The sequence below is a fragment of the Jiangella asiatica genome, assembly GCF_004349065.1.
In the GTDB taxonomy this organism is placed as follows: Bacteria; Actinomycetota; Actinomycetes; order Jiangellales; family Jiangellaceae; genus Jiangella; species Jiangella asiatica.
The window spans coordinates 57,035-152,482 of sequence record NZ_SMKZ01000008.1; the positions used below are offsets into that span (position 1 = coordinate 57,035).

Here is a 95,448-nt window from a genome sequence, read left to right on the forward strand (position 1 = left end):
GACCCGATGACGGGTTGAGTCGTTCGGGCCGCTGGGATCGGTTGACGCCCCTGATAAGGTCTCCGCCCTGGCTGAATGGTGCCGGAGGGGTTCCCGATCGACATCAGGAGGACCGCGATGAGTCCGGACCCCGCCAGCCTCCCCGCCCCCATACCGCCGCTCGACGCCGCGCAGTTGGTCAGTGCGTTGTACCGCGAGCACGACGTGCGGCTCGAACTGGTCGGCGTCGCGCCGGGCGGTGAGGTCGGCGCCGCCTTCGTCCGCTGGCCGGACGGCCGGGACGGCGTGCTCACCCGGGCCGGTGACGGCTCGGGTGAGTCCGAGGCGTCGTTGCGCGCGACCGCCGAGGTACTCGAGCTGGCGAGGACCCACGGCGTGCCCGCGCCGCGCTACGACCTGATCGCCGCGGTGGACGGCGCGCACGTCGTCGTCCAGGAACGGTTGCCTGGCGCGCTGCCCGAGGCCGTCGATGCCCTGCTGGTCGACCGGATGGTCGCCGCCACACAGGTGTGGTCCGGGCTCCTCGCCGGCCGTACCGAGCTGGAGCCGCCGTCGCTGTACCTGACCGATAGCGGCCCGGGCTTCTGCCTGCACGAGTCGCTGAGTCGCTACGACGCGAGGACCCGCGGACTGCTCGGACAGGTCCGCGAGATCGGCCGCGGGATCGGCGAGCTGACCGGCGAGGACCTGGTGCACCTCGACTTCCACCCGGGCAACGTCCTGGTCGACGCCACCGGCACGATCACCGGGATCGTCGACTGGGACGGCTGGGGCCGAGGCGACCGCTGGTTCGCGCTGGAGGTGCTGGCGTTCAACCTGAGCCGGCTACGTGCCGACCCGCTGGTCCGTCGTCGGCTGGACGAGTTGATCACCGCGTCCGTCGCCCCGGAGCGGTTGCTGGCCTACCGGGCACACCTCGGTCTGCGACAGGTCGACTGGGCGATCCGTCACCACGGCCCGGCCGAGGTCGACTTCTGGCTCGGCACCGCCGCGGACCGGCTCACCACGTGACAACGCAGTATCGTGCGGCCATGTGGCTGGATCGTCTGCTCGGCTCCTGGCGGTTCACCATGAACCACTCGGCGATGCCCGAGCCCGTCACCGGGCGGCAGCGCTATGTCGGGCGCTTCCGCGGCGCCGATGCCATCGACTGTGCCGGCGAGTACTCCCGCGACCTCGGCGCCACTTGGCAGCACGACTTCACGATGACCTGCAGCCGCATCGAGTGAGGCCACCATGAGTGAGGCAGAAGTACACCTTCAGGCCGCCGTGCTCCACGTCAGCAGCCTGGACCGCGCGATCGACTTCTACACGGAGCTGCTGGGGTTGGAGGTGGCGCGCCGTACCGCGGACGCTGCCGTTCTCGCCACCCGCAGCGGAACCTCCACCATCGCCATGCGGGAGCGGCACGTCCAGCACGTCACCGACCGCACGGTGCAGGCACTGGTGTGGCGCCTGCCCACGATCGGCCTGCTGGACGAGCTCGAGCAGCGGCTAAGCCGCCTGACGTCGAGGTCCACCAGGCACGTGCTGACCGAGGACGCCATCACCCTGCTCAGTGCGTGGGACCCGGAGGGGCAGCGGCTCGTGTTCCTGCATCACGACGGCGACAACGACCTGCCGCGGGACATCCCCGCGGAGGTGTTCTGGTACTGAAGGGCTGCATGACGTCAGCGGTCGACGGCGGGGAGGATGGGCAGGCCGCGGTCGGTGTCGAACGCCCAGACGTCGGTGAAGTCCCAGCCCATGGCCTCATACGTGGCCTGGCTGGCCGCCTCGGCGGCGGTGCGGGTCTGGCCGTTCAGGGTGTCCGGCCCCGTCTCGGAGACGGACTGGTTGGCGGCGACGACGGCGTCGGAGGCGGCGTTGCCGACGAGGGTTGCGGTGTTGCCGGCGAGCACCCGGGCGACGACGCGGTGGGCGTAGCCGGTGGCGACCACCTGGGAGTTGAGGGCCATGTTGTCGCGGACGGTGGTGCCGGTGTACGCATAGCCGCTGATCCCGCCGGCGTTGGCGTTGCCGACCACCTCGACGTGCCCGGTGGCGTAGGTGCGTTCGGTGAGGCTGCCGACCCCGGTGATGCCGACGACGCCGCCGGCCTGGCGGCCCCCGGTGGCGTACACGGCGGCGGTGGAATAGCTGTCGCGCAGCTGTCCGTAGGAGTAGCCGACGACGCCGCCGACGGTGCTGCCGCCGGCGATCATCCCCGAGGTGGTGACCCGCTCGACGATGCCGTGGCTGGTGTCGATTAGGATGCCGACGTTGGCGGCGGGGGTCTCGACATGGGCACGGTCGACGGCGACGTCGTGGAGGTGGCCGTCGGCGGTGACGAGCGGGAAGAGGCCGCCGGCGGCGGAGGTGAACCCGGTGATCCGGTGACCGGCTCCGTCGAGCTCGCCCGAGAACCCGGTGCGGGCGACGGTGAGGCCGGGAAGGTCGCTGAGGTCGAGGTCGGCCGCCAGCCGGTAGTGCTGGTCGGCGAATCGGGTCACCTGGGCGAGGTCGGCGTCGGCGGAGACGAGGTAGGCGCCGTCGGTGTCGCGCGGAAGCGTCGGGGTGCCGGGCTCGGATGACGGCGGGGTCGCGTCCTCGGTGACCGCACGCAACACCGGGCGCAGGCCGTCGCCCTCCCAGGTCCAGACCGTGTCCAGGTCCCAGCCGAGGGTGTCGCGGTAGAACGCAGGATCCTGGGTCTGTTCGGTGGTCGCGGTGGCTCCCATGAGGTTGTCCGCGGCGGGTGCGTCGGGCACGCTCTGCACGGCGGCGTCCACGGTCTGCGCGGCCCAGTTGCCGATGAGGGTGGCGGTGTTGCCGGCGAGCACCCGGCCGAGCACGCGGTGGGCGTAGCTCGGCGCTGTCACGGTCGGGTTCAGCGCGACGGAGTCCCGCAGCACCGTGCCGGTGTAGCCGTAGCCGGCGACGCCGCCGGTGTTGCGGGTGGACGCGCTGACCGGCCCGGCGGCGTAGACCCGCTCCGTCGTCGACCCCGCGAGAGCCACGCCCACGGCGCCGCCGGCCTCGGTGCCGTTGCTGTGCACCCGGGCGGTGGAGTACGCGTCGCGGAGGACGCCGGCGTTGTCGCCGACGATCCCGCCGGCCCGGGAACCGGCCGTGAGCAGGCCGGTCGTGTAGACGCGCTCCATGGTGCCGGTGTTCGTGTCGGCGAGGATGCCGCCGCGCGCGGTGGCGATGGCGACATCGGCGTCGACGATCGCCAGGTCGCGGATGGTGCCCGCGTTGACACCGACGAGCCCGCCGTGCGTGGTGGTGAGCCCGGTGAGGGTGTGCCCGTCGCCGTCCAGGTCGCCGGTGAACGGTTCGGCGTCGCCGATCTTGTCGATGTGCTGGCCGGTCAGGTCGAGGTCGGCGGCCAGCTGGTAGGACGCGGCCGGGTCGTTCGCGATCTTGCCGAAGTCGTCGGCGGAGTCGAGGAGGTACGGGTCGGCGGCCGTGCCGGCGCCGGCCAGGCCCTCCTGCAGGACGACCGCGGGGCGCAGCTCCTCGCCGCGGTCCGGGCTGTCCCAGAAGCGCAGCTTCACGGTGTCGTTGGCGGCGACGGACAGGGCGGTGCCGAAAGCGACCCACTGCTCCGCGCCGCGGTGGTCGAGGTCGACCTCGGTCAGGCGCCGGTCGAGGAGCTGTTGGCCGCCGGCGTCGTACCGGACCGCCTCGACGGTGACCGTGTCGCGGCTGCCCGGGTGGCTGATCAGCCCGACGCCGTCGACGGCGCCGCCGACGATGCCCGCGGTGCTGACCGTCCAGGTGCCGCGGGGGCGCTCGATGGTCGCGCTGTCGACCACCCGCCCGCCGACGGTGTACGTCGTGAGCGACAGCTCCTGACCGCTCGCCCGCAGGACACTGCCCATCTGGGTGTCCTCGTCGTCGACGACATCGTCCCACGGCTGCTCGGCGTTGGTGCCGAAATGCGGTCCCGCGGCGCCGAGCGTCACGAACGTCGTCCCCGCCGCTGCCTCCTCCGGGGTCAGCGCGAGCCGGCCGTCGTAGATCGTGGAGCGCTTGTAGACGTTGTCGTGACCGCCGACGTAGAGGTCGACGCCGAGCCGCTGGAACAGGCGGGCGATCTCCTCGCGCCGCTCGCCCATCCCCGGGCCGTCCGCACCGGCGCCGCCGAAGAACGACTGGTGACCCACCACGACGTTCCACGGTTGGTCCGAGGCGTGGATGTCCTCGACCAGCCAGTCCAGCTGGGCTTCGAGGTCGTGGACGGTGTTGAGGACGGCCACGTGGACGTCGCCGCGGTCGAAGGAGTACGCGGACTCCCCGATGGGTCCGTCGTCGGGCAGGGCGTACATGCCGGAGAAGATGGCGTTGCGCTCCGGCGACACGATGTTGTACTCCAGGTCGCCGTCGCTCTCGGCGTCACCGACGACCGGCGCCAGCTGCAGGTCGATGCCGTCGACGACGTGGTCGAACGCGTCCTCCCAGTACTCGCGGTTGGCACCGCGCGGCACGAGGTCGCCCGTCTGCACGACGGTGTCGCCGCCTGGTGCCTGCTCGCGCAGCGCCGTGAGCATGCCGGGCAGCAGCTCGAGGTCGGCGGGCTCGCGGGAGTCCGCGGCGAGGTCGCCGAGCAGGTAGATCGGCCGGTTCTGCCCGCCGCCAACCCGGAAGGTGCCCTGCACCTCGGTCCACGCGGGGTCGTTCGGCCCCGGGGCGACGCCGTCGACCGCCACCCCGAAGCGGTACTCGTACCGCGTATGGTCCCGCAGCCCGGTCAGCTCGAACTCGTGGCCGCGCAGGGGTTGTCCGGTCACCGTGTCCTGGTAGACGTCGCCAGGCTTGCCGATCGTGTTGATCTCGTACGTGGTGTCGCCGGTCGAGGTGAGGACCTCGGTGCTGCGCCAGGTGCGGTGGCCGACCGGCCGGACCTGTGCGTACACCTGGTCGACGGTGGCGTCGGTCGTGACGCTGAGGCCGGCGGTCCCGGGCTCGGCGCCGACCGTGGCGACACTGCCGAGGTGCTGGAAGACGCCGGCGGGGTCGGCGCCGTCCTGGGTCACCTCCAGACGGAGCAGCTCCGCGCCGATGTTGCCGGCGTCGTCGGTCGCCTTCACGACGATGACGTGATCGGAGTAGCCGCGGACGGTGAAGCCGCCGTCGACGACGCGAACCTGGCCGTTGTCGTCCCACACCTCGTAGGTGACCGTCGGCGCGTCACCGCCGTCGTCGTCGGCGGTGACCTCGGGCAGCTCGACGCGGTCGCCATAGGCCACCTCGGCCGGCGCCGCCGGGTCGATCGTGATCGTCGGTGCGTAGTCCGCGCCGCGGGTGGTCTCACCGACCCACACCGGCGCGGACACGACCACGTCGCCGTCGGCCTGGGTGGCCACGAGGTAGAAGTAGTCGCCGTCGGCGGCGGGTAGCTCGTGGGTGGCGCGCACCTCCCGGCCCGAGACGTCCGGGACGTCGTAGGCCACCGCACCGCCGTTCGTGAGCACCCGGACGGAGGAGAACGACTCCGCCGCGTCGGCGTCGGTGAGGCCGATGTCGAGGGTGGCGGTGGTGGTGTCCGACGGCAGCACCGAGCCCATCAGCTCCCCGTTGACGCCGAACTCCAGGACACTGTTCACGTCCTGCGTGGAGTACATGCTCCGGTCGCGCATCGCCTGGTAGACGGCCGCCTGGCTCTTCTCCGTCGCCCAGACCCCGGTGATCGACTCGTCGCCGGTCACCCAGTCGGCGCTGTGCTCGTCGCCGTTCCATACCGGCGCCAGGTGCCACCCCTTGTCGAGGGCGATCTGGAACTGCGCCAGGTTCGTGGCGTTCTTGACCTCGATCAGGTCCACCCGCTCGTCCACCTCACGGTCCAGGTGGGCGAACCCGGCGAACGCGCCCTTGCCGTTGGGATCGGGGTGGTTGAACTGCGCGATCGCGTCCGGGTCCTGCTTGAGCCGGGCGTAGAAGGTCGGCAGGTCGTACTTGAGGTCGCCGGTGGCGGCGCCGAACGAGAGCGAGTCGCCCTCGCTGCGGGCGGTCACCAGCCAGTCGGTGTCGAACAGGTTCATGTGGCCGGAGTCGTCGTACCAGGTGATCTCCTCGGCCGGGATCGTCACCAGGTCGTTCTGGGAGGCGTTGAACGAGTCGGTCGCCTCGTGCAGGTAGCGCCACTCGTCGGACACCGCGTGCTGCCAGTCGGTGGTGAAGTCGTCGCTGTTGCGCCGGTCGTACAGCACGTCGTGCTCGGAGACGGTGAAGAAGTCCGCGTCGCTGTTGGCGGCCACGTGCTCGAACGCGTCCAGCGGCAACCGCACGCCGTCGCTGACCTCGGTGTGTGCGTGGAACTCGCCGGTGAAGTGGGTCTTGCCGAGATACGCCGGACGATCGTCGGCGATGGTCGTCATGGCGGTGGTGGCCGGCGCGGCCGAGCTGGTGGATACCGCGGGGGTGAGGATGACCAGGGCCCCTGCTGACATCGCGCCGATACGGATGAATCGTGTGGCCACGGACACCTGCGACTCCTCTGTACGGACGGGACGATCCGGCATGAAGCAGCCGAAAGGATGCCGTCCGGGCGTGACCGCCGTCTACTGTCCGAGTCGACGGGAGGTGTCGGGGCGATGAATGGTTGTGCCGCGCTTCGGTGCAGAGGTTGTCGCGATGAACGACGACAAGACGGACCCGCCGGTGGTGGCTTCGTGTGCCAAGGACCGTGATCGGGCGGGCCAACGCGACGCGGTCGGCGCAAGGTCTAGGTGACGTCGTCGCCTCGCCGCACGCGCACGACGGTGTCGACGAGGGTGGCGTTCTGGCCGTCAGGGCCGGTCGCCGCGCGCGGCCGCACCTCGGCGACGTCGACGACCCACGGCTGCGCGCGCAGGCCGATGGCGTCGACCAGCTCGTCCGGCGTCGGGAAGTGGACGTCGACGTCGTGATCGTGGTGCCTGGCCCACGGCGGGAAGGCGGCGTGCGAGACGACCAGGAGCGTGCCGCCGGGACGGAGCGCGCCGGCGGCCGTCGCCAGGATTCGCTCGGACGGCAGGTCGATGGGGGACTGGAAGAACTGGGCGGAGACGAGGTCGTAGGTCTCGTCGGGGGTCCACCTGCCGAGGTCGTGCTGGACCCAGGTGATCCGGTCGGCGACACCGGCGTCGGCGGCGTGGTCGGCGGCGCGGGCCAGCGCGGTGGACGAGATGTCGACCGCGGTCACCGTCCAACCGCGGCGCGCCAGCCAGACGGCGTCCGCGCCCTCGCCACAGCCCAGGTCGGCGGCGTGACCGGGTGCGAGCGCCCCGACCTCCGTGACCAGCACGGGATTGGGGTTGCCGCTCCAGATCCGCTCGTTCTCCTGGTACCTGGCGTTCCAGAACTCCGCCGCGTCGGTGGTCTGTGGCATGCCGTTCAAGGCGTCGTCGTCTTCCGTGGTCGGGGTCACCGCCGCATCGTGTCCGCCGCCCCGCAGCGATCGCAAGTTGCTGTGCCGAATCGGCAAATCCGCACGGCCGCGGGTCCTGCTGCGCCGCCAGTCGCGTTCACCGATCAGCCGACCCCGCACACGGTGCGGGTGGACCTGCGCGGCGGCGGGCACGTGCCGATGTCCGACGTCCCCGACGACGTGGTCGCGGCCATCCTGGCGACGACGGCCCGAGCCGTCGGCTCAGGCGGGCCGATCGGCGCCGGAGCGAACCAGATCGCGGTGCCGTGCGTCCAAATGACCATGCGTGGACGATCTCGGACCGGCCGGCGGGCGCTGGCCGTTGTCGTCACCACCGTCGTCGCCGTCGTCGCCTCGGGCTGCGGCGGCGACGTCGACGTGGCCCGCTCGGAGGCGCCGCGGCAGGACGCCACCGCCGACGACGCACGGGCGGCCGGTGAGGTGGTCAACACCCTGGCCGCGAGCCTGTACGCGCCGCTGGCCGCGGGCGGCGAGGCCAACCTCGTCTACTCGCCGGCGAGCATAGGGATCGCCCTGAGCATGCTGCGCACGGGGGCGAGCGGCGCGTCGGCCGAGCAGCTCGACACTCTCCTCGGTACCGACGATCCGGATCAACTGCAGCAGGCGTTCAACTCGCTCGACCAGGCCTTGGACGAACGCTCGGGCGAACGCGAGAACGCCGACGGTGAATCCGCCGAGGTGGCGCTCTCGTCGGCCAACTCGCTGTGGGCGCAGGACGGCGCGGAGTGGGAGGAGCCGTTCCTCGACGCCCTGGCCCGCTACTACGACGCCGGCGTGCGCCAGGTCGACTTCGCCGACGCGCCGGCCGCGCGGGACGCCATCAACGGCTGGGTGGCCGACAACACCGAGGACAAGATCAGCGAACTGATCCCCGCCGACGCCCTCAGCGCCGCCACGAAGCTCGTCCTCGTCAACGCCCTGTACGCGAAGGCGCCCTGGGACACCGCCTTCGACGACGTGGGGGAGCGCGACTTCACCACCGCCGACGGCCAGGTCCAGCAGGCGCCCGCGATGACCGCCCAGACGACGATGCCTTACCAGGCAGGCGACGGCTGGCAGGCGGTGGCCATTCCGTACGCGGGCGGCGAGCTGGCGATGACGCTGCTGGTGCCGGACGCGGGTGCGTTCGACGCCGTCGAAGGGAGCCTCGACGGTGCGCTCCTCGGCACGATCCTCGCCAACGAGCAGACCGCGATGGTCGACCTCCAGCTGCCGAAGTTCGACCTGCGAACCACGACGACCCTCTCCGAGACCCTGGCCGGACTCGGTGTCACCGCGCCGTTCGATCCGCGGACCACCGACTTCGCGCCCATGAGCTCCGACCCGGACGTCGTGCCGCTGGTCGTCAGCGAGGTCCGGCACGAGGCCACCATCACCGTCGACGAGGAAGGCACCGAGGCGGCCGCCGCCACCTCGGTCGAGATGGACACCGGCGCCGCACCGCCGGACGACAACGTCGAGCTCATCGTCGACCGCCCCTTCGTCTTCGTGCTGCACGACGTCGCTACCGCAACGCCGCTGTTCGTCGGCCGCGTCACCGACCCGCTCGCCTGATCCGCGCAGGACGGTAACCATGCCCAAGGCAGCCGAGCCGCCGCCACCGGTCGTCGACTGGCGGACGATCGTCGCCTTCGAGATCACCACGAAGGAGCGGACGACGGGACGGTTCGTCAAGAAGCTCGTCGCGGGGAGACTCGCGGTGCGAACCCCGCTCGGCGACGCCGCCGACGCCCCGCTCGCTCCGTGCGCGTTCTTCAAGCCCAGCATCCACGGCATCGGCGTGGCGAGGCGCTTGTTTCTCGACGAGGACGCCACCAGCACCCTGGTGAGCGTGGACGATCGGGAGACCGTCGGCGACGAGCACCACTTCCGGGTGCGCGACGGCGACGGCGCACAGATCGGACTCGTGCGGCGCATCCCGCCGTCGGCCCGGCCGCTGAAACACACGTGGCGGGTCGACCAGCCCGGCCGGCCGGAGATCGTCGGCCGCAACGAGTGGACCGGCGTGGGGTCCGCGCTCACCGGTGGGGCAGCCGGGACGGTGCTCGCCCGCGCGCGGATGGGGGTGACCTGCGTGGAATCGTTGCCGGCGGGTATTCCTCTCCGGGTGCTGACGAAGCACGGGGGACAGGGCCGATGGCCGGTCGGCTCGCCTGGCTCGAAAGGATGTGAATCCCGATGGACGTCACCGAATCCTGGAACGACGCGCTCAACGCCGTGATCACGTTCCTGCCGAAGCTCGCGGCGTTCCTGGTGATCCTGTTCGTCGGCTGGCTGGTCGCGAAGGCACTGCGCAAGCTGGTCGATGTCGTCCTGGAGCGAGTGGGCTTCGACCGCGCGGTTGAGCGCGGCGGCGTCAAACGAGCACTGGAACGGTCGAAGTACGACGCCAGCGGGCTGATCGCGACCCTGGTCTACTACGCCGTGCTGCTGATCGCCCTTCAGATGGCCTTCGGCGTCTTCGGGCCCAACCCCGTCAGCGACCTGCTGTCCGACATCGTCGCCTGGCTGCCGCAGGCGATCGTCGCGGTGGTGATCGTGGTCGTCGCGACGGCGGTCGCGACGGCGCTCGCCGACATCATCGGGAGTGCGCTCGGCGGCCTGAGCTACGGGCGCCTGGTCGCTCGCATCGTGCAGATCTTCGTCATCGCGCTCGGCGTGATCGCCGCGCTGAACCAGATCGGCGTCGCGACCGCGGTGACCACCCCGGTGCTGATCGCCGTCCTGGCGACGGTCGCCGGCGTCGTCATCATCGGTGTCGGCGGCGGCCTGCTCCGTCCCATGGAACAGCGCTGGGAGCGCTGGCTGCGGCGTGCCGAGCAGGAGATCCCGCAGGCGCGGGCCAGCAGTGAGGCCTACCAGCGCGGTCGAGAGGACGCGCTGAGGGCTGAGGAGGCTCCGACCGAGATGCCCCCGGCCGGCGCGACCACCCCGCCCGCCGGCGCGGTCCCGCCGTCCGGCACGTCCCAGCCTTCGGACACCACGCCGCCGGCTGGCACGGTCCCACCGGCCGGGACGTCCCCCTGGGGGTCCGATGACGCCGGCCGGCGGCCTTAGTCGCCGTGCGGGTGAATCCGTCCGCCTGAACGACTAGGAGGACGCCAGCGGGTCGACGTCGCCGCCCGCGATGCTGGCCATGGCCGGATCGGCCATGGCCAGGATGCTGACGCCGGCGAGTCGCAGCGACACCCAGTCCGGGGCGTCCCAGTTCGGCGTGCCCGGTGCCCGGCCGCGTTCCTGGGCGACGTCCTCGATGCCGCGGGCGTAGTTGGCCAGCTCCGCCGGGCCGGTGTCTTCACCGCTGAGCAGCAGGATGTCGCGGACAGCGGCGGCGTGCTGGTCGACGGCGGCGAGCCGGCCCGCGGGCCATTCGGACAGGTCGGCCATCCCGAGTCGGTCGGCGAGCGAGGCGAGCTCGCGCTGGGCTGCGGTCCTTCTGCGGCGGGGGGCCAACCAGTTCATGGCTGCCCAGGGTAATGGTGCCCGTGGGTGGCCCTCGGCCGGGGTGTCGGGTCGTGCGCACAGCCGCCGGCCGATCAGGGCTGGTCGGCCGTCGTGGCGCGGCGCGTCGGTCCGAGGACCACGCCGAGCAGCACCATGGCGGCGGCGAGGCCGAGATGCAGCCAGTCGTCGGCGGCGTTGAGAGGCACGAAGTTCGCGGAGCTGTCCTTGTCGACCAGCAGCCCGTACAGCCACAGGATCGCGTAGACGAGCCCGCCCCAGATGAGGTACGCCCGTGCGCCGGTGGCCGTCCTGGCCAGTGCCAGCCCGGCGACGCCGAACAGCAGGTGGACGATGTTGTGCAGGATCGAGACCTGGAAGATCCCCAGTAGCTCGGCTTCGGAGTCGTGGCCGGCGAACTCCATGGTGTCGAAGTCGGTGGTGATGCCCGGTATGAAGCCGAGCACACCGACCGCCAGGAAGACGACTCCGACGATGGTGGCGGCGGTCTGCACCGGTGTCGCGGTCATGCCGCTCCTGCCCACGCCCTGTGTCATGGTTCTGCTCCCCCTTCGTGAGCCGGCCGCCGACGACGATGTGCCGTCGAGCACGGTCGGGCGGCGAGCACCGCCGGGGCGCGATGCCTCCGACGTCGCCGTGCCGGGCATGTACCCACCGGCGCGGTCACGCATGCCGGCCCGGCGCGCACGCCGACCGCGGCACGATGCAGTGAAGCGTCCGCCTTGGCTTGGCCCCCCGGCCTCGCTTCGGCCCTCCCGCCACCAACGGGTGGGGTGGCCGCCATCGCGCCGACGGTTGACCGGACGGGGGAGCGGCCGGTAGCTTCGACCCCCCGTAGCGACGCCTGTGGAGCTGCTGGGAGGGGAGTTGTCCCTCTCCAGCTTCCAGGAGGTCCACACCGTGTCCGGTGGTTCGCTGCTCGCTCATCGCGATTTCCGTCTCCTTCTCCTCGGCCAGACCACGAGCCAGTTCGGTGCCCAGGTCAGCGGCATCGCGGTCCCGTTGCTGGCCGTGCTTACACTCGATGCCTCGCCGTTCGAGGTTGGCTTGATCGCGGCCGCGTCGACCGTCGCGTTCGCCGTGATCGGGCTGCCGGCCGGGGCCTGGCTGGACCGGTGGCCGCGCCGGCCGGTGCTTGTCGCGAGCGACGTCGTCCGCGCCGTGTCGCTCGCCACCATCCCGCTGGCCGCGTGGTTCGGTGTGCTCACGATCGCGCAGCTGGTCGTGATCGCGCTGCTGACCGGGGTGGCCCGGGTGTTCTTCGACGTCGGCTACCAGGCCTACGTCCCATCGATCGTCGGGCGCGACCGGGTGCTCGCCGGGAACTCCGCCATGGAGACGATGCGCGCGTCGGGCCAGTTCGTGGGGCCTGGGCTGGGCGGGTGGCTGGTCGCCGTCGCCGGCGCGGCGAACGTCGTGTTCGTGCAGGCGGTGACGTTCGCGGTCTCAGCGGCGTCCATCGCGGCCATCCGGCACCAGGAGGCGGGCGGATCGCGCCCGCCGGCGGCCGGCACGTCGCTGCGGGCCGACATCGGCGAGGGTCTGCGGTTCGTCCTACGCCATCGGGTGCTGCGAGCGATCGCGGTGGCCAGCGCACTGTCGAACCTCGCGTTCGCGCTGGCGTCGGCGGTCACGTTCGTCTTCCTGGCTCGCACGCTGCAGCTGTCGCCGACGGTGATCGGGCTGGTGGTGGCCGGCGGCTCGGCGACGGTGATGGCGGGCGCCGTGCTGACGCCATGGCTGGCGCGCAGGATCGGCAGCGCGCGCATCGTCTGGCTGTCGCTGGCGGTGACCGGGCCGCTCACCCTGCTGATCCCGCTCGCGCGGCCCGGATGGACGGCCGTGACGTTCACCGTCATCGGGATGGCTGCCGGCGAGCTGGGGCAGATCGTCTACGCAGTCAGCAGCCTCAGCCTGCGCCAGCGGCTGTGCCCGGACCGGTTGCTCGCCCGGGTGAGTGCCACCATGCGGTTCCTGGTGATGGCGGCGTTCCCGCTGGGAGCGCTGCTCGGCGGCGTCCTCGGCGAGACGGCGGGGCTGCGTCCCGCGCTGTGGGTCTGCGGTGTCCTGCTGGTGCTCGCGCCGGCGCCCCTCGTGCTCGCGCTGCGCCGGTGGCCCCATGATCATCAACCGGTGGCGACGTCATAGCGTCGCCACCGGTTGATGATCATGGGACAGCCCGCGCGCGCGAACGCGGCGAAGACCGCCCGCTCCGGGTCGCCGGGGACCAGACGCCTGTCCGGACGGCTTAGCCGGGCGGTGAGGTGCGGGTCCCGGGTCAGCCGCCCGGTGCCCGGCGGCTCCGTTGGTCGTGCGCGAACTCGCTGCGAGCGCGGACGCCGAGCAGCATCTTCCGGGTCATGATCAGCACGACTGGGTCCACCAGCTCGCCACCGACCCGGGGCAGGCGGGCGGCCAGCCTGGCCGCCGACGTGGCACGGCCGCGCACCAGCAGCCGGCAGGCGCCGGGTGCGTCCTCGACCATCACGAAGGCCCAGGTGGCATGCCATGGGTGCTGCGGCGGATGCTGGCTGAGCACCAGCGCCTTGCCCGGGTCGACGCGGGCTACCTGGAAGGCATAGTCGTCGCGCGGACCCTGCGCCCCCGGTGGCGCGGCCCGGACCGGGGTGCCGACGGCGAGGTGGTGCCAAGTGCCGCCGGTGACGTCGCCGCGCAGGTCCAGGCCGAACGGGTTCTCCAGCCAGTCGTAGCTGTACCGCCCGCCGTGCTCGCGGCCGATCTGCACGAGCCAGCGCCAGACCTCGTCTCGCGGTGCGTGGATGGTGACCGCGCGAGTGCTGGTGGAGGCGGCCTCCGTGACCAGGTCGTCCCCGGGGAGCGGGCGGGTGACCTCGTCGGGCGTCGCGCCCCGGTTCCGCAGCCGGGCGCGGGCGGCGAGCGCGGCGTTCGTCGACGCCGTCAGGGCGACCGTGGCGACGACGGCGCGACGGCGATCCCGGGCGTGACGATGCGCGGCCCACGGGCCACCGTGCCGGTCACGGATCGTGTGCATACCGTCGAGGACAACACGTCCTCGGGACGGGGAAAAGGGACCAACGTCCTGACCGCGGCGGGCCGTCCGCACCGTCTGCTGAGGCCCCGATGTCCGAGGTCATGGCCCCTGCCGCTGCCGGCGGGCATCCTCGACACTGCTCCGTGCGGGTGTAACACTGGTGCGGGGCTCGGAGGGGGACGCATGGGGAGCGCATCCGAACAGATCCTGCCGAAGCTGCCTTTGGAGGAGCTGCTCGGCGAAGTACAGGCACGTTTGCAGGCGGTGGTGGCCGCCCAGAACGGCGTGCACGCGTTGCTCGAGGCGGTCGTCTCCATCGGTCGCGACCTCGAGCTGGAGACAGTGCTGCGACGCATCGTGGAGGCGGCGATCCGGCTGGTCGACTGCCGGTTCGGTGCGCTGGGGGTGGTCGGCGGCGACGGCCAGCTCGCGCAGTTCATCCCGATCGGGGTGACGGAGGGCGAGATCGCCCGGATCGCGGAGTGGCCGCACGGCCGCGGACTCCTCGGGCTGCTGATCAAGGAGCCGGAGGCGCTGCGACTGGAGGAGATCTCCGAGCACCCCGAGTCGTACGGGTTCCCTGACGGCCACCCGCCGATGAGTACGTTCCTCGGGGTCCCGATCCGGGTCCGCGACGAGGTGTTCGGCAACCTCTACCTGACCGAGAAGAACGGCGGCCGGCACTTCGACGCGCAGGACGAGACCATCGTGACGGCGCTGGCCACGGCCGCGGGCATCGCCATCGACAACGCCCGCCAGTACGACGCCACCCGCCGGCGCGAGACCTGGCTGGACGCTTCGGGCGAGGTAACCCACGTGCTGCTGTCCGGCCGGGACGTGGGCGAGGCGCTACGCCTCATCGTGACCCACGCGCGGGCGATGACGTCGTCGGACACCGCCGTGGTCGCCGTTCCGGACATGGACGGCCGCACGATGCGGATCGCGGCGGCCGATGGCGCCGGCGCGGACGAGCTGAACGGGCTGGAGTTCACCGCCGAAGGCACGCTGTCCGCCGCGGTCGTGGCCTCCGGCGAGCCCCGCTCGGTGAACGAAATCCGCCGCCGGCCGGAGCCGTCGCCACTGCTCGACCGGCTGCCCAACGGGCCGGCCCTGCTGGTGCCGCTGGGCGCGAAGCCCCAGGTGCGCGGGGTGCTGGTGCTGGTGAAGCACCGGGGCGGCGCGCCGTTCTTCGGGCCGGCCAGCCGCATGGTGCACGCCTTCGCCAACCAGGCCGCCATCGGGCTCGAGCTGGCCGACGCCCGCCGCGAGACCGAACGGCACGGTCTGGTCGACGACCGCGAGCGCATCGCCCGCGACCTGCACGACGTAGTGGTGCAGCGGCTGTTCGCCAGCGCGATGAGCCTGACCGCCGCGGCCCGGCTGATCGACCGCCCGGACGTGGCGGCGCGGGTCGAGCGGGCCGTCGACGACCTCGACGCGACCATCCGGCAGATCCGGTCGACGATCTTCGCGCTGCAGTCGTCGTCGAAGGACGACGCCGCGCCGACGCTGCGCGGCCGGCTCGTCGGCGTGATGGAGTCGGCCGGGGAGCAGCTCGGGTTCGCCCCCGGCCTGCAGCTGATCGGCGCGCTGGACAACGCCGTGCCAGACGAGGTCGGCGAGCACCTGGTGCCCGTGCTGCAGGAGGCGCTGTCCAACGTGGTGCGCCACGCGCGGGCGTCGCGCGTCGACGTCATCGTGGCGGCGGCGGGCGGCCGAGTGCGGCTGGTGGTGTCCGACGACGGCATCGGGTTGCCGGCGCAGCGGCGCAACAGCGGTCTGGCCAACCTCGCCGAACGGGCCGACGCCCTGGGCGGGACGTTTGACGTGCGGCCGGGCGAGGCCGGCGGGACGGCGTTGACCTGGGAGGTGCCGCTGCGGTGAGCCTCACGCCTCGCGCGGCGGCTTGGCCTCGGACTTGAGCTGCGCCGCCAGCACCGCGGCCTGGGTGCGGCGGTTCAGGTCGAGTTTGGCGAGCAGGCTGGACACGTAGTTCTTGATGGTCTTCTCGGCCAGGAACATGCGCTCGCCGATCTGCCGGTTGGTGAGCCCTTCGCCGATCAGCTCGAGGATGCGCCGTTCCTGGTCGGTGAGCGCGGCCAGCGGGTCGGCCCGGGTGGCACGGTCGCGCAGCCCAGCCAGCATCCGGGCGGTGCTCTCCGGGTCGAGCAGCGACTTGCCCTCCGCCAGTGCCCGCACCGCGCCGATCAGGTCGGTCCCGTGGATCTGCTTGAGCACGTAGCCCGAGGCACCGGCCATGACGGCGTCGAAGAGAGCGTCGTCGTCGGCGAAGGAGGTCAGCATCAGGCACTGCAGCTGCGGCAGCCGGGAACGCATCTCGCGGCAGACGGTGACGCCGTCGCCGTCGGGCAGGCGGACGTCCAGGACGGCGACGTCGGGGCGCAACGCCGGGATGCGAGCCGTCGCCTGCGCGGCCGTGGCGGCCTCACCGACGACGTCGATGTCGGGCTCGGTCTCGAGCATGGCGGCGACGCCGCGCCGGACCACCTCGTGGTCGTCGAGCAGGAATACCCTGATCACGCGGTCGGTGCTCACATCGTCGACGGTACGGGGCGAATGGCTGCGGGGCGAGGACCAAGGTCCCGCGGCGGACGGGCCGGTCGACTCGAGCTGCCCGGACCCGGTGGGTCGGGACCTTCGGCCCTGGCCCGCGACGCCTTGCGCACGCAGCCTGGTGGAGTGAACGCGTTGATCCACGCCGACTCCGCCGGGCTCGAAAAACTCGACCGGACGACCTGTTATGCACTGTTGGCGACGGTGCCGATCGGCCGGATCGTGTTCACCGAGGCGGCGCTACCGGCGATCCAGCCGGTGAACTTCGTCCTGGACGGCGACGACGTCATCATCCGCACGGGTGTGGGGTCCAAGCTCGCCCAGGCGGCGCGGTCGGCCGTCGTGGCGTTCGAGGGCGACCAGTACGACGAAGCCGCCCTGACCGGATGGTCGGTCGTCCTGGTCGGCCGGGCCGAGCCGGTTGGTGACGAGGCCGAGCGGCACCGGTTGTCCACGCTCGGGCTGACGCCCTGGGCGCCGGGGGATCGACCCCACTTCATCCGCATCCGGCCGGAGATCGTGCGCGGGCGGCGCATCGTGTCCCGCCCCGATGCGCTCTGACCGGCGGCCGACCGTCCTCCTGCGCCGGGGACCAAGGTCCCGCCGCCCGGCGACGTTCGGCAGCAGCGGCACCGCCGGTCCCGGCGATGGACTGGGCGCAGAGCCGGTGCGGCCGGCGCCAACAGAAAGGGCCGGGACGATGACAACGTCCAGCAGCCACGACGTGCCTCTCCGGGGTGTTAGACCGCAGACCACCGTGGCCGTCAACGGGGCCGCCGTCCGCACGCACGCGCCCTCGCGCGCGCTTCGGTACACGCTCGCGGCGCTGCGGCTGGCGCTGGGCTGGACGTTCCTGTGGACGTTCCTGGACAAGACGTTCGGGCTGGGCTATGCGACGCCGGCGGAGAACGCCTGGATCGACGGCGGCAGCCCCACGACCGGGTACCTGTCCGGGGCGGACGGGCTGTTCGGAGACGCCTTCAACGACTTGGCCGGTCAGGGCTGGGCGGACTGGCTGTTCATGCTGGGCCTGCTCGGCATCGGGGTGGCGCTGATCCTGGGCATCGGCATGCGCGTCGCCGCCGTCGCCGGGGTGGTCATGCTGGGCCTGATGTACCTGGCCTCGCTGCCGCTGGACACCAACCCGTTCGTGGACGAGCACCTCGTCGAGGCCATTGCGCTCGTCGTCGTGGCGCTGACCAGTGCCGGCCGCTACTTCGGCTTCGGCCGGGTCTGGGAGTGGCTGCCGCTCGTCCGCCGGTACCGCTGGCTGGTGTGACCCGCCGGACCCCAAGACGCGTCGTGCGCCGGAACACCACGGGGGAGGGGTCCGGCGCGCGACGTCTGTCCAGGGTCTAGGCCGGGGCGCCGGTGATGTTCACCATCCAGCTCACACCGAAGGAGTCCACGCACATGCCGAAGGTGTCGCCCCACGGGGCCTGCTCAAGCGGCACGGTGACGGCGCCGCCGTCGGAGAGCTTCTCCCAGTAGCCGCGCAGCCGGGCCTCGTCGTCGCCGCTGAGCGAGACCGAGTGGCTGGAACCCGGCGTGTAGGGCATGGCGTTCGGTGTGTCCGCGGCCATGATGACAAGACCGTCGTCCGTGACCAGCATCGAGTGCATGATCTTGTTCGCTTCGCGCGGGTCCTCACTGGCCCCCAGCTCGGCGAAGGTGTTCATGGTCAGCTCGCCGCCGAAGACCGACCGATAGAACTCGATGGCCTGTCTGGCGGTGTCACGGAAGCCCAGGTACGGGTTCAAGCGAACGCTCACGGTCCGACCTCCTCGTCGTCGCGCGGTCGGGCTCTCGGCCCACGTCGACATTAGACCCGCCGGATGACCCCTGGGTGAATGGCAGCGGCGGACCTCGCGATGATTTCCGGGCGCGGCCGCGGTCGGACCAGTACCGGGCACCGGAGTCATGAGGAGATGGACATGGGCATCGTGCTGTCGAGCTTCTCGACCTCGCTGGACGGCTTCATCGCCGACCCCAGCGGTGATGTCGGGCCGCTCTTCGAGTGGTACTCCAACGGCGACGTCGAGGTGAAGCCGGCCGGCTACGACATCACCTTCCGGATGACCGAGGCCAGCGCACGGTACTGGCACGAGACGGTGACGGACCGGGAGGGCGCGTTCGTCTGCGGGCGAGGCATCTTCGACTACACCAGGGGCTGGGGCGGCGTGCCGCCGGGCGGCGTGCCGACGTTCGTCGTCACCCACCGGCCGCCGCCGGCTGACTGGCCGCCGATCCCGGAGGCGCCGTTCACCTTCGTCGGCGACCTGCCGACGGCGATGGAGCTGGCCCGCGCCGCCGCCGGAGACCGCGACATCGGCGTCGCCGGGCCGGACCTCGTCCAGCAGTGCCTCAACGCCGGGTACATCGACGAGGTCAGGATCGACCTCGTGCCGGTGCTCCTGCGCGAGGGCATCCGGTATTTCGACAACCTCGAGGACCGGGTGTTCCTGGAGGACCCGCGGATCGTGGAGGGGAAGCGGGTGACGCACCTGCGATACCGGGTGCGCCGCTGAGCCCTCGGGTCGCACGTCGGCCGGACGGTTGACCGCGACGGGGTCCGCGCCGGCCGGATGGCCGATGCGGACCCCGTCGTCGATCGGGTTCCGGAGGCGTCAGTGCAGGACGATGGGCGGCGCCTGGGAGGCGTCACCGTCGCCGTGGGCCTCGCCGTCATCGGTGCGCGGGTCGGTACGCAGCTCCTGCTTGGTCCGCGGCAGGAACAGCGCCGGGATCAGGCAAAGCACCACCAGCACGACTGCGACGGTGAACGTCGAGCCGAACGCCTCGGCCAGCGCGGACCGGCCGGCGGTCAGCACCTCCGGTGGCACCTGGTCGGCCTCGACCACACCCTGGACGACGCCGTTGTAAGCGGTCGCGGCCTGGTCGTTCAGGATCTGGTTGGTCAGGATGACCGACATGACCGCGGTGCCGATGGACCCGCCGGTCTGCTGGACGATGTTCATCAGCGTGGAGCCGCGGGCCACCTCGCCGTGGGTCAGGCTGGCCAGCGCCGCCGTCATGATCGGCATCATCGTCATCCCCATGCCCAGGCCCATGACGAACAACGAGCCCAGCAGCAGCGGGTACGACGTGTCGGCGGTGAGCTGGGTGAACGTGGTCATGCCCGCCGCGATGAGCACGATGCCGCCGAGCACCAGCTTGCCCGGCCCGGTCTTGTCGGTCAGCCGCCCGGCGATCGGCATGGTGATCATGGCGCCGAGGCCCTGTGGTGCCATCAATAGGCCGGCCATCAGCGTGGTCTCGTCGCGCACCTGCAGGTAGTAGCTCGGGAACAGGATGGCGGCACCCATGAACGCCACGATGAACAGCGACATGGTCACGACGGCGATGGTGAGGTGCCGGTTCAGGAACAGGTGCAGGTCGATCAGCGGATGGTCCTTGCGCAGCGCGTGGAACACGAACGCGACCACCAGAGCCAGACCGATGATGGCCGGGACCAGCACCTCGCCGGCCCGGACGGTGCCGTGCTCCGGGATGGACGACACGCCGTAGAGGAACGCGGCGAGGCCGGGGGAGAGCAGCGCCATGCCGACGAAGTCGAACGTCTCCGACGGCTGCGGCTGGTCCTTCGGCAGCACCCGGAACGCCGCGATGAAGGCGAAGATGCCGATGGGCAGGTTGATCAGGAAGATCCAGTGCCAGGTGGCGGCCTCGATCAGCCAGCCCCCGAGGATGGGGCCGCCGATCGGGCCGAGCAGCATGGGGATGCCCAGCACGGCCATGACCCGGCCGACGCGGTCCGGACCGGCCGCGCGGGTCATGATGGTCATGCCCAGCGGCATCAGCATGCCGCCGCCGAGGCCCTGCAGGATGCGCGCGCCGATCAGCGGGCCGATGTCCCAGGCCATGCTGCACAGCACCGAGCCGAGGACGAACAGCACCAGCGACGTCAGGTAGAGGCGCTTGGTGCCGAAGCGGTCGGCGGCCCAGCCGGTGATCGGGATGACCGCCGCGAGGGCCAGGGTGTAGGCCGTCATCGTCCACGCGACGGTGGCGTAGGTGGCGTTGAACTCGCTCTGGAACGTCGGCAGGGCGACACTGACGACCGTCACGTCGAGGATCGACATGATGGCGCCGAGCACCACGACGCCAGCGACCTTGAGTACCCCGCGGTCGAGCTTGTCGTCGTCGGACCCGACGTCAGGGGGTCCGGCAGGTGTGCTCATGAGTGGTGATCCTCCAGCTGTGACGGTGTTGCGTTGACGATCGGAGCGAGGGCGGCCTGCAGCCGCTCCCGGTCCACGGGGTGCAGCGACCTCGCATACGCCCGCAGCGCGCTCTGCCGGGCGGCGTCGATGTCGACGATGACGTCACGGCCCGCCTCCGACAAAGAGACGCGGCGGACGCGGCGGTCGTGCGGATCCTCGCGCCGGACGACCAGGCCGTGCGCGACGAGCCGGTCGACGTTGCGACCGGCGGTGGCCAGAGTGAGGTCGAGCTCGTCGGCGAGCTCGTTGATGGGGATGGGTTCGGTGTGCCGTGAGAGCGCCATGAGGCAGCGGAGCTGGGAGATCGACAGGTCCAGCGCGACCATCGAGTTCAGGTCCGACTCGGCCCGGGCGCAGCCGATCTGCCGGAGGAATGCCTCCAGCGAGGCGGCGAACTCGCCCTCGGCAGACTCGGACACCCGAGCATGATCCCGCGAATACTAACGGCCCTGCAACCATTGCGGACGTGATACCGATCACGTCGTCCCCGAATGAGGCCCTTCCGCCGCTCCCGTGGCGCGCGCGTAGCCTCGAATGATCACGTTCAGCACGAGATCTCGTGTCACACCATGCTCGCAATCATGATGATGCTCGGGGGATCCTGCTGAACGGCGACGCACTTCACGGAAACGTCTAGCGCTCTACCGTGAATGCAGGCCTGGTAGAGCACCAGAAGTCCTGGTGTTGTCGCCGATCGTTGATGATCACGAAGGTCACCGGTGCGCTCAGCGCCGCAGATCTTCCGGCGCGCTTGCTCGAGCAGTGCGTCGACCGCGCAGTGGTGGCGTCCGCGCCCCCGTCGTCGGCCGGGCCCGTGCCACGTCGTCGACCCGCGCGCCGACGCCGTCGTCGACAGCGTGGGGCACTGGGAAGATCACGGTCGGGTGGGCTCGGGGCGGGATGCTCGGCTAAGGTCGCAGCAGGCGCTCGGCGATGTCGGGCACGTGTCTGTACGGGGCGGCACGGGGGAGGTGTCGGGCCGTGGAGGTCCAGGAGACGGCGGTCCAGACCGACCGGGTGTTCACTGTCCCCAACCTGCTGTCGTTCCTGCGGCTGCTCGGCGTTCCGGTGTTCCTCTGGCTGGTGCTGGTCGAGGAGGCCGACACCCTGGCCATCGTGCTGCTGGCGGTGTCGGGCTTCACCGACTACCTCGACGGCTGGCTGGCCCGGCGACTGAACCAGATCAGCCGCGTCGGGCAGCTGCTCGACCCGCTGGCCGACCGGCTCTACATCCTGACCACCATCGTCGCGCTGACGCTGCGTGACATCATCCCGCTGTGGTTCGCGGTGCTCCTGGTCGCGCGGGACGTATACATGGCGGTGGTCGTCGCGGTCCTCAAAGCGCGGCGGGGCATCACCGGCCTGCCCGTCCACTTCCTCGGCAAGTCCGCCACGGCCTGCCTGCTCTACGCGTTCCCGCTGCTGCTGTGGGGTGACGCCGACGGCACGCTGGCGATGCTGGCGCGGGTGTTCGGCTGGGCCTTCGTGCTGTGGGGCGTCGCCCTGTACTGGTGGGCCGCGGTGCTCTACACCTTCCAGGCCGGGCGGGTGCTGAGCGCTCCGGCGCCGAAATCCGCCTGACGCCGTGATGTCGGCGCGGTGCCGGGACCGGCCCGTGCGAGCATAGGGACGTGGTGACAGGGCACACTCCTCGAGTTCGACCGCTGCGGCGGCCGGACGAGTCGATGTCGCTGCTCAACGATCTTTTCGCCAAGCCGCTGGAGCCGGGATACGAGGAGGCCGCGGCGCGCGACCGGGCCGCTGGCAAGCACCCCGGGGGCAACGGTCCCGGCGGCACGTCGTCGGGAGTCCGGCCCCGGCCACCGGTGCGGTTCTCGCCGGCGCTGGCCCTCGGCATGGTCGCGCTGGGGCTGCTTGTCACGGCCGCTGTCCTGCAGGTTCGCGACACCGCTAATGTTGTCTCCTCGGAGCGGCAGGGGCTGATCGAGCAGATCTACGCTGAGGACGAGCGTGTCAGCCAACTCCAGGGCGACATCAACGCGCTGGAGTCGGAGATCAACAGTCTCGAGGAGACACTCCTGCAGGACTCCACGACCGGGCAGCAGGTGCGTGAGGAAGTCGAGGGTTTGCAGGCCAGTGCGGGGGCGATCGCGGTGACGGGGCCAGGGGTAGTGGTCACGGTGGACGACGCGGACGAGGCGGAGAGCGCCGACGAGCCCGGTCTGGCGCGCGTCCTCGACGTCGACCTGCGTCAGGTGGTCAACGGCCTGTGGGCGGCCGGCGCCGAGGCCGTCAGCATCAACGGCGAGCGGATCACCGGTCTCACCGCCATCCGTTCGGCCGAGGGAATCGTACAGATCAACTACCGGCCCATGGCGGCGCCCTACGAGATCCAGGCCATCGGCGATCCCGAGGCGCTGCCCGGCCGGTTCGGCGACGGTTCCGGCGGCCAGTGGCTGCGCAGTGCCGCCAGCCAGAACGGCCTGCAGTTCAGCGTGCGCCGCGAGGACTCGCTGACACTGTCGGCCGGCAACACGCCGCTGACCTACGCAACCCCGGGAGGAGCATCGTGATCCCGGCCATCGGTCTGCTCGTCGGAATCCTCGCCGGCGTCTTCTTCGACGTGTCCGTGCCGTTGGAGCTGCAGCCGTATCTGCCGATCGCCATCGTCGCCGCGCTGGACGCGGTGTTCGGCGGCGTCCGGGCGGTCATGGAGGGCATCTTCAACGACAAGGTCTTCGTGGTGTCCTTCATCGCCAACGTTCTCATCGCGGCGTTCATCGTGTTCCTCGGTGACCAGCTCGGCGTGGGCTCGCAGCTGTCGACGGCGGTGATCGTCGTCCTGGGCATCCGCATCTTCACCAACGTCGCGACGATCAGGCGGCATCTGTTCCATGCCTGACCGTCACGACAGCCTCGACGACGCCCGCGGCGCGCCGGACCTCGACGACGTCCGCGAGGTCGACTCCGTCCGCGAGCCCGAGGACGTCCGTGACGACGACGCCGCGCCGGACGCCGTCGACGACGAGGTGACCGACGCGCGCGGTCCCGCGGCCGAGGGCGACGACCACGGCGACGAGGTCGGCTCGCCGGACACGGACGACGACGACACGGACGACGACGACACGGACGACGACGACACGGACGAGAGGGCCGGCGCGCCGGAGGCCGACAGGGCCGGCTCGCCCGACGCGGACGGCGGCACGGACACGAGCGCCGGACCGGTCGCACCCGATGGCGTCGCCGCACCGGAGGACGCGGTCACTCCTCCCACGTCGGCGCGTTTCGTCCCGAGCCGGCCGACCGGCGGCGACCGCCCGCGGTCGGCGGGCAGCCACGCCCGGGTGCACACCGAGCCGGAGAAGGACGCCTTGCCGTCCGGCCCGCCGCCGCGCTTCACCCCGGCGGCGCCCTCGGGCACCCGCCGGCTCTGGAAGGCCATCACCCAGCGGCCCGACCTCGGCCACGTCGGGGTGGGCCTGCTGGTCGCCCTGCTGGGCTTCGGCGCCGTCGTGCAGGTGCGCGCGGACGACGACGACACGCTGGCCAACGCCCGGCGCGACGATCTCGTCCAGATCCTCGACGGGCTGCGCCGCCAGGCCGACCGTCTCGACGACCACGTCGCCGAGCTCGAGGTCGACCGTCGCGACCTCGTCAGCGGCGCCGACACCGAGGCGGAGGCGCTGGAGCTGGCACAGGAGCGGGCCCGCTCAGTCGGCGTCCTGGCCGGCACCGTGCCGGCGACGGGCTCCGGCATCATCATGACCATCACCGACCCCGACCACCAGGTCCACGCCGTCCTGATGCTCCAGGCGATCAACGAGCTGCGGGTGGCCGGCGCCGAAGCGATCCAGATCCGCGGGCGTGGCAACGACACTGCGGTGCGGGTCATCGCCGACACCGCGTTCGAGAACCCCGAGCCCGGCGTGCTGCGCGTCGGTGGGGTCGACATGGAGCCGCCGTACGAGATCGTCGCGATCGGCGATCCGCGCGAGCTGTCCGGTGCCATGACGTTCGCCGAAGGCATCGTCCAGCGCATCGAGGACGAGGACGCCGACGCCACCGTCACCGAGTATGACGAGCTGACCGTCGACGTGTTGCACGAGCCGCGATCGCCTAAGTACGCTCACCCGGCGCCGGATGACGAGGACGACGAATGAGCCCATGCCGGCCGTCCCCACCACCGAGCCCCACCGACACCCCGTCAACCGGCAGCGCGTGCCGGAAAGGAGGCAGTTTTCGTTGTATCCCGACGACCTGAGGTACACACCGGAGCACGAGTGGGTGCGCACCCCCGGCGAGGCCGAGGGCAGTGTGCGCGTCGGCATCACCCACTTCGCCCAGGAGCAGCTCGGCGACATCGTCTACGTCCAGCTGCCGGCCGTCGGCGACGAGATCACCGCCGGTGAGGTGTGCGGGGAACTGGAGTCCACGAAGAGCGTGAGCGAACTCTTCGCGCCGGTCACGGGCAGCGTCGTGGCCCGCAACGACGACCTGGACGCCGCACCGGAGCAGGTGAACGCCGACCCCTACGGCGCGGGGTGGATGCTGGAGATCGTGCCGGCCGACCCCGTCGCCGTCGAGCAGTTGCTGACTGCCGAGGACTACCGCACCCAGGTGGAGGGATGACACTCGTGTGAGAACCACGACGCCGCCAGGGGCCGATGGCCAGTTGACCCCTGGCGGGGGGCGGTTCTAGGTTGCCAGAATCCGAAAACCCTCAGGCGCTGGTCGAGGGTCGTGAGACACTCGTAGCGCCGCCGACTCGAGTCGCGGGGAGACCCGTGGCGGGAGGCCATGCCGATGCCGTTCTGCACCCAGTGCGGTCACCAAAACCCGTCCGACGCGAAGTTCTGCTCCCAGTGTGGAACCCCGCTGGTCCGGCCGATGCAGCCGGCCGAGACGGGGGGTGACGCCACGAGCACCATGGCGATGGTCCGCGAGGAGACGGCGCAGGTCCAGCCGGACGATGGTGGTGACCTCGCCGCCGCCGACCAGGCCGCCGTCGACGCCCTGCCCGAGGGCAGCGCGCTGCTCGTCGTCCTGCGCGGCCCCAACGCCGGGAGCCGGTTCCTGCTCGACACCGACGTGGTGAGCGCCGGCCGGCACCCGGACTCCGACATCTTCCTCGACGACGTCACCGTCTCACGCCGGCACGCGGAGTTCCGGCGGATGCCCGGCGGCTTCGTCGTCTCCGACGTCGGTAGCCTCAACGGCACCTACGTCAACCGCGACCGTATCGACGAGGTGGCCCTCAACAACGGCGACGAGGTGCAGATCGGCAAGTACCGGCTCGTCTACTACTCCAGCCAGCACGGGTTCGGAGGCGGGCCCAGGTGAGTCCGGCGCAGGCTCGTGCGGGCGGCGGGGCCCGCCGCGACGCTGCGCCGGCCGACCAGACCATGAGCATCGGCGAGGTGCTGGCGCAACTGCGGCCGGACTTCGCCGATGTCACCATTTCCAAGATCAGGTTCCTGGAGACCGAGGGCCTGGTCGAGCCGCAGCGGTCGCCGTCGGGGTATCGGCGCTTCACCCCGGACGACGTCGCGCGGCTGCGCTACGTCCTCACCGTGCAGCGCGACCACTACCTCCCGCTGCGAGTGATCAAGGAGCAGCTCGCGCAGCTCGATCGCGGCATGGAGCTGGTCACCGACGGCGGCAGCACGGTCACGCCCTACACATCGGCGGCCGGCCCGAACGACGAGGTCGTGCTCACGCGCTCGTCGCTGCTGGAGGCCGCGGCCATCAACGAGGAACTGCTGGCCGAGCTGGAGTCCTTCGGGCTGATCACCCCGCGGCGCGGCGGCCGCTACGACGCCGACGCCCTGCTGATCGCCCGCACCGTCGGCGAATTGTCCGACTACGGCCTGCAGCCGCGCCACCTGCGCGCCGTGCGCAGCGCCGCCGAGCGTGAGGTAGACCTGGTCGAGCAGGTGGTGGCGACGCTGTTCCGACAACGCGGCGCCGACTCCCGCGGCCGCGCCGAGGAGACCGCCGCCGACGTCGCCCGGCTCACCCTGCGCCTGCACGCCGCGCTCGTCGACGCCGGCATCCGCCGCCTCTCGCGATGACTCCCCGCCCGCCGAGGGCCCGCACCGTGCCCCGTCGCTCGACGTGTCCCGTAGGCCCTCACCGACACCGCCCCGCCGTGGCCGCGTGATCATCAACGATCCGCGACATCACCAGGCGTTCCCGCGCTTCACCAGGCTCACAACCATGGTGGAGCACACAGCATCCTGGTGACGTACCGGATCGTCGATGATCACGAGGCACAGCGGGCCCGGGAACCGTGCCCACACCCCTGCCGTCCCCCTGATGGTTTCCGCCGTACGCCGGCGCCGGGCGGGTCGAGAGCGGCCCAAACCACAACCGGCAGCGACCAGCGGTTGTGCTCTGACCCGCCCGGTGGCGGGCGGACAATCGGGCAGCATGGGGACTGCGAACCCTCGATCGCGCGCAACGGCGGCCGTGATCAACGGCACCACGGGATGGTGAGGGCCGCTGGTCCGTCACCCCCCGCTAAACACCGCCCATACCGGGGCGCCGGGGACGTCGCCCCAGATCGGCCGGCCTTGCGCCGTTCGACCGGTGCCCGGTCGCCCCTGCGCCGTCGGCCCTGGGCCCGGCGCGACACGAATGGCCGGCGCCGCTCCGGCCCATGTGGCCAGGGTCAGCGGATACCGGCGAACCGAGCACAAGGCCGGGCAGCATTCGTCGGATGCTCCGGTCTCCGCCGCTGGGGCAGCTATGGCGACCGTCGCCGCGGTTCGGGGTCCGCCGGGCTCGGCGTCGGACGGTCGTGGACAATGGTCGCGCTGCCGCCCGCCGAACATTTCCGAGATCAACCAGGACGGGGCGCAGGTCGGCGGGTGGTGCCGGGGTCGTGACCACATCGGCATCGTCGTCCCCGTGAGTCGACCGCCGGGCGGGGGTACTGTTGAAGAGTGCGTGAGCTAGACGTCGTGGGCGTCCGTGTCGAGATGCCGTCGAACCAGCCGATCGTTCTCTTGCGTGAGGTAGGAGGCGATCGGTTCCTGCCGATCTGGATCGGGGCGGTCGAGGCGACGGCCATCGCGTTCGCCCAGCAGGGCATCGTTCCACCGCGGCCGATGACGCACGACTTGTTCAAGGACGTGCTCGACGCGGTGGGGGTCACGCTCGAGCAGGTGCGCATCACCGAGGTGCGCGACAACACCTACTATGCCGAGCTGGTGCTGTCCGGCGGCGTCGAGATCAGCTCGCGCCCGTCGGACTCCATCGCGCTTGCGCTGCGTACCGGCACGCCCATCTACGCCGCCGAGCCGCTGTTGGACGAGGTCGGCGTGCTCATGGCCGACCCGGACTCCGACGAGCAGCAGGAGGACGAGGTGGCCCGCTTCCGGGCGTTCCTCGAGGAAGTGACCCCGGAGGACTTCAGCGGCTGAGCGGTGACATGATCGGTGTGACGCGTGTTACGAGTGTGACTGCTGTGTCTTCGGCTCTCGAGCTGAAGTTGAGCTTGAGACTTGCCGCGTGTTGCATTGACCCCTGTCGGGACCGGGCCTAACGTCACTCGTGTAACACGCGGGCCACGTCGGTCGGGGGAGCGGCGGCGGGCGCACTGGGTTTGGACGATGAAGGGGTCGGCGTGAGCGCAGACAGCACATCCGGTACCGGTACGGCAGGCGACGCCGGCCGGTCCGCGGCCGCGGCCGGCCGCGCCGCGTCCAAGCAGGGGCTTCTCTTCGAGGGCATGGTCGGTCCGGTCCCTGAGGACGTCGGTTACCGCGGTCCCACCGCCTGCAGCGCCGCCGGCATCACCTACCGGCAGCTGGACTACTGGGCGCGCACCGGACTGGTCGAGCCGTCCATCCGCGGTGCCGCGGGGTCGGGCAGCCAGCGGCTGTACTCCTTCCGCGACATCCTGGTGCTCAAGATCGTGAAGCGGTTGCTGGACACCGGCGTGTCCCTGCAGCAGATCCGCCAGGCCGTCCAGCACCTGCGCGACCGCGGTGTCGAGGACCTCGCCGGCATCACCCTGATGAGCGACGGCGCCAGCGTCTACGAGTGCACCTCCGCCGACGAGGTGGTCGACCTCGTCCAGGGCGGGCAGGGGGTGTTCGGCATCGCCGTGGGCCGGGTGTGGCGCGAGATCGAGGCCACGCTGGTCGAGCTCCCCGCCGAGCGGCCGGGCGAGCCGCCCGCGGAGCACCCCGGCGACCAGCTCGCCGCCCGCCGTCGCGCCCGCGCCGCCGGCGCCTGACGCGCACCGCATCGCACCACGACCCACCCGCACCCGGCTCTCGTCGGGTTCGGAATGATCACGTTCACCACGAAATTCCGTGTCGCACCATGCTTGCGAGCATGGTGCGACACGCAGAATCCTTGTGACGGCCGACCGCAACAGCGCAACGAAGGCAACAGCCGCAACGAAGGCAACAGCCGCGCCGGGCCGAACGCCGTCTACGCGTTGGCAGCACCCCGGGTGACGCCGGGCCGAACGCCGTCGACGTCGTCAGGGGAGAGCAGAGACGTCCGGCGGCGGAGTGCCGTCGCCGAACGGGGTGCCGCCCAGCGCCTCTCGGCCGTGCGGCTCGGTCCAGCCGGACAGGTCCGGCCCGGCCGGCACGATGCGCGACGGGTTCAGCTGGTGCAGCACCTGGTAGTAGTGCCGCTTGATGTGGTCGAAGTTCACCGTGCCGGCGAACCCGGGCGTTTGGTAGAGGTCTCGGGCGTACGCCCACAGCACCGGGTTCTCCGCCAGCTTCTCGCGGTTGCACTTGAAGTGCCCGTGGTAGACGGGGTCGAAGCGCACCAGCGTCGTGAACAGGCGAATGTCGGCCTCGGTGATGTGGTCGCCGACGAGGTAGCGACGGGCGGCCAGCCGAGACGTCAGCCAGTCCAGGCGCTCGAACAGCTCGCGGTAGGCCCGCTCGTAGGCCTCCTGTGACGAGGCGAAGCCGGCTCGGTACACGCCGTTGTTGACGTCGCGGAAGACCAGCTCGTTGACCTCGTCGATCTCGTCGCGCCAGGCCTCGGGGTACAGGTCGGGCGCGCCCGACCGGTGGTGGGCGCGCCACTCGGTGCTGAAGTCCAGCGTGATGCGCGGGTAGTCGTTGGTGACGACCTGTCCGGTCGGCACGTCGACGACGGCGGGGACGCTGACGCCGCCGTCGTAGCCGGGGTCGGCGGCGGCATACGCCTCGGCCAGGAACTCGATGCCGAGGATCGGGTCGCGGCCCTCGGAGTCGAGGGTGAACCGCCAGCTGCGCTCGTCCTGGATCGGGTCGGCGACGGCGAGGGAGATGGCGTCCTCCAAGCCGAGCAGCCGGCGGACGAGGACGGCGCGGCTGGCCCAGGGGCAGGCAAGGCTCACGACCAGCCGGTACCGCCCGGGCTCCGCCGGCCACGTCGAGCTGCCGTCGGCGGTGATGCGGGCGTCGAAGCGGTTGCCGCCGCGGACGAACTCGCCGGCGTCGTTCGTCGTCAGCTTCGTCATACTTCGACGCTACCCGGGCGCGGTCAACCCACGCGCCGCCTCAAGCCATTGGAACGTCGGGGAGCCCGCACCAGGCTTGCTCGCGCCTCACCAGGCTTACGAGCATGGTGCGACACGAAATTTCGTGCTGAACGTGATCATTCAGGGCGCGTCGGAGGCGAGAGTGCGCTCGCTGAAGCGTTCGGCGTCGGGGATGAGGCCGGCGGCGATCAGGGTGTCGTACTCGTGGATGACGGTGTCGGCGGTCGCGTAGGTGAAGCCTTCGCCCGGCCGTTTCACCGCCACGATCGTGACACCGTACTTCTGCCGGAGGCCGGAGTCGCCGAGCCGCCGCCCGACCGCTTCGGGTGGCGGTGACGTCTTCACCATGGCGAAGCCGTCGTCGAACTCGATGTAGTCCATCATGCGGCCGCGGACCAGATGGGCGACGCGTTCGCCCATGTCATGCTCGGGCCGGACCACGTGGTGCACCCCGAGCTGGCGCAGGATGCGCGCGTGCGCCTCGCTGACGGCCTTGGCCCAGATGTTCGGGACGTTCAGGTCGATCAGGACCGAGGCGGTGAGGATGCTCGCCTCGACGTCGTTGCCGATGCCGATGACCACCCGCGCGGACTCGTGCACCGACAGCTGCCGCAGCGCCTCCTCCTTCGTGGAGTCTGCGACGACGGCGTGCGTGAGCTGCTCGGCGACCGACTGGACGGTCCCGGGGTCGCGGTCGATGCCCAGCACCTCGGTGTGGCCGTCGCGCATGAGCTCCTGAGCGAGCGCGGTGCCGAACCGTCCCAGGCCGATGACCACGACGACGGGGTCCGGCCTACGGCCACGGGAGGCTGGGGACCTAGCCAATGATCGGCCTCGCTTCCGGCAGCTCGTATAGCCGGCCCCGCTGGCGCAGCGCCAGGGCGCTGGCGAACGTGATGGGCCCGAGCCGTCCGATGAACATCAGGACAATCATGGCAGCCTGTGCCCCCGTGGGCAGGTCGGCGGTGATTCCCGTCGACAACCCCACGGTCGCGAACGCGGAGACCGTCTCGAACAGCACGGCGTCCAGGGCGAAGTCGGTGGCCTCGAGGATGAACAGCGCCGGGATGACGACGGCGGCCACCGCCAGCAGCGCGACGCTCAGTGCCTGCCGCTGGACCCGCGCGCCCACCCGGCGGTCGAACACATGGACGGTGGGCTCGCCGCGGACCTCCGCGTAGATGACGAAGAACAGCAGCGCGAACGTCGTGACCTTGATGCCCCCGGCGGTGCCCGCGCTGCCGCCACCGATGAACATCAGCACGTCGCTGCCCAGCCACGTCCCCTCGGTCAGCTCGGCGATGTCGAGGGTGTTGAAGCCGGCCGTGCGGGTGTTGACCGAATGGAAGAACGCGGCCAGCAGCCGTCCCGGCACGTCGAGCGGACGGAGGGTCCCGGGGTTGTTCCACTCGCTGGCGGCCACGAACACGGTCCCGCCGACGAGCAGCAGCACGGTCATCCAGATCGTGATCTTCGTGTGCAGGCTCCACCGCCGCGGCTGGCGCAGCTGCCGGCGCAGCTCCAGCATCACCGGGAAGCCGATCCCACCGATCACGATCGCCGCGCAGATCGGCAGGCACACCCACGGGTCGCCGACGAACCGCATGAGGCTGTCGCTGTACAGCGAGAACCCGGCGTTGTTGAAGGCCGAGACGGCGTGGAACACCCCGAGGTAGACGGCACGGCCGAGCGGCTCGTCGTACCCCGTCGCCAGCCGTGCCGTCAGGATCGCCGCGACCACCAGCTCGACCGTGACGCTGACCTTCGCGACGCCCAGGAGCACGGTGCGCACGTCGCCGATGCCCAGCGTCTTCGTCTCCGCCGCCGCGGTGAGCCGGGACCGCAGGCCCATGCGCCTGGACACCAGCAGCACCAGGAGTGAGGCCATCGTCATGATCCCGAAGCCGCCGACCTGGATCAGCCCCAGGATCACGAGTTCGCCGAACGTCGACCAGTACTCGGGCGTGTCGACGACGATCAGCCCGGTGACGCACACAGCGGACGTGGACGTGAACGCCGCCTCGAGCAGCGGCGCGGACTCCGGGCCGTTGCGGGCCGGGGGCAGCATCAGCAGGACGGTGCCCACGGCGATCGCGGTGGCGAACCCGGCCACCACGACCTGCGCGGGATGCCGCGGCTGGGGAACCCAGCGCCGGTGCGCCGGACCGGCACCGACGCCCCGAGCACTACGGAAACCATCCGGCCCGGGGTCGGGCTCGGGTCGGGAGCGCTCGGCTGGCACGAGCCACCACGCTACCCGCGGCGCCGGCTCGTCCGCCGCAGGTCCGTGGACGTGTCCGCGTCGTGCCGGCGCCGTCGGCGAGCTATGCTGGCCAGCGAGCTGTCGACACTGGCCGGGAGAGTCCTTCCGCACCCGCGCGGGAGGCGCCGAAGGGGCAACATCCCCGTCAACCTCTCAGGCATCAAGGACCGGTCAGGCGAGGCCACTCTGAAGTCACCGCACACCGCGGTGGTGACAGAGGGGGAGCACACTCGTCGTACCCGTGTCCGAGGAGCTCCGCCAGATGTCCCACCCGCTGTCGCAGATCGCGAGCCAAGCACCGTTCGTCGCCCGGCACGTCGGCCCGCGCGACGACGAGATCGCCAAGATGCTCGACGCGGTCGGCTACGAGTCGCTGGACGCGCTCGTCGCCGCCGCCGTCCCCGACGCCATCCGCAGCATCGGCGCGCTGGACCTCCCGCCGGCCAGCACCGAGATCGAGGCCCTGCACGAGCTGCGCGCGCTGTCGCGGCGCAACCAGCGGCACACTCAGATGATCGGGCTGGGCTACTACGACACGGTCACTCCGCCGGTCGTCGTGCGCCGGGTGCTGGAGAGCCCGGCCTGGTACACCGCGTACACGCCGTACCAGCCGGAGATCTCCCAGGGCCGGCTGGAGGCGCTGCTGAACTTCCAGACCATGGTGTCCGACCTGGTCGGGCTGCCGACGGCCAACGCGAGCCTGCTGGACGAGGCGACCGCGGCCGCCGAGGCGATGACCCTCATGCGCCGCTCGGTCCGCGGCACGACGGCGAACACCGTCGTCGTCGACGCCGACTGCCTGCCGCAGACCATCGCCGTCATCCAGACCCGCGCCGAGCCGCTGGGCATCGACGTCGTGGTGGCGGACCTGGACGGCGGACTGCCCGACGGCGACCTGTTCGGCGTCGTGGTCCAGTATCCCGGCGCGTCCGGGCGGGTGCGCGACGTGCGACCCGTCATCGAGGCCGCCCACGAGCGCGGTGCGCTGGTCGCCGTCGCCGCCGACCTGTTGGCGCTCACGCTGCTGACCCCGCCCGGCGAGCAAGGCGCGGACGTCGTCGTCGGCTCGTCCCAGCGGTTCGGGGTGCCGCTGGGGTACGGCGGCCCGCACGCCGGGTACATGGCGGTCCGTGCCGGCCTGGAGCGCGGGCTGCCCGGCCGCCTGGTCGGCGTGTCGAAGGACGCGTCCGGCGCGCAGGCGTATCGGTTGGCCTTGCAGACCCGTGAGCAGCACATCCGCCGCGAGAAGGCGACGTCGAACATCTGCACGGCGCAGGTGCTGCTGGCCGTCGTGGCCTCGATGTACGCGGTCTGGCACGGTCCGGACGGGCTGCGCGAGATCGCCCAACGCGTGCACCGGCACGCCACCGGGCTGGCCGCCGCGCTGCGTCACGGCGGTGTCGAGGTCGTGCACGACGCGTTCTTCGACACCGTCCTCGCCCGGGTGCCCGGGCGCGCTGAGGCCGTCGTCGCCGACGCGGCCGACCTGGGCGTCAACCTCGGCCTGGCCGGCACCGACCTGGTGCGCGTGGCCTGTGACGAGGTCACCACCGACGGCGACGTCGCCAGGGTGCTGCGCGCCTTCGGTGTGACCGTCGACCCGGCTCCGGCCGACGACGGCGACCACGACGCCGTCCCTGCCGGGCTGCGTCGCAGCAGCGGCTACCTGCGGCACCCGGTGTTCAACACGCACCGGTCCGAGACGTCCATGCTGCGCTACCTGCGCCGGCTGGCCGACAAGGACTACGCGCTCGACCGGGGCATGATCCCGCTCGGCTCGTGCACCATGAAACTCAACGCGGCCACCGAGATGGAGCCGATCACCTGGCCCGGGTTCGCCGGCATCCACCCGTTCGCCCCGGTGGAGCAGGCCGAGGGCTACCTGGCGCTGATTCGTCAGCTCGAGGGCTGGCTGGCCACGATCACCGGGTATGACGCGGTCTCCATCCAGCCCAACGCCGGGTCGCAGGGCGAGCTGGCCGGGCTGTTGGCGATCCGCGCGTATCACCGGGCGGGCGGCGACGACCAGCGCGACGTGTGCCTCATCCCGTCCAGCGCCCACGGCACCAACGCGGCGTCGGCGGTCATGGCCGGCATGCGGGTCGTGGTGGTCGCGGCCGCCGACGACGGCACCGTCGACCTCGACGACCTGCGGGCGAAGCTCGACGAGCACCGAGACCGGCTCGCCGCCATCATGATCACCTACCCGTCCACGCACGGGGTGTACGAGGAGGGCGTCACCGAGATCGCCCGGCTGGTGCACACGGCAGGCGGCCAGGTGTACGTCGACGGCGCCAACCTCAATGCCCTGGTCGGCTTGGCCAAGCCGGGGGAGTTCGGCGCCGACGTCAGCCACCTCAACCTGCACAAGACGTTCTGCATCCCGCACGGCGGCGGCGGTCCGGGCGTCGGGCCGATCGGCGTGCGGGCGCACCTGACGCCGTTCCTGCCCAACCACCCGCTGCTGCCCGAGGCCGGGCCGGCGACGGGTGTGGGGCCGATCGCCGCGGCGCCGTTCGGGTCCGCGTCGATCCTGCCGATCCCGTGGGCCTACATCCGCATGATGGGCCCGGGCGGGCTGAAGCTCGCCACCCAGACCGCGGTGCTCAACGCCAACTACGTCGCCGCCCGGCTGCGAGACCACTTCCCGGTGCTCTACACCGGCCGCGGCGGGCTGGTGGCGCACGAGTGCATCGTCGACCTGCGCCCGCTCACGAAGGCCAGCGGTATCACGGTCGACGACGTCGCCAAGCGGCTCATCGACTATGGCTTCCACGCGCCGACGATGTCGTTCCCGGTCGCCGGGACGCTCATGATCGAGCCGACGGAGTCCGAGGACAAGGGCGAGCTCGACAGGTTCTGCGACGCGATGATCGCGATCCGTGCCGAGGCTGACCGCGTCGCCTCCGGCGAGTGGCCGGCCGACGACAACCCGCTGGTCAACGCGCCGCACCCAGCGACGACGCTGGTGGCCGAGTGGGCGCACCCGTACAGCCGCGAGGAGGCCGTGTTCGCGTCGCGGTCCGCGCGCGAGGACAAGTACTGGCCGCCGGTCGGGCGCATCGACGGGGCCTACGGCGACCGTCACCTCGTGTGCGCCTGCCCGCCGCCGGAGGCGTTCGAGCACTGAGGTCGGGGTGGACCCCGACCAAAGTCCAGGGGCGGACTCCGACCCAGGTCGCATGTGGCGGCCGCTCTGGGCCGCGTAGGGTCGTGGGTGACGATTCGGCGGCCGAGCGGAGAACACGGGGACCATGAACGACGCGATCATCGAAGCAGCCCGCGACGTGATGGGGTCGCCCTGGGTCTACGCGATCATGTTCGCCATCGCGGCCCTCGACGCGTTCTTCCCGGCCGTTCCGAGCGAGAGCCTCATCATCACCGGTGGTGTCTTCGCCGCCAGCGACGGTGAGCCCACCCTGCTGTTCGTCATCCTCGCCGGTGCCGCGGGCGCGTTCCTCGGCGACCACATCTCGTATTTCATCGGGCGCACCGCGGGCACCAGGGTGCGCAACCGGCTGCTGGGCGGGAAGAGGGCCACGGCCACGTTCAGCTGGGCCGAACGCATGCTGGCTGAGCGGGGCGGGCTGATCCTCATCGTCGCGCGGTACATCCCCGGCGGGCGGACGGCCGTCACCCTGACCGCCGGCACGGTCGCCTACCCGCTGCGCAAGTTCACGTTCTTCGACGCCATTGCGGCGCTGTCGTGGGGCACCTACTCCGGCATGATCGGCTACCTCGGGGGCCACGCATTCGAGGACAACCCGCTGCTCGGCCTCGGCGTCGGCCTCGGTATCGCGCTGGCCGTGACCGGCACGGTCGAGCTCATCCGGCACCGCGTCGCCGCACGCAACAAGCGCCGCGCCGCCGAGCAGGCCGCCGCTGCAGAGGCGCCGGAGGGGTCACCGGACGGGTCGGCCGGCCGGTCGCGGGACGGGTCGTCGGACGAGAAGCCGCAGGAGCTGGTCTGACGACCATCGCAGGGCCTGCCGCGGTGGTACCACGGCTCCGGTGGAGCGTCGTCGCCCGGCGCACGGCGGGGCTCGCCTCGGGTGCTGCCACCGCACTCGTCGAGCTGTGGGTCCTGGCCGTGATCGGCCTGGCGCTGCTGCCGGTCCCGGCCTGGGGCCGGCAGCGTCGCGCCGTGTTGCGCCCGGCCGGCCGGGTCGCGGTGCGGCTGACGACGATCGAACGGCGTCGGCTGCGCCGGTGGCTCGACGTCGACGCGGCACCGCCGGCCACGTCGCGCGCGGCGCTGGCTTTCCTGACCGCCCGGTGCGCCGTCGGGCTGCTGGCCGGTGCCATCTTCGCCCTGCTGGCCGGCGGCCTGGCCACCGCTGTCATCATGCTCGGCGCGTGGCTGCTCGACGAGCCCGCCGCTGACGGCGGCGACACCGGCCTGACCGTCCTGTCGCTGATCATCCCCGGTGTCGTGCTGCTGTACCTCGCGCTGCAGGGACTGGTCGGGGTCGTCGGCCTGGAGCGGTGGGTGGCGGCCCGGTTCCTCGGCCCCAACCGCACCGAGGCCCTGGAACGGCGCATCGAGCAGCTGGCCGAGAGCCGGGCGGGCGTCGTCGCCGCCGTCGACGCCGAGCGCCGGCGCATCGAGCGCGACCTGCACGACGGGGTACAGCAGCAGCTCGTCGCCCTCGGGCTGCTGCTCGGCCGGGCCCGGCGGGCCAGCGACCCCGCCCGCGGCCAGGAGCTCCTGCGCGCCGCGCACGAGGAGTCGCAGCGGGTCCTGGCCGACCTGCGGGCGGTCGCCTGGCGGGTCTACCCGACGGCGCTGGACACGCTCGGCCTGGAGGAGGCGCTGACGGCGGTGGCCGAGGGTGTCGGCGCCTCCCTGGAGTTCGCCGTCGACGAGCCGCCACCGGACGCCGTCGCCACCGCCGTCTACTTCGTGGTCGCCGAGGCCGCCACCAACGCCGTCAAGCACGCCGGCACCGGCCGTGTCCGCATCGAGGTGCGCCGCGACGGCGACCGCCTGCGGGTCCGCGTCGACGACGACGGTGCCGGCGGCGCCGACCCCGATGGCGGCGGGTTGTCCGGGCTGCGCCGGCGGGTCGCGGCGCTGGACGGCCGGTTCGCCGTCACCAGCCCGGCCGGCGGGCCCACCGTCGTCGTCGCGGAGCTGCCGTGCGGGTGATGCTGGCCGAGGACTCCGTGCTGTTGCGCGAGGGTCTGGTCAAGCTGCTGGGCGACGAGGGCCATCAGGTCGTCGCCGCCGTCGGTGACGCGTCGGCGCTGCTGGCGCAGGTCGAGCGGGAGCGGCCGGACGTCGTCGTCGCCGACGTGCGGATGCCGCCCACCCACACCGACGAGGGCCTGCGCGCGGCGCTGCGCATCCGGGCGTCGTGGCCGGAGGTCGGCATCCTCGTGCTGTCGCAGTACGTCGAGAAGCGCTACGCCGTCGAGCTGTTCACCGAGCACACCGACGGCGTCGGCTACCTGCTCAAGGACCGGGTGGCGCACGTCGGTGACTTCCTCGATGCGCTGGAACGCGTCGCCGGCGGGGGAGCGGCGTTCGACGCCGAGGTGGTGCGCCAGCTCATCGCCCGCACCAGCCACACCGACCCGCTGCAGCGGCTGACCCCACGCGAGCGCGACGTCATGGAACTGATGGCGCAGGGGCACACCAACGCCGGCATCGGCCGCGCCCTGCACGTCTCGCAGAGCGCGGTCGAGAAGCACGCCAACGCGATCTTCGACAAGCTGGAGCTGAGCGCCGCCGAGGGGTACAGCCGGCGGGTCCTGGCGGTGCTGCGCTACCTGGGGTCGTGATCGCGGGGGCGGCCGGCCCGATGCCGGGCCCGCTCGCGGCCGCTCTCGCGGCGCTCCTGCCGATCGCGCCGGTTCGCCCGGATACGCAGCACCACGAAGACGACGGCGGCGATGACGACGGCGGCGATCACGGCGTACTGGAACAGCTCGGTGTACTGCTCGACGGTGTCCCAGCGCTCACCCAGCTGGTAGCCGAGCATGATGAACACCGTGTTCCAGATCAGGCTGCCGAGCCCGGTGAACGCCAGGAAGACCGGCAGCGACATCCGCTCGACGCCGGCCGGGATCGAGATGAAGCTCCGGAAGATCGGGATCATCCGACCGAAGAAGATCGTCTTGGTCCCGTGCTTGGCGAACCACGCTTCCGCCTTGTCGACGTCGCCCATCTTGACCAGCGGCAGCTTGGCCAGGATCGCCCGAGTGCGCTCACGCCCGACCGCGGCCCCGACGGCGTACCAGATCAGCGCCCCGACCAGCGAGCCGACCGTCGTCCAGACGATGGCAGCGGCCAGGTTCATGTCGCCGCGGCTGGCGGTGAACCCGGCCAGCGGCAGGATGACCTCGCTGGGCAACGGCGGGAACAGGTTCTCGGCGGCGATGGCCAGACCGGCGCCGATGGCACCCATGGACTCCATGAGGTCGACGGCCCAGCCCGCGATGCCGGACAGCTCGGTCGGGGGAGTATCGGACAGGCGGATGTTCACGCCCCGACGTTACGGGATGCGCCGCCCGCCGCACGATGAAGGACGCCGCCGACCCACCCTGCGGACAACCACATCCCCGTTCCCACGCCGCCCCAGCCGCGTTGATCACGGCCGAAGTGCCCCTTCCGGTGGCCCATGATCATCAACGATCGCTGACATCACGAGGATGCTGTGTGCTTCACCATGCTTGTGACCCTGGTGAGGCGCGGGAACGCCTGGTGATGTCGCGGATCGTTGATGATCAAGCGGCGACGATGGCCGTGCCTGCTGGGCGCTGGTCACGTTGTGGGCGTGACTACCGCCCAGCGCCGTGGAACGGGCCGGTCGACGGCACTGACGCCCACGACGTCACCCGCACCTCCAGGGGTGCTTGCCGGCCCTGGTTCTCCGACGACCCCCGGAACCACCCCCTGGGTTGATCAAGGAGTAGAGCAGCTTCCGAGACCGCGGGAAGGAGACCTACTCCATGATCAACGGGGATGGCCACGGCGTGGCTGATCGGTTCGTCGAGCCTTCGTCGGTAGCGTCTGGTCTGCCTGGTTCCAACGGGTTCGTCCAGTCGTGAGGCGGGGGTGGTGCCGGTGTCCCGAGAGGTCCGGGCTGCCCTGATCCTGTGCCTGGTGGCGGGCGTCGTCGTCGGAGCGGCGCGTTCTGAGCCCTCGGGGACGGCGGTCGCGACGGCGCCGGAGCCGAAGTCGTCGGCGCGGTTGCTCTCGGCGGTGCCGGCCGGCGACAGCACCGCGGCGCCGGTGGCGGAGGTCGACAGCGTCGGCACCCGGCACCTGACCGGCCGCGAGGGGCGCACGGTCGCGCTGACCTTCGACGACGGCCCGCATCCGGACTTCACGCCGCAGGTGCTGCGCATTCTGCGCGACAACGAGGTCACCGCGACGTTCTGCGTCGTCGGCGAGATGGCCAGGAACCAGCCGGACCTGGTGCGCGAGATCGTCGAGCAGGGTCACACGCTGTGCGACCACACGGTCAGCCACGACGCGAAGCTGCCGTCACGGGACGAGAGCGTGATCGAGGACGAGATCGTCGGTGCGCTCGCAGCCATCCACGACGCCGTGCCCGATGTCGAGGTGCCGTTCTACCGTGCACCCGGCGGCAACTTCGCCGAGAACGTCAACGCCGTCGCCGGTGAGCTCGGTCAGACGCCGCTGGGCTGGAGCATCGACCCCGGCGACTGGCGCAAGCCGGGACCTCGCACGATCCACGACTACGTGGCCGAGGCGATCCACCCTGGGGCGGTGGTCCTGCTGCACGACGGCGGCGGCGACCGGTCCGGCACGGTGGCGGCGCTGCCCGACCTCATCCAGACGTTGCGCGTGGCCGGCTACGAGTTCGTCGTCCCCCGGACGTGACAGCGGCATATGGCAGGCTGACCCTGTGCGACGGCAGAACGTGACGGCGAACCAGTCCACCGGCTCGCGCCTCGCCCGGGTGATCGTGCAGGGCCTCTGGATGCTGCTTCCGGTGCTCAGCCTGAGTTTCCTGGCGTTCGTGCCGGCCGTCCAGGTGTGGTGGCGCGCCCGGACCACCGGCTGGCTGATCACGGCGCTGGTGCTCACCCTGTGCACAGCCGGGGTGGTCACTGGGATGGCTCTGGACGGCGACGGCGCGGGGTTCGGCGCGCTGCTCATCGGCACCGGCCTCGGCGGCCTGGTCGCCGCGGTAGCTGGGCGCGAGATCGTGTTCGACTACGAGGCCCACGTCGATCCCGCGGTTCGGGCGGTGCTCGACAGCCGTGAGCGGCGCCGGCACGCCCGCGAGATCGTGGCGCACGACGTTCAGATGGCGGTCGAGCTGGGCATCGGGCGGCCCGACCTCGCCGGCGAGTTCGACGACGGCGGCATGATCGACGTCAACAACGTGCGGGCGGCCGACCTCGTGCGGCACCTCGGCTGGCGGCAGGCCGTGGCGGACAGCTTCGTCCGAGATCGCGACCGCCGCCACGGCTACGCGTCGTTCACCGAGCTCATGGCCATGTCGGGCGTGGACGTGAACCTGCTGGAGCGCGACGCCGAACGTCTGGTCCTGCTGCCCCATCAGGACCGGGACCGGGAACTGGAGTGAGCGAGCCGGAGGGCCGGTTCGACCGCTGGCGACGCGCCGCGGAGTCCGCGGGCGCGTCGGCGGGGGAGGCCCGGACCCGGCTGATCAAGGAGCTGGCGGTCGGGTTGGCCGCGCTGGTCGGCCGCGCCAAGCTGCCGCTGCTGGCGGTTGGCGTCGCGCCGCTGCCCTTCGCGCTGGTGCTGGTGTTGGAGGGCCTGGCGCTGGGCGGCACGGCCGGCCAGGTCGTCGTCGTGCTCGGGCTGATCGGCGCCGTGCCGGGGCTGTGGGTGCTGTGGCGGCGCCGCCGGTTGGTGGGAGCGGTGCAGCCGGTCGAGGAGCTGGCCGCCGAACTGGCCCAGGCCTACGACATCGCCGGCGCCTGGGCGAAGGCCGGCGACGCCCTGCAGCGGGTGCGCACGGCCGGACCCGGGCTGCGCGGGGCCGGCCGTGCGGCGCGCGGCATCTGGGCGGGGGTACGGCTGACCCGGGAGCTGTTCGACCGGTTCTCCGACCTGCCGCGAGTGGCGCCGTTCGTGCCGGTGCGGCTGCAGTTCACCGGCTACCTGTGCGTAGCGTCGCTGGCCAGCGTGATCATCCTGGCGGCTCTCTGCGTCGTCGGGGTGCTGGCCCTGGCCGCCGACGCCGTCATCTGACGTCCGGCGCCGAAGCGGGCGCGGGCATCGTCCCTCCCGACTGCTGGGCCTGTCGAGGTCGGGGCGGAGCGGCACGCTCCCTGTGCTTCGCTGAGGTCCTTCTCACCGCGCCCACACGGGTGGGGTCGCGGCGGGCCGCGGGGTCAACCGCCCCAGGCTCGCACCCCGCACCGCTCGGCCCACTCGTCGTACGTGCCGGCCATGGCCTTGACGCGGGGCACGCTCCGGCTGGACAGGTCGTCCAGCTCGGTGCGGTCCTCGGCCAGGTCGTACAGTTCCCAGTCGTCCCCGAACGCGCTGACCAGCTTCCACTGTCCGAGCCGCACGGCTCGGTTCCCCTCGTGCTCGAAGAACAGCGGCCGCTCCCGCGACCAGTCCTCCCCGTCGAGGAGCGGCAGGAGGCTCTCGCCCTCCAGCGGCGTGATCGGATGCCCGTCGAACTCCGCGGGGTACGGTGCGCCGGCCGCGTCGAGGCAGGTGGCGAGCACGTCGATGAAGTGCGCGGGCTGGTGCACGATGCGCGGGCCGCCGAAGCGGGCCGGCCAGTTCACGATGAACGGCGTCGAGATGCCGCCCTCGTGGACCCACCGCTTGAACCGCCGGAACGGGCTGTTGCTGGCATTGGCCCAGCCCTGCCCGTAGCTCATGAACGTGTCGGCCGGCCCGCAGCGCAGCCCGGGAACGTTGCCCACGCGCATCGTGCGTCCGTCGAGCGGGTCGGTTCGGTACCGGAACCGCTCGCCGGGGTGCGCCTCCTCGGCCATGAGCTCGGCGCAGCCGCCGTTGTCGGAGGCGAACATGACGATGGTGTCGTCGGCCAGGTCCAGTCGTCGCAGGCAGTTGAGAATCCGCCCGATGCCTCGGTCCATGCACTCGATCTGGGCCGCGTACGTGGCCATCCGCAGGTCTTCCCAGCCTGGCTCGGGGGAGACGTCCCAGGGACGGACGGACTCGTCCCGCGGTGAGATGTCCCAGCGCGGATCGACCAGGCCCAATGCCTTCAGCTCCTCGTGGCGTCCGGTCCGGACGGTGTCCCAGCCGGCCCGGTACGTGCCCTCGTACCGGGCGATGTCCTCCTCGGGAGCGTGCAGCGGCCAGTGCGGCGCCGTGTAGGTGACGTGGAGGAAGAACGGCGCGTCCCCGCCCGCCACCTGTTCCACCATCCGCACGGCGTTGTCGGTGATGGCGTCGGTCAGGTAGTAGTCGTCGGATGTCTCCAGTGGGATCAGCTCGTCGTCGCGCATCAGCGTGCGGGGGTAGAAGTAGCTGGCCGCGCCGGACACGATGCCGTAGAACCGGTCGAATCCGCGCTGGGTGGGGATGGGATGGGTCGCGTCACCGGGGCGCCAGCTGTCGGCGTCGAGGATGTCGTAGCCGCCGCCCACGTGCCATTTGCCGGACAGCATGGTCGAGTAGCCGTGTGCCCTCAGCGCCTCGGCGATGGTGACGCTGCTGCGGTTGAGGTAGCCCTGGTACGACGGGGACCCCAGGTTCTCCATCATGTGCCCGATGCCGGCCTGGTGCGCGTAGAGACCGGTCAGCAGCGAGGCGCGCGACGGGCAGCACCGCGCGGAGTTGTACATCTGCGCGAAGCGGACACCCGAGGCCGCCAGCCCGTCCAGGTTCGGCGTCCTGATCTCCGAGCCGTAGCACCCGAGGTCGGAATACCCCAGGTCGTCGGCGAGGATCAGGACGATGTTCGGTCGCTGGCCCGACGGGTCGGTCACCGCGCGATCTCCAGCGGCAGGTGGCAGACCGGACCCCCGGAGGGCTGGGTGTTCGACTCGGCCAGGTCACGGATCTGGGCTGCGCTGAGCGCCCGGTCGAACAGGTACACCTCGTCGACGGCGCCGACGAACGGATGGTTGATGCCGTCCATCCGCGCACCGACCCTGATGCCGGCCAGGAAGTTCGTGGACAGCGAGCCCGCGTCGGCCGGCTCGCTGGCTACGGCCTCGCCGTCGAGGTAGAGGGTCCACTCGTGCTGGGCGCCCCGGCGCACCGCGACGTGGTGCCAGACGCCGTCGGCGACGTCCGCGACCACCTGGGCCGTGGTGTCGCCGCCCGCGGTCCGCATCCGCGCACGAAGCACGCCGCTACCCGGCACGTACTCGATGAACCACTGCGGGAAGTCGCCGTTGTTGTACGCGTGCATGATGCGTTGCTGGCGCGCCTGCGCGGTACGGAACCACAGCGCGGCGGTGAAGGGGCGGTTGCCCACGTCGATCGAGGGGTCGTAGGGGAGCTCGACGTAGTCGCCGGCCAGCTCCAGGGCGCGGCCGAAGACGCCGTCGACCCGCGCCGGGCTGCCGCTGACGACGGCGTCGTTGCCGTTCCCGGACATGTCCGGCGTGGTCCGCCGGCGGGGGATGGGGCGATCCAGCGCCGACATCGGCACCCTGGCCAGGCTGATGCGCTGGTGGTAAGTGAGCGGTGTTGCCTCGGACAGTCGAGGGCCGTTCTCGTACAGCACGCCGATGGTGTCGTCGTCGATGCTGGCCAGGTCGGAGTAGCCGGCCGGCCCGTCGTACAGGAGGAGGCTCTCGTGCCACGAGGCGCCGGCGTCCAGGCTGGACCACAGGGTGAGCCGCTCTCGCGACGACGGGTGCCAGGGCGCGGAGAAGATGATCCGCTCGCCGCGGTCGGTGCTGCGGTTCTGCGTGAGCAGTGACCCGGAGATCATCGGGGTCACCAGGTCCGGCACGATCTCGAACGGTCTTTCGATGGTCTCGCCGCCGTCCCTGCTGATGGCATGCGCGCGGTTGCCCGGTGCCGTGCCCAGGTGGTCGCGGGTGTTGAGGTAGACGGTGCCGTCCTCGAGCTCGACGATCGCCGTCTCGTTGGGGATGACGTCGGCGTCGTCGTAGGCGCCGAGTGCACCACCGAGTCGCCAGGTCTCTCCGTGGTCGTCGCTGATGATGGTGTGGATGCCGACGACAGCGGGGGTGTCGGCCGTGGCGGGGAGGTAGTTGTGGTTGCCCGGCATGACGAGGCGGCCGGCGTGCGGGCCGTGGGCCAGCTGGATACCGTGCGTCGGCCCGCCCACGTAGTGCCGCATCTCCGGCCGCTTGAGGACGTCGGTGAGCTCGCGCCGTGGCGCCCAGGTGACGCCGTGGTCGTCGCTGTAGGTCACGAACGGCCGCGGTGCGTCCTCGGGGCTGACGGTGTCGTTGACGATCTCCTCGCCGGTGACGTGTCCGCCGGTGCGAACGAAGAACAGGTGGATGCGGCCGGTCGACCGGTCGACGACGACGGACTGGTTGGCGATGCGTTCCGGCGGCTCGGCCTGGACCACGGTCAGCGGACCCCAGGTCCGGCCGTCGTCGGTGGAGCGCTTGGACACCAGCTGGATGTGGCCGAAGTCCTCGGCGTTCTCGACGCGCCCCTGCGCGAGCGCCAGCAGCGAGCCGTCGGTGGCGCGGACGATGAGTGGGATGCGGAACGTGTGGTAGTCGTCGGTCTCGCCGCGCTCGAACACGGTGATCTGTTCCAGCTGACGCCTCGGCGCCGCGCTGGCCGTCGTCGACCACCCGCCGATCGTGAGCAGCGACGTGCCGCCGACCAGGCCGGCTGCCTTCAAGAGATCGCGTCGTCGTAGCTCGTCCACGGTGCTCTCCTCTCGTAGCTGTAGCTCTGCGATCCGCCGGACGGTCTCGGCTCCGGCGGACTGTTCGTGCTGCCTCGCCGGGTCAGGCTGATCCGCGCCGGACCAGCTCCCACTGCCGCAGCCGCGTGCGGCCTTCGGCCGGTGCCTCGCCAGCCAGCCGGCTCAGGAGCAGCTCGGCGATGTCGGCCGAGCCGACGGAGGTCGGGCCGACGCTGGTCAGCTGCGGATTCATGACCAGGTCCTCGGCGATGTTCCCGACGCCGATCACCGCGACGTCGTGCGGCACGCGCAGGCCTTCGTCGCGTGCCGCCCAGATGGTGCTCACAGCCGCGAGGTCCGACGCCGCGAAGACCGCGGACGGGGGATCGGGCTGCAGGAGCAGCCGCTGGGCGCTGCGATAGGCGTCGGCCCGCGACGCCGCGCCGCCGACCACGAGCCGGGGGTCCAGGTGGAGGTCGTTGGCACGCAGCCCGGCGCGGTAGTCCTCGTAGCGGCCGTAGCGCGCGGCGTTCGGTGGGAAGTGACCGATGAACCCGATGCGCCGGTGCCCGGACGAGACGAGGTACTGCACGGCGCCGCGGCAGGCCTCGGACGCGTTGCTCTGGACCACGTCGACGCCGTCGCCGGCCGGCTCGTCGGCTACGAGTACGACCGCGACGTTCAGTGGAACGAGCGCTTCGACGTCCGCCCTGGCCACTTGGGCGCCAGGGACGATCACCACGCCGTCGGCCAGGCGGCGACGCAGCTGCTCTATGACGGCCGGCCGCTCGGCATCCGCGTCGCTCACGGCGATGACCAGCGTGTAGCCGTGCGGCGCCACGGCCTCCTGGAGCTCGCGAGCCAACGCGTCGAAGTACGGGACGCCCAGGCGCGGCAGCACCAGGCAGATCCGCTCCGTCTTGCGCCGGCGCAGCGCCCGCGCCGACTGGTTCGGCACGTAGTCGAGGGAGCGGACCGCTTCGAGCACCCGCTGCCGCGTCTCGTCGCGGACCCGCGCGCTCCCGGAGCGCCGCCCGCTCAGGACGTACGACACCGTCGCCTTCGAGACACCCGCCAAGCGGGCGACGTCCGCGGCCGTGGGCGCATCCACCCGCTCAACCATCGGCGTTGGTTACTCGATTAACCATGGCGAGCAAGGTAGCGGCCGGCATGCCCCCGGTCAACCCCTCGCTCACCGCGGGTGGCCGCGGATCCGGCTCGCCGAAAAAGTGGTGCCGACGGCTCTTGACGGCCGTCGCGAAACGTGCTTAAACGTATAACCATGAATGCGGCGAAGCGGTCGACCTCCCGTGACGTGGCCGCGTTGGCGGGCGTCTCGGTGGCGACCGTCTCGTACGTCATGAACGGGCGCACCGACCGCCGGATCCCGGCAGAGACCCGGGACCGCGTGCTCGAGGCGGCGAACCAGCTCTCGTACGCGCCCAACCGCTCCGCCCGCAGCCTGCGCCGTCGTCGTACTGAGCAGGTGTGCCTCGTCGTCGGGTCCATCGGCGTCCCGGCCTACGACCAGATCGCTCGTGACCTGCACGTCCGCGCCGACGAGGCGGGCTACGGCGTCGTCACCGTCGTCGTCGACTCGCGGGCCCGGGCGGAGAAGACCATCGGCCTGCTGCATCAGCGGATCGCCGACGGCGCCGTCATCGCGCCCGACATCTGGCACCTGGTCGAGCCGGAGCTGGCCGGCCTGGCGCGCGGTGGGCTGCCACTGGTCGTCATGAGCAACACCGTGCGGCCGGACGGCTTCGACGTCGTCCGTGCGCCGGAGACCCCGGCGTGTGACGCGGCGTTCGACCACCTCTTCGGCACCGGCCGGCGCCGGGTGGCCTTCCTCGGCCACCAGCACGAGGTCGACGACGCCCAGCCGCGCCCGTCCGAGCGGCTGGCCGCCTACCTGTGCGCCGTCGACCGGTACGGCGCCGAACCCGACGAGAGCCTGATCGTGTCCGGCGCGCACGACCGCGTGGCCGCCTATCACGCGGTCACCGGCCTGCTCGAGCGGCCGGACCCGCCCGACGCCATCTTCGTGGCCTCCGTCCGGGCAGCCGTGAGCGCCATCTGGGCCGCCCGGGACGCTGGAACCGTGGTTCCCGACGACCTCGCCGTCGTCGGCGCCGGCAACCTGCCGGAGAGCCTGATCACCCGCCCGACGCTCAGCACGGTCGGGCCGTCCACCGAGGACGACTTCACCGAGGTCGCCCGTCTCCTGTTCGAACGTATCGACGCCGGCGTGCCGGCGGAGGGTCGCGAGCTCAGCGACCCCTGGTCCTTCCATCCTCGCGGTTCCAGCTGAATCGGCTGGACCGCCACTGAGAGGAGCACTGTCAATGGCGACACCACGACCCACTCGACGTCAACTTCTGCACTGGACCGGTGCCGGCGCGGTCGCCGGCCTGGCCGCGCCCTGGCTGAGCGGCTGTGCCGGAGCGCCGGAGTCCGAGACATCCGACGACGCCACCGGAGGCGGCGGTGGCGGCGGTGAGTTCACCGTCTACTGGAACGCCGGCCACGCCTACGCGGCCTACGACGAGGTCATCGCCGCCTTCGAGGAGGAGCACGACGTCACGGTCAACATGCAGAAGTACCAGTGGCCCGACCTGCGCACGCGGCTGCTGTCGGACTTCGCCTCGGGCTCCGCGCCCGACGTCGTCGAGGAGCCCGGCGGTTGGGTGCAGGAGTTCGCCATCTCCGGCGACGCGCTGTCGCTGCAGGAGTACATCGACGCCGACGGTGCGGACATGGGCTTCCCGGACGACTGGCAGCCGCGCACCATCTCGCGCAACTCCTTCGAGGACCAGGTCTACGGCATCCAGCTGCACCTCACCTGCACGATGCTGCTGTACAACCGCGCGATGCTGGACGCCGCCGGCGTCGAGGTCCCCGCCACCTGGGACGACTTCCTCGACGCCGCGATCCGCCTCACCGGCGACGGCGTGCACGGCGCGGCGCTCAACCAGGACGCCGGCTACGCCTGGCCGTGGCTGCTGCAGAACGGCGTGAAGTACTACGACACCGACAGCGGCGAGCTGCTCGTCCCCAACGACAAGGCCATCGAGGCGCTGCAGTTCCAGGCCGACCTCGTGCACAAGCACGGCGCGGCGCCGGTCCCGACACCGGGCACCGACTACTCCGGGCCGCAGAAGCTGCTGTCGGCCGGCCGGGCGGCGATGATCCTCACCGGCCCTTGGGACCTCGGCCCGATCCAGGAGACCAGCCCCGACCTCGACCTCGGCATCGCACCGGCTCTCACCCACGAAACCCAGGCCACCGTGCAGGCCGGCACCAGCGTGTTCATCCCGGCCAACGCCAAGAACCCCGACCTGTCCTGGGACTTCATCAAGCGCATCACCACCCTCGACGTCGAGCGGGCGGCCACCGAGGAGGTGGGCATGCTGATGCCGCGGCTGTCCTGGGTCGAGGAGCCGGTGGTCCAGCAGGACGAGCGGCTGGCCGCGTTCGCGCAGGGCTTCGACTACGCCATCGACACCACCGAGGAGCTGCGGCTCACCGGCAAGAGCGGCGAGGTCACCGAGCTGTTCAAGGTCCTCTACCAGGACGTGGTCATGAGCAACACCCCGGCGGAGCAGGCCGTCGAGACGTTCCTCTCCGAGGCGGGGAGGGTCCTGGAAGGATGAGTGCCCCGACGACGACGGCGACCGCGCCGCCCGGTGCCGCGCGGCCGGTGCGGCGTCGCCGCGGACCGTTCGCGAAGTCGCTGAACCGCCGGTACGTCATCACCGCGTACCTGTTCCTGCTGCCGGCGTTCGCGTTCTTCGGGCTGATGTTCTACCTCCCGATCGCCAACATGGTCTCCAGCTCGTTCCGCACCGGAGCGCAGGCCGACGTCTACGCCGGGATGGACAACTACACGCGGGCCTTCGAGGACGCCGCGGTGCGCAACTCGTTCACCGTCACCGTGATCTTCGGGGTAGCGACCACCATCGGGGCGATCGTCATCGGGCTGACGCTGGCGCTCTTGCTCAACCAGAAGCTGCGCGGGCGCGTCGTGTTCCGGGCGGCCCTGCTGGTGCCGTACCTGACCTCGGTGGCGATCGTCGGCCTGCTGTGGCGCAACATCCTCGACCCACAACTGGGCATCCTCAACCGCCTGCTGTCCGACCTGGGTCTGCCCACCCAGACGTGGCTGAACACCCACCCACTGGCCACCGTCATCGGCGTCACGCTCTGGATGACGGTCGGCTACACGATGGTGCTGTTCCTGGCCGGGCTGCAGGGCATCCCGGAGGAGTACTACGAGGCGGCCACCGTCGACGGCGCTGGCCCGTGGCAGCGGTTCTGGCGGATCACCCTACCGCTGCTGGCGCCGACGACGCTGTTCGTGTCGGTGATGGCCGTGATCAACGGGCTACAAGCGTTCGGTCAGGCGTACATCATCACCGGCGGCGGCCCGGCCGGGCGCACGGACCTGTACATCTTCCACGTCTTCAACGTCGCGTTCACGTCGCGCGACTTCGGCTACGCCTCGGCGCTGTCGTTCCTGCTGTTCCTGGTCATCGTCATCTTCACCGTGGTGCAGCTGCGGGTCGGCCGCAGGGGAGAGGTGCAGTACTGATGAGGTCCGCTCCCAACCCGCTGGCCCGGACGGCCAGCTACACCTTCCTGATCCTGGTCTGCGCGGTCACGGTCGTGCCGCTGCTGTACATGGGCGCTCTGTCGTTGCAGACCGAGGCCGAGACCCTTGCCGCGAACCCCGTGCTGTGGCCGGAGTCGCCGCAGTGGGGCAACTACGCCGAGCTGTTCGAGCGGGCGCCGTTCGGCAACTTCATCGTGAACAGCCTCATCGTGGCCGGCGGGATCACCCTGGCGCACCTGGTGTTCGACCCGCTGGTCGGGTACGTGTTCGCCAAGTTCCGCTTCCCGCTGCGCAACACCCTGTTCATCGCGCTGCTGGCGACGATGATGATCCCGCTGTTCGTGCGGATGATCCCGCTCTACGTGATGATGTCGAACCTGGGGTGGCTCGACACCCATCAGGCGCTGATCGTGCCCTTCCTCATGGACGCGTTCGGCATCTTCCTAATGCGCCAGTTCATCCAGCCGATCCCGGACGACCTCATCCACGCCGCCCGCATCGACGGCGCCTCCGAGCTGCGCATCTACGCCCGCGTGATCCTTCCCCAGGTCAAGCCGGCGCTGGCGGTGCTCGGCCTGTTCACGTTCGTCCACCAGTGGAACGAGTTCCTCTGGCCGCTGGTGGCGACGTCGTCGGAGGAGATGCGGACCATCCCGGTCGGGCTCGCCCTGTTCAAGCAGGAATACTTCACCCTCTGGCACCTGACGGCGGCGGGATCGGTCATCCTGTTCGTGCCGACTGTCCTGATCTTCCTGTTCAGCCAGCGCTACTTCGTCCGCGGCATCACGCTCAGCGGCCTGAAGTGACCCCGTCGTCCCATCGAAGGAGCTCCCCCCGTATGGCCGAGCACAGTCCCGGGTCCCCGAACGTCATCGTCGTCTTCACCGACCAGCAGCGCTGGGACTCCACCGGCGTGCACGGGAACCCGCTGGACCTGACCCCGGTGTTCGACCGGATGGCCACGCACGGCACCCACCTGGAGCAGGCGTTCACCGCCAACCCGGTGTGCGCGCCGGCGCGGGCGACCATCCAGACCGGCCGGTACGGCACGTCGACCGGCACCTTCCGCAACCAGATGCCGCTGCCCGCCGGGGCGCGCACGCTGGCGCACCACTTCGGCGACGCCGGCTACCGCACCGGCTACATCGGCAAATGGCACCTGGCCGACGAGGACCCCGTCCCGCCGGAGCAGCGCGGCGGCTACCAGCACTGGCTCGGCGCCAACCTGCTGGAGTTCAGCTCCGACGACTACCGCACGGTGGTGTTCGACGACGACAGCGAGCCGGTCCTGCTGCCGGGCTATCGCTCCGACGCGCTGGTCGACGCCGCGATCCGGTTCGTCGGCGACGCGGTCGGCGTGCCGGCGGCGATCGGCTCGGGCTCGGGCGACGACCCGGCTCCGGGGCGCGCGCCGTTCTTCCTGTTCCTGTCCCTGATCGAACCGCACCACCAGAACGAGGTCGACTCCTATCCCGCGCCGGAGGGCTACGCCGAGCGCTACCACGGGCGGTGGCTGCCGCCGGACCTGGCGGCACTGTCGGCGGAGGGCGGCACCGCCCACCAGCACATCGGCGGCTACTGGGGCCAGGTGCGCCGGGTGGACGAGGGCCTGGGCCGGCTGCTGGAGGCGCTGCGCAGCCTCGAGGTGCTCGACGACACGATCGTCGCGTTCACCTCCGACCACGGCTGCCACTTCAAGACCCGCAACAGCGAGTACAAGCGGTCCTGCCACGACGCCTCGATCAGGGTCCCGATGGCCGTGCGCGGCCCGGGGTTCGACGGCGGCGGGCGGGTGTCGCGCCCGGTCAGCGGCGTCGACCTGGCGCCGACCCTGCTCGACGCCGCCGGGCTGCCGGTGCCGGAGCAGATGCAGGGACGGTCCTTCCTGCCGCTGGTTCGCGATCCCGGCGCCGAGTGGCCCGACGACGTGTTCGTGCAGGTGAGCGAGTCGGAAGTGGGCCGCGTGCTGCGGACGTCGCGGTGGAAGTACTACGTCGCCGCGCCGGACGCCGACCCGTGGCACGACGCCTGCGCCGACCGCTACGTCGAGACCGCCCTCTACGACCTGGTGCATGACCCGTACGAGCTGGTCAACCTCGCCGGCGTCGAGGCGCACCGCGAGGTCGCCGACGCGCTGCGGCAGCGGCTGGCCGAGCGGATGGTCGAGGCGGGGGAGGGCAAGCCGGTCATCGAGCCGGCCCCGCCCGCGGACGCGAACAGCCAGCGCCGAGTGGACCCGGCGGTGCGGACGCTGTCAGTGCGGCCGGCGCGCCTGGGCCACCAGTAGGCCCTCTCCCCATGATCATCAACGGTTGGCGACGTCATGGCGTCGCCAACCGTTGATGATCATGGGGAGAGAGTTTTCCGCCGTTGTGTGCGGGTTGGTCACCTGCCGTTGGTGTGCCTCCTCCAGGGTGTGACACGCGACACTCCGTGCCCCCTCAGAACCGGAGGATCCCGTGCCCAGACTGCGCAGGCTGCTGGTCGGAGCAGGTGTCACCATGACGGTCGCCGGGCTGGTCGGCACCAACTTCGGGCCGGCCGGCGCCGATACCGCGGTCACCGAGACCGCGACCGGCGTGGTCTTCGAGGACCTGGACCGTGACGGCGTCCGCGACGCCACCGAGCCCGGCGTGCCCGACGTGCCGGTGTCGAACGGCCGCGACGTCGTGCTCACCGACGGGCACGGCCGCTACAGCCTCGCCGTCGACGACCAGACGATCGTATTCGTGAGCAAGCCCGCCGGCTGGATGGTGCCGGTGAACGACGTCCAGCTGCCGCAGTTCTACTACACGCACTACCCGAACGGCAGCCCGTACGAGCTGCGCTACGGCGGCATCGAGCCCACCGGAGCGCTGCCGGCGTCGGTGGACTTCCCGCTGCATCGCGACGACTCCCTGGACGAGACGTTCACCGCGCTCGCCTTCGCCGACCCGCAGACCCGGACCCCCGGTGAGATCGAGGACCTCGCCGTCGACGTCATCGCCGGCATCGTCGGGCACACCGACGCGAGCTTCGGGCTCACCGTCGGCGACATCGTCAACGACCCACTGGACCTGTTCGCCCTGCACAACGAGGCGGTGTCGCAGATCGGCATCCCGTGGTGGAACACGCCGGGCAACCACGACCAGGACTACGACGCGCCGACCGACGAGAACGCCACCGACACCTACAAGGCGACGTTCGGGCCGACCGACTACTCCTTCGACTACGGCGAGGTCCACTTCGTCCTCATGGACAACGTGGAGCATGCCGGGCCCGACCACGGCTACCGCGGCTACCTCAGCGACGAGCAGCTGGAGTGGCTGGAGAACGACCTGCGGCACGTGCCCGAGGACAAGCTCGTCGTGATCGGCACGCACATCCCGCTGGCCACCGACGCCACCACGTCCACCGGCGTCAACACCGTCAACATCGCCGACCTGTTCGAGCTGCTGGAGACCCGCGACCACGTCTACACGATCTCCGGGCACGACACCAGCAACAGCTGGCAGATGTACATGGGCCCCGAGCGCGGCTGGTTCGGCCCGGGCGCGTTCCACCACCAGGTCCTCGCCGAGGTGCGCGGCGGCGGCTGGACCACCGGCCCGACCGACGCCCGCGGCGTCCAGGCCGCCGACATGGCCGACGGCAACCCCAACGGCCACTACGAGATCGACTTCGACGGCACGTCCTACACGCCGACCTACAAGCCGGCCAGCCTGCCCGAGGACTACCAGATCCGCCTCACCTTCGACGGCGGCTGGGGCGACGAGGTTCGCGTACCCGGCGGCCCGAGCGGCTCGGCCGGCTTCGCCCCCGGTGACGTGACCTTCCACGCCCGCGACTGGATCGGCGGCAGCGTGCCCCGCCCGGCCGTGACGGCCAACGTCTTCGACGGCGGCGAGCGGCACACCGTCGAGGCCAGCGTCGACGGCGGCGCGTTCGTGCCGATGACGCACCTGGAGCCGTCGAACGACCCGTACATCTCCGTGCTCCACTCGACCCTGACCGGGTCCGAGCGGCCCGCCGCGCCGGAGCCGTCGTCGCACCTGTGGTCGTTGCAGCTGCCGCGCGGCCTGCGAACCGGCGAGCACACCGTCACCGTCCGCAGCACCGACCCCTACGGCCAGGTCTCCGAGACGTCGTCGACCTTCGAGGTGATCCCCGGCCGCCCGTGACCTCTCTGACGGGACCGGCCGGCGTCAGCCCGTAGGTGCGGCGCGGGCGCGCCGGCCCGCCCGGGCAGCGAAGTCGTCGAGCGCGGTGAGAACCTCGCGGGCCTGCCAGAACCGTCCTCGTCGGCGCCCGGAGAACTCGGTGATGATGCCCGCGGTCTCGAGCTGCCGAATGGCCCGGTGGGCGTTCGCCGACGTCGTCCCCAGGACGGCCTGCGCGGTGGCCGCGTCGATGACCGGTTGGCGCAGCAAAAGGTCGATCAGGCGCCAGACGGCGGAGTCGCGCCGCGCGGTGACCTGTTCCCCCCAGCGGGCACGGACGGTCTCGAGGTCGCCCACCAGCTGTCGGCCGTTGGCGACGGCGATGAGTGCCGCCTCCGACATCGCGACGACAATCGGCGCCGGGTCGCCTTGTCGGTAGCTGGTCAGAGCCGCGAAATAGCCGTCGGTGTCGGTGAGAAGGCCGGCCGACACCGGCACGGTGACATGCTGGCTGAGACCTTTGGCCCGCAGCAGCGCGTGGATCAGGGCACGGCCGGTGCGGCCGTTGCCGTCGGTGAACGGGTGAATGGTCTCGAACTGGGCATGCACAAGCGCCGCGTGCGTGAGGGCGGGGATGTCGTCGCGTCTGGCGAACGCGATGAGGTCGTCGATCGTGGCGCGGACGTGTGCGTGATGTGGCGGAACGAAGGCTGCCTCGTGCGGCCCCACGCTCGTGCCGCCGATCCACACCTGTTCCTCGCGCCATCGGCCGGGTGCGTGTTGCGGTTGATGCGCCATCAGGGCGGCGTGCATCGCGAGGATGGCGTCGGCGTCGAGCCGATCGGCAAGCTGGACCGCGGCCTCCATGGCTCGGACGTTGGCGACGATCTGCGCCGCGTTGGTCCGGGCGCCGTCGTCGAGCTCGGCCAACGCGATGGCACGGGCGCCGGAGGTGAGGTTCTCGATCTGCGAGGACGACGCGGACTCCGAACGGAGCAGCAGCGCGCCGAACGGGGCCACCTTGGAGCCCACCTCGCCGTCGTACCGGGCGATCTCGACGGATGCTTCGTCCGCCAGCGCCAGGACGGCGGAGGGGAGTGTGACCTGGATGCCGGCGACAGACGGGACGACAGCGGCGCGGTACGGCCCGGAGTGACGCTCCCGGAGGCGACGCGAGACAAGATCGCGCGGCAGCGAGGAACGCCAGGGGTGCTCCTCCCAGCCAAGAGGCGGCCACGGCGTATCCGATGCCATACCGCCAGCTTAGCATCGGATACGCGAATATCCGATGCTAAGCTGATTGGGGACGTATCAGGCCGCCTGGGAGACCGACGACATGTTGAAGTCGGGCACCCGCAGCGCGGGCATCGCGGTGCGCGGGAAGTAGTCGCCCCACTCGCGGCTGAAGGTGGGCACCGTCGCGCCGGCGTGGGAGAAGCGGTCGAGCAGGGCGATCGGGCTCTCGTTGAACCTGAAGTTGTTCACCGCGCCGGTGACCTCGCCGTTCTCGACCAGGTAGACGCCGTCGCGGGACAGGCCGGTCAGCAGCAGCGTCTGCGGGTCGACGGCGCGGATGTACCAGAGGCAGGTGAGCATCAGGCCGCGCTCGACCCCGGCCGCGAGGTCCTCGACGCCGCCGGCGGATCCGTCGACGGTGAGGGCGAGGTTGTCGACGGCCGGGGTGCACGGAAGTCCAGTCAGGCCGGCCGAATGGCGCGTCTGGATCAGCGCCCGCAGCGTGCCGTCGTCGATCCACGACGTGCGCCCGATCGGCAGGCCGTTGTCGAAGACGCTGGACTCCGACGACGACGCGTGCGCGAGCACCGTCGGCGCGCACTCCAGACCCGGCGCGGACGGGTCGGACCACAGCGACACAGGGTGCTTCGAGAGTCGTTCGCCGACCCGGGTACGTCCGCCCGGCGCGGAGTAGACGGACTGGCCGTCCACGGCGTCGCGGGCGCTCATGGTCCAGTAGGCGTAGATCATCAGATCGGCGACGGCCGTCGGCGGCAGCACGGTGTCGTAACGGCCGGCCGGCAGGTCGACGGAGCGTTGCGCCCAGCCCAGCCGCTTGGTCAGCTCCGCGTCCAGCGCGGCGACGTCGACGTCGGCCAGGTCGCGGGAGGACTGCCCGACCCACGCCGAGCGGGACTTGTCCGCGGACTTCCCGGTGATGCCGATGTGCCCGGTCGGCTGCTCGTGCCGCACTCGCAGCCCGGTGGAGACGCCCAGGTAGGTGGTGCGCACGCCGTGCTCGAGGTAGCCGTAGAGCAGGCGCTGCTCGTCGTCGGCGCGGCCGAACGCGTCACCGAGCCCGGGTGCGATGTGCGCGAACACGTCCGGCGAGGTCTTGCCGGCCGGGTCGGACCAGTCCGGCGACCCGTCGCCGTCGACCATCGGCTGGGCGTCCTCGGCCGGGCCGTTGTCGCGGGCGGCCTGCTCAGCGGCGCGGACCAGCGGCTCCAGCCCTTCCGGCGTGACGGCGCTGCGCGCGACCACCCCCGACGCGACACCCTGGGCACCGTCGACGGTGGCGACGACGGTGACCTGGCGGGCGCGCATGACCCCGTTGGTGGTGAGCGCGTTCGTGGCCCAGCGCAGGTTCGCCGTCGAGCTCTCGTCGACGAGCACGACGCTGCCGCTGGCCTTGGACAGCTCCAGGCAGCGCTCGACGATGTCCTGAGGCGTCATGATGCCACTCACTGGCCACCCTCCTCGGCGGTGTTGAGGATGCGGATGTCGCGGAACAGGGCCGACGGGCTGCCGTGCGACACCGGCGCGATCTGCCCGGGCTGGGCCTTGCCGCAGTTGAAGGCGCCACCCAGCACGTAGGTCTGCGGACCGCCGACCGCGGCCATGGAGCCCCAGAAGTCGGTCGTGGTGGCCTGGTAGGCGACGTCGCGCAGCTGGCCGTCCAGCTCGCCGCCGCGGATGCGGTAGAACCGCTGGCCGGTGAACTGGAAGTTGTAACGCTGCATGTCGATGGACCACGACTTGTCGCCGACGACGTAGATGCCGTCGTCGACCTGGGCGATGAGCTCCTCGGTGGACGGCCCGCCGTCGGCCGGCTGCAGTGACACGTTCGCCATCCGCTGCACCGGTACGTGACCGGGTGAGTCGGCGAACGCGCACCCGTTGGAGCGGCTCGTGCCCAGCGCGCTGGCGTTGGCCGCGGCCATGGCGCGGTCGAGCTGGTAGCCGACCAGCGTGCCGCCGCTGACGATGTCCCACCGCTGGGTCTGCACGCCCTCGTCGTCGTACCCGATGGTGGACAGGCCGTGCGGGACGGTGCGGTCGCCGGTGACATGCATGACCGGTGAGCCGTAGCGCAGCGTCCACAGCTGGTCGAGCGTGGCGAACGAGGTGCCGGCGTAGTTGGCCTCGTAGCCCAGCGCGCGGTCGAGCTCGGTGGCGTGCCCGATGGACTCGTGGATGGTGAGCCACAGGTTCGTCGGATCGATGACGAGGTCGTAGCGGCCGGCATGGACGCTCGGCGCGGCGAACTTCTCCGCCAGCAGTGGGCCGAGCTCGTCCAGCGCCGCGCCCCAGTCGACGACGCCGTCGGCGCCGGTGGCGTACTCCCAGCCGCGCCCGGCCGGCGCCGGGAGCGTCCGCATGGTCTCGAACCGCCCGGTGGCCGGGTCGACCTTGACCGCCTCGAACACCGGGTGCAGCCGGACCCGCTGCTGCGTGGTGACGGTGCCGTGGCTGTCGGCGTAGAACTTGTTCTCCTGCACCTGCTGCAGCTGCGCGGTGACGTGGTCGACGTCGGACTGGGCGAGGACGCGCACGGAGTTGCCGACCATCCGGTCGATCTTCTCGGTGTCCGGGACGTCGAACGGGTTCACCTCGTACGCCGACACCCACGTGACGTCCGGGTACACCGGCTCGTCGGCCAGCTCGACCTTCGTCGGGCTGAGCCCGCGGGAGACGCTGGCGAGGTCGACCGCCTGCTCGGCGGCCTTGGCGGCGTCGTCGACGGTGAGGTCGACGGCGGCGGCGAAGCCCCAGGTGCCCTGGTGCAGCACCCGGACGGCGAAGCCGACGTCCTCGCCGTCGCGGCCGCCCTCGAGCTTGCCGTCGCGGAAGGACAGGTCTTGGGACCGGATGCGCTCGAGCCGGAAGTCGGCGTGCTCGGCGCCCAGCTCACGGGCTCGTTGCAGAGCGGCGTCAGCCAGCGAACGCATCGGGAGGGCCAGGAAGGCGGGATCGATCTCGTGCGGCACGAAGCCGAGCCTAGACCAGCGGTCCGACGCCAGTCACCTCCATGATCAACTCTTGCCCGGTCGTCGAAGCGCGGGTGCGACGACGCGCTCGCTCAACGGGGGCCCTGACGGACAGCGGTCCGGTGGGCGTCGTGGGCGTGGGAGAATTGCCATCATGCTCAGATGGCTGACAGCGGGGGAGTCGCACGGCCCTGCCCTGGTCGCGGTCCTCGAGGGACTTCCGGCCGGTGTCGAGGTGACCACCGCCGACATCGATGCCGCGCTCGCGCGACGACGGCTGGGGTACGGCCGCGGTGCCCGGATGAAGTTCGAGGCCGACGCGGTCACCGTCGTCGGCGGGCTGCGGCACGGCCGTACGCTGGGCAGCCCCGTCGCCATCCAGGTCGGCAACACCGAGTGGCCCAAGTGGCGGCAGGTGATGGCCGCCGACCCGGTCGACGAAGCGGACCTGGCGCACCTTGCTCGCAATGCTCCGCTGACCAGGCCGCGCCCCGGGCACGCCGACCTCGCCGGCATGCAGAAGTACGGGTTCGACGAGGCCCGCCCGGTGCTGGAGCGGGCCAGCGCGCGTGAGACGGCGGCCCGGGTGGCGCTGGGTGCGCTCGCGTCGGCGTTCCTCGCGCAGGCCTACGGCATCCGGCTGGTCAGCCACACCGTCGAGCTGGGGACGGTGGCGGTGCCGGCCGGCGCGGCGCTGCCCACGCCCGACGACGTCGACGCGCTCGACGCCGACCCGCTGCGCTGCTTCGACGCCGACACCAGCAAGCTCATGGTCGCCGAGGTCGACGCAGCGCACGACGAAGGCGACACCCTCGGCGGCGTCGTCGAGGTCGTCGTCACCGGCATGCCGCCGGGCGTCGGCAGCTACGTCCACGGCGACCGCAAGCTCGACGCCCGGCTGGCCGGCGCTCTCATGGGCATCCAGGCCATCAAGGGCGTGGAGGTCGGCGACGGTTTCGAGCTGGCCCGCACCCGCGGCTCGAAGGCGCAGGACGAGATCGTGCCCGTCGACGGTGGCGGCGTCCGGCGCACCTCGGGTCGCTCCGGCGGCATCGAGGGTGGCATGTCCACCGGCGGGACCCTGCGGGTCCGGGCGGCCATGAAGCCCATCTCCACCGTGCCGCGGGCGCTGCGCACCATCGACATCGCCACCGGCGACGTCGCCAAAGCCCACCACCAGCGATCCGACGTGTGCGCGGTGCCGGCGGCCGGTGTCGTCGCCGAGGCCATGGTCGCGCTGGTCGTCGCGGAGCTGGCGCTGGAGAAGTTCGGCGGCGACTCCGTGGCCGAGACCTCCCGCAACCTCGAGGCGTACCTCGACGCCATCCCGCCGACGCTGGTGGTGCGCTGATGGCGCCGCGCGTGGTCATCGTCGGCCCGCCCGGCGCCGGGAAGACCACGGTCGGCGGGCTGGTGGCGCGGCGCCTCGGCGTCGGGTTCCGCGACACCGACGTCGACATCGAGCGCACGGCGGGCAAGCCCATCGGCGACATCTTCATCGAGGACGGCGAGCCGGCGTTCCGCGCGCTGGAACGCGACGCCGTCGCCGCCGGGCTGGCCGAGCACGACGGCGTCCTGGCACTGGGCGGCGGGGCGGTCGGCTCGGAGGACAACCGCAAGCTGCTCGCCGGCCACCTGGTCGTCTTCCTCGACGTGGGACTGGCCGACGCCGTCGCCCGCGTCGGCCTCAACCGCGACCGGCCGCTGCTGCTGGAGAGCCCGCGGGCCCAGCTCAAGCGGCTGCTCGACGAGCGGCGCCCGCTCTACCTCGACGTCGCCGTCGTGACGGTCGACACCGGCGGCCGCACGCCCGATGAGATCGCCGACGAGGTCGCGCGCCATGCCTGAGGCCGGCGGCCCGACGCGCATCCGAGTCGGCGGCGAGCAGCCGTACGACGTCGTCGTCGGCACCGGACTGCTCGGCGAGCTTCCCGGGCTGCTCGGCGCGGGCGTGCAGCGGGTCGCCGTCATCCACCCCGGTGCGCTGCGCACCACCGCCGACGCCGTCCGCGACGACCTGCTGGCGCAGGGGTACGAGGCGCACGCCGTCGAGGTCCCCGACGCCGAGGACGCCAAGACCGCCGAGGTCGCCGCCTACTCCTGGTCGGTGCTGGGCCGCATCGGCATGACCCGCTCCGACGCCGTCGTCGGCATCGGCGGGGGAGCCACCACCGACCTCGCGGGCTTCGTCGCTGCCTCCTGGCTGCGCGGCGTGCGGTGGGTCCCGATCCCGACGACGGTGCTCGGCATGGTCGACGCGGCCGTCGGCGGCAAGACCGGCATCAACACCGCGGAGGGCAAGAACCTCGTGGGCGCGTTCCACCCGCCCGCCGGTGTCCTGTGCGACCTGGCGGCGCTGGAGTCGCTGCCCGTCAACGAGTACGTCGCCGGCCTCGCCGAGGTGGTCAAGGCCGGGTTCATCGCCGATCCCACCATCCTCGACATCGTCGAGGCCGACCCGGTGGCCGCGGCCGCCGCCGACGGGCCGCACGTGCGCGAGCTGGTCGAGCGGTCGATCCGGGTCAAGGCCGAGGTCGTGGGCGCGGACCTGCGCGAGTCGGGGCTGCGCGAGATCCTCAACTACGGGCACACGCTCGGCCACGCCATCGAGAAGCTCGAGCGGTACCGGTGGCGCCACGGCGCCGCGGTCTCGGTCGGCATGGTCTTCGCCGCCGAGCTCGGCCGCCTGGCCGGTCGGCTCGACGACGACACCGCCGACCGTCACCGGGCCGTGCTGGAGCTGCTCGGCCTGCCGACGACGTACGACGCCGGCGCCTGGCCGCGGCTGCTCGAGACCATGCGCATCGACAAGAAGAGCCGCGGCGACCGGCTGCGGTTCGTCGTCCTCGACGCGCTCGGCAAGCCGGGCATCCTCGAGGCACCGGACCCGCAGCTGCTCGCGGCGGCGTACGCGGAGGTCGCGCGCCCGTCCTAGCGCCGGCTCAGGGCTGGAACCGCCAGCGGGTCGGGTCGTACGGCGCCCCCTCCGCCGAGCCGTAGCCGAAGGCGACCGTCGGGACGAGCGCGTGGACGTCGAACGGCCCCGGGCCGGCGGTCGGCGCGCCCTCGGCATGGAACGTGCCGTCGCGGACCTCGACCTCCCAGCCGTACTCGGACAGGTATCGCTCGGCGACCAGGCGCAGGGTGGCGTCGTCGCGGACGATCCCGGCCAAGCCCTCGACGGCCAGGTCGATGCCTTCGGCGTTGACGGCGACGACGCAGCGCGGGTCGGTGGCCAGGTTGCGGCCCGCCCGGCTGCCGGGCCAGACGGAGAAGTGGAGCGTGCCTTCCAGCACGACAGCCAGGATCGGCACCACGTGCGGTCGGCCGTCCGGACGCGCCGTCGACAGCCAGTAGGTGTCGGCCCGGTCCAGCGCGTCCAGCGCCCGCGGCCACGGCGTCGTCGCCGCCGCGTCGTCGATCATCGAGGTGGTGTGCGGTTCGGTGCTGCTCATCGTGCCGCCTCCTTCGCTCCCTCATCTTGGCACGCGACGTCACGGCTCTGGCGACCGAAATGTCCGGTTCGCAGCGCCGGAACGACGTGCCAAGGCGCTCACGGCAGCAGTAGTGGCACGCCGTACATCCCGTGCGCCCGGATCGAGCGGTTCGCCAGCGGGCGATGACGGCGTCCGGGCGGCGATGGAGTTCGGCGCCGGTCCAGCGGGGTGACGACGAAGCCCATGTCTTCGAGCCGCTCCGGTGGCAGCTTCTCCGTCCAGAGGGAGGGCTCTGCTGGGCTCCATGGGCCGTCGTACTTCACCCGGCCGTCCGCCTCGCCGATGAGGCGGTACCGCCGCCACGCGAAGTCGGCGCGGGCGCCCCCCGGCGCTGGGCGGTGATCCATGCGTTGCACTCCGGCAGCGCCAGGCCGTGTCGCAGGAACAGTGCGAAGGATGCCGACTCGAGGGGAGACTCGCGTAGCCCGGAGGCGTGCTCGGCCACCAGGCGCGCCGTAGCTACTCCTGGCCAGCCGGCCAGGTCCTGGGTCGTGGCTGCCAGCACATCCGGTGTCGTGATGCCGCTGCGAAATGCCGCGTCAGCGACGATGGGGCCGGCCTCGAGCCCTTCGGTCCGGGCGAGGTCGCCGTCGGTGCGTTCCCACACCTCAGGTGAGCAGAAGACGCCGTGCCGCACGACGACGAGCCGTCCGGAGCGCACGCGGTGCCGGATGGCGCTCTCGGTCAGCCCGGCGTCGCGGTGTCGGCCAGTACTCCGCGAACCGTGGGCCACAGGCTGTGGGGTTGGTACGCAAAATCATCGCTGGCGCGGTCGATAGGTCCGATTCACCGTGGTGAGATGGCGTGCCAAGGTGATCGGGATAGGGTCGGGGCGTGACGACGCGGGTGCTGGTGCTGAACGGTCCCAACCTCGGCCGGCTGGGGTCCAGGGAGCCGGACGTGTACGGCGACACCTCCTACGCCGGACTGGTGGAACGCTGCGGCAAGGTCGGCGCCTCGCTCGACCTCGAGGTCGAGGTCCGGCAGACCGACGACGAAGCCGAGCTGGTCCACTGGCTCCACACGGCCGCCGACGACGCGACGCCGGTCGTCCTCAACCCGGCCGCGTTCACGCACTACTCCTACGCGCTGCGCGACGCGTGCGCCCAGCTGCGGGCGCCACTGATCGAGGTGCACATCTCCAACCCGGCCGCCCGCGAGGAGTTCCGGCACACCAGCGTCGTCGCGGGCGTCGCGACCGGGACGATCGCCGGCTTCGGGCTCGCCTCCTACGACCTCGCGCTGCGCGCCGTCGCCACTCTCGTCGCCTGACCTCTGGGTCCGAGAAGCGACGGCGCAGCCGGCAGAGGCGCGGCTAGAAACCGTCGACGAGATCCTTGGCCTCCTTGAGGCTGAGGCTGGTGTGCTGGCGCAGCTCCTTGATCGCGTGGATCTTGCGGCCCTGGGCGGCGAGCTGCCGCACCCGGGCCATCACCTCGTCCGGCGCGGGCGCTGCAGGCTCCGGCACAGCGGGTGCCGCCGGCGGGCTGACCGCGGCGAGCGCCGCGGACTGCGTCATCCGGTCGACGAGGTCCTTGGCCTCCCTGAGGCCGAGGCCGGTGTGCTGGCGCAGTTCCTTGACGGCGGGGATGATCTTGCCCTGGGCGGCGAGTGCCTGGACCCGCGCCATCGCGTCGGCGGAGATTCGATCCTCGGGCGCGCTGGGCGGCGACTGCGCCGGCGAGGCACCGTCGGCGATGCGGTCGACGTAGCTCTTGGCGCGCGCCAGGTCGAGGCGGGTGCGTTCGCGCACCACCTTGATGGCCTGTATGCGGTGCCCCTGGCCGACGAGCCGCCGCACAGAGGCGTCGAGGTCGGCCTCGTCGGAGTCCCCGTGCTCGACGGCGGCGGCCGGCGACGTCGCCGTCGTCTGGACGGCCGGCCCGGCGACGGCCTCGGCGCGGCCGCGCACGATGACGACGACGAATCCCAGCACCAGACTCGCGGCCAGCGCCACGACCACGATCAGCCACAGGTCCATGGCGGCACCGTACCGGTCTGGTCAGGGGGAGTGGTCGACGAAGCCGAGGTCGGCGGCCGCGGCCAGCTGGTCCGGGTCGTACGTGGCGAAGCCGATCTCGTCGCCCTGACCGGCCAGCGGGCGGGCGGTGAGGTGGGCGATGGCCAGGTGCAGTGCGTCGAGCGCGCGGATGCCGAACCGGCGGACCAGCACGCGCGCGGTGTTCTCGGTGTCGAGCGTGTTGGCGCGGATCAGCACGATGGGTCCGGCCGGCGAGACCTCCTCGTAGAGCTTTGCCAGCAGGGTGTCGACGTCGCCGATGCGCCGGCTGCGGGCCGCCCGGACCAGCGCCGACGACACCTCCAGCAGCGCCAGAGTCGAGGTCGTCAGCACGGAGCGGCTCTCCACCAGGCCGCGGGCGACGGCGTGCTTCGGCTCGTCGGCGAGGTAGGAGCGGACCAGCACCGACGAGTCGACGTACGTGAGCACTGTCACCGTCGGTCCGACCAGAGCTCGTCGACGACCGGACCGACGCCCTCGGTGGCGCGCAACGCTGTCGTGAACCGTTGCGGTGACACCTGAGGCGCCGGGTTCTCGACCAGGATGCCGAGCTCGCGGGCCTTCTCGCGGAGGTCGTGGCGGCGGGTGTCGACGTCGTCGGCCGACGGGGGTGGTGGCGGCGCGGCGGCGGAGAGCACCTTGTTGGCCAGCGCGTTGATGGAGACGCCTTCGCGTTTGGCGCGCGCGGTCAACCGGCGGTGGAGGTCGTCGGGGATTCGCAGCAGGAGCTGGCGCATGACGGCGATGATATCAGCCTGACACGCTGTGATAGCAAGGCTGCGCGTGCTCAGAGCGCGTCGAGGAACCGCCGCGCGTCCCGGGTGTTCATGCCGGTGCGGTCCTTGAGCAGCCGGATGGCCGCGGTGCGGCGCAGGCGGTCCTGGTTGACCAGGCTGCGCAGCGTCGACAGCAGTTCGGCGTCGACGGGGCCCCGTCGACGCGCGTGGGAGGGCGCCGCGGTGCTGGCCGGCTCCGGCTCGGGGAAGACCTGGCCCGCCTGGAGCGCGTACACGATGGCGGTAGCCTGCGGTATGGGCAGGCTGGCCCGCTTCTGCAGATGCTTCACGGCCTGGTCGGTATTGCCCCTCGTGGCGATGTCGCGCACCTGCTCCTGCAGTTCGCGGCCGAGGCGCACACCGGGAGGGGGTGTCAGGGGGGAGGAGAACGTGGGTGCGGTTCTGGTCTGCGGCCCCTGCCGAATGACCAAATAGCTCATGACGAGGGCCAATATGACGATGACGATCAGGCCTAGAATGAGCATGATCAACAGAGTAGTCGAGCCGTGATCAACTGCGAAGCACCTATCTCAATTATTGAAATGGCCCCGCATCCGCGCTGGACACGGGGTTGGAAAGGGCTGGTGAGATGTCGGAGAACCACGCACGGCGACGTGCCGCGCTGGCAAAGCACATGGTCGATGACAAGATTGATGTGGCGCTAGTCACGCACTTGGTCAACGTCCGTTACCTAACAGGTCTCGACAGCAGTAACGCGGCTTTGCTCCTTGCGGCGGACGGGTCGGCGGTGCTGGCGACTGATAGTCGTTATGCTACGGCGGCTGCGGCCGTAGCTCCAGACGTGGAGCTCGTCGTCGAGCGGGGTGTCGCGGCGGCGCTGGCGGCCCGGGCAGCACGCACCGCGACGCCGGCCGGCAGCGTCCGGTTGGCGGTCGAGGAGCACGCCATCACGCTGGAGCTGTGGAGCTCCATCGAGGCGGCCCTGGACGGCGCCGGCGGCACGGTCGAGGTGTCCCACCTGGATCGCGCGGTGGAGAAGCTGCGCGCGGTCAAGGACGACGGGGAGCTGTCCCTGCTGGCCGAGGCGTGCGCCATCTCGTGCCGGGCTCTGGACGACCTCTACGCCGCCGGCCGGTTCCTCGGTCGCACCGAGAAGGAGATCGCCCGCGACCTGGAATGGCGGATGTTCGGGCACGGCGCCGACGGCATCGCCTTCGAGACCATCGTGGCCACCGGGCCCAACAGTGCCATCCCGCACCACCGTCCCACCGAGCGGGTCGTGGGGCGCGGCGACCTGCTAAAAATCGACTTCGGCGCCGCCTACCGCGGCTACCACGCCGACTGCACCCGGACCTCCGTCGTCGGCGCGCAGCCGCGGGACTGGCAGCGCGAGATCTACGACCTCGTCGCCCGGGCGCAGCGGGCCGGCACCGAGGCCATCCAGGTCGGCGACGATTGCATCGCCGTCGACCGAGCCAGCCGCGAGATCATCGACGCCGCCGGCTACAAGGAGAACTTCGGGCACGGCACCGGCCACGGCGTCGGGCTCGAGGTCCACGAGGCGCCGACGCTCGGATACTCCGCGACGGGTACACTGGCCGATCGCATGGCGGTGACCGTCGAGCCCGGGATCTACCTCCCGGAGCGCGGCGGGGTCCGGATCGAGGACACGCTGGTGGTTCGGGCTGCCGGTGGTTCCGAGCTGCTCACACCGACCACCAAGGACCTGCTGGTCCTGGACGCGTGACGCGCCGGCGCGGCCGGGAGGCGGGGCGCGGTCCAGACGGCATCGACGACGAAGAAGGCAACGAACGACGTGGCGACGACGAACGACCTGAAGAACGGCCTGGTACTCAACCTCGACGGCCAACTGTGGAGCGTGGTGGAGTTCCAGCACGTCAAGCCCGGCAAGGGCGGCGCCTTCGTGCGCACCAAGCTGAAGAACGTGCTGTCGGGCAAGGTGGTCGACAAAACGTTCAACGCCGGCGTGAAGGTCGAGACCGCCAACGTCGACCGGCGCGAGATGACCTACCTGTACCGCGACGCCGACGACTTCGTGTTCATGGACACGCAGACGTACGACCAGACCCACGTCTCGGCCGCCACCGTCGGCGGCGCGGAGAACTTCATGCTGGAGAACCAAGACGCGACCGTCGGTTTGCACGACGGCACGCCCTTGTTCGTGGAGCTCCCCGCGTCCGTCGTGCTGACCATCGAGTACACCGAGCCGGGGCTGCAGGGCGACCGCTCCACCGGCGGCAACAAGCCGGCCCGGCTGGAGACCGGCTACGAGATCCAGGTGCCGCTGTTCATCACGACCGGCGAGAAGGTCAAGGTCGACACTCGCGACGGTTCGTACCTCGGCCGCGCCACCTGACGGGCCGACTGGATGCCCGCGAGGAGCCGTGCCCGCAAGCGCGCGCTCGACATCCTGTACGAGTCGGAGATGCGCGGCCTCAGCCTCGGCGCCACCCTGTCGCACCGGATGGCCATGGCCGAGCAGCCGCTCAACGAGTACACCGTCGCCCTGGTCGAGGGCGTCATCGCGCACCATGACCGCATCGACGAGCTGATCTCGACGTATTCGCAGGGCTGGACGCTGGAACGCATGCCCGCGGTCGACCGCAACGTGCTGCGCATCGGCGTCTACGAGGTCATGTACCGCGACGACGTCCCCGACCCGGTCGCGCTGGACGAGGCGGTCTCGCTGGCGCGCGAGCTGTCGACCGAGCAGTCCCCGACCTTCGTCAACGGCCTCCTCGGCCGCCTGGTTGCGGTCAAGCCGAGCCTCACCCTCTGACCCGACCCACAGCCCCCGACCCCCAACCGCCATCCGCCCGGCGGCGGTCGGCACCGCGCCTTCGCCCGCCGAAATGATCACGTTCAGCACGTAATCTCGTGTCACACCATGCTTGCAATCATGGTGAGGCTCGGGGGATCCTGCTGAACGTGATCATTTGAGGCGCTGCGACCCCGACCCGCCGAGCGACTGATCGGCGCCGGCCGCACAGCCACGCTCACCGCTGCCGCCGAAACCCGGTCGTGGACCGGCCACCCCACCGGCTCGGCCAACATCGGGAACGGGCCCGACGACGGTGACGCGTCACCTGGTGTGTCTCGACGCCGCGGCATGACCCAGACAGCGCCACCCGACCTCGATGACCAAGCCCACGCCCCAGGACCCGGAACCGGAGCCAGTGCGCGTCCGCCGCCATCACGGTCGACGCCGGCCATCGACCTCACTCCGATGCGAACGGCCCACGGAAGCACCAGGAGAGCGGAATGATCACGTTCAGCAGGATCCCCCGCGCCTCACCATGATTGCGAGCATGGTCTGACACGAGATCTCGTGCTGAACGTGATCATCTCGGCGCAGGAGCGAGGGGTGGCCACGCCGGAGCAGCGGCCAAGCGGCGAGCCGGCCAAGCGGCGAGCCGGCCAAGCGGCGTCGCGTGGCGTCATGCCGCCGGGTGTCCCGCGCCCGTCGGCATGCTCCCGTCAGTCGGAGCCGCGGCGCATCCGGCTGGAGAGGTTGTCGAACAGCTTTCCGCCGGCGTCGCCGACGCTGTTGACGACGTCGCGGAGCACGCCGATGAGCGGGTCGGCCGACCGGTTCCACGACTCCTGGTACGACTTCGCGGCGTTGCGGACCTCCTGGCTGGTGGAGGTGCTGGTGTCGTCGGAGCGGCGGGCGTAGTCGCCGGCCAGGATGCGGCTGTACTCACCGGACGCGGCCCAGTGATCCAGCTCGGCCAGCCGGACGACGGCGTGCGGGTGGGTGCGGCCCATCAGGCTCAGCAGCTTGATGAGCCCGTCGCGGGCGTCCTCGGCGGCGTCGTACTCGCGGGCCTGCTGCAGGAACGCGTCGACGCTCATCTCGCCGAGCCGGGAGCCGCCGGCCAACTTCATGAGGGCGCGCTTGGCGGCATCCGGGTCCTGCGAAGTCAGCAGCCCGGCCCGGTCACAGGACAGCTCGGACTTGCGGTGCCACTCCTCGAGGGCGAGGACAATGGCGCGCAGGCCCATGTAACCCAGCGGGATCCACGCGACCCGCAGCGCCAGGTTGGTCAGCGCCAGCAGCAGCGTCCGGTAGACGGCGTGCCCGGACAGGATGTGCCCGACCTCGTGCCCGATGACGAACCGCCGCTCCTCCGCGTCCAGCAGGTCGAACAGGCCGGTGCTGACGACGACGAACGGGCGGTCCACGCCGATGGCCATGGCCCGCGGATTGGGGTCGGAGATGATGTACAGCTCCGGCCGCTCCGGCAGGTCGAGGATGTGCACGGCGTCCACGACGTCTTGGTACACATCGCGGAACTGGGTCTCGCCGACGCGGACGGAACCGGCGAGGAAGTGCAGGCGCAGGCTGCGCTCGCTGAACAGCCCGGACATCTTCTTGAGGACGGTGTCGAAGCCGCGCAGCGTCCGCAGCGCGACCAGGGCGCCGCGATCGGCCGGGTGCTCGTACGCGCGGGAGCTGATGTCGGGGAAGCGGACTCGGCTGCGATCGGGCTCAGTGGTCATGCGGCCCATCGTAGAACCGATGCCCGGGCAAACGCTGTCGTCGACGGCGTCGGCCCGGGCATCGGCTCACGTCACCAGGACTTTGCGTGCCCCACGAGGCTTACAAGCATGGTGTGACACGCAATTTCGTGCTGAACGTGATCATTTCGACCGGGGGCATGGGTGGGTCACTCGATGGAGACGACGGTGATGCTCTCGGTGCCGGCGTAGCCGACGGTGCCGAGGTACGGAACGCCCTCGTCCAGGCCGGACCAGCTGACCGTCACCTCCGACGGACGCCCGAGCCGGCCGGTGACCGGGTCCGGGGTGACCGTGGCGTTGCCGGCGGCGTCGGAGCCGACGGCGAACGTGCGAAGGCTGAAGTCGACCGGGGAACCGTCCGGGCTGGAGAACATGTGCACCAGCACGTGGTACGTCCCTGCCTCCGCCGCGGACAGGTCGACCAGTTCGTTGGCCGCTCCCGTGGCTCCGTTGACGTCCAGCTCGGATCCGTCGGGACCGAAGACGTACATGTCGTAGTCGGCCGAGGAGTCCGCGGAGTGCAGGTCGATGCGGGCCAGCGAGGTGCCCTCGGGCACCGTGAACTCCACCAGCTGCGACGATGCGTTGCCCTCGGTGTCGGGCGACTCGCCCGGGGTGAGGGTGCCGTCGGTGACCACGGCCGGAACCAGGCCACGCAGGGTGAGGTCGACGGCGTCGTCGGAGGCCGGCGTGATGTCGTACGAGACCTCGCCGCTGCTGCCGCTGCCGGTGACCTCGGGCGGCGCGGCCACCGCCACCGGGCGGGCCACGATCGGGCTGCGCACGGTGGTGCCGCCGCCGCTCCAGGTCAGCGCGCCGTGGGCGTACTCGTCGAACGGCGCGGTGGTGCGGGTCAGCGTGACCTCGAACGTCTTGGTCTGGCCGGGCCGGCCGAAGTAGAGGACCGACGGGGTCACCTTGGCGGTGAAGCCGGGCACCGAGACCGACGCGCGATACAGGCCGGGCGTGACCGCCGTGACGCTGCGGGTGATGGTCTGCTGTCCGGGCAGCGCGCCCACCGCGATGGACGGCTGGTTGAGGTCGGACGGGTCGATCGGCTCGACGCCGGGGATGCCGGTCTCGGTGCCGGTGCCCTCGATGAACGACAGCCAGTCGTCGACCCCGGACTCGTACACCAGGCCGGGGGAGAGGAACCGGGTCGGGTCGACCTGCCCCGCGCCGGCGTGGAACAGGTCGCCGTCGTCGCTTCCGTCGGCATTCTTCAGATCGTCGGCAGTGGTCATCATGGCCGACTTGACCGCCATGGCCGACCACTCCGGCTCGGCGGCGCGGATGAGCGCGGCCAGGCCGGCGATGTGTGGCGAGGCCATCGACGTGCCGGAGATGAAGTTGAAGTCGTTGCCGCCGTTCGGGGCGGGTGCCACCGCGGCGAGGACGTCGACGCCGGGCGCGGCGATGTCCGGCTTGAGCAGGTCGCCGCCGTTGGCGTCGGCCGGACCGCGCGAGGAGAACCCGGCCAGCACCGGCGCCGGTGTCGGCGGCAGGTCGGTCTGGTCGCCGACGAGCAGCGCGGCGGTGGCGCCGTCGGTGGCGGCGTACGTGCGCACCTCGGCGGCGTCGGCCGCACCCAGGTGGGTGGTCGGGATGACGTGGAAGTCGGCGTTGAGGGTCTCGGCCTCGTCGAGGTTGCCGAGGATCGTGCCGACACCGCCGGCCCGCTGGACCTCGGCGGACTTGGCCACTCGGTCGTAGACGCCACGGTCGCAGATGACGATGGCGCCGGCCGCCTGGGCCGCGTCGACGGAGTCCGGGGCGCACAGGGCCGCCTCGTCCGGGTCGACGCCGTCGGCGCCGATGTCGCGGGCGTAGACCAACGGGGTCTGCTCCGGCACGCCGACGTCGCTGATCATCGCGCCGCGGAAGAGCTGGCCGTCGCCGAGCTCGACGGTGCCTTCGTAGACCACATGGGTGCTGGCGGCGACGGTGGTCAGCCACGGGCTGTTGTGCGCGACGGTGGAGGTGCTGGGCCCGCTGTTGCCGGCCGACGCCGCGACGAAGACGTTGGCCGAGGCCGCGGAGAGGAACGCCAGCTCGACCGGGTCGACCACGGTGTCGGTGGCGCCGGAGATCGAGTAGTTGATGACGTCGACGCCGTCGAGGATGGCCTGGTCGATGGCGGCGACGGAGTCCGACGGGTAGCAGCCGCCCGTGGCGGGGTCGTCGTCCTCCCAGCAGACCTTGTAGGCGGCGATCGCCGCGCCCGGCGCCATGCCGGAGCCCTCGCCGAAGTCGCGCTCGTTGACCGACATCGGAACACCGTGGTTGCCGGCGGCCGTGCTGGCGGTGTGGCTGCCGTGGCCGTCGCCGTCGCGGGTGGAGATGCGCTCGTCGGGGTCGTGGTGCTCCGGCGGTACGTTGCTGACGAAGCCGTCCTCGAAGTACCGGGCGGAGACGAGCTTGGAGTTGCACAGGTCGGCGGTCCAGTCCTCGCCCGGCTCGCACTCGCCGGTGAAGACGTCGCCGTTGGCCTTGAGCATGGCCGTCTCGGTCTCCGACGTGCGGTACGGCACGCCGACCTCGTCGGTGGGCTCGTCAGCCAGCTCGTCGCCGGCGAAGGAGGCGCTCTCGGGCCAGATGCCGCTGTCGATGACGCCGACGACGACGCCCGCGCCGGCCTCCGCCGGGCCGCCCAGCCCCGCCCACACGCCGTCGTTGCCAGTCAGGCCCAGGAACTCCGGCGAGTGGACGGTGTCGACCTCGCGCGGGGTGTCGGGAACGACCGCGAGCACACCGGGGTCGGCGGCCAGCTCCGCGGCCTGCTCACCCGAGAGCTCGGCGGCGAACCCGTTGACCGCGACCGTGTACTGGTAGAGCGGGTCGGCGCCGACGGCGTCGGCGACGGAGTCCTGCCGCTCGCGCAGGTGGCCGCGGTAGTCGCGGACCTCGCGGGAGTCCGCCCGCAGCTTCTCGCCCTCGCCGGGTTTGGTGGCGCGCAGCCCGGCCACGCCGCCGTCGTACGTGGCCGCGGGCGGCTCGGTGAGCACCACGACGTACGAGCCGTCGGCGAACCTGGCCGGCTGGGGTGTGCCGGCGACGTCGCCGTCGGGGGCGGCCAGCGCGAGGCCGCCGGCGGCCAGTGCCGTGGCGGCGATCACGCCGACGACGGAGGTGGTGGCGAGCCGTGCGCGGCGGCGCGGTCGCCGGGTGGTCGGGGTCGACACAGGCGTCCTCCCGGGAGGGGTGTGGGTCGTCCGCGCCCGCGCGGGGGCGGACGCTCCGAGCAGCATGCTCGGCGCCAAGGTGTCGGTCAAGGCGAGCCGCCCGTTTTGCACCGTTCGGACGATGCCGCAATGGCAGGACATGACAGATGTCATTTCAGCCGATGACATCCCTCATGGGCCCTGGCCCGCCGCGGGCGGCAGGCTGGTCGACATGCCGACAGGACACGGATATCCACGACGCCAACGGAGGGGAGAGGACCAGCATGGGTGCCGTCATCGAGGTCACTGACCTGCGACGACAATACGCCGGCGGGTTCGAGGCGGTCCGCGGCGCGACGTTCTCGGTCGTGCGCGGCGAGCTGTTCGCGCTGCTGGGCACCAACGGCGCCGGCAAGACGTCCACGCTCGAGGTGGTCGAAGGCCTGGCCCGCCCCAGCGGCGGGCGGGTACGGGTGCTGGGCCGCGACCCGCACACCGACCGTGCCGCCGTGCGCCCGCGCATCGGGGTCATGCTGCAGCAGGGCGGGTTCCCCGCGGACCTCACGGTCGCCGAGACCGCCGCCATGTGGGCCGGCACGCTGACCTCGCCGCGGCCCGTCGGCGAGGTGCTGGAGCTGGTCGGGCTGAACCACCGGGTCGGCGTCACCATCAAGCAGTTGTCCGGCGGCGAGCGCCGGCGGCTCGATCTCGCGCTGGCCGTGCTGGGCCGGCCTGAGGTGCTGTTCCTCGACGAGCCCACCACCGGGCTGGACCCGGAGAGCCGCCGCGACACCTGGGCGTTGGTGCGCTCGCTGCTCGACGACGGCGTCACGGTGCTGCTCACCACCCACTACCTGGACGAGGCGGAGGAGCTGGCCGATCGGCTGGCCATCATGCACCGCGGCCGCATCGTGCGCGAGGGCACCGTCGCCGAGGTCGTGGCGACCCAGCCGGCGACGGTGACGTTCGAGCTCGCGCCGGGCGGCGGACCGCCGCGGCTGCCGGACCTGGCCGGTGCGCTGGTGGTCGACGACGGCGGCAAGGTCGTCGTGCACACCGACACGCTCCAGCCGACGCTGACGACGCTGCTGGTGTGGGCCGCCGAGCGGGGCGTCCTGCTCGAGCAGCTCGCGGCCCGGCCGGCGTCGCTGGAGCAGGCATTCCTGGCCGTCGCCGACGAGGCGGACGCGCCGAACCAGACGGAGGTCCTCGCATGAGCGCGATGGTCGGAACACCCCGGCGGGCCGCGAGCACGCTCGGCTCGCTGCGGCGGGTACGGTCGCTGGCCCGGGCCGAGCTGCGGCTGCTGGTGCGCAACCGCACTGCGATGTTCACGGCGCTGGCGCTGCCGCTGCTGACCGTGGCGGGGGTCAACGCCATAGGCGTCGGCGAGGACACCGAGATCCCGATAACGGCCCTGACGGTCACCATGCTGATCGGGTTCGCCCTGTTGTACGTGGTCTACTACAACCTGGTGACCGCCTATGTGGCGCGCCGCGAGGAGCTGGTGCTCAAGCGGCTGCGGGTGGGCGAGCTGACCGACGCCGAGATCCTCGGCGCCACCGCGCTGCCATCGGTCGTGGTCGCGATGGTCCAGATCGCCCTGGCCTGGGCAGTGGCTTCGGTGGCGTTCGGGCTGGCCGCCCCGGTCAACGCCATCCTGGTCGTGGTCGGCGTGGCCATCGGGGTGGTGATCTTCGTGCTGCTGGCCGCCGCGTCGACGGCGATCACCCGAAACGTCGAGATGGCGCAGGTCAGCACGCTGCCGCTGCTCTTCGCTTGCATGATCTTCTCCGGCATGGTCGTGCCCGCGGAAACCATGCCGGACACGATGCGCGACGTCGTCCAGTTCCTCCCGCTGAGCCCTGTGATCGATCTGGTCCGGCTCGGCCTGACCGGCCAGACGCCGGCCGGCGACACCGTCGACTTCGGTGCCAGCTTCTCCGAGGCGGGGTTCCCGCTGGTCATCGCCTCGCTGTGGATCGGCAACGGCGTGGCGGCGGTGCGGCGCTGGTTCCGCTGGGAGCCCCGCGCCTGACGCCGTCGACGTGAAAGGCTGATGATGTGTCGATGGTCACCCGCTGGTGGGAGGAGCGCAGCGCCCCGCAACGCTTCGACCTCTACACGCGCAGTTCGCTGTACGCGATGGCGGCTGTCGAGCCGCTCATCGCGGCGCTGGTCGCCGCGTCGGCCACCGAGGGCGACGCGGCCGGCGGTGCGGTCTACATCGCGGCGTCGGTCCTGCACGCCGCGGTGGCGCTGGTCGTCCTGCGCGGCGCGATGGCGTGGTACCTGGGCCGGCGCGACTGGCCGGGCCGTGAGACGCTGCTGCTCGTCGTCGTGACGCCGGTCGCCCCGATCGCCGCGGCCGCGGCCTTCGGCGTCGAGCCTCCGGGTGCGGGCGAGCCCGGTGCACGCAGTGCCGCCGGGCTGGCCATGGTGCTCGCGGTCGGGTTCACCGTGGCCGCGACCAGCCCGCGGCTGCCCACCCGCCGGCTGCTCGTGCTCGCGGTCGTTGCGGCGGCCGCCATCGGGGCCATGGCGTTGGCCGTCGGCTGGCCGGCGCGAAACTCGCTGGCGCTGGTCGTCTCGGCGCTGCTGGCGTTCGTCAGCGGGTGGTCGGCGTTCCGGGTGTCGGTGTGGACGCTGGGCGTCATCTGGGAGCTCGAGCGGTCGCGGCGGGTGCAGGCCGAGCTCGCCGTCGCCGAGGAACGGCTGCGGTTCTCCCGCGACCTGCACGACATCCTGGGCCGCAACCTCTCCGTCATCGCGGTCAAGAGCGAGCTTGCCGCCGCGCTGACCAGGCACGGCCGCGACGAGGCCGGCACGGAGATGATGGCCGTCCGCGACATCGCGCAGGAGTCGCTGCGCGAGGTTCGTGATGTGGTGCGGGGCTACCGCGAGGTCGATCTCACCACCGAACTGGCCGGCGCTCGCTCGGTGCTACGCTCCGCCGGCGTGTCCACCCGCGTGGTCGGCGACGGTGACGAGCTTCCGGCCGAGGTCCAGTCCGTGCTGGGCTGGGTGGCGCGCGAGGGCACCACCAACGTGCTGCGCCACAGCCAGGCACACGAGTGCCTCATCACGGTCACTCGGTCGGCCGGCGCGGCAACCCTGACCATGGAGAACGACGGGGTTCTCACCGGCGGCGCCCCCGTGGGTGACGGCGTCGGCCGCCGCGACGGCAGCGGGCTGACCGGCCTGGACGAGCGGTTGCACGGCATGGGCGGTGAGCTGAGCGCCGGCCCGGCCGGTGCGGGACGGTTCCGGTTGACCGCTCGGGTGCCGGTGCCGTCGCCAGGCCCGCCGTCGCTGGCCGGGCCGTCGCCGGCCGGCGAGGCGCGCGGAGCGACGCCGTGACGGCGACCGGTGCCGGGCCCATCCGCGTGATGCTGGCCGACGACGAGAACCTCATCCGCTCCGCCCTGCGCGCGCTGCTGTCCCTGGAGGACTCCGTCGAGGTGGTGGCCGAGGCCGCCAGCGGCGACGAGGCCATGGCGATGGCCCGCGCGCACCGGCCCGACGTCGCCGTCCTCGACCTGCAGCTGCCCGACCTCGACGGCATCAGCGTCGCCGCGGCGATCCACGCCGAGGTGCCGGGCTGCCGCACCATGATCGTCACCAGCCACGGCCGGCCCGGCTACCTCAAGCGGGCCCTCGCCGTCGGTGTCGGCGGCTTCCTGCCCAAGACGGTGTCGGCGTCGGTGCTCGCCGAGGTCGTGCGGACGGTGCACGACGGCGGGCGCTACGTCGATCCCGAGCTGGCGGCCGAGGCGATCAGCGCCGGCGACAGCCCGTTGACCGCGCGCGAGTCAGACGTGCTGGAGCTGGCCGCCGAGGGTGCACCGATCGACGAGATCGCCCGCCGGGCCGCGCTCACCGCGGGGACGGTGCGCAACTACCTCTCCTCGGCCGCCTCGAAGCTGGGCGCGGCCAACCGGCACGAGGCCGTCCACGTCGCCCGCCGCCACGGCTGGATCTGACGGGAATCGTTGGCACTGCGGTGGCGGGATGCAGGCTGTTGCACGATCGTCGGCACACATCACCAGGGCTTCTGGTGCGTCATCAGGGATGCGAGCATGGTGAAGCGCCAGAAGTCCTGGTGATGTCGCCGATCGTTGATGATCACGTCGAAGCCGACCTGCTGCCGGGGCGACAGCTGAGCAGCCTGTACGCCCTGCATGTCGCCGTCGCCATCCGGGTCGAGGCCGACGAGGTCGTCGCCTACGACGCCCGTCAGGCCGAGGCCGCGCGGGCGGCAGGGCTCCGGGTGGTCGCGCCCACGCCCTAGTCACCTGGGAACCGGCGCGACGGCGGGTCAGGCCGGTAGCGGGCGTTCTGGGACGACCTGCTTCATGACCAGCGTCGACGTGAGCTGCTGCACGCCGGGCAGGGCGGCTAGCGCATCGTCCTCGAGCGCGGCGTATCGATTCAGGTCGGTGGTGACCACCCGCAGCAGGTAGTCGGGGTTGCCGAACAGCCGCTGGGCCTCGATGACCTGGGGGATGCGCGCGACGGCGGCTTCGAACGCCAGCAGGGTCTCCCGGTCCTCCTGGCCCATGGTGACGAACACGAGGGCCTGGAAGCCGAGCCCGACTGCGTCACGGTCGACCACGGCGCGGTAGCCGGTGATGACTCCGGAGCGTTCCAGCGCTCGAACCCGTCGGTGGCACGGAGACACGCTGAGCCCGACCGCGGCGGCCAGTTCGGTGACGGTTCGCCGGCCGTCGACCTGGAGCGCGGCAAGGATCTTCCGATCGATGGCATCCATTGGAAGATCCTTTCACGAATGCCTCTGAGCAGGCAGATCTTCGACAACACTTCCTGCAGGAACAGCCATAGCCTTGCTGGCACACCGCCAGTGATCGAGAGGTATCTCATGAGCGACCCAGCCGGACCAGTACGAGCGTGGATCGCCGATCGAGCCGACGAGATGGCCGATCTGCTAATCCGGCTGGTCGCGTGCGAGACCGAGAACCCGCCCGGCCGCGGGCTCGCCGACTGCGCCGCGGTGCTGGCCGAGCAGATGCGGCGGCTGGGGTTGTCGCCGGAGGTCCTCGAGATCGAACCGACCGGCACGCTGGAGCACCCTCGCGTCGTGCGGGGCACCGCCGGCGCGGGGGAGAGGCTGGTGTACTTCCACGGCCACTTCGACGTCGTCCCTGCGCAGGACCGCGGCCAGTTCACCGCTCAGCGCCGCGACGGGTCGATCGTCGGCCGCGGCACGGCCGACATGAAGGGCGGCATCGTGAGCATGCTCTACGGTGCCGCGGCGGCGGCGGACCTGGGACTGCTGGGCGACGGGCGCATCGTGATCCACCTGGTCTGTGACGAGGAGACGGGCAGCACCGTCGGCTCCGGGTTCCTGCGCGAACGCGGCCTGATCGACCCCGCGGCGCTGGCGATGATGACCGCGGAGCAGAGCGGTGAGGTCGTGTGGAACGCCGCCAAGGGTGCTCTGTCTCTCCGAGTCGACGTGCACGGGCGCGCGGTCCACGTCGGGCACGCCTTCAAGGGGGTCAACTCCTTCCTCCACATGCTGAGGGTGGCCGCGCCGCTGGAGGACTACGCCCGGCGGATGAGCCAGCGGCACACCGGGTTTCCGGTGGGTACCGGCGAAGCCCGCGGCACCATGGTCGTCGTCGGCGGGCGATCCGAGGGCGGCTCGAACTTCAACGTCGTTCCCGCGACGACCTCGTTCACGGTCGACGGCAGGTTCAACCCGGAGGAGGACATCCACGCCGAGCTGGACCGGATCACCGCCGTCGTCGAGGACGCGGCGGCCGAGGCCGGTGCGCGGGTCTCACTGGAGGTGACGCAGCTGGCGCCGCCCGCGGCGACCGCGCTGGACCACCCCGCGGCCCAGGTGCTCGGCGACTGCGTCGCCCGGGTCAGTGGAGCCGAGCCTCGCTTCGAGCTGTGCGCGGGGTGCCTCGACACCCGCTGGTACGCGCAGCTCGGCATCCCCGCCTTCGGCTACGGTCCCGGGCTGTTCGAGGTCTCCCACGGTCCGGACGAGTACGTGGAGGAGGCCGCGCTGCACCGGGTCGCGGCCGTCTACGGGCTCTTCGCCGCGGAGTTGTTCGCGCGTCCCTGAGCGCGCCACTGCGGGCACGATCGCCGACGACGCCCACTGTGACAGCCCTGACACGGCGCGCCGCCCGGCCCCACCCGACCTCGCTGATAGTCTCGTAGAGACCGACGTCCTTTAAGTCCCGTCCCGTGAGGCGGGGAAGGAGGTCCAGCGAACCATGTCTCGCGACCTGAACGGCTCGCGGGAGGTGCTCGACGGCGACGACGTCGCCCGGGCGCTGACCCGCATGGCCCACGAGGTGGTGGAGCGCAACAAGGGCGCCGCCGACCTCGTCATCCTCGGCATCCCCAAGCGCGGCGTCCCGCTCGCGCAACGGCTGGGCGCGCGCATCTCCGCGGCCGAAGGCGTCGACGTCCCGGTGGGAGCGCTCGACGTCACCATGTACCGCGACGACCTGCGGCTGCGACCGGCGCGGGCGCTGGAGCGCACCGACATCCCGCCGGGCGGCGTCGACGACAAGATCGTCGTGCTGGTCGACGACGTCCTGTTCTCCGGGCGGACCATCCGGGCGGCGCTGACCGCGCTGGACGACGTCGGGCGGCCGCGCGCCGTGCGGCTCGTCGTCCTCGTCGACCGGGGGCACCGGCAGCTGCCCATCCGCGCCGACCACGTCGGCAAGAACATCCCCACGTCGCTGGCCGAGAGCGTGCACGCACTGGTGTCGGAGGTCGACGGCCGCGACGGCGTCGTCCTCGCCCAGGCCGCCGACCAGCCCCGATCCGATGCGGAGGCGCTGCCGTGATCCGACACCTGCTCTCCGCCGGCGACCTCTCGCTCGACGACGCCACGCTGGTTCTGGACACCGCGGAGGAGATGGCCCGGCTCACCGAGGGCCGCTCGGTGAAGAAGCTGCCCACCCTGCGCGGGCGCACCGTCGTCAACCTGTTCTTCGAGGACTCCACCCGCACCCGCACGTCGTTCGAGCTGGCGGCGAAGCGGCTGTCCGCCGACGTCGTCAACTTCTCCGCGAAGGGCTCCAGCCTGTCCAAGGGCGAGAGCCTCAAGGACACCGCGCTTACGCTGGAGGCCATGGGCGCCGACGGCGTCGTCGTACGGCACTCCGCCAGCGGCGCGCCGTACCGCCTGGCCACGTCGGGCTGGATCAACGCCTGCGTTCTCAACGCCGGCGACGGCACCCACGAGCACCCCACCCAGGCGCTGCTCGACGCATTCACCATGCGCCGGCACCTGGGCGAGCTCAGCGGCAAGCGCATCGTCATCGTCGGCGACGTCCTGCACAGCCGGGTCGCGCGCAGCAACGTCGCGCTGCTGGCGACGCTCGGCGCGAAGGTCACGCTGGTGGCGCCGCCGACTTTGCTGCCGACGGGCGTCGAGCGCTGGCCCTGCGACGTCAGCTACGACCTCGACGCCGCGCTGAGCGGCGCCGACGCGGTCATGATGCTGCGCGTGCAGCGCGAGCGCATGAACGCCGCGTTCTTCCCGTCCGCCCGCGAGTACAGCCGCCGCTACGGCCTCGACTCGCGCCGGCAGGCGCTGATGCCCGCGGAGGCGCTGGTCCTGCATCCCGGCCCGATGAACCGCGGCATGGAGATCACCGCCGAGGTGGCCGACAGCGACCGCTCGGTCATCGTCGAACAGGTCACCAACGGCGTGTACGTGCGCATGGCGGTGCTCTACCTGATGCTGGCCGGCACCACCGAGGAGGCGGCGTGACCCCCAACGCGACGATCCTGATCCGCGCCGCCCGCGTCCTCGGCGGCGAGCCGCGTGACCTGCTGATCGACGACGGCGTGATCGTCGCGCTCGGTGCCGGGGCGCGCGCCGCCGACGCCGCGCGGACGGCCACCGTCGTCGACGCCGACGGGCTCATCGCGCTGCCCGGCCTGGTCGACCTGCACACGCACCTGCGCGAGCCGGGGCGCGAGGACGCCGAGACCGTCGAGACCGGCACGCTCGCCGCGGCGAGGGGCGGCTTCACCGCCGTCCATGCGATGGCCAACACCGACCCCGTCGCCGACACCGCCGGCGTCGTCGAGCAGGTCTGGCGGCTGGGCCGCGAGGCCGGGCACGCCGACGTCCGCCCGGTCGGCGCCGTCACCGTCGGGCTGAGGGGCGAGCGGCTGGCCGAGCTGGGCGCGATGGCCGACTCCGCGGCTGGCGTGCGGGTGTTCTCCGACGACGGCGTCTGCGTCTCCGACGCGATGTTGATGCGCCGGGCCCTGGAGTACGTGAAGGCGTTCGACGGGGTCATCGCCCAGCACGCGCAGGAGCCGCGGCTGACCGAGGGGGCCCAGATGAACGAGGGGGAGCTGTCCGGCCGCCTCGGGCTGCAAGGCTGGCCGAACGTCGCCGAGGAGGCCATCGTCGCGCGCGACGTGCTGCTGGCCGAGCACGTCGGGTCGCAGGTGCACATCTGCCACCTGTCCACCCGGGGCTCGGTCGAGATCGTCCGGCTGGCCAAGCAGCGCGGACTGCCGGTCACCGCCGAGGTGACGCCGCACCACCTGCTGCTGACCGACGAGCTGGTGGCCACCTACGACCCGCGCTACAAGGTCAACCCCCCGCTGCGCTCCGCCGCCGACGTCGCCGCGCTGCGCGAGGCACTGGCCGACGGCACCATCGACATCGTCGCCACCGACCACGCGCCGCACCCGGTCGAGGCCAAGGACTGCGAGTGGGACGTCGCCGCGTTCGGCATGCTCGGCCTGGAGACCGCGCTGTCGGTCGTCCAGCACACCATGGTCGACACCGGGCTGCTGGACTGGTCCGGGGTGGCCGAGCGGATGTCGTACGCGCCGGCCCGTATCGGCCGCTGCGACACCGGTGAGCTCGCGCACGGCCGCCCGCTGGCCGAGGGGGAACCGGCCAACATCGTGCTGGTCGACCCGTCGGTGTCGGCGACGGTGGACCCGTCGGCGTCGGCGTCGCTGTCGCGGAACACGCCGTACGAGGGCATGAAGCTGCCGGGCGCCGTCGTCGCCACGTTCCTGCGCGGCCGCCCGACCCATGTGACAGGGGGACTGCTGTGACCACCCGCCCACCCGCTCTGCTGGTGCTCGAGGACGGCCGGGCGTTCCGCGGCCGCTCGTACGGTGCCGCGGGCGAGACCTTCGGCGAGGCCGTCTTCGCCACCGGCATGACCGGCTACCAGGAGACGCTGACCGATCCGTCCTACCACCGCCAGGTGGTGGTGCAGACGGCGCCACACATCGGCAACACCGGGGTCAACGACGACGACCCCGAGTCCGGCCGCATCTGGGTGGCCGGCTACGTCGTACGCGACCCCGCCCGCCGGCCGTCGTCGTGGCGGTCCCGGCGCGGTCTGGACGAGGAGCTGACCGCACAGGGCGTCGTCGGCATCAGCGACATCGACACCCGGGCGCTCACCCGGCACCTGCGCGAGCGCGGCGCCATGCGGGTCGGCATCTCCACCGTCGAGACCGACGCCGAGGCGCTGCGCCGGAAGGTGCTGGACAGCCCCGAGATGCTCGGCGCCGACCTAGCCGCCGAGGTCTCCACGCCGTCGCCCTATGTGGTGCCGGCCGAGGGTGAGCGCCGGTTCACCGTCGTCGCCCTCGACCTGGGCATCAAGACCATGACGCCGCGGCGGATGGCCGAGCGCGGCATCGAGGTGCACGTCCTGCCCGCCACGGCCACCGTCGACGACGTACTGGGCCTGCGGCCGGACGGGCTGTTCCTGTCCAACGGCCCCGGCGACCCGGCGACGGCGGACGGCCCGGTCGGCGTGGTCCAGGCGGCGCTGGAGCGCGCGCTGCCGTTCTTCGGCATCTGCTTCGGCAACCAGGTGTTCGGCCGGGCCCTGGGCTTCGGTACGTACAAGCTGGGCTACGGCCACCGCGGCATCAACCAGCCGGTCCAGGACCGCTCGACCGGAAAGGTCGAGGTGACGGCGCACAACCACGGCTTCGCAGTCGAGGCGCCGCTGGACCGCGCCACGGACACGCCGTACGGGACCGCCGAGGTCAGTCACGTCTGCCTCAACGACGACGTGGTGGAGGGCCTCGCCCTCCGCGACCGGACCGGGCGGCTCAGCGGCTTCTCCGTCCAGTACCACCCGGAGGCGGCGGCCGGGCCGCACGACGCCGCCTACCTGTTCGACCGGTTCGCCGACGTGATGTCGGCCGCGAAGGAGTCCTGATGCCCCGGCGCACCGACATCGACAGCGTCCTGGTCATCGGCTCCGGGCCGATCGTGATCGGGCAGGCGTGCGAGTTCGACTACTCCGGTACGCAGGCGTGCCGGGTGCTGCGGGCCGAGGGCCTGCGGGTGATCCTGGTGAACAGCAACCCGGCGACCATCATGACCGACCCGGACATCGCCGACGCCACGTACGTCGAGCCGATCACGCCGGAGTTCGTCGAGAAGGTCATCGCGCTGGAGCGGCCGGACGCGCTGCTGGCCACCCTGGGCGGGCAGACCGCGCTGAACACGGCCGTGGCGCTGCACGACCGGGGCGTGCTGGAGCGGTTCGGGGTCGAGCTGATCGGTGCGTCCATCGACGCCATCGAGCGGGGCGAGAACCGCGAGTCGTTCAAGAAGATCGTGGAGGAGATCGGCGGCGAGACCGCCCGGTCGGCCATCTGCCACTCCATGGACGACTGCCTGGCCGCGGTGCAGGACCTCGGCTACCCGGTGGTCGTGCGCCCGTCGTTCACGATGGGTGGCGCGGGGTCGGGCATGGCGTTCGACGAGGAGGACCTGCGCCGCATCGCCGGCGCCGGCCTGGACGCCTCGCCGACCACCGAGGTGCTCCTGGAGGAGTCGATCCTGGGCTGGAAGGAGTACGAGCTCGAGGTCATGCGCGACCGCGCCGACAACGTCGTGATCGTCTGCTCGATCGAGAACATCGACCCGATGGGCGTGCACACGGGCGACTCCGTGACGGTGGCCCCGGCCATGACCCTGACCGACCGCGAGTACCAGGTGATGCGCGACCAGGCCATCGCGGTGATTCGCGCGGTCGGCGTCGACACCGGCGGCTGCAACATCCAGTTCGCGGTGAACCCCGACGACGGCCGGTTGATCATCATCGAGATGAACCCGCGGGTGTCGCGGTCCAGCGCGCTGGCGTCCAAGGCCACCGGGTTCCCGATCGCGAAGATCGCGGCGAAGGTGGCGCTGGGCTACACGCTGGACGAGATCCCCAACGACATCACCGGCGAGACCCCGGCCTCGTTCGAGCCGACGCTGGACTACGTCGTCGTCAAGGCGCCGCGGTTCGCGTTCGAGAAGTTCCCGGCCGCCGACTCCACCCTGACCACGCACATGAAGAGCGTGGGCGAGGCGATGGCGATCGGCCGCAACTTCGCCGAGGCGCTGCAGAAGGCGCTGCGGTCGCTGGAGAAGTCCGACGGCGCGTTGGACTTCGTGTCGTCGCCCGGTGACGCCGACGACCTGGTCGAGAAGGTGCGCCGGCCCTACGACGGGCGGCTGCGCGACGTCGTGGCCGCACTGCGGGCCGGCGCGAGCGTGGACGAGCTGTACGAGGCGACCCGGATCGACCCGTGGTTCCTCGACCAGCTCCTGCTGTTGACCGAGGTGGCCGACGAGGTCGCCGCGGTGCCGCAACTGACCCCGGAGGTGCTGCGCGAGGCGAAGCGGCACGGATTCTCCGACGCCCAGCTGGCGGCGTTGCGCGGCACCTCTGCCGAGGTGATCCGCGGGGTCCGGCACGCGCTGGGCATCCGGCCGGTCTACAAGACCGTCGACACCTGCGCCGCGGAGTTCGCCGCCCGCACTCCGTACCACTACTCGTCCTACGACGAGGAGACCGAGGTCCGGCCGCGAGAGCGCGAGGCTGTGATCATCCTCGGCAGTGGGCCGAACCGGATCGGGCAGGGAATCGAGTTCGACTACTCGTGCGTGCACGCCGCGATGGCGCTGCACGAGGCCGGCTACGAGACCGTCATGGTCAACTGCAACCCCGAGACGGTCTCGACCGACTACGACACCTCCGACCGGCTGTACTTCGAGCCGCTGACCCTGGAGGACGTCCTCGAGGTCGTCGACGCCGAGCGGCAGGCCGGCCCCGTCGCGGGCGTCATCGTCCAACTGGGCGGCCAGACCCCGCTCGGGCTGGCCGAGGCGCTGGCCGAGGCCGGCGTACCCATCGTCGGCACCTCGCCGGCCGCCATCGACCTGGCCGAAGACCGCGGCTCGTTCGGCCAGGTGCTCGCCGACGCCGGGCTGCCCGCGCCCAAACACGGCACCGCACGCTCGTTCGAGCAGGCCCGCGAGATCGCCGCCGACATCGGGTACCCGGTGCTGGTGCGGCCGTCCTACGTGCTGGGCGGACGCGGCATGGAGATCGTGTACGACGACGCCACGCTGGCCGACTACATCGGCCGGGCCACGCAGGCCTCGCCAGAGCACCCCGTCCTGGTCGACCGGTTCCTCGACGACGCAGTGGAGATCGATGTCGACGCGCTGTTCGACGGCGACGAGCTGTACCTGGGCGGCGTCATGGAGCACATCGAGGAGGCCGGCATCCACTCCGGCGACTCCGCGTGCGCGCTGCCGCCCACCACGCTGGGCCACGACGAGCTGGGCCGGATCCGCACCTCCACCGAGGCGATCGCGCGCGGGGTGGGGGTGCGCGGCCTGCTCAACGTGCAGTACGCGCTGGCCGGGGATGTTCTGTACGTCCTGGAAGCCAACCCCCGCGCCTCGCGGACGGTGCCGTTCGTGTCCAAGGCCACCGGCGTGCCGCTGGCCAAGGCCGCGGCCCGGGTCATGCTCGGCACGACGATCGCGTCGCTGCGCGACGAGGGCCTGCTGCCGGCCACCGGCGATGCGGTCGACCTTCCCGCCGACTCTCCGGTCGCGGTCAAGGAAGCCGTCATGCCGTTCAACCGGTTCCGCACCCCCGACGGGCGCACCGTCGACACGCTGCTGGGCCCGGAGATGCGCTCCACCGGCGAGGTCATGGGCATCGACGAGCTGTTCGGGACCGCGTTCGCCAAGTCCCAGGCCGCCGCGTTCGGCGAGCTGCCCACGTCCGGCACGGTCTTCGTGTCCCTGGCCAACCGCGACAAACGCCACATGATCTTCCCGGTCAAGCGGCTGGCCGACCTCGGCTTCACCATCCTCGCCACGTCCGGCACGGCCGAGGTGCTGCGCCGCAACGGCGTCGAGGCCGAGGTGGTGCGCAAGCGCTGGGTGGGCCACGAGCCCGACGGGACGCCTACCATCATCGGGCGCATCCTCGCCGGCGACGTCGACCTCATCATCAACACCCCCAGCGGCACCACCACCGGCGGCAGCCCGCGCGCCGATGGCTACGAGATCCGTCGCGCCGCCATCCAAGGCGGCATCCCCTGCATCACCACCACCCAGGGCCTGGCGGCGGCGGTGCAGGGCATCGAGGCGCTGCGCGCGGAGTCCGTCGGCGTCCGCTCCCTGCAGTCCTGGGCGCGCCGCTGATGTCCGGTGCCCTGGAACCACCCCCGCTCACCGCGTTGATCGTGGAGGTCCCGCGGAATCCAGGGGACATTCCGGGCGGAGTTCCCGCGGTCACTCCAAGATCAACGGGGGAGGGGGCGGTGTGACGGCCTACGACGTCCTGTTCCGCACCGTCCTCGCGCGGATGGACGCGGAGACGGCGCACCGCGGCGCGTTCGCGGCGATGCGGCTGGCCGCGCGGGTGCCCGGGCTGGCCGGGTACGGACGGCGCCGGTTCGCCCCGTCGGGACCGGGCGTGGAGGCCTTCGGGCTGCACTTCCCGGGTCCGCTCGGGCTGGCCGCCGGGTTCGACAAGAACGCCGTCGGCATCGACGCACTGGCCGGACTGGGATTCGGGTTCGTCGAGGTCGGGACGGTGACCGCGCGCCCGCAGGCGGGCAACCCGCGGCCGCGGCTGCACCGACTGGTCGCCGACCGCGCCGTCGTCAACCGGATGGGCTTCAACAACGACGGCGCCGCCGCGGTGGCCGCCCGGCTGGCCCGCCGGCGACGACGACGCGGCGCGCTGCCCGTCGTGGTCGGCGTCAACATCGGCAAGTCCAAGGCGGTGCCGGAGGCCGAGGCCGTCGCCGACTACGAGGCCAGCACCAGGCTGCTGGCGCCGTACGCCGACTTCCTCGTCGTCAACGTCAGCTCGCCCAACACGCCGGGCCTGCGCGACCTGCAGGCCGTCGACCGGCTCCGGCCGCTGCTCACGGCCGTGCGCGAGCAGGCCGACGCCGTCACGTCGCGCCGGGTGCCGCTGACGGTGAAGATCGCCCCCGACCTCAGTGACGACGACGTCGTCGCGGTCGCGAAGCTGGCCCTGGAGCTCGAGCTGGACGGGATCATCGCCACCAACACGACCGTGTCGCGGGACGGCCTGGAGTCCGCCGCGGACACGGTGGCCGCGGCCGGCGCCGGCGGGCTGTCCGGCGCGCCGCTGGCGCAGCGGTCGCTGGAGGTCCTGCGGCTGTTGCGCTCGACGGTGGGCGAGCAGCTCACGCTGGTCTCCGTCGGCGGCATCTCGACCGCGCGGGAGGCACACGAGCGGGTGCGCGCGGGGGCGACCCTCGTCCAGGCGTACACCGCCTTCATCTACGGCGGCCCGTTCTGGCCCGCACGCGTGCAGCGCGAGCTGGCCCGGCTGCTCGAGGAGGACTGACACATGGACACCTTCGGGCAGCGGCTGCACGCGGCCCTCGAGCGGCGCGGCCGGCTGTGTGTCGGCATCGACCCGCACCCCGGCCTGCTGGCGGCCTGGGGCCTCGACGACGACGCCGTGGGACTGGAACGCTTCGCCCGCACCGTGGTCGACGCGCTCGGGGAGTCGATCGCGCTGCTCAAGCCGCAGTCGGCGTTCTTCGAGCGGCACGGCTCGCGCGGCGTCGCGGTGCTGGAGACCGTCATCGCCGACGCCCGGGCGGCCGGCGCCCTGGTGCTGCTGGACGTCAAGCGCGGCGACATCGGCTCGACCATGCAGGCCTACGCCGACGCCTACGCGGACCCGTCCTCGCCGCTGTGCGCCGACGCCGTCACCGTGTCGCCGTACCTCGGCTACGGGTCGCTGGCACCGCTCGTCGACACCGCGCTGGCCCACGGGAACGGCCTCTTCGTCCTGGCAAGGACGTCCAACCCGGAGGGCCCCGAGGTCCAACTGGCCCGGGGCGAGGACGGCCGGACGGTGGCCGGCACCATCCTCGACCACGTCCGGGCCGCCAACGCCGGCGCAGAGCCGCTGGGCAGCATCGGTGTCGTCGTGGGTGCCACCATTCGATACACGGCCTCGCCGGAGGCGAGTGGCTCGGCCGGTCTATCCACGGCCTCGCCGGAGGCGAGTGGCTCGGCCGGTCTATCCACCGGTGAGGACCTGGCCGTCGGCGGGCCGCTGCTGGCGCCCGGAATCGGCGCCCAGGGCGCCACCGTCGCGGACCTCCTGACGGTCTTCGGAGACGCGTTGCCGCAGGTCGTGCCGGCGGTGTCGCGTGAGATCCTGACCACCGGCCCCGAGCCCGCCAGGTTGCGCCGGGCGGCCGCCGAGACCGTAGATGCGGTACATGACCTGCTGGTTCAACGGTTCCAGAATGGCTGAACGGGGTTAATCTGTCGACACGCGGCGCGACACGCGGGTGCCGTTGCACCAGGGATTCGTGCGGACAGGTACCGTGGATCGCGTTGCTGACCTGGCGGTTCAGTCGCTAGGTTCCTAACAAGGCTCCCGCGAACGCGGGGGACCGTCCGACATCCACACAACGACACACAGAGGTGACCCGCTCGTGGCGCTCCCTAACCTGACTCCCGAACAGCGCGCGGCCGCACTCGAGAAGGCCGCTGAGGCTCGCCGGGAGCGTGCGGAGGTCAAGAACCGCCTGAAGAACGCCGGAGCCCGTCTTGGCGACGTGCTCAAGGAAGGCGAGAAGAATGAGGTCATCGGCAAGATGAAGGTCTCGGCCCTCCTCGAGTCGATGCCCGGCGTCGGCAAGGTCCGCGCCAAGCAGATCATGGAGGAGATCGGCATCGCCGAGACCCGCCGCGTCCGTGGCCTGGGCGCCAACCAGTCGGCGGCCCTGATCGAGCGTTTCGGCGGTTGATCCTGCACACGTCCCATCCGCGGTCGGCCCCGCGGGTCATCGTCCTGTCGGGGCCGACGGCGGTCGGAAAGACGACCGTCGTCAAGAGGCTGCGCGCGACCCACCCGGAGTTGTGGATCTCCGTGTCCACGACCACCAGGCCATCGCGGCCTCGAGAGATCGACGGTGAGCACTATCACTTCGTCGACGACTCCACTTTCGACAAGATGATCGAGCACGGCGAGTTCCTGGAGTGGGCCGTCGTCCACAAGCGGGCGAAGTACGGCACACCCAGGGCGCCGGTCGAGCGCGCCCTGGCGGCCGGCCACTCCGTCCTGCTCGAGATCGACCTGCAGGGTGCCCGCCAGGTACGCCAGGTCATCCCGGACGCGTTGTTCGTGTTCCTCGCCCCGCCCAGCTGGGACGAGATGGTGCGCCGGCTGGTCGGCCGGGGCACCGAGAGCGCGGAAGAACGAGAGCGCCGGCTCACCACGGCACGCGAGGAACTGGCCTCCGAAGCCGAGTTCGACGTGACCCTCATCAACACCGAGGTCGATGAGGTGTGCGAACAGTTGGTAACCTTGATGCGTACACCCCACTTAACCAGCCCGGAGGCATGAGCGTGTCCGGAACCCAAGGCGTTGCCGAGGGCATCACGTACCCACCGATCGACGACCTGCTCGCCAAGACCGACTCCAAGTACGGTCTGGTCATCTACGCGGCCAAGCGGGCGCGTCAGATCAACGCCTACTACTCGCAGCTCGGTGAAGGGCTCCTGGAGTACGTCGGACCCCTGGTCGAGACGCACGTACAGGAGAAGCCGCTGTCCATCGCCCTGCGCGAAATCGACGCCGGCCTACTGACGGCGGAGCAGATCGACCCGGCCGAGGCCGAGGCCGAGGCTGCCGCACCCGCGGCCGCCGCCGCTCCGGTGTTCGACGCGGCCGGTGACGCCGAGTCCGGCGAGAAGAGCTGACGCCGTCGCCGGGCACCGTCCCGGCCGGCCGGGCCACGAGTCCGGCCACCGCGTTCTCGATGGTCCGGCAGGGGGAAGCCCTCCGCCGGCGGTAGAAGGTGACTGGTGAGCGTCGCATGACCGCGCCGTCGGGTGCTGCCGAGATCGTGCTCGGCGTGGGCGGCGGCATCGCCGCGTACAAGGTCGCGGAGCTGCTACGGCGGCTCACCGAGGCCGGCCACGGCGTCACCGTCGTCCCCACCGACGCCGCGCTGCGCTTCGTCGGCGCGCCCACCTGGGCGGCACTGTCTGGGCGACCGGTCGCCACCGATGTCTTCGACGACGTCCACGAGGTCCCGCACGTGCGCATCGGGCGCCGGGCCGACCTCGTCGTCGTCGCGCCCGCCACCGCCGACCTGATGGCGCGGGCCGCGTCGGGCCGCGCCGACGACCTGCTGACCTCGACGCTGCTCACCGCTCGCGGCCCGGTGGTCTTCGTGCCGGCCATGCACACCGAGATGTGGGAGCACCCGGCAACCGTCGTCAACGTCGAGACCCTGCGCAAACGCGGCGCCCTCGTCCTCGAGCCCGCGGTCGGGCGGCTTACCGGTGCCGACACCGGCAAGGGCCGGCTGCCAGAGCCCGCCGAGATCTACGACGTCATCACCGACGTGCTCGCACGTGGCGGCGGCGAACCCGACCTCGTCGACCGGCATGTCGTCGTCTCCGCCGGCGGCACCCGCGAGTACCTCGACCCGGTGCGGTTCCTCGGGAACCGCTCGTCCGGCCGGCAGGGCTACGCGCTGGCCCGGGCCGCTGCCGCACGAGGCGGCCGGGTGACGCTGCTGGCGGCCAACGTGGCGCTGCCCGACCCCGCCGGCGTCGGCATCGTCCGCGTGGGCTCGGCCGCGCAGCTGTACGAGGCCGCCGTCGCCGCCGCCGCCGATGCCGACGCGGTGGTCATGGCCGCCGCCGTCGCCGACTTCCGGCCCGCGGACTACACCGACACGAAGATCAAGAAGAGCTCGGACGGCTCGTCGCCGGTCATCGAGCTGGAACGCACCGCCGACATCCTGGCGCACCTGGCGGCACACCGGCCGCACCCGGGCCAGGTGGTGGTCGGGTTCGCCGCCGAGACCGGCGACGAGCACGGTTCCGTCCTCGACCACGGCCGGGCGAAACTCGCCTCCAAGGGCTGCGATCTGCTGGTGGTCAACGAGGTCGGCGCGGACCGTGGCTTCGAGTCCGAGCAGAACGAGGCCGTCGTGCTGGGCGCGGACGGCAGCTGCGTCGCCGTCGAGACCGGGCCGAAGTCTGCGCTAGCCCATGTCGTGTGGGACCTGGTGGTCGCCCGGCTCTGACCACTCCGCACCGGTTGGCGTGTCTCATTTTGTGGACGGTCTGCGTCCACTATGCGGACCCTCCGCGCCGGCGCTGGTCAGCGTCCCTTACAGTGGGCTTCCCGGACTGCATGTCCGCTTTCTCGAGGGGGCTTTGCGTTGTCTCTGCGCTTGTTCACATCCGAATCCGTCACCGAGGGTCATCCGGACAAGATCTGCGACCAAATCAGTGACGGGGTGCTCGACGCACTGCTGAAGGACGACCCGTCCAGCCGCGTGGCCATCGAGTCGATGGTGACCACCGGCCTGGTCCACGTCGCCGGTGAGGTCACCACGCAGGGGTACGCCGACATCCCGGGCATCGTGCGCGAGACGATCCTCGGCATCGGGTACGACTCCTCGACCAAGGGTTTCGACGGCTACTCGTGCGGCGTCTCGGTGTCGATCGGATCGCAGTCGCGCGACATCGCCCAGGGCGTCGACGCGGCCTACGAGCATCGGGTCGAGGGCGACCAGGACCCGCTCGACCTGCAGGGCGCGGGCGACCAGGGGCTCATGTTCGGGTACGCCTCCGACGAGACGTCGGTGCTCATGCCGCTGCCCATCATCCTGGCGCACCGGCTGGCACAGCAGCTGTCGCAGGCCCGCCGCTCCGGCGCGGTGCCGTACCTGCGGCCCGACGGCAAGACGCAGGTCACCATCGAGTACGACGGCGACCGCCCGATCCGGCTGGACACCGTCGTCATCTCCACCCAGCATGCGTCCAACATCGACCTGGCCGAGCTGCTCACCCCCGACATCACCACCCAGGTCGTGAAGCCGGTGCTGGAGAGCTTCGAGCTGGACCACCACGACTACCGGCTGCTGGTGAACCCGACGGGACGCTTCGAGATCGGCGGCCCGATGGGCGACGCCGGCCTCACCGGCCGCAAGATCATCATCGACACGTACGGCGGCATGGCCCGGCACGGCGGGGGAGCGTTCAGCGGCAAGGACCCGTCGAAGGTCGACCGCTCCGCGGCGTACGCGATGCGCTGGGTGGCCAAGAACGTCGTCGCCGCCGGGCTGGCCCGCCGCTGTGAGGTCCAGGTGGCCTATGCCATCGGCAAGGCCGAGCCGGTCGGGCTGTTCCTCGAGTGCTTCGGCACCGAGCGGGTACCCGTCGACCGGATCGCGCGGGCCGTCACCGAGGTGTTCGATTTGCGCCCGGCGGCCATCATCCGCGACCTCGACCTGCTGCGGCCCATCTACCAGCAGACCGCCGCGTTCGGTCACTTCGGCCGCGAGCTGCCGGACTTCACCTGGGAGCGCACCGACCGCGTCGAGGCGCTGCAGACCGCGGCCGGCTGATCATCCGTCCGGCGGAGCCGGGCTCGTCCCGGAGTCCAACGCGGGCGGGCCGCGGTTCGTCCTGCAGTGCCATCCCGGCCGGCCGAACGCTCCGTAGCCTGGGGGCATGCGTCGCCAGCTGTTGATCTTCCTCACCGTCGTCGCCAGCCTCCTGCCAGCCGCCCTGGTGGCCGTACCCGCCGTCAGCGCCGCCCGTGCCCCCGACACCGCCGATCTTGACACCGCGCTGCTCGAGCGTGCCCTCGACGCCGTCGACGCCGCGGGGATGCCCGGCGTCGTCGTCGAAGTCCGCGACGGCGACGAGCGCTGGACCTCAGCCCGCGGCGAGCGCGACCCGTCCGCGTCGTCGCCGGAGGCTGTCGAGACCACCGACCTGTTCCGCGTCGGCAGCGTCACCAAGAGCATGGTGACCACGGTGCTGCTGCAGCTGGTCGACGAAGGCCGGCTCGGCCTGGACGACCCCGTCGCAGGCCACCTGCCCGGCGTGCTGCCCTACAAGGAGCCGATCACCGTGCGGCAGCTGCTCGGCCACACCTCCGGGGTCCCCGACTACTTCGTCGACGTGTACCCGTCACTGGCCCGGCGCTCGGCTGACGACGTCGAGCGCAACCTGCTGCGCTACTACCGCCCCGAGCAGTTGGTCGGCATCGCCACTCAGCGCCCGCTCGACTTCGCGCCGGACCAGTACTACTCGTACTCCAACACCGGCTACTACGTGATCGGCCTGCTGATCGAGGAGATCACCGGCAATGCCATCGAGGACGAGCTCGCCCGGCGTGTGTTCGAGCCGGCCGGTCTCACCGACACCTCGTTCCCTCGGTTCAGCCCGGTCATCGACGGCGAGCACGCGAACGCCTACTACGCCACCGAGCATCCCGGGGAGCCGCACATCGACACCACCCGGTTGTCGCCGACCCAGCTGTGGGCAGCCGGCGCGGTCGTCTCCACGTCCACCGACATCAACACGTTCTTCCGGGCCATGTTCGACGGCACCCTGGTCCCGGCGGAGCTGCTGGCCGAGGCCTTCGAGCTCACCACGCAGTCCCGCGGCACGTACGGACTGGGCATCCAGGCCGCCCCGGCCGAGTGTCCGGAGATCGCCGGCGGGATCGCCTACGGGCACACCGGTGGCACCCTCGGCCACACCACGTACTCCTTCGGCTCGCCGGACGGTTCGCGGCACCTGACGGTCACCCTCACGCTCGACGACCAGCTCGCTCCCAGCGAGGAGCTGGGTGCGGCGCTGAACGGGATGCTGGTCGCCGGCCTGTGCGGCATCGATGTCACCGAAACGCGGGTGACGGGGCGGATGGACCTGCTCGGACGTATCGAGACCGTCCTGGGCTGACCCGGGCTGGGAGTCGCTCGCGGGCTGGCGGCGGGTGCCGCGGGCTGGCGGCGGGTGCCGCGGGCTAACGGTGGGTGTCGCGGGCAACGGTTGCCGTCCGTGCCGGCAACCGCCGCGCGGACGTGTCCGGGCCCGGTGTGCGGTAGAAACGGATCGTGAGCGCAACCGACCCGGCCGATCCCGACCAGCTGGCACTGGTGGCCGCACCGGGCCGGCGGCGGTTCCGCACCCGCGAGCCGGAGCCGGTCGCGGAGTCCCTGCCGATAGCGCGGGTGCTCGTCGACGTCGGCCTGCCGCATCTTGACCGCCCGTTCGATTACCTCGTGCCGGCGTCCATGAGCGACGACGCGGTGGCCGGCGCCCGGGTGTCAGTGCGCTTCGCCGGCACCGACCACGACGGCTTCATCGTCGCGCGCGCCCACGAGTCCGACCATCAGGGCCGGCTGGCCAGGCTGCGCCGGGTCGTCTCTCCGGAGCCGGTCTTGGCGCCCGAGATCGCCCAGTTGGCCCGCTCGGTCGCCGACCGGTACGCGGGCACCGTCGCCGACGTGCTGCGGCTGGCTGTGCCGCCACGGCACGCGACGGCCGAGAAGGCGGCGCCGACGGATGCGTCGGACACGTCCCCGCCGCGGCCGGAGCCGGGTGGCTGGGCGGCCCACCAGGACGGCGTCGCCCTCCTGGACGCGCTGGCCGCCGGCAGCGCGCCCCGGGCGGTGTGGAACCCCGGACCCGTCGCCGACTGGCCCGACCTCATCGCCCGGCTGGTGGCGGCCACGCTGTCCGGTGGCCGCGGCGCGCTCGTCGTGGTGCCCGACGGGCGCGACCTCGCGCGGGTGTCGTCGGCACTGGAGGCCGTGTTGGGCGAGGGACGGCACGTCGCGCTCGAGGCCGACGCGGGGCCGTCGGTGCGGTACAAGCGGTGGCTCGCGGTCCGCCGCGGTGCGGTGCGGGCCGTCGTCGGCACCCGCTCGGCCGCGTTCGCGCCCGTCCACGACCTCGGGCTGGTCTGCCTCTGGGACGACGGCGACGACCTGCACGCCGAACCGCGCGCTCCCTACCCGCACGCCCGCGAGGTGCTGCTGCTGCGGGCGCACCAGGCCGGCGCCGCCGCCGTCGTCGGCGGATTCGCGCGAACCGCGGAGGCCGAGCTGCTGCTCTCCACCGGGTGGGCCCGGCCGGTGACGCCGGACCGCGGGTCCGTGCGGTCCACGTCGCCGCGGGTGCGCAGCAGCGGCGACGACCACGAGCAGGCTCGCGACGAAGCCGCCCGCAGCGCCCGGCTGCCGTCGCTGGCGTGGCGAACCGCGCGGACCGGGCTGCGCACAGGTCCGGTGCTGGTGCAGGTGCCACGGTCGGGGTACCTGCCCGGCGTGGCGTGCGCGCGGTGCCGGACGGCGGCGCGGTGCGCGGCCTGCTCCGGGCCGCTGGTCGTCGGCCAGCCGGGGCAGCCGCCGCGCTGCGGTTGGTGCGCGACGGCGTACCCGTCGTGGCGCTGCCCCGAGTGCGGGCACGGGTACCTGCGTGCCACCTCGGTGGGCGTCGGGCGGACGGCGGAGGAGCTGGGCCGGGCGTTCCCCGGCGTGCCGGTGCTGATGTCGCGCGGCGACACCGTCCGCGACACCGTGGGTGCGGAACCGGCGCTGGTCGTGGCCACCCCCGGGGCCGAGCCGGTCGCCGACGACGGCTACACCGCGGCGCTGCTCCTCGACGGCACCGGCCTGCTGAACCGGCCGAGCCTGCGCGCCGCCGAGGAGGCGCTGCGGCGCTGGCTGGGAGCCGCTGCGTTGGTGCGGTCGGGCCCGGACGGCGGTGAGATCGTCGTGGTCGCCGATACCTCCGCGCCGGCCGTGCAGGCGCTGGTGCGCTGGGATCCGGCCGGGTTCGCCGCCCGAGAGCTGGCCGAGCGGGGCGCGCTGCGGCTGCCGCCGGCGGCCCGGGTCGCCGAGCTGACCGGTGCTCCAGCCGACGTCGACGACCTGCTGACGCTCACCGACCTCCCCACCGACGCCGAGGTCATCGGGCCGGCGCCGCTGGACGACGACAAGAGCCGGGCCATGGTGCGGGCGCCCCGGTCGGCGGGGACCGCCCTGGCCGCCGCCCTGCGCGCCGCCGCCGGAGTCCGCTCCGCCCGCCGCTCCGGCGGCCCCGTCCGCATTCGCGTCGACCCCGTCGACTTCGGCTGACCCCCGGTCCCGGCCGCCTGCCCCCGTTGCCCACCCA

Annotated in this window: 90 protein-coding genes and 1 riboswitch (1 of these 91 running past the window's edge); of the genes, 61 read left to right on the top strand and 29 right to left on the bottom strand. The window is 71.7% G+C overall.

Features of this window, described 5'->3' with window-relative positions; translation table 11 throughout:
• The 4 genes from E1269_RS07925 to E1269_RS07940 all read left to right on the top strand — a co-directional run.
• On the top strand, window positions 1-18 hold the 3' end of the coding sequence (locus E1269_RS07925) for an ABC transporter substrate-binding protein (RefSeq protein WP_131893284.1). 924 nt of this gene lie to the left of the window's left edge; 18 of the gene's 942 nt are visible here — the last part of the coding sequence; the start codon falls outside the window, past its left edge; the stop codon is at window positions 16-18.
• A 99-nt stretch (window positions 19-117) separates the two neighbouring features.
• Window positions 118-1,011 carry a phosphotransferase gene (locus E1269_RS07930; protein ID WP_162606278.1) on the top strand — a complete coding sequence of 298 codons (894 nt, stop codon included), beginning with the start codon at window positions 118-120 and terminating at the stop codon, window positions 1,009-1,011.
• 20 nt (window positions 1,012-1,031) lie between these two features.
• The gene (locus tag E1269_RS07935) at window positions 1,032-1,229 is read left to right on the top strand and encodes a hypothetical protein (protein WP_131893137.1); all 198 of its coding nucleotides are present in this window, start codon (window positions 1,032-1,034) and stop codon (window positions 1,227-1,229) included.
• A 7-nt stretch (window positions 1,230-1,236) separates the two neighbouring features.
• Window positions 1,237-1,656: a VOC family protein gene (locus tag E1269_RS07940; RefSeq protein ID WP_131893139.1), complete on the top strand. Its 420-nt coding sequence runs from the start codon at window positions 1,237-1,239 to the stop codon at window positions 1,654-1,656.
• 14 nt (window positions 1,657-1,670) lie between these two features.
• Here the strand turns inward: E1269_RS07940 and E1269_RS07945 are convergent, their stop codons facing one another.
• Both E1269_RS07945 and E1269_RS07950 read right to left on the bottom strand, forming a co-directional pair.
• A complete protein-coding gene (locus E1269_RS07945; protein ID WP_131893141.1) occupies window positions 1,671-6,464 on the bottom strand; it encodes a CehA/McbA family metallohydrolase in 4,794 nt (1,597 codons plus the stop codon).
• 245 nt (window positions 6,465-6,709) lie between these two features.
• Window positions 6,710-7,354 carry a class I SAM-dependent methyltransferase gene (locus tag E1269_RS07950; protein ID WP_131893286.1) on the bottom strand — a complete coding sequence of 215 codons (645 nt, stop codon included), beginning with the start codon at window positions 7,352-7,354 and terminating at the stop codon, window positions 6,710-6,712.
• A 162-nt stretch (window positions 7,355-7,516) separates the two neighbouring features.
• Between E1269_RS07950 and E1269_RS07955 the strand changes: the two genes are divergently transcribed.
• From E1269_RS07955 to E1269_RS07965, 3 genes are read left to right on the top strand one after another with little or no spacing between them, the layout of a single operon-like run.
• Window positions 7,517-8,968 carry a serpin family protein gene (locus E1269_RS07955; RefSeq protein ID WP_131893143.1) on the top strand — a complete coding sequence of 484 codons (1,452 nt, stop codon included), beginning with the start codon at window positions 7,517-7,519 and terminating at the stop codon, window positions 8,966-8,968.
• A gap of 19 nt (window positions 8,969-8,987) precedes the next feature.
• Window positions 8,988-9,635 (top strand): hypothetical protein, encoded by a 648-nt coding sequence (locus E1269_RS07960; protein ID WP_131893145.1) that lies wholly within the window; start codon window positions 8,988-8,990, stop codon window positions 9,633-9,635.
• Window positions 9,593-10,471 carry a mechanosensitive ion channel family protein gene (locus tag E1269_RS07965; protein WP_131893147.1) on the top strand — a complete coding sequence of 293 codons (879 nt, stop codon included), beginning with the start codon at window positions 9,593-9,595 and terminating at the stop codon, window positions 10,469-10,471. The genes E1269_RS07960 and E1269_RS07965 overlap by 43 nt, the downstream gene beginning before the upstream one ends.
• A 33-nt stretch (window positions 10,472-10,504) precedes the next feature.
• On the opposite strand, the gene E1269_RS07970 is transcribed toward E1269_RS07965, so the two are convergent.
• Window positions 10,505-10,876, bottom strand: coding sequence for a DUF6401 family natural product biosynthesis protein (locus tag E1269_RS07970; RefSeq protein ID WP_131893149.1), 372 nt, complete (start codon window positions 10,874-10,876; stop codon window positions 10,505-10,507).
• Window positions 10,877-10,950: 74 nt separating this feature from the next.
• Window positions 10,951-11,385, bottom strand: a complete 435-nt coding sequence (locus E1269_RS07975) for a DUF4383 domain-containing protein (protein WP_131893151.1) — start codon at window positions 11,383-11,385, stop codon at window positions 10,951-10,953.
• Between the two features lie 358 nt (window positions 11,386-11,743).
• Between E1269_RS07975 and E1269_RS07980 the strand changes: the two genes are divergently transcribed.
• The gene (locus E1269_RS07980) at window positions 11,744-13,024 is read left to right on the top strand and encodes an MFS transporter (RefSeq protein ID WP_203433152.1); all 1,281 of its coding nucleotides are present in this window, start codon (window positions 11,744-11,746) and stop codon (window positions 13,022-13,024) included.
• Between the two features lie 130 nt (window positions 13,025-13,154).
• Here E1269_RS07980 and E1269_RS07985 read toward each other — a convergent pair whose 3' ends face one another.
• Entirely contained in the window at window positions 13,155-13,889 is a 735-nt protein-coding gene (locus E1269_RS07985; protein WP_131893153.1) for an SRPBCC family protein, read from the bottom strand.
• Window positions 13,890-14,072: 183 nt separating this feature from the next.
• Between E1269_RS07985 and E1269_RS07990 the strand changes: the two genes are divergently transcribed.
• A complete protein-coding gene (locus E1269_RS07990; protein WP_131893155.1) occupies window positions 14,073-15,773 on the top strand; it encodes a sensor histidine kinase in 1,701 nt (566 codons plus the stop codon).
• A gap of 3 nt (window positions 15,774-15,776) precedes the next feature.
• Here E1269_RS07990 and E1269_RS07995 read toward each other — a convergent pair whose 3' ends face one another.
• Window positions 15,777-16,445 (bottom strand): response regulator, encoded by a 669-nt coding sequence (locus E1269_RS07995; RefSeq protein WP_275264119.1) that lies wholly within the window; start codon window positions 16,443-16,445, stop codon window positions 15,777-15,779.
• 144 nt (window positions 16,446-16,589) lie between these two features.
• Between E1269_RS07995 and E1269_RS08000 the strand changes: the two genes are divergently transcribed.
• Window positions 16,590-17,024, top strand: a complete 435-nt coding sequence (locus E1269_RS08000) for a pyridoxamine 5'-phosphate oxidase family protein (RefSeq protein ID WP_203433154.1) — start codon at window positions 16,590-16,592, stop codon at window positions 17,022-17,024.
• Between the two features lie 139 nt (window positions 17,025-17,163).
• Window positions 17,164-17,742: a DoxX family membrane protein gene (locus E1269_RS08005; protein ID WP_131893159.1), complete on the top strand. Its 579-nt coding sequence runs from the start codon at window positions 17,164-17,166 to the stop codon at window positions 17,740-17,742.
• A 76-nt stretch (window positions 17,743-17,818) separates the two neighbouring features.
• On the opposite strand, the gene E1269_RS08010 is transcribed toward E1269_RS08005, so the two are convergent.
• Window positions 17,819-18,235 carry a VOC family protein gene (locus tag E1269_RS08010; protein WP_131893161.1) on the bottom strand — a complete coding sequence of 139 codons (417 nt, stop codon included), beginning with the start codon at window positions 18,233-18,235 and terminating at the stop codon, window positions 17,819-17,821.
• 162 nt (window positions 18,236-18,397) lie between these two features.
• On the opposite strand from E1269_RS08010, the gene E1269_RS08015 reads away from it, so the two are divergent.
• Window positions 18,398-18,991 (top strand): dihydrofolate reductase family protein, encoded by a 594-nt coding sequence (locus E1269_RS08015; RefSeq protein WP_131893163.1) that lies wholly within the window; start codon window positions 18,398-18,400, stop codon window positions 18,989-18,991.
• A gap of 99 nt (window positions 18,992-19,090) precedes the next feature.
• Here E1269_RS08015 and E1269_RS08020 read toward each other — a convergent pair whose 3' ends face one another.
• Window positions 19,091-20,665 (bottom strand): DHA2 family efflux MFS transporter permease subunit, encoded by a 1,575-nt coding sequence (locus E1269_RS08020; protein ID WP_131893165.1) that lies wholly within the window; start codon window positions 20,663-20,665, stop codon window positions 19,091-19,093.
• Window positions 20,662-21,126, bottom strand: coding sequence for a MarR family winged helix-turn-helix transcriptional regulator (locus tag E1269_RS08025; RefSeq protein WP_131893167.1), 465 nt, complete (start codon window positions 21,124-21,126; stop codon window positions 20,662-20,664). Before E1269_RS08025 ends, E1269_RS08020 begins: the two co-directional genes overlap by 4 nt.
• A 562-nt stretch (window positions 21,127-21,688) precedes the next feature.
• Between E1269_RS08025 and clsA the strand changes: the two genes are divergently transcribed.
• The 9 genes from clsA (at window position 21,689) to E1269_RS08070 (ending at window position 28,910) form a co-directional block, all read left to right on the top strand.
• The gene (gene clsA / locus E1269_RS08030; RefSeq protein WP_203433158.1) at window positions 21,689-22,288 is read left to right on the top strand and encodes a cardiolipin synthase ClsA; all 600 of its coding nucleotides are present in this window, start codon (window positions 21,689-21,691) and stop codon (window positions 22,286-22,288) included.
• Between the two features lie 104 nt (window positions 22,289-22,392).
• Complete coding sequence (locus E1269_RS08035) at window positions 22,393-23,241, top strand: DUF881 domain-containing protein (protein ID WP_131893171.1); 849 nt, start codon at window positions 22,393-22,395, stop codon at window positions 23,239-23,241.
• Window positions 23,238-23,570: a small basic family protein gene (locus tag E1269_RS08040; RefSeq protein WP_131893173.1), complete on the top strand. Its 333-nt coding sequence runs from the start codon at window positions 23,238-23,240 to the stop codon at window positions 23,568-23,570. The genes E1269_RS08035 and E1269_RS08040 overlap by 4 nt, the downstream gene beginning before the upstream one ends.
• The gene (locus tag E1269_RS08045; RefSeq protein WP_131893175.1) at window positions 23,563-24,828 is read left to right on the top strand and encodes a DUF881 domain-containing protein; all 1,266 of its coding nucleotides are present in this window, start codon (window positions 23,563-23,565) and stop codon (window positions 24,826-24,828) included. The genes E1269_RS08040 and E1269_RS08045 overlap by 8 nt, the downstream gene beginning before the upstream one ends.
• A gap of 82 nt (window positions 24,829-24,910) precedes the next feature.
• Window positions 24,911-25,297, top strand: a complete 387-nt coding sequence (gcvH, locus tag E1269_RS08050; protein ID WP_239000822.1) for a glycine cleavage system protein GcvH — start codon at window positions 24,911-24,913, stop codon at window positions 25,295-25,297.
• Between the two features lie 168 nt (window positions 25,298-25,465).
• On the top strand, window positions 25,466-26,008 hold the full coding sequence (locus tag E1269_RS33760) for an FHA domain-containing protein (RefSeq protein WP_420810605.1): 543 nt from the start codon (window positions 25,466-25,468) through the stop codon (window positions 26,006-26,008).
• 62 nt (window positions 26,009-26,070) lie between these two features.
• Window positions 26,071-26,739 (top strand): transcriptional regulator FtsR, encoded by a 669-nt coding sequence (gene ftsR / locus E1269_RS08060; protein ID WP_131893293.1) that lies wholly within the window; start codon window positions 26,071-26,073, stop codon window positions 26,737-26,739.
• A gap of 873 nt (window positions 26,740-27,612) precedes the next feature.
• Complete coding sequence (locus tag E1269_RS08065; RefSeq protein WP_131893179.1) at window positions 27,613-28,092, top strand: bifunctional nuclease family protein; 480 nt, start codon at window positions 27,613-27,615, stop codon at window positions 28,090-28,092.
• Between the two features lie 203 nt (window positions 28,093-28,295).
• A complete protein-coding gene (locus E1269_RS08070; RefSeq protein ID WP_420810606.1) occupies window positions 28,296-28,910 on the top strand; it encodes a MerR family transcriptional regulator in 615 nt (204 codons plus the stop codon).
• 252 nt (window positions 28,911-29,162) lie between these two features.
• On the opposite strand, the gene E1269_RS08075 is transcribed toward E1269_RS08070, so the two are convergent.
• From E1269_RS08075 to E1269_RS08085, 3 genes are all read right to left on the bottom strand, one after another.
• Window positions 29,163-30,146, bottom strand: a complete 984-nt coding sequence (locus E1269_RS08075) for a glutathione S-transferase family protein (protein WP_131893181.1) — start codon at window positions 30,144-30,146, stop codon at window positions 29,163-29,165.
• 141 nt (window positions 30,147-30,287) lie between these two features.
• Window positions 30,288-30,944, bottom strand: a complete 657-nt coding sequence (locus tag E1269_RS08080) for a potassium channel family protein (RefSeq protein ID WP_239000824.1) — start codon at window positions 30,942-30,944, stop codon at window positions 30,288-30,290.
• 40 nt (window positions 30,945-30,984) lie between these two features.
• Complete coding sequence (locus tag E1269_RS08085) at window positions 30,985-32,283, bottom strand: TrkH family potassium uptake protein (protein WP_420810608.1); 1,299 nt, start codon at window positions 32,281-32,283, stop codon at window positions 30,985-30,987.
• A gap of 229 nt (window positions 32,284-32,512) precedes the next feature.
• Window positions 32,513-32,610: riboswitch (glycine riboswitch) on the top strand.
• An 82-nt stretch (window positions 32,611-32,692) separates the two neighbouring features.
• Between E1269_RS08085 and gcvP the strand changes: the two genes are divergently transcribed.
• The 4 genes from gcvP to E1269_RS08105 all read left to right on the top strand — a co-directional run bounded on the left by gcvP (window position 32,693) and on the right by E1269_RS08105 (window position 38,214).
• The gene (gene gcvP, locus E1269_RS08090) at window positions 32,693-35,560 is read left to right on the top strand and encodes an aminomethyl-transferring glycine dehydrogenase (RefSeq protein ID WP_131893183.1); all 2,868 of its coding nucleotides are present in this window, start codon (window positions 32,693-32,695) and stop codon (window positions 35,558-35,560) included.
• 124 nt (window positions 35,561-35,684) lie between these two features.
• On the top strand, window positions 35,685-36,401 hold the full coding sequence (locus tag E1269_RS08095; protein WP_131893185.1) for a DedA family protein: 717 nt from the start codon (window positions 35,685-35,687) through the stop codon (window positions 36,399-36,401).
• Window positions 36,402-36,424: 23 nt separating this feature from the next.
• Window positions 36,425-37,579 carry a sensor histidine kinase gene (locus E1269_RS08100; protein ID WP_131893187.1) on the top strand — a complete coding sequence of 385 codons (1,155 nt, stop codon included), beginning with the start codon at window positions 36,425-36,427 and terminating at the stop codon, window positions 37,577-37,579.
• Window positions 37,570-38,214 carry a response regulator gene (locus E1269_RS08105; protein ID WP_162606279.1) on the top strand — a complete coding sequence of 215 codons (645 nt, stop codon included), beginning with the start codon at window positions 37,570-37,572 and terminating at the stop codon, window positions 38,212-38,214. The genes E1269_RS08100 and E1269_RS08105 overlap by 10 nt, the downstream gene beginning before the upstream one ends.
• Here the strand turns inward: E1269_RS08105 and E1269_RS08110 are convergent.
• Window positions 38,199-38,849 carry a DedA family protein gene (locus E1269_RS08110; protein WP_131893303.1) on the bottom strand — a complete coding sequence of 217 codons (651 nt, stop codon included), beginning with the start codon at window positions 38,847-38,849 and terminating at the stop codon, window positions 38,199-38,201. The two genes, E1269_RS08105 and E1269_RS08110, sit on opposite strands and share 16 nt — an antisense overlap.
• A gap of 650 nt (window positions 38,850-39,499) precedes the next feature.
• Between E1269_RS08110 and E1269_RS08115 the strand changes: the two genes are divergently transcribed.
• From E1269_RS08115 to E1269_RS08125, 3 genes are read left to right on the top strand one after another with little or no spacing between them, the layout of a single operon-like run.
• Window positions 39,500-40,282 (top strand): polysaccharide deacetylase family protein, encoded by a 783-nt coding sequence (locus E1269_RS08115; RefSeq protein WP_162606280.1) that lies wholly within the window; start codon window positions 39,500-39,502, stop codon window positions 40,280-40,282.
• A gap of 25 nt (window positions 40,283-40,307) precedes the next feature.
• Window positions 40,308-40,994: a hypothetical protein gene (locus E1269_RS08120; RefSeq protein WP_131893191.1), complete on the top strand. Its 687-nt coding sequence runs from the start codon at window positions 40,308-40,310 to the stop codon at window positions 40,992-40,994.
• The gene (locus tag E1269_RS08125) at window positions 40,991-41,626 is read left to right on the top strand and encodes a hypothetical protein (RefSeq protein WP_131893193.1); all 636 of its coding nucleotides are present in this window, start codon (window positions 40,991-40,993) and stop codon (window positions 41,624-41,626) included. Before E1269_RS08120 ends, E1269_RS08125 begins: the two co-directional genes overlap by 4 nt.
• A 143-nt stretch (window positions 41,627-41,769) precedes the next feature.
• Here the strand turns inward: E1269_RS08125 and E1269_RS08130 are convergent, their stop codons facing one another.
• The 3 genes from E1269_RS08130 to E1269_RS08140 form a co-directional block, all read right to left on the bottom strand.
• Window positions 41,770-43,353 (bottom strand): arylsulfatase, encoded by a 1,584-nt coding sequence (locus E1269_RS08130; protein WP_203433162.1) that lies wholly within the window; start codon window positions 43,351-43,353, stop codon window positions 41,770-41,772.
• Window positions 43,350-45,233 carry a sialidase family protein gene (locus E1269_RS08135; protein ID WP_131893195.1) on the bottom strand — a complete coding sequence of 628 codons (1,884 nt, stop codon included), beginning with the start codon at window positions 45,231-45,233 and terminating at the stop codon, window positions 43,350-43,352. Before E1269_RS08135 ends, E1269_RS08130 begins: the two co-directional genes overlap by 4 nt.
• Window positions 45,234-45,315: 82 nt before the next feature.
• Window positions 45,316-46,323, bottom strand: a complete 1,008-nt coding sequence (locus E1269_RS08140; RefSeq protein WP_162606281.1) for a LacI family DNA-binding transcriptional regulator — start codon at window positions 46,321-46,323, stop codon at window positions 45,316-45,318.
• A gap of 171 nt (window positions 46,324-46,494) precedes the next feature.
• On the opposite strand from E1269_RS08140, the gene E1269_RS08145 reads away from it, so the two are divergent.
• The 6 genes from E1269_RS08145 (at window position 46,495) to E1269_RS08170 (ending at window position 53,984) form a co-directional block, all read left to right on the top strand.
• The gene (locus tag E1269_RS08145; protein ID WP_131893199.1) at window positions 46,495-47,523 is read left to right on the top strand and encodes a LacI family DNA-binding transcriptional regulator; all 1,029 of its coding nucleotides are present in this window, start codon (window positions 46,495-46,497) and stop codon (window positions 47,521-47,523) included.
• A 34-nt stretch (window positions 47,524-47,557) separates the two neighbouring features.
• On the top strand, window positions 47,558-48,865 hold the full coding sequence (locus E1269_RS08150) for an ABC transporter substrate-binding protein (protein WP_131893200.1): 1,308 nt from the start codon (window positions 47,558-47,560) through the stop codon (window positions 48,863-48,865).
• Window positions 48,862-49,803, top strand: coding sequence for a carbohydrate ABC transporter permease (locus E1269_RS08155; protein ID WP_131893202.1), 942 nt, complete (start codon window positions 48,862-48,864; stop codon window positions 49,801-49,803). The genes E1269_RS08150 and E1269_RS08155 overlap by 4 nt, the downstream gene beginning before the upstream one ends.
• The gene (locus E1269_RS08160) at window positions 49,803-50,630 is read left to right on the top strand and encodes a carbohydrate ABC transporter permease (protein WP_131893204.1); all 828 of its coding nucleotides are present in this window, start codon (window positions 49,803-49,805) and stop codon (window positions 50,628-50,630) included. The genes E1269_RS08155 and E1269_RS08160 overlap by 1 nt, the downstream gene beginning before the upstream one ends.
• A gap of 32 nt (window positions 50,631-50,662) precedes the next feature.
• Window positions 50,663-52,111, top strand: a complete 1,449-nt coding sequence (locus E1269_RS08165; RefSeq protein ID WP_131893206.1) for a sulfatase family protein — start codon at window positions 50,663-50,665, stop codon at window positions 52,109-52,111.
• Window positions 52,112-52,283: 172 nt separating this feature from the next.
• Window positions 52,284-53,984, top strand: coding sequence for a calcineurin-like phosphoesterase C-terminal domain-containing protein (locus E1269_RS08170; protein ID WP_131893208.1), 1,701 nt, complete (start codon window positions 52,284-52,286; stop codon window positions 53,982-53,984).
• A 24-nt stretch (window positions 53,985-54,008) separates the two neighbouring features.
• Here E1269_RS08170 and E1269_RS08175 read toward each other — a convergent pair whose 3' ends face one another.
• From E1269_RS08175 to E1269_RS08185, 3 genes are read right to left on the bottom strand one after another with little or no spacing between them, the layout of a single operon-like run.
• On the bottom strand, window positions 54,009-55,217 hold the full coding sequence (locus E1269_RS08175) for a Fic family protein (RefSeq protein ID WP_131893210.1): 1,209 nt from the start codon (window positions 55,215-55,217) through the stop codon (window positions 54,009-54,011).
• Between the two features lie 57 nt (window positions 55,218-55,274).
• The gene (locus tag E1269_RS08180; protein WP_131893212.1) at window positions 55,275-56,654 is read right to left on the bottom strand and encodes a metallopeptidase TldD-related protein; all 1,380 of its coding nucleotides are present in this window, start codon (window positions 56,652-56,654) and stop codon (window positions 55,275-55,277) included.
• Between the two features lie 8 nt (window positions 56,655-56,662).
• Complete coding sequence (locus tag E1269_RS08185; RefSeq protein WP_131893307.1) at window positions 56,663-58,150, bottom strand: TldD/PmbA family protein; 1,488 nt, start codon at window positions 58,148-58,150, stop codon at window positions 56,663-56,665.
• A gap of 193 nt (window positions 58,151-58,343) precedes the next feature.
• Between E1269_RS08185 and aroC the strand changes: the two genes are divergently transcribed.
• The 3 genes from aroC to aroB are packed head-to-tail and all read left to right on the top strand — an operon-like array spanning window position 58,344 to window position 61,124.
• The gene (aroC, locus tag E1269_RS08190; RefSeq protein ID WP_131893214.1) at window positions 58,344-59,540 is read left to right on the top strand and encodes a chorismate synthase; all 1,197 of its coding nucleotides are present in this window, start codon (window positions 58,344-58,346) and stop codon (window positions 59,538-59,540) included.
• Entirely contained in the window at window positions 59,540-60,037 is a 498-nt protein-coding gene (locus tag E1269_RS08195; RefSeq protein WP_131893216.1) for a shikimate kinase, read from the top strand. The genes aroC and E1269_RS08195 overlap by 1 nt, the downstream gene beginning before the upstream one ends.
• On the top strand, window positions 60,030-61,124 hold the full coding sequence (gene aroB, locus E1269_RS08200) for a 3-dehydroquinate synthase (protein ID WP_131893218.1): 1,095 nt from the start codon (window positions 60,030-60,032) through the stop codon (window positions 61,122-61,124). The genes E1269_RS08195 and aroB overlap by 8 nt, the downstream gene beginning before the upstream one ends.
• Before the next feature lie 7 nt (window positions 61,125-61,131).
• Here aroB and E1269_RS08205 read toward each other — a convergent pair whose 3' ends face one another.
• The 3 genes from E1269_RS08205 to E1269_RS08215 form a co-directional block, all read right to left on the bottom strand.
• The gene (locus tag E1269_RS08205; RefSeq protein WP_131893220.1) at window positions 61,132-61,644 is read right to left on the bottom strand and encodes a pyridoxamine 5'-phosphate oxidase family protein; all 513 of its coding nucleotides are present in this window, start codon (window positions 61,642-61,644) and stop codon (window positions 61,132-61,134) included.
• A gap of 98 nt (window positions 61,645-61,742) precedes the next feature.
• Window positions 61,743-61,949 (bottom strand): hypothetical protein, encoded by a 207-nt coding sequence (locus tag E1269_RS08210; protein WP_131893222.1) that lies wholly within the window; start codon window positions 61,947-61,949, stop codon window positions 61,743-61,745.
• Window positions 61,946-62,347 (bottom strand): hypothetical protein, encoded by a 402-nt coding sequence (locus E1269_RS08215; protein ID WP_131893224.1) that lies wholly within the window; start codon window positions 62,345-62,347, stop codon window positions 61,946-61,948. The genes E1269_RS08210 and E1269_RS08215 overlap by 4 nt, the downstream gene beginning before the upstream one ends.
• Window positions 62,348-62,520: 173 nt before the next feature.
• Here E1269_RS08215 and aroQ point away from each other — a divergent pair, with 173 nt between their 5' ends.
• Window positions 62,521-62,958 (top strand): type II 3-dehydroquinate dehydratase, encoded by a 438-nt coding sequence (gene aroQ / locus E1269_RS08220; protein WP_131893226.1) that lies wholly within the window; start codon window positions 62,521-62,523, stop codon window positions 62,956-62,958.
• Between the two features lie 43 nt (window positions 62,959-63,001).
• On the opposite strand, the gene E1269_RS08225 is transcribed toward aroQ, so the two are convergent.
• Genes E1269_RS08225 through E1269_RS08240 form a run of 4 tightly spaced genes read right to left on the bottom strand, consistent with a single transcriptional unit; the run spans window position 63,002 to window position 64,967 of the window.
• Window positions 63,002-63,667, bottom strand: coding sequence for a ribosomal protein L7/L12 (locus E1269_RS08225; RefSeq protein ID WP_131893228.1), 666 nt, complete (start codon window positions 63,665-63,667; stop codon window positions 63,002-63,004).
• A gap of 21 nt (window positions 63,668-63,688) precedes the next feature.
• Window positions 63,689-64,141: a type II toxin-antitoxin system VapC family toxin gene (locus E1269_RS08230; protein ID WP_162606283.1), complete on the bottom strand. Its 453-nt coding sequence runs from the start codon at window positions 64,139-64,141 to the stop codon at window positions 63,689-63,691.
• Complete coding sequence (locus E1269_RS08235; RefSeq protein WP_131893232.1) at window positions 64,138-64,443, bottom strand: toxin-antitoxin system HicB family antitoxin; 306 nt, start codon at window positions 64,441-64,443, stop codon at window positions 64,138-64,140. Before E1269_RS08235 ends, E1269_RS08230 begins: the two co-directional genes overlap by 4 nt.
• A gap of 50 nt (window positions 64,444-64,493) precedes the next feature.
• Window positions 64,494-64,967: a hypothetical protein gene (locus tag E1269_RS08240; RefSeq protein WP_131893234.1), complete on the bottom strand. Its 474-nt coding sequence runs from the start codon at window positions 64,965-64,967 to the stop codon at window positions 64,494-64,496.
• 104 nt (window positions 64,968-65,071) lie between these two features.
• Between E1269_RS08240 and E1269_RS08245 the strand changes: the two genes are divergently transcribed.
• The 3 genes from E1269_RS08245 to nusB all read left to right on the top strand — a co-directional run bounded on the left by E1269_RS08245 (window position 65,072) and on the right by nusB (window position 67,243).
• Window positions 65,072-66,190, top strand: coding sequence for a M24 family metallopeptidase (locus E1269_RS08245; protein WP_131893236.1), 1,119 nt, complete (start codon window positions 65,072-65,074; stop codon window positions 66,188-66,190).
• A gap of 69 nt (window positions 66,191-66,259) precedes the next feature.
• Window positions 66,260-66,820 carry an elongation factor P gene (gene efp, locus E1269_RS08250; protein WP_131893238.1) on the top strand — a complete coding sequence of 187 codons (561 nt, stop codon included), beginning with the start codon at window positions 66,260-66,262 and terminating at the stop codon, window positions 66,818-66,820.
• A 12-nt stretch (window positions 66,821-66,832) separates the two neighbouring features.
• Window positions 66,833-67,243 (top strand): transcription antitermination factor NusB, encoded by a 411-nt coding sequence (nusB, locus tag E1269_RS08255; protein ID WP_131893240.1) that lies wholly within the window; start codon window positions 66,833-66,835, stop codon window positions 67,241-67,243.
• A gap of 698 nt (window positions 67,244-67,941) precedes the next feature.
• Here nusB and E1269_RS08260 read toward each other — a convergent pair.
• Both E1269_RS08260 and E1269_RS08265 read right to left on the bottom strand, forming a co-directional pair.
• Window positions 67,942-68,967: a M48 family metallopeptidase gene (locus tag E1269_RS08260; RefSeq protein WP_131893242.1), complete on the bottom strand. Its 1,026-nt coding sequence runs from the start codon at window positions 68,965-68,967 to the stop codon at window positions 67,942-67,944.
• 167 nt (window positions 68,968-69,134) lie between these two features.
• Entirely contained in the window at window positions 69,135-72,170 is a 3,036-nt protein-coding gene (locus tag E1269_RS08265) for a S8 family serine peptidase (protein ID WP_162606284.1), read from the bottom strand.
• Window positions 72,171-72,433: 263 nt separating this feature from the next.
• Between E1269_RS08265 and E1269_RS08270 the strand changes: the two genes are divergently transcribed.
• The 5 genes from E1269_RS08270 (at window position 72,434) to E1269_RS08290 (ending at window position 76,440) form a co-directional block, all read left to right on the top strand.
• Window positions 72,434-73,366, top strand: coding sequence for an ABC transporter ATP-binding protein (locus tag E1269_RS08270; protein WP_131893246.1), 933 nt, complete (start codon window positions 72,434-72,436; stop codon window positions 73,364-73,366).
• Window positions 73,363-74,187: an ABC transporter permease gene (locus tag E1269_RS08275; protein WP_131893248.1), complete on the top strand. Its 825-nt coding sequence runs from the start codon at window positions 73,363-73,365 to the stop codon at window positions 74,185-74,187. The genes E1269_RS08270 and E1269_RS08275 overlap by 4 nt, the downstream gene beginning before the upstream one ends.
• Window positions 74,188-74,219: 32 nt before the next feature.
• Window positions 74,220-75,509 (top strand): sensor histidine kinase, encoded by a 1,290-nt coding sequence (locus E1269_RS08280; protein WP_131893250.1) that lies wholly within the window; start codon window positions 74,220-74,222, stop codon window positions 75,507-75,509.
• A gap of 29 nt (window positions 75,510-75,538) precedes the next feature.
• Window positions 75,539-76,132: a response regulator transcription factor gene (locus E1269_RS08285; RefSeq protein WP_131893309.1), complete on the top strand. Its 594-nt coding sequence runs from the start codon at window positions 75,539-75,541 to the stop codon at window positions 76,130-76,132.
• A gap of 122 nt (window positions 76,133-76,254) precedes the next feature.
• Window positions 76,255-76,440, top strand: a complete 186-nt coding sequence (locus E1269_RS08290) for a toxin PIN (protein WP_131893252.1) — start codon at window positions 76,255-76,257, stop codon at window positions 76,438-76,440.
• 27 nt (window positions 76,441-76,467) lie between these two features.
• On the opposite strand, the gene E1269_RS08295 is transcribed toward E1269_RS08290, so the two are convergent.
• Window positions 76,468-76,920 carry an Lrp/AsnC family transcriptional regulator gene (locus E1269_RS08295; protein WP_131893254.1) on the bottom strand — a complete coding sequence of 151 codons (453 nt, stop codon included), beginning with the start codon at window positions 76,918-76,920 and terminating at the stop codon, window positions 76,468-76,470.
• A gap of 162 nt (window positions 76,921-77,082) precedes the next feature.
• On the opposite strand from E1269_RS08295, the gene E1269_RS08300 reads away from it, so the two are divergent.
• From E1269_RS08300 to E1269_RS08365, 15 genes are all read left to right on the top strand, one after another.
• Entirely contained in the window at window positions 77,083-78,246 is a 1,164-nt protein-coding gene (locus tag E1269_RS08300; protein ID WP_162606285.1) for a M20/M25/M40 family metallo-hydrolase, read from the top strand.
• A gap of 154 nt (window positions 78,247-78,400) precedes the next feature.
• Window positions 78,401-78,985, top strand: coding sequence for a bifunctional pyr operon transcriptional regulator/uracil phosphoribosyltransferase PyrR (gene pyrR / locus E1269_RS08305; RefSeq protein WP_131893258.1), 585 nt, complete (start codon window positions 78,401-78,403; stop codon window positions 78,983-78,985).
• Complete coding sequence (locus E1269_RS32790) at window positions 78,982-79,917, top strand: aspartate carbamoyltransferase catalytic subunit (RefSeq protein WP_239000830.1); 936 nt, start codon at window positions 78,982-78,984, stop codon at window positions 79,915-79,917. Before pyrR ends, E1269_RS32790 begins: the two co-directional genes overlap by 4 nt.
• Complete coding sequence (locus E1269_RS32795; protein WP_203433164.1) at window positions 79,914-81,233, top strand: dihydroorotase; 1,320 nt, start codon at window positions 79,914-79,916, stop codon at window positions 81,231-81,233. Before E1269_RS32790 ends, E1269_RS32795 begins: the two co-directional genes overlap by 4 nt.
• Window positions 81,230-82,363, top strand: coding sequence for a glutamine-hydrolyzing carbamoyl-phosphate synthase small subunit (gene carA, locus E1269_RS08315; RefSeq protein WP_131893260.1), 1,134 nt, complete (start codon window positions 81,230-81,232; stop codon window positions 82,361-82,363). The genes E1269_RS32795 and carA overlap by 4 nt, the downstream gene beginning before the upstream one ends.
• A complete protein-coding gene (gene carB, locus E1269_RS08320) occupies window positions 82,363-85,647 on the top strand; it encodes a carbamoyl-phosphate synthase large subunit (RefSeq protein ID WP_131893262.1) in 3,285 nt (1,094 codons plus the stop codon). Before carA ends, carB begins: the two co-directional genes overlap by 1 nt.
• Window positions 85,648-85,768: 121 nt before the next feature.
• Window positions 85,769-86,830: a quinone-dependent dihydroorotate dehydrogenase gene (locus E1269_RS08325; protein WP_203433166.1), complete on the top strand. Its 1,062-nt coding sequence runs from the start codon at window positions 85,769-85,771 to the stop codon at window positions 86,828-86,830.
• Window positions 86,831-86,833: 3 nt separating this feature from the next.
• Window positions 86,834-87,757 carry an orotidine-5'-phosphate decarboxylase gene (gene pyrF, locus E1269_RS08330; RefSeq protein ID WP_131893264.1) on the top strand — a complete coding sequence of 308 codons (924 nt, stop codon included), beginning with the start codon at window positions 86,834-86,836 and terminating at the stop codon, window positions 87,755-87,757.
• A gap of 184 nt (window positions 87,758-87,941) precedes the next feature.
• A complete protein-coding gene (gene mihF / locus E1269_RS08335; RefSeq protein ID WP_026875881.1) occupies window positions 87,942-88,256 on the top strand; it encodes an integration host factor, actinobacterial type in 315 nt (104 codons plus the stop codon).
• Entirely contained in the window at window positions 88,253-88,855 is a 603-nt protein-coding gene (gene gmk, locus E1269_RS08340; RefSeq protein WP_239000831.1) for a guanylate kinase, read from the top strand. Before mihF ends, gmk begins: the two co-directional genes overlap by 4 nt.
• A complete protein-coding gene (gene rpoZ, locus E1269_RS08345; RefSeq protein ID WP_131893266.1) occupies window positions 88,852-89,211 on the top strand; it encodes a DNA-directed RNA polymerase subunit omega in 360 nt (119 codons plus the stop codon). The genes gmk and rpoZ overlap by 4 nt, the downstream gene beginning before the upstream one ends.
• Before the next feature lie 116 nt (window positions 89,212-89,327).
• Window positions 89,328-90,551, top strand: a complete 1,224-nt coding sequence (gene coaBC, locus E1269_RS08350) for a bifunctional phosphopantothenoylcysteine decarboxylase/phosphopantothenate--cysteine ligase CoaBC (protein WP_131893268.1) — start codon at window positions 89,328-89,330, stop codon at window positions 90,549-90,551.
• Window positions 90,552-90,689: 138 nt separating this feature from the next.
• Window positions 90,690-91,880 carry a methionine adenosyltransferase gene (metK, locus tag E1269_RS08355; protein WP_131893270.1) on the top strand — a complete coding sequence of 397 codons (1,191 nt, stop codon included), beginning with the start codon at window positions 90,690-90,692 and terminating at the stop codon, window positions 91,878-91,880.
• A 106-nt stretch (window positions 91,881-91,986) separates the two neighbouring features.
• Entirely contained in the window at window positions 91,987-93,228 is a 1,242-nt protein-coding gene (locus E1269_RS08360; protein ID WP_131893272.1) for a serine hydrolase domain-containing protein, read from the top strand.
• A gap of 155 nt (window positions 93,229-93,383) precedes the next feature.
• The gene (locus E1269_RS08365) at window positions 93,384-95,411 is read left to right on the top strand and encodes a primosomal protein N' (RefSeq protein WP_131893274.1); all 2,028 of its coding nucleotides are present in this window, start codon (window positions 93,384-93,386) and stop codon (window positions 95,409-95,411) included.
• Window positions 95,412-95,448: the final 37 nt, after the last annotated feature.

Coding starts and splice junctions, on each gene's coding strand:
- E1269_RS07930 (WP_162606278.1), top strand. CDS start 118: ATGAGTCCGGACCCCGCCAGCCTCCCCGCCCCCATACCGCCGCTCGAC.
- E1269_RS07935 (WP_131893137.1), top strand. CDS start 1,032: ATGTGGCTGGATCGTCTGCTCGGCTCCTGGCGGTTCACCATGAACCAC.
- E1269_RS07940 (WP_131893139.1), top strand. CDS start 1,237: ATGAGTGAGGCAGAAGTACACCTTCAGGCCGCCGTGCTCCACGTCAGC.
- E1269_RS07950 (WP_131893286.1), bottom strand. CDS start 7,354: ATGCCACAGACCACCGACGCGGCGGAGTTCTGGAACGCCAGGTACCAG.
- E1269_RS07960 (WP_131893145.1), top strand. CDS start 8,988: ATGCCCAAGGCAGCCGAGCCGCCGCCACCGGTCGTCGACTGGCGGACG.
- E1269_RS07965 (WP_131893147.1), top strand. CDS start 9,593: ATGGACGTCACCGAATCCTGGAACGACGCGCTCAACGCCGTGATCACG.
- E1269_RS07970 (WP_131893149.1), bottom strand. CDS start 10,876: ATGAACTGGTTGGCCCCCCGCCGCAGAAGGACCGCAGCCCAGCGCGAG.
- E1269_RS07975 (WP_131893151.1), bottom strand. CDS start 11,385: ATGACCGCGACACCGGTGCAGACCGCCGCCACCATCGTCGGAGTCGTC.
- E1269_RS07985 (WP_131893153.1), bottom strand. CDS start 13,889: ATGCACACGATCCGTGACCGGCACGGTGGCCCGTGGGCCGCGCATCGT.
- E1269_RS07990 (WP_131893155.1), top strand. CDS start 14,073: ATGGGGAGCGCATCCGAACAGATCCTGCCGAAGCTGCCTTTGGAGGAG.
- E1269_RS08005 (WP_131893159.1), top strand. CDS start 17,164: ATGACAACGTCCAGCAGCCACGACGTGCCTCTCCGGGGTGTTAGACCG.
- E1269_RS08015 (WP_131893163.1), top strand. CDS start 18,398: ATGGGCATCGTGCTGTCGAGCTTCTCGACCTCGCTGGACGGCTTCATC.
- E1269_RS08020 (WP_131893165.1), bottom strand. CDS start 20,665: ATGAGCACACCTGCCGGACCCCCTGACGTCGGGTCCGACGACGACAAG.
- E1269_RS08035 (WP_131893171.1), top strand. CDS start 22,393: ATGTCGCTGCTCAACGATCTTTTCGCCAAGCCGCTGGAGCCGGGATAC.
- E1269_RS08045 (WP_131893175.1), top strand. CDS start 23,563: ATGCCTGACCGTCACGACAGCCTCGACGACGCCCGCGGCGCGCCGGAC.
- E1269_RS33760 (WP_420810605.1), top strand. CDS start 25,466: ATGCCGATGCCGTTCTGCACCCAGTGCGGTCACCAAAACCCGTCCGAC.
- ftsR (WP_131893293.1), top strand. CDS start 26,071: ATGAGCATCGGCGAGGTGCTGGCGCAACTGCGGCCGGACTTCGCCGAT.
- E1269_RS08075 (WP_131893181.1), bottom strand. CDS start 30,146: ATGACGAAGCTGACGACGAACGACGCCGGCGAGTTCGTCCGCGGCGGC.
- gcvP (WP_131893183.1), top strand. CDS start 32,693: ATGTCCCACCCGCTGTCGCAGATCGCGAGCCAAGCACCGTTCGTCGCC.
- E1269_RS08095 (WP_131893185.1), top strand. CDS start 35,685: ATGAACGACGCGATCATCGAAGCAGCCCGCGACGTGATGGGGTCGCCC.
- E1269_RS08110 (WP_131893303.1), bottom strand. CDS start 38,849: ATGGAGTCCATGGGTGCCATCGGCGCCGGTCTGGCCATCGCCGCCGAG.
- E1269_RS08145 (WP_131893199.1), top strand. CDS start 46,495: ATGAATGCGGCGAAGCGGTCGACCTCCCGTGACGTGGCCGCGTTGGCG.
- E1269_RS08150 (WP_131893200.1), top strand. CDS start 47,558: ATGGCGACACCACGACCCACTCGACGTCAACTTCTGCACTGGACCGGT.
- E1269_RS08155 (WP_131893202.1), top strand. CDS start 48,862: ATGAGTGCCCCGACGACGACGGCGACCGCGCCGCCCGGTGCCGCGCGG.
- E1269_RS08160 (WP_131893204.1), top strand. CDS start 49,803: ATGAGGTCCGCTCCCAACCCGCTGGCCCGGACGGCCAGCTACACCTTC.
- E1269_RS08165 (WP_131893206.1), top strand. CDS start 50,663: ATGGCCGAGCACAGTCCCGGGTCCCCGAACGTCATCGTCGTCTTCACC.
- E1269_RS08175 (WP_131893210.1), bottom strand. CDS start 55,217: ATGGCATCGGATACGCCGTGGCCGCCTCTTGGCTGGGAGGAGCACCCC.
- E1269_RS08180 (WP_131893212.1), bottom strand. CDS start 56,654: ATGACGCCTCAGGACATCGTCGAGCGCTGCCTGGAGCTGTCCAAGGCC.
- E1269_RS08185 (WP_131893307.1), bottom strand. CDS start 58,150: ATGCGTTCGCTGGCTGACGCCGCTCTGCAACGAGCCCGTGAGCTGGGC.
- aroC (WP_131893214.1), top strand. CDS start 58,344: ATGCTCAGATGGCTGACAGCGGGGGAGTCGCACGGCCCTGCCCTGGTC.
- E1269_RS08195 (WP_131893216.1), top strand. CDS start 59,540: ATGGCGCCGCGCGTGGTCATCGTCGGCCCGCCCGGCGCCGGGAAGACC.
- aroB (WP_131893218.1), top strand. CDS start 60,030: ATGCCTGAGGCCGGCGGCCCGACGCGCATCCGAGTCGGCGGCGAGCAG.
- E1269_RS08205 (WP_131893220.1), bottom strand. CDS start 61,644: ATGAGCAGCACCGAACCGCACACCACCTCGATGATCGACGACGCGGCG.
- E1269_RS08225 (WP_131893228.1), bottom strand. CDS start 63,667: ATGGACCTGTGGCTGATCGTGGTCGTGGCGCTGGCCGCGAGTCTGGTG.
- E1269_RS08235 (WP_131893232.1), bottom strand. CDS start 64,443: ATGCGCCAGCTCCTGCTGCGAATCCCCGACGACCTCCACCGCCGGTTG.
- E1269_RS08240 (WP_131893234.1), bottom strand. CDS start 64,967: ATGCTCATTCTAGGCCTGATCGTCATCGTCATATTGGCCCTCGTCATG.
- E1269_RS08245 (WP_131893236.1), top strand. CDS start 65,072: ATGTCGGAGAACCACGCACGGCGACGTGCCGCGCTGGCAAAGCACATG.
- nusB (WP_131893240.1), top strand. CDS start 66,833: ATGCCCGCGAGGAGCCGTGCCCGCAAGCGCGCGCTCGACATCCTGTAC.
- E1269_RS08260 (WP_131893242.1), bottom strand. CDS start 68,967: ATGACCACTGAGCCCGATCGCAGCCGAGTCCGCTTCCCCGACATCAGC.
- E1269_RS08270 (WP_131893246.1), top strand. CDS start 72,434: ATGGGTGCCGTCATCGAGGTCACTGACCTGCGACGACAATACGCCGGC.
- E1269_RS08275 (WP_131893248.1), top strand. CDS start 73,363: ATGAGCGCGATGGTCGGAACACCCCGGCGGGCCGCGAGCACGCTCGGC.
- E1269_RS08280 (WP_131893250.1), top strand. CDS start 74,220: ATGGTCACCCGCTGGTGGGAGGAGCGCAGCGCCCCGCAACGCTTCGAC.
- E1269_RS08285 (WP_131893309.1), top strand. CDS start 75,539: ATGCTGGCCGACGACGAGAACCTCATCCGCTCCGCCCTGCGCGCGCTG.
- E1269_RS08290 (WP_131893252.1), top strand. CDS start 76,255: ATGTCGCCGATCGTTGATGATCACGTCGAAGCCGACCTGCTGCCGGGG.
- E1269_RS08295 (WP_131893254.1), bottom strand. CDS start 76,920: ATGGATGCCATCGATCGGAAGATCCTTGCCGCGCTCCAGGTCGACGGC.
- E1269_RS08300 (WP_162606285.1), top strand. CDS start 77,083: ATGGCCGATCTGCTAATCCGGCTGGTCGCGTGCGAGACCGAGAACCCG.
- pyrR (WP_131893258.1), top strand. CDS start 78,401: ATGTCTCGCGACCTGAACGGCTCGCGGGAGGTGCTCGACGGCGACGAC.
- carB (WP_131893262.1), top strand. CDS start 82,363: ATGCCCCGGCGCACCGACATCGACAGCGTCCTGGTCATCGGCTCCGGG.
- pyrF (WP_131893264.1), top strand. CDS start 86,834: ATGGACACCTTCGGGCAGCGGCTGCACGCGGCCCTCGAGCGGCGCGGC.
- rpoZ (WP_131893266.1), top strand. CDS start 88,852: ATGAGCGTGTCCGGAACCCAAGGCGTTGCCGAGGGCATCACGTACCCA.
- coaBC (WP_131893268.1), top strand. CDS start 89,328: ATGACCGCGCCGTCGGGTGCTGCCGAGATCGTGCTCGGCGTGGGCGGC.
- E1269_RS08360 (WP_131893272.1), top strand. CDS start 91,987: ATGCGTCGCCAGCTGTTGATCTTCCTCACCGTCGTCGCCAGCCTCCTG.